We start from the raw sequence: 113,363 nt of genomic DNA, 5'->3' as shown, positions 1-113,363 counted from the left end.
GTCCCACCCCGTAAACGCCCGCGTTGGCACGAGCAGCTGCGCAGTGCGTTGCGTAGATCTCGCAATGCTCAAGGAGCCTGATTAGTGGACACGATTGCCAGTCTGTTCAGCTTTATCACTTACCCCGTCTCGTGGATCATCGTCCAGTTCCACTCGCTGTACGGGGCGATCTTCGGTGAGTCGAGTGGGTTGGCCTGGGGCCTGTCCATCGTGTCCCTAGTGATCTTGATCCGTATCTGCCTGATCCCGCTCTTCGTGAAGCAGATCAAGGCGACGCGGGGTATGCAGGCGCTCCAGCCGAAGATGAAGGCGATCCAGGAGCGCTACAAGAACGACAAGCAGCGTCAGTCCGAAGAGATGATGAAGCTGTACAAGGAGACGGGTACCAACCCGCTCTCCTCGTGCCTGCCCATCCTGGCGCAGTCCCCGTTCTTCTTCGCGCTGTACCACACGCTGTCGAACATCGCCGATGGCAAGCCGGTCGGTGCGATGGACCAGCAGCTGGTCGACAGCGCCCGTGCGGCCAAGATCTTCGGTGCGCCGATCGCCGCGAAGTTCATGGACAGCCCGGAGAAGGTCGCCGCCCTGGGCGCGACCCTGACGGACGTCCGGATCGTGACCGCCGTCATGATCATCATGATGTCGCTGTCGCAGTTCTACACCCAGCGTCAGCTGATGCAGAAGAACGTCGACCTCTCGGTCAAGACGCCGTTCATGCAGCAGCAGAAGATGCTGATGTACATCTTCCCGGTGATCTTCGCGGTCATGGGCATCAACTTCCCCGTCGGTGTTCTCGTCTACTGGCTGACCACGAACGTGTGGACCATGGGTCAGCAGATGTACGTGATCAACCAGAACCCGACGCCGGGCAGCAAGGCACAGGACCAGTACCTGACCCGCCTGCTGAAGCAGATCAGCACGCACGGTGAGCTCAAGGGCCGGGGCCGGAAGCGGGTCGTCGCGGCGATCGTCGCCAAGGGGCCGGACCGCAACGACAACGAGCGCAAGTTCATCGCCGCCCTCACCAAGCAGGGCATGGCCGCGCAGCCCGACGGCTCCGTGATCAAGAGTGTCGAGGCCACGGCAGACTCGGATGCGGCGAGCGGCGGTGCCGCGAAGCGGCAGCAGCCGAAGCGCCAGTCGAAGTCGCAGCGTCAGACCCCCAGCAAGCCCGCTCCCAAGAAGTAAGAAGGAGTCCCTCCCGTGACGGAAGGCACCACCACCGCCGCCGCTGAGAGTGGCGACACCCTGACCCGCCTCGAGCAGGAGGGTGAGATCGCGGCCGACTACCTCGAGGGTCTGCTGGACATCGCCGACCTGGACGGCGACATCGACATGGACGTCGAGGCCGACCGGGCCGCGGTGTCGATCGTCAGTGACTCGGCCAGCCGCGATCTGCAGAAGCTCGTGGGCCGCGACGGTGAGGTTCTGGAGGCTCTGCAGGAGCTGACCCGCCTCGCCGTGCACCGGGAGACCGGGGACCGCAGCCGGCTGATGCTGGACATCGCCGGGTTCCGCGCGAAGAAGCGCGAGGAGCTGGCGGCGCTGGGCGCCCAGGCCGCGGCGGACGTGAAGGCGTCCGGCGAGCCGCTGAAGCTGGCTCCGATGACCCCGTTCGAGCGGAAGGTCGTCCACGACGCCGTGGCGGCCGCCGGTCTGCGCAGCGAGTCCGAGGGCGAGGAGCCGCAGCGCTTCGTCGTTGTGCTCCCGGCCTGATCGTCGGCGCGAGTTGTTCGGCCCCGTCTGTGTCGCAGGCGGGGCCGATGTTTGTCAGCCTGGCCTGACAGGTGAACGACGCCTCATCTTGAAGACGTGGTTTTTTCAGAACCATGCGGTACGGAAGGACGGTCCCCGTGACGGAGGCAGCTGAGCTTCCCCCGGCGCCTGAAGAGGCGCGCGCGGTGTTCGGTGAGTTTTTCCCGGAAGCTGTGCGGTACGCGGAGCTGCTGGCGGACGCAGGAGTCAAGCGGGGCCTGATTGGGCCGCGTGAGGTGCCGCGCCTGTGGGAGCGGCACCTGCTGAACTGCGCTGTGCTGTCGGAGGTGGTGCCCCAGGGCGTCACCGTGTGCGACGTGGGCTCGGGCGCGGGTCTGCCCGGTATCCCGCTCGCTCTGGTGCGGCGGGATCTCAAGATCACGCTGCTCGAACCGCTGCTGCGGCGTACGACCTTCCTCCAGGAGGCCGTGGAGCTGCTGGGCCTGGACCACGTCACGGTGGTGCGGGGGCGGGCCGAGGAGGTCCTGGGCAAGCTGCAGCCGGTGCACGTGGTGACGGCGCGGGCGGTGGCTCCGCTGGACCGGCTGGCCGGCTGGGGCGTGCCCCTGCTGCGGCCGTACGGCGAGATGCTGGCGCTGAAGGGCGACACCGCGGACGAGGAACTGGTGTCGGCGAAGACGGCGCTGGCGAAGCTGGGTGTGGTGAAGACCTCAGTGCTGCACGTGGGCGAGGGTCTGGTGGACCCTCTGTCGACGGTGGTGCGGGTCGAGGTCGGAGAGAGCCCTGGAGGGGTGAGGTTCGCGGCCAAGCGGGCTAAGGCGGCTCGTGTGGGACGCACCCGCCGACGCCGGTGATTCTCCGCTGATTCGCTGACGGCCAGGGCCCGCACGGGAGATTTCATCCGTGTTGGGCCCTATAGGTATGGATTTCGGAGTGTCGTAGCGGCCGGGAGACTCCCTCCGGGCATCGTGTTTCACGTGAAACGTCGCTCTCTGCTGCACGGAATCATCAGCCGCGGTCGTGCGGCTGCGTCCCCCCGCCAGTCCAAGGACGCAAGGGGGACAGAGTTGTCCACATCGGTGGATTCATCCACAGGAGTACGGGCCCCGCTGGTTCGCGACCCGGGTGACATGGGAGGCTCTGTTCATCGCGAGCCTGATGTCGAGGAGAGTGACACCGTGCGGTCCGACGCCAACCTCGCGGGGCCCATGGCCGATCCGGTCCCCGGGCCCCGCTCTGAACCGGCGGGTGAGGATGTTTCACGTGAAACATTTCCTCCGCCTCTTGTAGACAACGACACCCCCATCGGCCGAGCTGCCCAGCAGGCGGTCGAGGCGCTGGGGCGCGCCGGCGAGAGGCTGCCCCGGCCGAATCAGACCCGGGTCATCGTGGTCGCCAACCAGAAGGGCGGCGTGGGCAAGACCACGACGACCGTGAACCTGGCGGCCTCACTCGCGCTGCACGGTGCACGGGTCCTGGTGGTCGACCTCGACCCGCAGGGCAACGCGTCCACGGCGCTGGGTATCGACCACCACGCCGATGTGCCGTCCATCTACGACGTGCTGGTGGACAGTCGGCCGCTGCTGGAGGTCGTCCAGCCGGTGGTGGACGTGGAGGGGCTCTTCTGCGCCCCCGCCACGATCGACCTGGCGGGTGCGGAGATCGAGCTGGTGTCGCTCGTGGCACGGGAGAGCCGCCTCCAGCGGGCGATCCAGGCGTACGACCAGCCCCTCGACTACATCCTGATCGACTGCCCTCCCTCGCTCGGTCTGCTGACGGTGAACGCACTGGTGGCCGGCGCGGAGGTGCTGATCCCGATCCAGTGCGAGTACTACGCACTGGAGGGCCTGGGTCAGCTGCTGCGCAATGTTGATCTGGTGCGGGCCCACCTCAACCCGACGCTCCATGTGTCCACCATCCTGCTGACGATGTACGACGGCAGGACACGGCTGGCCTCGCAGGTGGCGGAGGAGGTGCGCAGCCACTTCGGCAAGGAGGTGCTGCGGACGAGCATCCCCCGGTCGGTGCGCATTTCCGAGGCGCCGAGCTATGGGCAGACGGTGCTCACGTACGACCCGGGTTCCAGCGGTTCCCTCTCCTACCTGGAGGCAGCGCGAGAGATCGCGTATCGGGGGGTCGGCATTCAGTACGACGCTCGGCACGCCCATCTGGGCCCGGGCACGAACAGCACGCAGAGTGTGGCGGAGGGGATCCAGTGAGTGAGCGACGTAGGGGTCTGGGGCGGGGGCTCGGTGCGCTGATTCCCGCGGCTCCGCAGGAGAAGACGCCGCCGGTGATCGGCGCCGGGTCGACGTCCCCGTCGGCGGTGCCGACGCTGGCTTCGGAGCGGGGGGTCGCGGCGGCGAAGCTCGCCGCGCTCGTGCAGGCCGATGTTTCACGTGAAACATCACTCGCGGTCGTCCCGGTGGCCGATCCGGAGCCCCAGCTCCAGCCCGAGACCGAGAGCAATGTGGTGGCGGGGGCGACGTTCGCCGAGCTCCCGATGGACGCGATCACGCCGAACCCGCGCCAGCCGCGCGAGGTGTTCGACGAGGACGCGCTTGCCGAGCTGGTGACCTCCATCCAGGAGGTGGGCCTGCTCCAGCCGGTGGTGGTGCGGCAGTCGGCCCCCGGCCGCTATGAGCTGATCATGGGTGAGCGGCGCTGGCGTGCCTGCCGCGAGGCCGGGCTGGAGGCCATTCCGGCGATCATCCGGGCGACGGACGACGAGAAGCTGCTGCTGGACGCGCTGCTGGAGAACCTGCACCGGGCTCAGCTGAACCCGCTGGAAGAGGCTGCGGCCTACGACCAGCTGCTCAAGGACTTCAACTGCACCCATGACCAGCTGGCCGACCGGATCGGGCGCTCGCGTCCCCAGGTGTCGAACACGCTGCGGCTGCTCAAGCTCTCCCCTCCGGTGCAGCGGCGGGTGGCCGCGGGTGTGCTGTCCGCCGGGCACGCGCGTGCGCTGCTCTCGGTGGAGGACTCCGAGGAGCAGGACAAGCTGGCGCACCGGATCGTGGCCGAGGGTCTGTCGGTGCGTGCCGTCGAGGAGATCGTGACGCTGATGGCCTCGGAGCCTTCGAGTGCGGTGAAGCCGAAGGGTCCGCGTGCGGGTGCCCGGGTGGCTCCCGCGCTCAGCGAGCTGGCGACGCGGCTGTCGGACCGGTTCGAGACGCGGGTGAAGGTGGATCTGGGCCAGAAGAAGGGCAAGATCACCGTCGAGTTCGCTTCGATGGAGGATCTGGAGCGGATTCTGGGGACGCTGGCGCCGGGCGAGGGCCGGGTGCTGGATCAGGGTCTTGCCGGGGAGTGATCCCCGGGCCGCCGAGGGGCGGATCGCGACGGTGCACACCGACGCGATCCGCCCCTTCGCTTTGCTGTCGAAGAACGATCGACCAGTGGATACGATGCGGTCATGGGTCGTCGGCTGGTACCGCTCACGCTGGACAACCTCCAGGACCTGCCCCGTCGTTGCCGGTCCTGTGTGTTCTGGGAGCTGGACCCGGTCAGTGGTGAGGCCGCGGTGAAGGCGGGTACTCCGGCGCAGGAGAAGGAGGCCTGGATCTCCGCCGTCCTGCTGGAGTGGGGATCCTGCGGACGAGTGGTCTATGTGGACGAGATTCCGGTGGGCTTCGTCCTCTACGCGCCGCCGGCGTACGTGCCGCGGGCCACTGCCTTTCCGACCAGCCCGGTCTCGCCTGATGCCGTGCAGCTGATCACTGCGTGGATCATGCCGGGGTACCAGGGGCAGGGGCTGGGGCGGGTCATGGTTCAGACGGTGGCCAAGGACCTCCTGCGGCGGGGGTTCCGGGCGATCGAGGCGTTCGGGGACGCGCACTGGGAGGGCCCGGCGTGTCTGCTGCCCGCGGACCATCTCCTGGCGGTGGGCTTCAAGACGGTACGGCCGCATCCGGTGCATCCGCGGTTGCGGCTGGAGCTGCGGTCCACGCTGTCCTGGAAGGAAGACGTGGAGCTGGCACTGGACCGGCTGCTGGGCGCGGCGCGCAAGGAGCCGGCGCTGCGGCCGCTGTGAGCGCGAGACGCGGAACGGGGCCGCCCCAGGGAGGGGCGGCCCCGTTTCACGTGAAACATCGACCGCGTCAGGCGGTCTTGACCTCGACGAACTCGGAGAGGTCGCGCAGGATGGCAGCCTTCGGCTTCGCGCCGACGATGGTCTTGGCGACCTCGCCGCCCTGGTAGACGTTCAGCGTCGGGATGGACATGACGCCGTACTTGGCGGCCGTGGCCGGGTTCTCGTCGATGTTGAGCTTGACGATCTCGATCTCGGGGTGCTCGGCGGCGATCGCCTCGAGGGACGGCGCGATCTGGCGGCACGGTCCGCACCAGGCGGCCCAGAAGTCCACCAGTACGGGCTTGTCGCTCCTGAGGACCTGCTCGTCGAAGTCAGCGTCGGTCACGTTCTTGAGGGTGCCGGCCACAGCGGCCTCCTTCTTCTTTCCTGCGGGGTGTGGGATGGGGAGGTGCGGGGGGTCAGGACGGTCAGACCGCTGCGTGGACCTTCTCGGCGTCCGCGAGCGCGGCGAGGAAGCGCTCGGCGTCGAGGGCGGCGGAGCAGCCGGTGCCCGCGGCGGTGATGGCCTGACGGTAGGTGTGGTCCACGACGTCGCCGGCGCCGAACACGCCGGTGGAGCTGGTCCGGGTGGAGGGGGCCTCGACCTTGAGGTAGCCCTCCTCGTCGAGGTCGAGCTGGCCCTTGAAGAGCTCGGTGCGCGGGTCGTGGCCGACGGCGATGAAGAGGCCGGTCACGGGCAGCTCGGAGGTCTCACCGGTCTTGGTGTTGCGCAGCGTGAGGCCGGAGAGCTTCTGGTCGCCGTGGATCTCGGCGACCTCGCTGTCCCAGGCGAACTTGATCTTCGGGTCGGCGAAGGCGCGGTCCTGCATGGCCTTCGAGGCGCGCAGGCTGTCACGGCGGTGGACGATCGTGACGGACTTGGCGAAGCGCGAGAGGAAGGTGGCCTCCTCGATCGCGGTGTCGCCGCCGCCGACGACGGCGATGTCGTGGTCCTTGAAGAAGAACCCGTCGCAGGTGGCGCACCAGGAGACACCGCGGCCGGAGAGGGCGTCCTCGTTGGGCAGACCGAGCTTGCGGTGCTGGGAGCCGGTGGTGACGATGACGGCCTTGGCGCGGTGCACGGTGCCGGCGGTGTCGGTGACGGTCTTGATCTCACCGCTGAGGTCCACGGCCACCACGTCGTCCGAGATCAGCTCGGCGCCGAACCGCTCGGCCTGAGCACGCATGTTGTCCATGAGGTCGGGGCCCATGATGCCGTCCTGGAAGCCCGGGAAGTTCTCCACCTCGGTGGTGTTCATCAGGGCGCCACCCGCGGTGACGGCACCTTCGAAGACCAGCGGCTTGAGCGAAGCGCGTGCGGTGTACAGGGCGGCGGTGTAACCGGCCGGCCCGGAGCCGATGATGATCACGTTTCGGACGTCGCTCACGGGTTTCTTCCTCGTTTCTGCGGACTGCGTACTGCCTACCGGGGGCCGGTGCGGACTCTCACCCCACCCAACGGATCCTACGGCGCATGCATTCCCCACCCGCTCCACAACGGCCCCGAACGCCTCGGCTACCGCGGATAGGTGCTCTTCAGAAGGACCTTTCCGGGGTCTGCCGAACCGGTCCGCTCGCACGCCGTGTCGACGATGTAGGCGTCCACGCGGGCCGGGTCGGCCGGGTGCGGCAGGACGAGGAGGTAGACGGGGGTGCCCTGGTAGCTGCCGCGTTCGGTGGCGAGCGGGGTGTCGGGCCGGCCGGTGGCCTGCTGGACACAGGCGGGGACGGAAGGCGCTGCCCGCTTGTCGCCGGGGGCGGTGTTCTCCAGTCCGAGGGTGTTGTTCTGCTCCTCGGGAACGTTCTTGGCGCCCTGACCGCCCGCGATGAGCTGCTTGACGCTGTCCTGGAGTCCCTGAGCGGTGTAGTTGCCCTCGCCCTCGCCCTCGCCCGCTGCAGCGGCGGCGGACGGCCGTGCCGCGGAGTCGGACGCGGCGGTTCCGTGGGTGGGCGCGCCTGAGAAGTCGCCGAACAGGAAGATGCCCAGGGCGCAGGCGGCGGCTCCGGCCAGACCGGCGAGGACGGCGATCCGGCGGCGCGCGCGGCGTCGCCCGGGACCGGTTGGGCCGGTCGGGTGACCGGCGGGCGATGTTCCACGTGAAACATCGCGGTCCGGCGTGCGGGGCCGGTCGGCCGGTACGGCCTGGACCCGCGGCTGGGTGGCGTCGAGAAGGGCTTCCGCGGCGAGGGCCGCGTCGATGCGGCCGGCGATGTCGGCGGGCATCCGGGCCGGGCCCGGAAGGGTGCCGAGGAGGGAGCGGATCTCCTCCAGGGAGGCGCGGACATCGGCGCACAGGGCGCAGTCGCCGAGATGGCGGCGGATTTCGGCGGTACGGGACGGGGAGAGAAGACCTTCGGTCAGGTCGGAGATCTCCGAGACGTCGGGGTGCCGGATCGTGCCGGTCGTGCCGGACCTGCCAGTGGGCGGGGTCACGGTCGTCCACCTCCGCCCTTCACAGTGTCTGGGTCTGGATGCCTGGGTTCTGCCGCTGGTGGGACGGGCGGGCCCGGCGTCCGGTTCCTTCCCCGCTCGGTGGCGGTGTTATCCCCGGCATTCGTGCGCAGATGAGTGAGGAGCGGCACGAGTTTCGCCCGGCCGCGTGCGCACCGGCTCTTCACGGTGCCGGTGGGGACGTCGAGGATCCGGGCTGCCTCGGCGACGGGGTACCCCTGCATGTCGACGAGGACCAGCGCGGCGCGCTGATCGGCCGGGAGGGTGCTCAGAGCGGCCAGGAGCTGGCGATGGAGGTCCTGGCGCTCCGCAGGGGCCTCCGCGGACTCGTGGGGCTCCAGGAGGCGCTCCAGGCGGTCCGTGTCGTCGAGGGGCGCGGTCCGGCGCGAGGCGGCCTTGCGGGCGCGGTCCAGGCAGGCGTTGACGGTGATGCGGTGCAGCCAGGTGGTGACGGCGGATTCCCCGCGGAAGGTGTGGGCGGCCCGGTAGGCGGAGACCAGGGCGTCCTGTACGGCGTCCGCGGCCTCCTCCCGATCGCCGAGGGTCCGCAACGCCACGGCCCACAGCCGGTCGCGGTGGCGGCGCACGAGCTCACCGAAGGCGTCGGGATCCCCCGCGGTGTGCAGCGCCAGGAGTTCCTGGTCGCTGCTGCCCTCCGTGGTTCCTTCTCGCATCACACCCTGCTTCCTCCCCGGATGGAGCCTAGGGGCGTCTGCCGGGCGCGTAAAGAATCACGCGGCCCGGCCACCGAGAGGCCGCGCACGGCCGGGTGAGTGCGCTCAGGACGACGGGCCGAGCACCTTGATCTCGCTGATTCCGCCCCGGTAGCCGCCCTCCCCGTCGGCGGGCAGTTCGGTGATGTGGACCAGCACGTAGCGGGTGAGCACCGGGTCCTGGAGCGTGACCTGGAGCTTCTTGCCGGCGTGGTCCAGCTTGCTGATCGGCTGGCTGAAGTCCGACAGCGAAGTGGGGTGGGAGGCCGCCTGCGGCGCAGCGCGGACCTCGAGCTCCTGTCCGGCCACGTGCAGAGCGATGTCGAGCCCGGACACGTTCTGGAGACTGCCGAGGTCGACGATGATGCCGCTGCCGTCCTTGCGTTCGTCCAGATTGCCGAACTTGGGGTAGCCCAGGTACTGGAGGGTGACCCAGGCGGTGTCCGGGTTGCCGTCCACGGTCTTGCCGGCGTCCTTCGGCTTGGTCGCCTCGTCGTGCGGGGAGAACTCGGACGCGTTCGTGATCTGCAGCTGCTTACCGGGTTCGGGCTGCTTCGGGTTGTCGTCGGTGCCGGTCTTGGGGTTGTTGCTGGTGCCGCTGTTGCCCTTCTGGGTGTTGTGGTCCAGAAGGGTGTCGGCCAGCTGCCAGCTGCCCAGGCCGAGAGCGGCGATGAGCAGGGCGGCGACGCCCCACTTCAGCGCCCGGCCCGTGCGGCTCTGCAGTGGGGGAGGCGGCGGCGGGACGGGCCGGGCCTGGGTGGTGTGGGCACCGGGAGGCGTGGGACGGCCGTAGCTGCCCTGTTGGTAGGTGGTGTGCTGGTACTCGGGCGGGGCGGTGAATGCGGGCTCCGGCGGCCGGATGCGGGGCATCGCGGCCACGGCCTTGGCCAGCTCGTCCGGGGTGGTGCAGGCGGGTTCCTGACGGGAGGCGGTGGCCCCGTCGTTGGCGAGCGCGCGCATGGCGAGTTCGCCCAGGCCCCGGTGGACACCGGCACGTACCTGGTCGGGGGCGATCAGGCCGACGCCCTTGGGCAGGCCGGTGAGGCCGTACGCGTCGCTCTCGTACGGCCAGCGCTGGGTGAGGGCGGCGTACAGGAGCGCGCCGATGGCCTCGGTGTCGGCCCGCTGCGGGGTCTCGCTGGTGATGCCGCGCAGGGCGGCGTTCACGGCGAGGCCGCGGATGCGGTACTGGCCCGTGGAGGTGCGCAGTATCGCGCTGGGCGTCAGCCGCAGATGGGCCAGACCCTCACGGTGCGCGGCGGCCATCGCCTGGGAGACCTGGCTGACGAGCTGGTAGGCCTCGTGGGCTTCCAGGGGGCCGGCGGCGAGGAGGGCGGTGAGCTCGGTGGCGTCGGGCAGCCACTCGTGGACGACGTAGACGAGGTCGTTCTCCTCCACGGCGTCCAGGACCTGCACGAACCGCGGGTCGCCGAGCAGGGCGGAGGACCGGGCGGCGGCCAGGACGGAGCGAGCGCGCGCGTGGTCGGCGGGCATTAGATGCACGCCCACGGCCCGGCGCAGTTTCTCGTCCATCGCGCGCCAACTGCTGAATCCGTCCACACGGGTGACGCACTCTTCCAGCCGATAGCGTCTGGCGAGCTTGTGTCCGCTGTGCAGTTCGGGTGCGGCCGCAGGGGCCGCGTTGGTGCGTTCGCCGTCCTTGTCGGGCATGGGTCCGTCCGCGGCTCGTCCGTTCTGGGTGTCCACCCCGTCGGACGTGGCCTGTGCCGCCTGAGCGGTCAGCGGCTCATTGCCGCTGTTGTCGGCCACGTCGACGGCAGCCGTGCTACGTTCCGCCACCGTCGTTCCCGCCTCCCCATCCGTTGCGCGCTGTAGGTCAGTCTGCGAAGCCATGCCAATTGTGCCCACAGTCCGACGCTAAGCACGACACACGAAAGGGGGCGACGGTTGTGCGCATCAGCGCCCCAAACGTCCGCGGACCATTCCGACCATCGCGTTGAGCTCTTCGATTCGCATCCGCTTGGCGGCGATGAGGAACACCGCGGCCAGGGCGATACCGCCGGCGAGGAGGGCGGTGGCGGAGCCGGTGACTCCGCTGCCCAGCCACTGGGTGACCCCGAAGGCGGCCGCGCCGGCCACGGCGGCGGCCGGGACGCAGGCGCCGGTGAGACGGGCGTAGGTGCGCATGACGTGCGCCCCGTCGAGGTCGCCACCGAGCCGGGTGCGCAGGCGGCGCCAGGCGACGCCGACGCCGACGGCGTAGCCGAGGCCGTAGGCGGCGGCCATGCCGACCACCGCCCACCGGGCGGGGAGCACGAAGAACGAGAGCGCGGAGACCGCCGCGTTGACGGCGGCGACGATGACGGTGTTGTAGAAGGGCGTGCGGGTGTCCTCGTAGGCGTAGAAGCCGCGCAGGACCACGTACTGGATGGAGTACGGGATCAGGCCGAGGCCGAACGCCATCAGGATGTAGCCGATGTTCTGGGCGCCCGCGCCCGAGCCGGCGTAGAGCAGGGTGGCCATCGGGACACCGAGGGCGAGGAACGCGAAGGCGCAGGGCACGATCGCGACGGCCGAGGTGCGCAGCCCGTAGGAGATGTCGTCGCGGACCGCGGCGGCGTCGCCGTCGTGCGCGGAGCGGGAGATGCGGGGCAGGACAGCCGTCATGACGGAGACGGTGATGATCGCCTGCGGCATCTGCCACAGCAGCAGCGCGTAGTTGTAGGCGGTGATGCCGGTACCGGGGTGGCCCTGCTTCTCGGCGACGGACCCGGCCCAGGTGGCGAGCTGGGTGACGACCACGAGGCCGACCTGGTTGGCGAGGACGAAGAAGAACGTCCACTTGGCCAGGCGGGCGGCCTTGCCGAGGCCGTGGCCCCGCCAGTCGAAGCGCAGGCGCGGCTTGAAGCCCGCGTCGCGCAGGTACGGCAGCATCGCGAGGGCCTGGACCGTGAGGCCGAGCAGGGTGCCCAGGCCCAGCAGGCGCACGCCCTCGGGGGTGACGGTGGTGGCGTTGACGCCGGAGGTGGTGAAGCCGCCGAAGGCCCAGATGAAGGCGCCGAAGGTGGCGATGACCACGATGTTGTTGAGGACCGGGGTCCACATCATCGCGCCGAAGCGGCCGCGGGCGTTGAGGATCTGACCCAGGACCACGTGGACGCCCATGAAGAACATGGTGGGCAGGCAGTAGCGGGCGAAGGCGACCGCGACGTCCATCTGCTGGGGGTCGGAGGCGATCTTCGGCGACATCATCGTGATGAACACCGGTGCGGCCAGGACGCAGATCGTGGTGACGGCGGCCAGCAGCACCACGACGAGGGTGAGCAGCCGGTTGGCGTACGCCTGCCCGCCGTCGCTGTCGTTCTTCATGGCCCGGACCAGCTGCGGGATGAAGACGGCGTTCAGGGCGCCGCCGCCGACCAGCACGTAGATCATCGTGGGCAGGGTGTTGGCGATCTGGTACGTGTCGTTGAAGGTGCCGACGCCGATGGCACCCGCGATCGCCAGGGTCTTCAGGAAGCCGGTGATGCGGGAGACGATGGTGCCCGCGGCCATCAGCGCGCTGGACTTCAGCAGGGTCGCTGCCCGTCCGGCGGGCTTGCTCGGCGCCGGTGCGGCGACGGGCACCTCCTCGGCGGCCGTGCGGGGCGCAGCCTCCTGGTCCCGGTACAGGTGCGCGAAGGCGTCGGGTTCGGGCTGCTCGTCCGAGGCACCGGTGACGAGGGAGTCCACGCCGACGAACTGGGTGGTGGTGGCGTGGTCGCCGTACGGCAGGTGGCGCGAGGGGCCGTCCGGCTCGGGCGGCGGGGTCTGGGCCCAGACGCGCGGGTCGGGGGAGTACGAGGGAGCGGTCGGCGCGGCGTAGAGCGGGCCGGGCTCCTGGTAGGTGCCGGGCGGCGGCGGCGGGTGCGAGGCCCGGTCGTAGAGCACCTCGGCGACGGGATCCTGGGCCGACAGGTCCTGGGACCGGTACGGGTCGTGGGCGTAGGCATCCTGGACATACGGGTCACGCTCCGGCGCGGGCGCAGGCGCGGGAACCTGCCCGGGCACCGGGGTGCCCGGGGCAGTGCCCTGGGAGGGCGCAGGCCCACCAGTGCCCTGCGCGCGGTCACCGTCGTACGGCGCGTTCATCGAAACCCCACCTCATCGTCCCCAGGCCGACCGGCCACGGCGTCAATCAACGGTCCACTGTCTCACTCGTGCCGGACCCCTCGGTGCTTTGCGCTCCGGTGTCCGGGGACTCGTCACTCGGCTGCGTGCTCTCCTCGGCGGCCGCGCGTGCTGCGACGCGCTTGCGACTGGCGTACATCTTGATGCCTGCCAGGACCAGGAGGAGCACACCGCCGGCGATGACGAGCATCACGGTGGGCGTGATCTCGGTGGCCTCGACGGTGAACTTGCGTTCCTTGCCGTAGGGGACGCCGTCCTTGGTGAACAGCTGCGCCGTGACCTCGACGGGTCCGCTCGCCGTGGCGTTGGCGGTGAACTTGACCGTCTGGGTGTGGTCGCCCTGGACGGTGACCTGCTGCTCGTCCTGGCTGAACATCAAGCGGGTCGGGTTGGCGGACTTCACCCGCAGAACGAGGTCGTGGACATCCTGGACCAGGCTGTTCTGGACGCTGACCGGGATGGTGGCGCTGTGTCCGGACAGGGTGGCGTCGGACTTGGGGACGACCTTGACCTTCTCGGTCAGACCGATCAGGTAGTCCTGCACCTGGTCCCGGTAGAGGCGGGCCTCCTCGGGATGCCCGCGCCAGGAGGTGGACATCTCCCGGTTGGTGGTGTTGCCGAAGGGGATCTCCACGCGGTCGGGCGCGGCAAGGATCACCTTGAAGCGGTCGAGGGTGTTCTGCGTGGTGCGGATCTTCTCGAAGGCCGACACCGGCAGCTCCTGCTTGCGCAGGGCCTCGGGGTACTGGCCGGCCCCCGGCACCTGGGTGGTGGCTCCGGGATCGGGCTTGGCGGCGGCCGCGGCTTCGAGGTCCGCGGGCTGGGTCCAGCGGCCCGCCTGGAGGCCGCGTACGGCCTCGGCCATCGACTGGACCTGGCTGACGCTGGGCATCCGCTGCGGGGCGACGACGAAGCTGCGCGGCTCGTCGGCCTTCTGCAGGTTCAGGGCGAGGCTGTGGGCGAGGAACCGCTGCACGGCGAGCGTGGAAGTCCCGGCGTTCAGCATGTCGCCCTCGAAGGCGGTGGACAGGTCGGCGTCGGCCACGACCGCGGTCGTGCCGGCGCCGATGGGCCGGGCGGCCGAGGGCGTGTAGCCGAGGGCGCCGCTCTCCACGAGGCTGTCGCTGCGGGTGAGGACGTTATGGGCGCCGGCCGAGGTGGCGACGTTGACGATCGAGGGATCGATGGCGCCGTCCACGGGCCAGGAGAAGTCCGTGGACGCGGGGACGTGCAGGACCGTCTCGACGGCCTGCTTCGCCTTGTCGGTGGCGGGGCGCAGCTGGCCCAGGGTGCCCGAGACGTCCTTGCCGTGGTGGGCGAGGGAGGCGAGGTCGGGGTCGGCGAACGGCAGGGCGACGACCTTCTTGCCCTGGACGGCCGCCTCCAGGGAGCTCAGCCACTGCTCGGCGACGGCCTTGCTCTTGCCCTGGACGGGCTTGCCGCCCGGGCTGCGGACCCGGTAGCCCTTGGTCATCGCGTCGACCGAGTAGAGCAGGTCGGGGTCGATGACCCAGGTGATCGGCAGGTCCTTGCCGAGGGTGACCATCTGCTCCAGGCGCCCGCCCGGCCTGAGCTCGTCGGCGAGGGAGTCGTCGAGGAAGACGGGGGTCTGGAGCTCGTCGGAGCCGGTTTCCGCCGTCACGCGGGTGGTGGAGATCAGCGGCCAGGCGTAGGTGAGCTGGGAGCGCTTGGCGGCGGCCTCCGGCTGCCAGGGCAGGAAGGTCCGCTTGATGCCCATGACCTGCTCGGAAGGCCTGCTCTCGGTCACCCCGGACAGGGAGACGCCGAGCTGGTAGACGCCGTCCTTGTCCAGCTCCAGCTTGTTCACCGGGATGGTGAGCGTGAACTCCTGGCTGATCTTGGACGGCAGGGAGGTGATTTTCACCGCATAGGCCGGGTCGATCTCGCCCGGGTCGGCGCCGGCCCGGAAGCCGGTGCGCTCCGCCGCCTCGTCGACGGAGGTGCGGTCCGCGAGCGCGGGCCCGACCCGCAGACCGACATGTGCGTCGGTGATCGTCTCGCCACCGGTGTTGAGCACGGTGCCCCTGATGGTGAGCGTGTCGCCCTTGACCGGTGCCGTGGGGGCCATGGAGGTCAGCTGGACGTCCACGGAGGCGGCCTGGGCGGCCTCGGCCCGGGGGGCGGGAGAGTAGACCAGCGCGGCCAGTACGGGTGTCCCGGCGAGCAGGACGATCGCCCGCCGCAGCCACCGGCGCCGGGCAGGAGCGGGGGACGCCCCCTGGTTGTCTGCCGCCTCGGCCACGCGCTAGCCCGTCCCTCGAAGTGTCAGTGGTCGTCTTTTGTGCGTCCACGCATGGTAACGAGGCCCGCTGTGTGCGAGTGCCGCGCCTTGCTCCACATGATCGGCTCAGGGCCCCGGCGACCGTGTACCGGGGTGGCGGCAAAACGGGGCGGTCCCCGGGGGGCCGGGCACGTACCCTTTTCTGTTGTGCCGAACGCCAACGAAGACAACCCCAGTGCCCTGAGTCAGGTGCAGCGCCGCGCGGTCAGTGAACTGCTGCGGGTCGCTCCTGTCGCCGACGAGCTCGGCCGCCGTTTCCAGGAGGCGGGCTTCCGCCTCGCCCTGGTCGGTGGGTCCGTCCGCGACGCGCTGCTGGGGCGTCTCGGCAACGATCTCGACTTCACCACCGATGCTCGCCCCGAGGACGTTCTGAAGATCGTCCGGCCGTGGGCGGACTCGGTGTGGGACGTCGGTATCGCCTTCGGCACCGTCGGGGCGCAGAAGAGCGCCCGGGTCGGGGACGCCGTCCGGAATTTCCAGATCGAGGTGACGACGTACCGTTCGGAGGCCTACGACCGTACGTCGCGCAAGCCCGAGGTCTCCTACGGCGACTCGATCGACGACGACCTGGTCCGGCGTGACTTCACGGTCAACGCCATGGCCCTGGCCCTGCCCGAGCAGGAGTTCATCGACCCGCACGGCGGCCTGGAGGACCTGGCCGCCGGTGTGCTGCGCACGCCCGGAACCCCGGAGGAGTCCTTCTCCGACGACCCGCTGCGCATGCTGCGGGCGGCGCGTTTCGCCGCGCAGCTGGACTTCGAGGTCGCCCCGGAGGTCGTCGCGGCCATGAAGGCGATGTCCGAGCGGATCGAGATCGTTTCCGCGGAGCGGGTCCAGGGCGAGCTGAACAAGCTCATCCTGTCCGCCCACCCGCGCAAGGGTCTGGGACTGCTGGTGGACACGGGGCTGGCCGACCGGGTGCTGCCCGAGCTGCCCGCGCTGCGGCTGGAGCGTGATGAGCACCACCGGCACAAGGACGTCTACGACCACTCGCTGATCGTGCTGGAGCAGGCGATCGCGCTGGAGGAGGACGGCCCGGACCTGGTCCTGCGGCTCGCGGCCTTGCTGCACGACATCGGCAAGCCCCGCACCCGCCGGTTCGAGAGCGACGGCCGGGTCTCCTTCCACCACCACGAGGTGGTGGGAGCGAAGATGACCAAGAAGCGGCTCACCGCTCTGAAGTACTCCAACGACATGATCAAGGACGTGTCCCGGCTGGTGGAGCTGCACCTGCGCTTCCACGGCTACGGCGACGGGGAGTGGACCGACTCCGCGGTCCGGCGCTACGTCCGCGACGCCGGCCCGCTGCTGGAGCGTCTGCACAAGCTGACCCGGTCCGACTGCACCACGCGCAACAAGCGCAAGGCCAATGCGCTCTCCCGGACCTACGACGGGCTGGAGGAACGCATCGGGCAGCTGCAGGAGCAGGAGGAGCTGGACGCGATCCGGCCCGACCTGGACGGCAACGAGATCATGCAGGTGCTCGACGTGGGCCCCGGTCCGCTCATCGGCAAGGCCTACGCCTTCCTGCTGGAGCTCCGGCTGGAGAACGGTCCGATGGGCCGTGACGCCGCTGTCGTCGCGTTGAAGGAGTGGTGGGCCGCGCAGGCCTGACGTGCGAACGCCGGGGGCCGATGTTTCACGTGAAACATCGGCCCCCGGCGTTCGTCAGAGCTGATGTTTCACGTGAAACGTCGCTCGCCGCGGGCCAGGAACACGGCGGTCGCGGCGTAGATCGCGGACACGATGAGGATCAGGATCACGGACCGCCCGTCGGCGGGGAGCATCAGGGAGGCCACCGCCGCCGCGCCGACGAACGCGACGTTGAACAGCACGTCGTATACGGAGAAGACGCGGCCGCGGTAGTCGTCGTCCACCCGGGACTGCACTTCGGTGTCGGTGGCGATCTTGGCGCCCTGGGTGGCGAGGCCGAGTACGAACGCGGCGGCCAGCATCGGTTCCGGGGCGAAGAACAGGCCGAGTGCCGGTACCAGGACGGCGGCACCCGCGGAGCACGCGGTGATCCAGCCGAGCGGGCCCAGCCGGCCCACCAGCCAGGGGGTCACCACGGCGGCGGCGAAGAATCCGGCGCCGGAGACCCCGACGGCGATTCCCAGCAGCGCCAGCCCGTCGGACTCGTTGTCCGACCAGGAATAGCGGCAGAGCATCAGCAGCATCACGAACAGCGCCCCGTAGCAGAACCGCATCAGGGTCATCGCGGTGAGTGCCCGGGCCGCCTCGCGCCGGGAGGCGAGGTGGCGCAGGCCCTCGGCCATCCCCCGCACCGTCAGGGCGACCCCCTCGGCGACCGAGGGATGGGCCCGGCCGGCGGGGTGGTCCGGCCCGAGGAGGCCGATGGCCAGTTGCAGGGAGACGAGGGCCGCGCACAGGTAGAGCCCGGCGCCCAGGAGCACGACGAGGGCGTTGGAGTCGGAGGCCAGCAGCCGGACGAGGAAGGCCAGCCCTCCGCCGGCCACCGCCGCGAGGGTTCCGGCGGTGGGGGAAAGAGCGTTCGCGGTGACCAGCTGATCGGGTCCGACGACGTGGGGCAGCGAGGCGGCGAGCCCGGACAGCACGAAGCGGTTGACGGCGGTCACGGACAGGGCCGAGGCGTAGAACAGCCAGTCGGGCACCTGCGCGACGATCAGCATCCCGGTGACGCAGGCGAGGAAGGCCCGCAGGAGATTGCCGTAGAGGAAGACCTGGCGGCGGCGCCAGCGGTCGAGCAGCACCCCGGCGAAGGGGCCGATCGCCGAATAGGGCAGCAGCAGTACCGCCATGGCGGAGGCGATGGCCGCCGGGGAGGTCTGCTTCTCCGGGGAGAAGATGACGTAGGTGGCGAGTGCGACCTGGTAGACGCCGTCCGCGGCCTGGGAAAGCAGCCGGACGGCGAGCAGGTTGCGGAAATCCCTCAGGCGCAGGAGTACGCGCAGATCACGTACGACAGGCATGAGGGCAAGGGTCACATACGCGGAGGGTCCCCGGGCACATTGCCCGGGGACCCTCCGCGGAAGAACTGCCGAAGTCCAGGTGTCGTGAAGACCCTTGGGTTCGGTTAGCGCTCGACCTCGCCCTTGATGAACTTCTCGACGTTGGCCAGGGCCTCGTCGTCGAAGTACTGCACCGGCGGGGACTTCATGAAGTAGCTGGACGCCGACAGGATCGGGCCGCCGATACCGCGGTCCTTGGCGATCTTCGCGGCGCGCAGGGCGTCGATGATGACACCGGCCGAGTTCGGGGAGTCCCACACCTCGAGCTTGTACTCGAGGTTCAGCGGGACGTCACCGAAGGCGCGACCCTCCAGGCGGACGTAGGCCCACTTGCGGTCGTCGAGCCACGCGACGTAGTCGGACGGACCGATGTGGACGTTCTTCTCGCCGAGATCACGGTCGGGGATCTGCGAGGTGACGGCCTGCGTCTTCGAGATCTTCTTCGACTCGAGGCGGTCGCGCTCCAGCATGTTCTTGAAGTCCATGTTGCCGCCGACGTTGAGCTGCATGGTGCGCTCAAGACGGACACCGCGGTCCTCGAACAGCTTCGCCATCACGCGGTGCGTGATGGTGGCGCCGACCTGCGACTTGATGTCGTCGCCGACGATCGGGACACCGGCCTCGGTGAACTTGTCCGCCCACTCCTTGGTGCCGGCGATGAAGACCGGGAGGGCGTTGACGAAGGCGACCTTGGCGTCGATGGCGCACTGGGCGTAGAACTTCGCCGCGTCCTCGGAACCGACCGGCAGGTAGCAGATCAGGACGTCGACCTCGCGGTCCTTGAGGACCTGGACCACGTCGACCGGAGCCTCGGCGGACTCCTCGATCGTCAGGCGGTAGTACTTGCCCAGGCCGTCGTAGGTGTGGCCGCGCTGAACGGTCACACCGGCGTTCGGGACGTCGCAGATCTTGATGGTGTTGTTCTCGCTGGCGCCGATGGCGTCCGAAAGGTCGAGGCCGACCTTCTTCGCGTCGACGTCGAACGCGGCGACGAACTCGATGTCACGCACGTGGTAGTCGCCGAACTGGACGTGCATCAGACCGGGGACCTTGGCCGCCGGGTCGGCGTCCTTGTAGTACTCGACGCCCTGCACCAGCGAGGCGGCGCAGTTGCCTACGCCGACGATGGCTACGCGAACCGAACCCATTCCGGTTGCTCCCTGTTTGTTCTCGGACGAGGTCTGCGAGATGCAGGCCTCATTTTTCAGTTTCGTCGGACGGACCGGATCGTCTCCGATCCCGTCCCGCCCGCTCACTCTCGATGAGCTCGTTCAGCCAGCGCACTTCGCGCTCCACGGACTCCATGCCGTGCCGCTGCAGCTCAAGCGTGTAGTCGTCGAGGCGCTCCCGCGTCCGGGCGATCGAGGCGCGCATCTTCTCCAGACGCTCCTCCAGCCGGCTGCGGCGGCCCTCCAGCACCCGCATGCGGACGTCTCGTTCGGTCTGGCCGAAGAAGGCGAAGCGGGCGGCGAAGGACTCGTCCTCCCAGGTGTCGGGGCCCGTGTGGGAGAGCAACTCCTCGAAGTGCTCCTTACCCGCGGCCGTCAACCGGTAGACGATCTTGGCGCGGCGCCCTGCGAGTGAAGCGGCGAGGGCGTCCTCCGGGGCGTTCCCCGGCTCTTCGATCAACCAGCCGTTGGCGACCAGCGTCTTGAGGCAGGGGTAGAGCGTCCCGTAGCTGAAGGCTCTGAACACCCCCAGCGAGGTATTGAGCCGCTTGCGCAGCTCGTAGCCGTGCATGGGGGATTCGCGAAGCAGGCCGAGGACGGCGAACTCGAGGATGCCTGAGCGTCTGCTCATCCGCCTGCCTCTCCTCCGCCCCTGAGTCTTTATACCGAGCTGATGTATCGACTCGATACATCCAGACGATAGAACGGGCCGCTCTGATCGACAAGGGGAGACGTGGTGACCGGTGTCACATCACCAATTCGCACCAGGCACGTTGCCTGATTTGGGGTGAACTTCGGCACTGGGCGCGTTTTGAGCGTGCGTAGTCTGTGCGCCATGACACCGGGGGGGACCGGAAACAATCTGCCGCTTCCAGGCCACTCGCCTGCCCGAGGAGTAGTCGTTCGATGAGCGAGCACCGTCGCAAGCCGCCGCAGCCCGAGGGCGGTGGGCGCGCCTCAGCCCGCCGCGCCGCCCAGCCGCGCCCCGGAAGGGGCGCGGCCGGACGTGACGTCCCCACGGCGTCACACAGCGGCCCGTACGCACCGCAGCCCGCCCGGGGCAGCCGTGCCGAGACCCGCCGGGCCGGCCAGAGAGCCGACGGCCGCGGGAGAGGAGCCGGCACCGCCATGCGCGGCACCGGGCGACCGGACAAGCGGCTCATCAACTACCCGCGGTCCGACAGAGACGGCTGGAAGCGCTTCGTGCCGTCCTGGAAGTTCGTCGCCGGCACGGCCCTGGGCTTCTTCGCGGTCATCACGGCCGGTGCCGGTATCGGTATCGCCATGGTGAGCACGCCGGACCCGAACAAGGCGGCGCAGGCGCAGAACAACGTCTTCTACTGGGCCGACGGCAGCCAGATGGTGGCGACGGGCGGTTCGATGAACCGGCAGATCGTGCCCATCTCCAGCATCCCCCGGTCGATGAGGGACGCCGTGATCTCGGCGGAGAACGAGTCCTTCGAGACGGACAAGGGCGTCGACCCGATGGGCGTCGGCCGTGCCGTGTGGAACATGGCCACGGGCGGCTCCACCCAGGGCGGCTCGACCATCACCCAGCAGTACGTGAAGAACACCTACCTGGACTCCGAGCAGACGCTCAAGCGGAAGGCCACCGAGCTCTTCATCGCGATAAGACTGGGTGTCTCCGAGGAGAAGGACACGGTCCTCGCGGGCTACCTGAACACCGCCTACTACGGCCGGGACGCCTACGGGATCCAGGCCGCGGCCCGCGCCTACTTCGGCAAGGACAGCCAGGACCTGAACCCCTCCGAGTGCGCCTTCCTGGCCGCCGTGCTGAAGGGTCCCAACCTCTACAACCCGGACGGCGGCATCGGCGCCGCGGCCACCCCCGCCCTCAACGAGAAGCGGGCCCGGGAGCGCTGGAGCTGGGTGCTGGACCGCGAGGTCGAGGTCGGCCGGATGGACAAGGCCGCGCGGGCGAAGTTCACGGACGCGGACTTCCCCCCGCGGGTCGAGTCGGAGCAGGCCCGCGGCATGACCGGCCAGATCGGCTACCTGGTCGACACGGCCAAGGCCTACGTGATGAAGGCCAAGGGGATCACCCCTGAGCAGATGGCCATGGGCGGCTACCGGATCAAGACCACCTTCCAGAAGCCGAGGGTGGATGCCCTGGTCAAGGCGGTCGAGGACACCCGCAACGGGTTCATCGACGAGAAGGGCCGCCCCGAGACGGACACCTTCGTGCAGTTCGGCGCGGCCTCGGTGGACGTGAAGACCGGGGCCCTCGTCGCCATGTACGGCGGCCCGGGCTGGGACCACAAGTACTTCAGCAACAACGCCAACTCCAGCGGTGTCCCGGTCGGCTCGACCTGGAAGCCGTACGTGCTGGCGGCGGCGATGGAGTACGGCACCCAGAACTCCAAGGGCAAGGGCATCTCGGCCGACAGCAAGTACATGGCCAACGACCTCACCGTGATCAACAACCGTGAGGGCAGGCCCCTGCGCGACGCGTCGGGCGCGCCGTTCAAGCAGAAGAACGAGAGCCCCACCGACTTCGGCTACGTGACCCTCAACGAGGCGATGGAGAAGTCCATCAACGTCCCGTTCGCCCAGCTCGTCTTCGACGTCGGCCACGACAAGGTCAGGGCCGTGGCCAAGTCCACGGGCATCCTGGAGGAGTCGGTCAACCCGAACAACGACGCCTCCTTCGCCCTCGGTACCTCCACCCCGAGCGCCATCCGCATGGCCGACTCGTACGCGACCTTCGCCGCCTCCGGTACGCACCGCGAGCCGTTCTCCGTGACCGAGGTCGAGAAGGACGGCGAGAAGCTGGCGGGCTTCGAGGCCCCCAAGGCCCAGCGGGCCATGGACAGCGCCGTGGCCGACAACATCACCAAGGTGCTGGAGAACGTCGTCGAGAACGGCACCGGCAAGAAGGTCAAGAAGCTGGGCCGGCCCGCTGCGGGCAAGACCGGTACCACGGACGAGAACAAGTCGGCGTGGTTCGTCGGCTACACCCCGGAGCTGTCCACCTCGGTGGTCCTCTTCCGCACCGACCCCAACTCGCCGGACAAGAAGCTGATCTCCATGAAGGGTGTGGGCAACATCCCCTCCCTCCACGGTGGTGACATCCCGGCCGAGATCTGGACCGAGTACATGGGCGAAGCGCTCAAGGGGCTCCCGGTCAAGCAGTTCCCGGAAGCCGAGGACATCGGCGTGACCGCCGACTCCGCCGGCGCCCCCTCCCCCACGCCCTCGGCCGTCGTCCCGGCGTCCCCCTCCCCGTCGACGCTCCCGCCGAGCTCCCCGCCGCCGTCTCCCTCCCCGTCCAAGGGCGGCCGGCCGTCCTGCCCGCCGTGGAAGCTGTACTGCGACCCGGACACCACGCGCGGGACCACCGACGGAGGCGCGAACACCGGCACCAGCTCCGGCGCCAACTCAGGTACCACCTCCGGTACCAGCTCCGGGGTGATCGGCGGCTCCAGCGGATCACCGTCCCCGACGCAGACCGGCAAACCGGGCCGCCCGGGCGGCATCACCGGCGGGGTCGACAACTCCGTCTCCGAGTGACCCGTACCGCCGCTCCGTGAGCCGAGGAAGGCCGTCGCACCCCGTGTGCGACGGCCTTCCCGCATGTCCGGTCCGGTACGGCAGGATGAGCCCATGACCAAGGTGCACGAGGACAGCCCCGTACTGCCGACGCAGCAGGACGAGGTCGCCGCAGCCGGCAGTGAGCTCATCGGCGGCCCGCTCGGCCGCCATGCCCGGCTCGGCGGCCACTGGCTGGGGCCGGTCCGGGTCGTGGCGCTGATCGCCATCGGCATGTTCGCGCTCGGCATGGTCCAGAAGCTGCCCTGCTACGACTGGGCGTGGTTCCGGGGCGCGGGCTCGCAGTACACCCACGCCTGCTACTCCGACATCCCGCACCTGTACGCGGTACGCGGCTTCGCCGACAACCTGACGCCCTACTTCGACCGGCTCCCCGGCGACATGGAGTACCTGGAGTACCCGGTGCTCACCGGGCTCTTCATGGAGATCGCCTCCTGGCTGACCCCCGGCAGCGGCTCCATGCAGCACCGCGAACAGATGTACTGGATGGTCAACGCGGGCATGCTGATGGCCTGCGCGGCCGTCATCGCCGTGTGCGTCGCCCGCACCCACCGCCGCCGCCCCTGGGACGCCCTGCTCTTCGCCCTGGCGCCCGCCTTCGCCCTGACGGCGACGATCAACTGGGACCTGCTGGCCATCGCCCTGACCGCCGCCGCGATGCTCATGTGGTCCCGCGGCCGGACGGTCCTCTTCGGCATCCTCATCGGCCTGGCCACCGCGGCCAAGCTCTACCCCGTACTGCTGCTCGGGGCGCTGTTCGTGCTCTGCTGGCGGGCCGGGAAGTGGCGCGCCTTCGGCGCCGCCGTGCTCGGCGCGGCCGGAGCCTGGCTCGTGGTCAACCTGCCGGTCATGCTCTTCGCGTGGGACGGCTGGAAGAAGTTCTACACCTTCAGCCAGGAACGGCCCATCGACTTCGGCTCGGTGTGGCTGCTGATCTCCCAGCGCTCGGGCAACCCGCTGGAGGGCGCCAACACGTACGCGACCGGGTTGACGCTCCTGCTGTGCGGGGGCGTCGGACTGCTCACCCTGACCGCCCCGCGCCGGCCCCGCTTCGCACAGCTGGCCTTCCTCGTCGTCGCCGCCTTCATCCTGTGCAACAAGGTCTACTCGCCGCAGTACGTGCTGTGGCTCATCCCGCTCGCCGCACTGGCCCGGCCGCGCTGGCGGGACTTCCTGATCTGGCAGGCCGGCGAGGTCGTCTACTTCCTCGGCATCTGGTTCTACCTCGCCTACACGGCCAGCGCCGACAAGCACCAGGGCCTGCCCGTGGAGGGCTACCAGCTGGCGATCACCGCCCACCTGCTGACCACCCTGTACCTGTGCGCGGTCATCGTCCGGGACATCCTGATGCCCGAGCGGGACGTCGTACGGCGGGACGGCTCGGACGACCCCTCCGGTGGCGTCCTGGACGGCGCGGAGGACGTGTTCGTGCTGTCGGACGCGGCGAGGGCGCCGCAGTACGCGGCGCCCTCGGATGGACAGCGGGTCGCCTGGGGCGCGAGCGCCCAGGACTGACCGTTCGGACTCAGGCGTCGAGCACCCGGTCGAACTGCGTGGTGGTGTGGCGCAGGTGCGCCACCAGCTCGTCGCCGACCTTCGGCTCGGTCGCGTCCGAGGGCACGAACAGGATCGACACCTGCATGTGCGGCGGCTCCGCGAACCAGCGCTGCTTGCCCGCCCACACGAAGGGCGAAAGGTTTCGGTTGACCGTGGCCAGGCCCGCCCGGGCGACGCCCTTGGCGCGCGGCATCACACCGTGGAGCGCCTTGGGGGCCTCCAGGCCCACCCCGTGGGAGGTACCGCCGGCGACCACGACCAGCCAGCCGTCGGAGGCGGCCTTCTGCTGCCGGTAGCCGAACCGGTCGCCCTTGGCCACGCGCGTGACGTCGAGGACAGCGCCGCGGTACTCCGTGGCCTCGTGGTCGCCCAGCCACAGCCGGGTGCCGATACGGGCCCGGAAGCGGGTCTGCGGGAACTGCTGCTGCAGCCGCGCGAGCTCCGTGGCCCGCAGGTGGCTGACGAACATGGTGTGCAGCGGCAGCCGGGCCGCGCGCAGCCGGTCCATCCAGCCGATGACCTCCTCGACGGCGTCCGAGCCGTCCGGGCGGTCCAGGGGCAGGTGCAGGGCGAAGCCCTCCAGCCGGACGTCCTCGATGGCGGCGTGGAGCTGGCCGAGGTCCTGCTCGGAGATGCCGTGGCGGCGCATCGAGCTCATGCACTCGATCACCACCCGGGCCCCCACCAGACCGCGTACCCCGTCCAGCGACGCGACCGAACGGATGACCCGGTCGGGCAGCGGCACCGGGTCCTCGCCCCGCCGGAACGGGGTGAGGACGAGCAGGTCGCCGCCGAACCAGTCCTTGATGCTGGCGGCCTCGTACGTCGTTCCCACGGCCAGGATGTCGGCGCCCATGCGGGTCGCCTCCTCGCAGAGCCGCTCGTGGCCGAAGCCGTAGCCGTTGCCCTTGCAGACCGGGACCAGACCGGGGAACTGGTCCTGGATCTGCTTCTGGTGCGCACGCCAGCGCGCGGTGTCGACGTAGAGCGTGAGCGCCATGCCCGTCCGGAACCTCTCCTGAGAAGCTGCGTGTGCAGCGGTGCTGTGTGTGCGTGTGGGGCGGGGTGGGCCGGTCAGCGGCGCGACATGTACATGTCGAGGGCCTTGTGCAGCACCTTGTTGAGCGGGAAGTCCCACTCGCCGACGTACTCCACGGCCTCGCCGCCCGTACCGACCTTGAACTGGATCAGACCGAACAAGTGGTCGTTCTCGTCCAGCGTGTCAGAGATGCCGCGCAGGTCGTAGACGCTTGCGCCGAGCGCGTACGAGTCGCGCAGCATGCGCCACTGCATCGCGTTCGAGGGGCGGACCTCGCGCTTGTGGTTGGCGGAGGCGCCGTACGAGTACCAGACGTGCTGGCCGACGGTGAGCATCGTGGCGGCGGCCAGCGGCTCTCCCTCGTGCGTGGCGATGTAGAGGCGCATCCGGTTGGGGTCCTCGGAGTTGAGGGCCGTCCACTGGCGCTGGAAGTAGCTGAGCGGACGCGGGCGGAACTTGTCGCGCTCGGCCGTGATCTCGTACAGGTGCTGCCAGGTCGGCAGGTCGTCGTAGCCGCCCTGGACGACCTCGACGCCGGCCTTCTCGGCCTTCTTGATGTTGCGGCGCCACAGCTGGTTGAAGCCCTTGAGGACGTCGTCCAGCGAGCGGTTGGCCAGCGGTACCTGGAACACGTAGCGCGGCTGGACGTCGCCGAAGCCGGCGCCGCCGTCCTCGGCCTGCTGCCAGCCCATGCGGCGCAGCTTGTCCGACACCTCGAAGGCGCGGGGCTCGATGACCGAGGCCTCCACGTCGCGCAGGCGCTTCACGTTCGGGTCCTGGATGCCGGCCTTGATGGCGGTCGAGTTCCAGCGGCGGATGACGACGGGCGGGCCCATCTTCACGGTGAAGGCGCCCTGCTGCTTGAGGTGGGCCAGCATCGGCTGGAGCCATTCCTCCAGATTCGGGGCATACCAGTTGATGACCGGGCCCTCGGGCAGGTACGCGAGGTACCGCTTGACCTTGGGCAGCTGCCGGTACAACACGAGGGCCGCTCCGACGAGTTCGTCGGACTCGTTGAACCATCCGAGGTTCTCGGAACGCCACTCGTTCTTCACGTCGGCCCACGCCGGGACCTGGCAGTGGCTAGCCGAGGGCAGGCTCTGGAGGTAACCCAGATGCTGCTCTCGGCTGATGGTCCTCAGGGACAGGCTCATGCGGGGCGTCTCCTCCGGCGGCTTCGCTGGCTATGGCGCGAAGCCTACTGCGACAGGGGCGCCACCCTTCTGGGGGACGGGCCGGGGGCCCGGGCCGATGCACGGCCGGCGCCCTGCCGCGGAGGTGTCCCGGTCGGCCCTGTCAGCCCCCGAAGAGACCGCCGTGGAACATGCCGATGTAGAAGCCGATGGCAGACGCGCCAAGGCCGATGATCAGCGCGAAGCGCTCGCGTGTCGTGACCGAGACGAACTGTCCGTACGCGCCGGTCAGGATGCCGATCAGCCCGGCCCACGAGCTGATCAGGTGCAGGTTGTGGAAGAAGGCCGTGACGAACGCCACGGCGCCGAGGGTCAGAGTGACCGCCATCAGGGTGTCCTGCAGCGGGTGGGGCTTGCCGTCGGTGGAGAGCAGGGAGATCTGAGGGGGCCGCATTGCCTGTGCCATCGGAAGGGCACCTCCTGGCTGAAGCTGGCGGTGCTGCGGGCTGCCTCCGGCAAGGGGCCGAGGGCATAGCACCGAGCACACCCGATGGATACAGATTGTGGCCCTCTCCCGGCGGATTTCAACCGGAAGGACGTGAGCAGGTAGTCTGTACAGCTGCGCGGTGTCTGCTCTGCGGACGCCGTGCTCACGCATCACGACCCTCCTGCCACGGAACGACCGTGGCCGCTGAGTCCAAAGGAGGTGGGTTCCACATGCGTCACTACGAAGTGATGGTCATCCTCGACCCCGATCTCGAGGAGCGCGCTGTCTCCCCGCTGATCGAGAACTTCCTCTCCGTCGTCCGTGAGGGCAACGGAAAGGTCGAGAAGGTCGACACCTGGGGCCGTCGTCGTCTCGCTTACGAGATCAAGAAGAAGCCCGAGGGCATCTACTCGGTCATCGACCTTCAGGCCGAGCCTGCGGTCGTCAAGGAGCTTGACCGACAGATGAACCTGAACGAGTCGGTTCTCCGGACCAAGGTCCTTCGCCCCGAGACCCACTGAACTTCGGTTCAGCGGTAATCGGGATCGAGTAGCACAGCAGCCCAGCAGCAATCCCCGCCGAGAGGTTCATCCATGGCAGGCGAGACCGTCATCACGGTCGTCGGCAATCTCGTCGACGACCCCGAGCTGCGCTTCACCCCCTCGGGTGCGGCGGTCGCGAAGTTCCGTGTCGCGTCCACCCCCCGCACCTTCGACCGTCAGACCAATGAGTGGAAGGACGGCGAGAGCCTGTTCCTGACCTGCTCGGTGTGGCGGCAGGCGGCGGAGAACGTCGCCGAGTCCCTCCAGCGAGGCATGCGCGTCATCGTGCAGGGCCGGCTGAGGCAGCGGTCGTACGAGGACCGTGAGGGTGTCAAGCGCACGGTCTACGAGCTGGACGTCGAGGAAGTCGGCCCCAGCCTGAAGAACGCCACGGCCAAGGTCGCCAAGACCACCGGTCGCGGTGGCCAGGGTGGATACGGCGGCGGCGGTCAGCAGCAGCAGGGCGGCGGCGGTGGCAACTGGGGCGGAGCCCCCGGTGGCCAGCCGCAGCAGGGCGGCGGAGCTCCCTCCGACGACCCGTGGGCGTCCAGCGCGCCGGCCGGTGGCCAGCAGCAGGGCGGCGGCGGGGGCGGTTGGGGCGGAAGCTCCGGCGGCTCCGGCGGTGGCTACTCGGACGAGCCGCCCTTCTAGGGCAGCTCGCATCCCCACTTCTTGATCACACAGGAGAGACACAATGGCGAAGCCGCCTGTGCGCAAGCCTAAGAAGAAGGTCTGCGCATTCTGCAAGGACAAGACCGCGTACGTGGACTACAAGGACACGAACATGCTGCGGAAGTTCATTTCCGACCGCGGCAAGATCCGTGCCCGCCGCGTTACCGGCAACTGCACGCAGCACCAGCGTGACGTCGCCACGGCCGTCAAGAACAGCCGTGAGATGGCGCTGCTGCCCTACACGTCCACCGCGCGATAAGGAAAGGGTGACCGACTAATGAAGATCATCCTGACCCACGAGGTTTCTGGCCTCGGTGCCGCCGGCGATGTCGTCGACGTCAAGGACGGTTACGCTCGCAACTACCTGGTCCCGCGTGGTTTCGCGATCCGCTGGACCAAGGGTGGCGAGAAGGACGTGGCGCAGATCCGCCGCGCCCGCAAGATCCACGAGATCGCGACCATCGAGCAGGCCAACGAGGTCAAGGCCAAGCTCGAGGGTGTGAAGGTCCGTCTGGCCACCCGCGCGGGTGACGCCGGTCGTCTCTTCGGTTCCGTGACCCCGGCCGACATCGCCACGGCGATCGAGTCCTCGGGCGGCCCGAAGGTCGACAAGCGCCGCGTGGAGCTCGGCTCCCCGATCAAGACCCTCGGTTCGTACCAGGTCTCCGTGCGTCTGCACGCCGACGTGGCCGCGAACGTGGGCATCGAGGTCGTCGCCGCCTAAGGGCTGCGCTCGAAGGGCCGCACCCCACCGGGTGCGGCCCTTCGTCGTTGTCGGGCGGTGTTTCACGTGAAACATGCGGCGCCCGGCCCGCCGTGTTTCACGTGAAACACGGCTGAGGTCCGGCCGCCCGCTACGGGCGGGTGGCCCCGGCGATCAGCCACCGGCCTGAGCCGGCGCGCAGCCGGAGAGTGATCATCCGGACCACCATCATCAGCGTCATGGCCCACCAGAGCGCCGTGAGGCCGCCGCCGAGGATCGGCACGAGCAGTGCCGCCGGAGCGAAGGCGGCCAGCGTCAGGAGCATGGCCCGGGCCAGGTAGCGGCCGTCGCCGGCGCCCATCAGCACCCCGTCGAGCACGAAGACGATGCCGGAGACGGGCTGGGAGAGGGCCACGACCAGCAGGGCCGGCAGCAGGGCTGCCTCGACGGCCGGATCGCTGGTGAACAGCGGGATGAACGCCGGGCGGGCCAGGACGACCAGCAGGCCGAGTACGACGCCCGAGGCGATCCCCCACTGCACCATGCGGCGGCAGACGGCCCTGGCGCCGTCGGTGTCGCCCGCGCCCAGGTAGCGGCCGATGATCGCCTGCCCGGCGATCGCTAGGGCGTCCAGGGCGAAGGCGAGCAGGCTCCACAGGGAGAGCAGGATCTGGTGGGCGGCGATGTCGGCGTCGCCCAGCCGGGCGGCCACGGCGGTGGCGATCATCAGGATCGCGCGCAGCGACAGCGTGCGGACCAGCAGCGGAGCGCCCGCCTGGGCGCAGGCCCGGATGCCCGCGAGGTCGGGGCGCAGCGAGGCACCGTGGCGCCGGGCTCCGCGGACGACCACGACGAGGTAGGCGGCGGCCATGGCGCACTGGGCGATGACCGTGCCCCAGGCGGAGCCCGCGATGCCGAGCCCCGCACCGTAGACCAGGGCGACGTTCAGGCCCGCGTTGAGGGCGAAGCCGCCGATGGCGACGTAGAGCGGCGTACGGGTGTCCTGGAGGCCGCGGATGACCCCGGTGGCGGCCAGGACCATGAGCATGGCCGGGATGCCGAGGGTGGAGATCCTCAGATAGGTGATCGCGTACGGGGCGACGGTGTCGGAGGCCCCGAAGAGCGAGATCAGTGAAGGTGTCGCGGGAAGCACCACGGCGACGACGGCCGCGCCCAGCACGAGGGCGAGCCAGATGCCGTCGATCCCCTGCCGGATGGCTGCCTGGAGGTCTCCTGCGCCGACGCGGCGGGAGACGGCCGCGGTGGTGGCGTAGGCGAGGAAGACGAAGACGCTCACAGCGGTGGTGAGCACCGCGGCGGCGATGCCGAGGCCGGCCAGCTGGGGGGTTCCGAGGTGCCCCACGATGGCGCTGTCGGCCATCACGAAGAGGGGCTCCGCGACGAGTGCGCCGAAGGCAGGGAGAGCGAGTGCGAAGATCTCCCGGTCGTGCCGTCCCGGCCCTGCCTTGGGTGCTGCGAGAGCCTGTGTCATGCGCTCAATCTAATCTTCCACAGGTAATGGATGCAAGGGCCTTTGGATCCTTACTGACGCGTTGACCTGAGCGTTCCTCGCGCCTCGTTGGAGGCGATCTTGAGGCAGTGTCCAAGAATTTTCTCCACCGCTGCCCCTGGAAGAGGAAAGTGCAGGTCAGATGGGGTAAGTGGGTGCCGCGGGTGATTTTGTCCACAGCGTCGTCCCCCGGTCCGTACACAGCTTCCGGCGAGTTACCCACAGCATTGGTGCCGTCATCCACATGTCATCCACACAGCCTGTGGATAACAAGATTGGCTGACGCCGCTCTCGGGCCTACCGTGGTTCGTTGCCCGACTCGCCGACGGCGGATTCGGGTGCCCCAAATGTCAGAGCCGTGTCGTAGAAAGAGTGACACGGCGAGGTCCGCGTTGCGGACGGGAGGAGGCGGCCCGGTGAGCATGCCCGAGCCCATGGACGACCCCTGGGCCGACAGCGGTCCGGGTGACCGTCTGCCCGCCCGTCCGCGCCGTAACAGCGAAGGCCGCGGCCGCGGGGACGAACAGCACGACCGGGGCCGCGAGGGCGGCTCCTGGGACTCCGGCGGTGGCGGCGGCTTCGAGCGCGTCCCTCCCCAGGACCTCGACGCCGAGCAGTCGGTGCTCGGCGGCATGCTGCTCTCCAAGGACGCCATCGCGGACGTCGTCGAGGTCCTCAAGGGCCACGACTTCTACCGGCCCTCGCACGAGACGATCTACCAGGCCATCCTCGACCTGTACGCCAAGGGCGAGCCGGCCGACCCGATCACCGTCGGCGCCGAGCTGACCCGGCGCGGCGAGATCAGCAAGGTGGGCGGGGCTTCGTACCTGCACACCCTGGTCCAGTCCGTGCCGACCGCGGCGAACGCCGAGTACTACGCGGAGATCGTCCACGAGCGGGCCGTCCTGCGCCGCCTGGTCGCCGCCGGTACGAAGATCACGCAGATGGGCTACGCGGCCGACGGCGACGTCGACGAGATCGTCAACAGTGCCCAGGCCGAGATCTACGCCGTCACCGAGCAGCGGACCTCCGAGGACTACCTGCCGCTCGGCGACATCATGGAGGGCGCCCTCGACGAGATCGAGGCGATCGGCTCCCGCAGCGGCCAGATGTCAGGCGTTCCCACCGGCTTCACGGACCTGGACTCGCTGACGAACGGCCTGCACCCGGGCCAGATGATCGTCATCGCGGCCCGTCCCGCCATGGGTAAGTCCACGCTCGCCCTGGACTTCGCCCGGGCCTGCTCCATCAAGAGCAACCTGCCGAGCGTGATCTTCTCCCTCGAAATGGGGCGCAACGAGATCGCCATGCGCCTGCTCTCGGCGGAGGCCAGGGTCGCGCTCCACCACATGCGCTCGGGCACGATGACGGACGACGACTGGACCCGGCTCGCCCGCCGGATGCCGGACGTCTCCGCCGCCCCGCTCTACATCGACGACTCCCCCAACCTGTCGATGATGGAGATCCGGGCCAAGTGCCGCCGGCTCAAGCAGCGCAACGACCTCTCGCTCGTGGTCATCGACTACCTCCAGCTGATGCAGTCGGGCGGCTCGCGCCGTCCCGAGAGCCGCCAGCAGGAGGTATCGGACATGTCCCGAAATCTCAAGCTGCTGGCGAAGGAGCTGGAGGTCCCCGTGATCGCGCTCTCCCAGCTGAACCGTGGTCCGGAACAGCGCACCGACAAGAAGCCGATGGTCTCCGACCTGCGTGAGTCGGGTTCCATCGAGCAGGACGCGGACATGGTGATCCTGCTGCACCGCGAGGACGCGTACGAGAAGGAGTCCCCGCGTGCGGGTGAGGCGGACCTGATCGTGGCGAAGCACCGTAACGGCCCCACGGCCACGATCACGGTGGCCTTCCAGGGTCACTACTCCCGTTTCGTGGACATGGCCAACACGTAGCATCCGATCATGGATGAGCTTGCTGAGGACCTGGAACTTCTCCCTGCCACCCGGCGCGCGCTGAGGCACCGGATCGCCGTCGCGCAGAGCGAAGGGCGGGCGCCGTCCGTGGTGGCGGCCGTCCTGCGGGGCGGGGAGGTGGTCTGGGAAGGCTCCCGGACCTCGGTCGAGGGGCACGGGCCGGACGGCGACGTGCAGTACCGGATCGGTTCGATCACCAAGACGTTCACGGCGGTTCTCGTGATGCGGCTGCGGGACGAGGGCCTGATCTCGCTCGCCGATCCGCTGGAGAAGCACCTGCCGGGGACCGGTGCCGGTCAGGTGACCATCGCCCAACTGCTGTCCCACACCGGCGGGTTGGCGGCGGAGACGCCCGGTGAGTGGTGGGAGCGCACCCCCGGCGAGCAGCGGCCCGAGCTCGGCGACGTGCTGGGGGAGGAGCCCTTCAAGCTGGCACCGGGAACCAGGCACCACTACTCCAACCCCGGTTACACCCTGCTGGGTTCGCTGGTGGAGGCGGTGCGCGGAATGCCCTGGGAAGAGGCACTGCGGGCCGAGGTACTGGAGCCGCTGGGGCTGGAGCGCACGAGCGGACAGCCACAGTCCCCGCACGCCGGCGGCTGGGCGGTGCATCCCTGGGCGGACGTGATGATGCCCGAACCGCTGGAGGACCTGGGGCTGATGGCTGCGGCCGGCCGGCTGTGGTCCACGACCCGGGACCTGGCGCGGTTCGCCGACTTCCTGCTGCGCGGTGACGAGCGCGTCCTGTGCGCCGGGTCCGTACGGGAGATGCGCACCGCGGCCTCGCCCCCGGAGCCCGGCCTCGCCGAGCTGGGCTACGGGCTCGGCATGCAGCTGGCGGGCGTCGGCGGGCGCAAGCTCGCGGGGCACAGCGGTTCGCTGCCCGGCTTCGTCGCGGGGCTGTGGCTGAGCGAGGCGGACGACGTGGCGGCGGTGGTGCTGGCGAACTGCACCTCGGGACTTCCGGCCTCGATGGTGGCCGCGGATCTCGTGGGGATCGTGGCGGACGCCGAACCGCGCTTCCCGCAGCCGTGGCGGCCGTTCCTGGAGTCGGACCACGTGCCGCTCGAACTGTGCGGCCCCTGGTACTGGGGGACTTCGGCCCAGGTGGTGCGCCTGACCGCGGACGGGCTGCTGGAACTGGGGCCGGTGGGCGCGAGCGGGCGCACGTCCCGCTTCCGGGCGGAGCCGGACGGCAGCTGGACCGGACTCTTCGGCTACTACGCCGGTGAGACGCTGCGGGCGGTGCGCCGTGCGGACGGCTCGGTGAGCCATCTCGACCTGGCGTCCTTCGTGTTCACCCGGGAGCCCTACGACGCCGACGCCCCGGTGCCCGGCGGGGTGGACCCGCAGGGCTGGCGGGGCATCGGCTGACAGCCCCGGCCCCGGCCCGGCCCCGGCCCGGCCCCGGGCCGGCCCCGGGCCTCGGGGCTGACAGCCCCGGCCCGGGCCGGATCAGGCGACGAGTTCGCGCTCCAGCGGAGTACGGAAACGCGGGGTGATCCGGGCCTCTCCCACCCATGCGGCGAGCCCCGCGGCCTCGGCGGTGATCGCCTGCTCGGCGGCCCGGCCGGGGCTGCCCAGCAGCCGCCAGACGATCTCGCCGTCGGAGCGCTGCGCCCAGCCGCCGACGATCTCGCCGTTCCACCACACGGTGGGGCCGATGTTGCCGGCGTAGTCGAACAGGGCGCTCCTGTGGGCGGGGTCGAGGTGGAAACCGCGGTCGGCCCAGCCCATGCCGGTGGGGTCGAGGCCGGGCAGCAGCGCCGCCCAGGGCTCCGGCGCCGGTTCGGGCCCGGTGTCCCCGGGGCCGACCAGGGCGGTGGTGCCGTCTTCGAGGCGGACCTGGTCGGGGCCCACGGCGGCGAGGGCCTTGCGGACGTCCGTGAGGGTCCAGCCGGTCCACCACTTGAGGTCGGCCTCGGTGGCGGGACCGTACGCGCGCAGCCATCGGCGGGCGATCTCGGTGCGGGCCTCGGCGGCGGGCAGGGCGGGCCAGGGCTCGGTGTGGACCCAGCGGTACTGGCTGGAGGTCCATGAGCCGCGCGGTCGGTCACGGCGGATCCGGCCGTCGGCGGCGAGCAGCCGGATGACCCGGGTGGCGACCCCCTGCTCGGTCTCGTACTTCTTGCCGCGGCTGATGGTGATCTGCTGGCGCAGCGCGGGTACGGCCGCGGACAGCTGGCTGCCGGTGCAGGGGCCGTGGGCGTCGAGGGCGTCGAGCGCGGCGGCCTCCGCGCCGGCGAGCCAGGCGGCGTCGAGTCCCTGTCCGTCCTCGTCGAGGCGCTTGAGGAGGGTGCGGCGCTCCTTCGCGGCGATCGCGCGGGCGGTGGAGGCGGCGACGTGCGGGGCGAGTTCGGCGGAGACCGCGAAGAGCGTGTTGCGCATGCTGAGCAGGCGCACGAGGTTTACGTCCTCGTAGAGCGCCCGCTCGATCGCGTCCGGGCCGCCTTCGGCGAGCCGGGCCCGGGCCGAGAGGAAGACGGTCGCGGCGTCGGTGGCGTGCAGGGCGACGACGGAATCAGCCGTCTCCGCGACGGTCGCGGCGCGGGCCGACGGAGCCAGACGGTGGCGCCGGCCGAGCCGGTGGCGCCGCTCGGCGGTGGTGACGAGAGGGAGGCTCATCCTCCCGATCGTAGGCCGGGCCGCCGACACGGCGGCCCGGCTTGCCGGAACGGCCGGTCAGAGCTGGAGCTTGAACCCGACGTGCGAGGCGGTGAACCCGAGCCGTTCGTAGAAACGGTGGGCATCGGTCCGGGTCACGTCCGAAGTCAGCTGCACCAGCGCGCAGTTCTCGGAACGGGACTTCTCGACGGCCCATTCGATGAACCGGGTGCCCAGGCCGCCGCCGCGTTCGTCGGCGTGTACGCGGACGCCCTCGATGATGGAACGGGTGGCTCCCTTGCGGGAGAGTCCCGGGACGATCGTCAGCTGGAGGGTGCCCACCACACGGTCGGCGCGGACGGCGACGACCAGATGCTGGTTCGGGTCGTCGGTGAGCCGCTTCAGGGCTGCGAGGTACGGGGCGAGGTCGTCCGGGGACTCGCGGGTGGCACCGAGCGGGTCGTCGGCCAGCATGGCGACGATGGCGGGCACATCGGCCTCGGTGGCCGGCCGGATCGTCAGCTCGGCGGTGTCGGTCATGATGCGTTCTCCTCTCAGCCCGCGGCCACGGTGAGCGGCGCCCACCGGCGGGCCCAGTCGCCGGGCAGGCCGGGGATGTCCCGGGTCATGACGGCATTGAAGGCCACGGAGGCCAGGCCCCGGTCCTTGAGCCAGGCGAGGAATTCCTCGTGTCGTACGTCGACATCGGTGCGCAGCGCCCGGTCGGTGCCGAGTGCGAGCGCGGTGACCAGTGACTGGGCGGTCGCGGTGTCATGGGCGATCAGCGGGCCGACGACCTGGGTGTTCATATTGGGCCAGGCCGCGGCGTAGCCGGTGAGTGCGGCGCCTTGGGAGTGGTCCTCGGCGACGACCAGCCGGTCGGCGAAGGCGGGCAGCCGGGTGATCATGTGCGTGCGGTCGGTGCCGAAGACCTCGGCGTCCAGGCGCAGGATGCGGGGGAGGTCCTCGGCGGTCGCCGGCCGGACCCGGGAGGTGCCGTATGTACCGGGGGTGCCCTCGTGCCGGAAGGTGCCCGTCAGCATCTCGGTGCGGCCGGTGGTCTCGAAGCCCAGTTCCTCGTAGAGGGGCCGCCCGTAGGGAGTGGCGTGCAGGGTGAGGGGGACGCCCTTGAGCACGTCGTCGCAGACGTGGGTCATCAGACGGCGGCCCAGGCCCTGGCGGGCGAAGCGGTCGGCCACGAGAACCATCCCGATGGCGGCGAGCTCCGGTCCGGCATGGGTGTCGCCGTAGCGCGTGACGACGCAGGCGGCCGCGAGTCCCCGGCCGTCCGGGGCGTCGACGCCGTAGCCGTTTCCGGCGGCGAGGAGCAGACGCCACTTGTGGTCCTCGCGGAGCCATCCGCGATCTTCGGACAGGTCGGCGCAGCGGCGGAGATCGTCCACGGTCAGCGCCCGGATCGGTAGATCGGTGATGTGTGGTGGTGTCACCTGGCCCAGACTGGATCATGGACTGGGAGCCGTCCAGAGGGTTTGGGGTCGGATGTTTCACGTGAAACACCAGGTGCCGGCACGGGGCCGCCGGGCGATGTTTCACGTGAAACACGGTGTTTCACGTGAAACGGACCGACTAATCTCGTCGGCTATGACCCTCCTGCACCTCTTCGACCTCGACGGGACGCTGATGTACGGCTCGGCGGCGCCGGTCGAGATTTCCCGCCAGCTCGGGCTGAGCGCCGAGATCGCCGAGCTGGAACGGGCCTTCGGTGCGCAGAAGATGGGGCCGCACCAGTTCTCCGTGGCCGCCCACGCCCTCTGGGCCGATCTGACACCCGCGCACGTCCGGGCGGCATTCGACGGGGCTCCCTGGCTCGCGGGGATCCGGGACGTGTGGCAGGAGATCAGGGACCGAGGGGACTACTGCGCGGTGATCTCCCTGTCACCGTCGTTCTTCGTGGAGCTGCTGCTGGAGTGGGGCGCGCACGCCGCGCACGGTTCGGTCTTCCCCGAGGTGCCGTTCACCCGTCCGGTGGAGGAGTCCGGGATCCTGACACCCGAGGGCAAGGTCAAGGTGGCGGACCGGCTCTGCGCGGAGTTCGGCGTGAGCCGGGCCGACTGCGTCGCCTACGGGGATTCGGTGACCGACGCGATGCTCTTCGAGGCGGTGCCGGTCTCGGTGGCGGTGAATGCGAGGCCCTATCTCGCCGAGCGTGCGACCCATGTCTACGAGGGCCGGGATCTGCGGGACGCATACCAGCTCGTTGGCCTGACGCGCCCGGGAGTTGACGCATCTTAGGAGGAAAGTGGGTTCGAAACGCGGAGTTTCCGCGTTTTCCCGCAGGCCTCTGAGTCGGCTGGCACGCTGTGAAACCCGGAACCACGGATTCACAGGCCGTGGCGTGTGGAGACCGACCGAGATGCTCGAAGCGAGGCACCGCATGGACGCTCCGCCCACCAGATCGGCCAGACGCGAATCGGCCCGGATATTCGGCGAGGGCGGTGCGATCGAGCCCTCACCGGATGCCGTACTCATCCGCCGGACCCTCGCGGAGATCGCCCCCGTCGCCGACAAGGTGACCTCGTACTTCTACGCTCTGGTGTTCACCCGGCACCCGGAAGTACGCGGCATGTTCCCCGCCGCCATGGACGCGCAGCGGGACCGGCTGCTGAAGGCACTGCTGACCGCCGCCGAGCACATCGACAATCCCGCCGTCCTCGTCCCCTACCTGCGCCGGCTGGGCGCCGGGCATCGCAAGTACGGCACGATGGCCGGCCATTACCCGGCGGTCGGTGAGGCCCTCGTCGGAGCACTGGCCCGGTACGCGCATCACAGCTGGGGGCCCGAGACACAGGCCGCCTGGGTGCGGGCGTACACCGCGATCTCCCAGATCATGATCGACGCGGCGGCGGAGGAAGAGGGGAGGGCCCCCGCGTGGTGGCACGCCGAGGTGGTCTCCCACGATCTGCGCACCCCGGACATCGCGGTACTGACGGTCCGCCCCGACCAGCCCTACGCCTTCCTCGCCGGCCAGTACGCGAGCCTGGAGACCCCGTGGTGGCCACGGGTGTGGCGGCACTACTCCTTCGCCTCGGCGCCGCGCGCCGACGGACTGCTGTCCTTCCACGTCAAGGCCGTCCCCGCGGGCTGGGTATCCAACGCGCTGGTGCGCCACGCCCGCCCGGGAGACGTACTGCGCCTGGGACCGCCGGCCGGGTCGATGGTGGTGGACCACACCACGGACAACGGCATGCTGTGCCTGGGCGGAGGCACCGGGATCGCTCCGATCAAGGCGCTGATCGAGGACGTGGCCGAACACGGCGAGAGGCGGCCGGTGGAGGTGTTCTTCGGGGCCCGCAGTGACAGCGACCTCTACGACAAGGACACGCTGCTGGGGCTCCAGCGCTCCCACCCGTGGCTGTCGGTGCGCCCGGTGGTCGGCGACGGGCTGGCCGGACAGCTGCCGCACGCGGTGGGCGAACACGGGCCGTGGAGCTCGTACGACGCGTTCGTCTCCGGCCCGCCCGCGATGATCCGCAACGGCGTGGACGAGCTCCTGCGGATCGGCATCCCCTGCGAGCGGATCCGGCACGACGCGGTGGAGGAGCTGGCCGGCATCGCCGGCTGAGACCGGAGGCAGCCCGCCGGTCTCAGCCCGGCTTCAGCCCAGGTCGGGAGCGTGCATGGCGCGGACACCCTCGATGTTGCCGTCGAGATAGTGCCGCAGGGACAGCGGGACGAGATGGACGGCGGCGATGCCCACCCGGCTGAACGGCACGCGGACGATCTCGTACTCGCCCTCGGGCTCGTCGACCTCGGGGCCGTGCCGCAGGTTCGGGTCCATCGATTCGAGGCGGCAGACGAAGAAGTGCTGCACCTTCACGCCGGTCACCCCCCTGTCGGCGATGTGCTCGACGGTGTCGACGAAGCAGGGCACCACATCGGTGATCTTCGCGCCGAGTTCTTCGTGGACCTCCCGGTGGAGGGCGTCGACGACGGTGGAGTCCGAGGGCTCCACTCCCCCGCCGGGGGTGAGCCAGTACGGATCGACGCCGGGCCTGGTGCGTTTGATGAGGATCAGGTCGTCACCGTCGAGCAGGATCGCGCGGGCGGTGCGTTTGACCACGGGACGTTCGGTCATGGGAGAAGAGTGGCCCGCCACTCCGCTTCTGAAACGCGCCACAGGCCGGAAAAGGGCGGACTCACCAGTGCACTGCGGCATCCAGCAGCCGGCCGTGCGCCCGGGCGAGGTGGGCGAGGGCCAGGCTCCCGGTCCGCACGACCAGGAACCAGGTGCGCAGCGGCGGCACCGCAGGCTCCGCCAGCGCCACGATCCGACCGCTGTCGAGGGCGTCCTGGCACAGGTAGCGGGGCAGTACGGCGAGCCCGGCGCCGGCCCGGACGCACTCCAGTACGGCCCGCAGGTCGGGCACGACCACGGTGGCGGCCAGGGACCTGGCATCGGGCAGGGTGTCGAAGACGGCGGCCCAGTAGCGGGTGACGAGCGGCAGGCTCTCGTGGACCTCGACCAGCGGGATGCCGTCCAGCGCGGCGGAACCCTCCTCGCGCAGCCGGTCCATGTCGACGAGGGCGGCCCAGTAGGGCGCGGCGACCAGGACGTGCTCCTCGTCGCACAGCGCGGTGGCTGTGAAGAGTCCGCCCCGGGGGTGGGCGGTGGTGACGACGAGGTCGTGGTGGCCGGCGGCGAGCCCGTCGAGGGTCGCCTCGGCGTCGGTCTGCGGGGCGGCGCGCAGGGTATGGCCCTGGCCGACCAGGAGGGCGAGGGCGGGAAGCACGCGCAGGCACAGGAACTCGGGAGGCCCGGCGACGTGGAGGGTGCGTAACGCGCCGGCGGCCTCCCGCTCGGCCTCGGTGATCCGCAGCAGGGCGTCGAGGTGCGGGGCGGCCTTGTGAGCCAGCTCGTCGCCGACGGCGGTGGGGGTGACGCCACGGGCCCGGCGGTGGAAGAGCGGACGCCCCAACTGGCGCTCCAGGGTGCGGATCTGCGAGGTCACCGCGGGCTGGGACAGGCCGAGGAGGGCGGCCGCGCGCGTGAACGAGCCGGCCCGGTGGACGGCGACGAAGGTGCGCAGCAGGGTCAGGTCCATCGCTGCACCTCTCGGTGGGGGCCTTCAACTATAAATATGCAGATAGCTCCCTGTCGTTACCGTGATTGGACTCTGACGCAGAGTCAACTAGCCTTGTCGCGTGGTTCTTCGCGCGCGGAACCCGGGGCGGTCCGAGCCACTAGGGGGGAGGCTCGGACCGCTTCACACGGCGACGGCCGTCCCCGGTTCAGCGCGTGGCGCCCGCGTGGTCGAGGGCCCGCAGCACGTCCGCGACCAGGTCTTCGGTGTCCTCGGCGCCGGCGGAGAAGCGGATGAAGCCCTCCGGCACGGCGTCGCCGCCCCAGCGTCCGCGCCGCTCGGCGGTGGACCGGACCCCGCCGAAACTCGTGGCGTCCTCGACCAGGCGCAGGGCGGCCATGAACCGCTCCGCGTGCGCGCGGTCGGGCAGGGTGAAGGAGACCACCGACCCGAAGCCCCGCATCTGCCGGGCGGCCGTCTTGTGGGAGCGGTCCGTGGGGAGCCCCGGGTAGCGCAGTCCGCTCACGTCCGTCCGGTGCGTCAGCGCCTCGGCGACGGCCAGTGCGTTGGCCCACTGGCGCTGCGCGCGCAGCTGGATCGTGGCGAGGGAGCGGTGGGCGAGCCAGGCCTCCATGGGACCCGGGATCGCACCGACGATCTTGCGCCACCGCCGGACGCGGGCGGCGAGCTCCGGATCGCGGCAGACGACGTATCCGAGCAGCACGTCGCCGTGGCCGGTCAGGCCCTTGGTGCCGCTCGCCACCGAGAAGTCCGCCCCCAGCTCCAGGGGCCGCTGCCCGAGCGGGGTGGCCAGGGTGTTGTCGACGGCGACCAGGGTCCCGCCCGCGTGCGCCGCGTCCACGAGGCGGCGTACGTCGCACACGTCGAGCCCGGGGTTGGAAGGAGTCTCGATCCACAGCAGCCGGGCCCCGTCGAGGACCGCGAGCTGGGCGTCGTCGCCGGTCGGAGCGGTGCGCACGTGGATCCCGTACGCCTCCAGCTGCTCGCGCAGCAGGGGGAGGGCCTGGTAGCCGTCGTCGGGCAGGACCACGGTGTCGCCGGTGTGCGCCTGGGAGAGGAGGACGGCGGAGACCGCCGCCATGCCGGAGGCGAAGACGATCGTGTGCACGTCCTCGCCGGGGGCCTCCAGTTCCCCGATCGCCCGTTCCAGCAGCGTCCAGGTGGGGTTGGTGTCGCGGCCGTAGGCGTACGGGCCTTCGACGTCGCCGGGGAGGTGGAAGTGGGCGGCGAAGACCGGTCCGGGCAGGGGCGGTTCGTTCTTGACGGCCTCGGGCAGTCCGGCCCGCACGGCCCGGGTGCCGTCGCCGAGCGAGGCAGCTCCGGTCTCCTGCGTCTTCTGCGTCTCCTGCGGGGCGTATTCGGTCACGCGGTGTGCTCCTTCACGGCGGCGCGTACGGCGTCCAGCAGGCCGGGGCTCGCGGCCTCGACCAGCTCCAGGCACTCCTCGAACCCGTCGAGCGGCCCGTAGTAGGGATCCGGTACGTCGGTCTCCGCGGCCGAGGCCGCAGGATCGTAGGACCGCAGCAGCCGCACCTTGGCGGCGTCCTGCGGAGTGGGCGCGAGTGCCCGGAGGTCCCGCAGATGCCCGGCGTCGAGCGCGATGACGAGGTCCAGGCGGGCGAACCAGGAGGCACGGAACCGGCGGGCCCGGTGGTCCTGCTCGTAGCCGGCCGCCTCCAGGACGGCGATGGTGCGCGGATCGGCGCCGTCCCCCTCGTGCCAGCCGCCGGTCCCTGCGCTGTCCACCTCGACCAGGGTGCCGAGGTCGTCGGCCGCCACATGGGCACGGAAGACCGACTCGGCCATGGGGGAGCGGCATATGTTGCCCGTGCAGACGAAGCAGACGCGGTACATGGCAGGCCCGTTCAGTTCTTGTCGGGCAGGACCATGTTCATGGCCCAGGAGACGATGGAGATGATCAGGCCGCCGAGGAGCGCGGTCCAGAAGCCGTCGACATGGAAGCTGAGATCGAGCTGCGTGGCCAGCCACGAGGTCAGCAGCAGCATCAGGGCATTCACGACAAGGGTGAACAGGCCGAGGGTGAGGATGAACAGCGGCAGCGAGAGCAGCTTCACCAACGGCTTGACGAGCAAGTTGACCAGGCCGAAGACCAGCGCGACCAGGATCAGGGTGAGCGCCCGTCGGCCCGTGCTGCTGCCGTCGTCGAGGGTTATGCCGGAAAGCAGCCAGATGGCGACGGCCAGGGCCGCCGCGTTGGCGAGCGTCTTGACTACGAAATTCGTCATGTGTCTGATCGTGGCAGAGAAGATCCCGGTGGGACATCCGCAGATCAGCGGATGCAAGGGAACGATCGAGTACAAGGGGCACAACGACGATGAAAGCCTTCCGGCTTGACGAGCTCGAAGCGGAGCGGGCCGCGAACGACGGCGCATATCTGCAGTTCCTGCGCGAGCGGAACATGTCGGTCGGGCTGTACGCGCTCGACGCCGGACAGATCGATCCGCAGCTGCCGCACCGGCAGGACGAGGTGTACTTCGTCGTCAGCGGCCGGGCCTCGATCACGGTCGGGGAGGAGACGACGACCGTGGCGCGCGGCAGCGTCGTCTACGTCCCGGCGGGTGTGGCGCACAAGTTCCACCACATCACCGAGGACCTGAGGGTGATGGTGGTGTTCTCCCCGCCGGAGGGCTGAGCGGCCCGAGCGGATGAGGGTCGCGGCCCTGATCCCCCTAAGGGACGGATCAGGGGACTCCGAGGGCTCGCGGGCCCCGATACGGGGTCCTGGACTCCTAGCATCGAGAGCAGGAAGCAGCGGACGAAGTCACGGACGAAGAAGAGGTCGAGGACATGGACGGCATCCGAGAGATATTCGCAGGCATGCCCTGGTGGGTTAAGTGGGTCGCGGTTCCACTGCTGGCCCTCTTCGTCTTCGGCGGTGTGATCACCAGCATCCTGGGCGCGCTGATCGGGTTCGTCTTCAAGCTGCTCCTCTTCGTCGGCCTCGTCGGCGGCCTGATCTTCGTCGTGAAGAAGTTCAGCGGCGGCGGCTCGAAGTCCTCCTCCGGCGAGTGGTAGCCAGGAGCGGTCCGGGCGGATCCGGGATTGAGCCAGGTGAGGGAACCTGACCCGCTGAACGGCTCACATCCCCGGAATCGGTGGATAGAGTGGCAATCTATGCCGTTCCCTGGGCATCGAAAGCCAGTACCGCCGCTCCGACCTGCCGCCCTGACCTGCGGCAACGCAAAACGAGCCGCCGAGTACGACCCCCAGGAGCGACGGCACGCGCGGGGGCGGCCCCCGCAGGGCGGGCCTCCCCAAAGGCCCGCCGCCACGCCTGGGGGTGAGCTTTGTCTCCGGTTCACAATGCCGGTGTGCCGACTCTGATCGGTTCGGTGCAGCGCGCGCTGAGGCTGCTCGAAGCGGCGGGGTCCCATAGCGAGGGAGCCCCGGCAAAACAGCTGGCGCGCGAGGCCGGGCTCCCGCTTCCCACCGCGTACCACCTGCTGCGCACACTGACGCACGAGGGCTACCTGCGCAGAGTGCGCGGAGTGTTCGTACTGGGCGAGGCTGCGGAGCGGCTCGCCCGTGGGGGACTCCAGCAGAAACGTCGCAGCATGATCCTCGACTCGCTCGCGCACTTCCGCGACACGGTCGGGGCCCCCGTCTACTTCGCGGTCTACCGCGAGGGTGAGATCGAGGTCGTGGGTGTCTCGGACACTCCGGCCAGCCCGGCCTGCGAGGAATGGGCCGACTTCCGTGAGACCGGCCATGCGCACGCCATCGGGCAGTGCCTGCTCGGGCAACTCGACGAGAAGACGCGCAGGGAGTACTACGACCGTCATCCGGTCGAGGCGATCACCCCCTATACCGTCCGCGATCTACGGTCCCTGGAAAACCGGATCGGGGCGCTCGGGCGAATGCAGCCGGTGATCGAACGCCAGGAATATGCCCTTGGCACGATCTGCGCAGCCATCCCCATTACGGCCGGCGATACGGTCGCGACGATGGCCATTTCTCTACCTCTTCACCAAGAAGAGCGATTGCTCTATGTAGTCAATCGGCTACGGAGTGAAGTAGGCGCGCTGTTGAGCACCCTCTCGTTCTCTATCAGTATCTGAAAACTCACTCCTTGTGATCTGCTACCGCTTCCACCACTCTTGTCAAGTGGGTCCTGGGGGATCATTCCTGGCCACTTCAACTACAGCGGGGTAGTCCATGCGCGAGTCGGTACAGGCAGAGGTCATGATGAGCTTCCTCGTTTCCGAGGAGCTCTCGTTCCGGATTCCGGTGGAACTCCGGTACGACGCACGCGACCCCTACGCAGTCCGCCTGACCTTCCACCTTCCCGGAGACGCGCCCGTGACCTGGGCGTTCGGCCGGGAGCTCCTCCTCGATGGCATCAACAAGCCGTGCGGTGACGGCGATGTGCACATCGCCCCCACCCACCCGGAGGACCTGTCCGACGTCCACATCCGCCTTCAGGTCGGCGGTGACCGGGCCCTGTTCCGGGCCAGCGCGGCGCCGCTCGTCGCGTTCCTCGACCGCACCGACCGGATCGTTCCGCTCGGACAGGAGCGCAATCTGGGCGACTTCGAGGAGAACCTCGACGAGGCCCTCGGCAAGATCCTCGCCGAATCGCAGCAGAACGAACAGAACGCCGGCTGACCGGCTGACCGGCCCACAGGCCGACCGGCCGACCCGCTGATGGCCCGGCCGATCGACCGGCCGGACCATCAGATGTTCAGCGCTTGCGCCGCCGGCCCCGGCCGCGGACCGGCCCCGTGGCCGGGGCACCGGCCGGGGATCCCGATCGGTCGGCAGAAACCACCAGCGCGGCCAGCGCCGTCGTCACGGGGACCGAGGCCACCAGACCGATCGAGCCCACGAGGGTCCGTACGATCTCCTCCGCCACCAGCTCGCTGTTGGCCACCGAACCCATGCTGCTGTTCGCGATCGAGAACAGCAGGAGCAGCGGCAGTGCGGCACCCGCGTAAGCCAGCACCAGCGTGTTGACCACCGACGCGATGTGGTCGCGGCCGATCCTGATGGCCGCCCGGTAGAGGGCGCGCGGTCCCATCGAGGGGTCCGCGTGGTGCAGTTCCCACACCGCCGACGTCTGGGTGACCGTCACGTCGTCGAGCACGCCCAGCGATCCGATGATCACGCCTGCGAGCAGCAAACCGCTCATGTCGATGTCCGGGTACAGCCCGTGGATCAGCCCCGTGTTGTCGTCGGTGTTGCCGCTGAGGAACGCCCAGTCGATGAACCCCGAGCCGAGCAGCCCGATCAGCAACAGCGAGACGAGCGTGCCGAGGACGGCCACCGAGGTACGGGCGGTCAGCCCGTGGCACATGTAGAGCGCGATCAGCATGATGGCGCTCGCCCCGACCACCGCGACGACCAGCGGGTTCGAACCCTGCAGGATGGCCGGGAGGATGAACAGGGTCAGCACGCCGAAGCTGACCACCAGCGCGACCAGCGCGAACAGCCCGCGCATCCGCCCGACGACGACGACCGCGACCGCGAAGATGCCGGCCAGCAGCGCCATCGGGAGTTTGCGGTTCACGTCGATCACCGAGTACTGGAGGTCACGGGGGGCGTCCGGCGCGTACGCCACCACCACCTCCTGGCCGTCCTCCAACTGCCGTGGCGCGCCCGGCTGGACGACCTCCACGAAGGTGCGGCCCTTGTCCGGGCCGCTGGTGACCTCGACGGTGGCCTTCTTGCAGTCGCCGGTCTGCTCGGCCTGCGCCTGGCGGCCCTCGGGAGTGGAGGGAGCCGCGGTCGTCGGCACCTGGGCGGCGTTCACGGATTTGCAGTCGACCTGTTCGAGCGAGGTGACCACGCCCTGCTGGGTCTGCCGGTCGAATCCCACCCCCGTGCGCTCGTGGCCCGGGGCGCCGCCCGGCCAGAGCACCACCATGCCCACGAAGACGGCCACGGCGAAGGGGATCAGTACGGCGGCGATGACCTTGCGCAGGTGCTTCGAGACGGGGGCCGCCGGGCCGTGGCCATGACTGTGGCCGTGGCCGTGGCCGTGGGACTGACCCGGGAGGTGGCCGTCCGAGCCACCGCCGGAGTGGCCGTCGGATGGCCTGTCGGAGTGGCCGTCGGAGTGCCCGTCGGACGGTCCGGGGCTCCCATGTGCGTGGCCGTTGTGGCCATGGGGCTCTGTGTGCTCGATGGGGGGCTGCGGCGAGGGCGTCACCAGCAGATCATCGCAAGAGATGAGGGGGCCCACTGTTCAGCACGCCATGGATGACGCTAGCGTGGGGGCACCTTTGCACAACGCGGGAGCTCGGAGCACCGGGCTGAGAGGACGCTGATCACCGTACGGGCATCACAGATGCGTACGGGAAGAGGCTGCGTCGACCGCCGAACCTGTTACCGGGTAATGCCGGCGTAGGGAGATCAGGTCTCATGACCATTCAGGACGCACGCACGCCTGCCGTCAGCCAGGACGCCGACGGCCAGACCGAGCGCCAGCCCGGCTGGCACAAGGGATACCTGGCGGGCTCCCGCCCCGACCTCCGGGTGCCGGTCCGCCAGGTCCACCTCACTAACGGCAAGGACGTGACGCTCTACGACACGTCCGGTCCGTACACCGACCCGCAGATCGAGACCGACGTCCGCCGCGGCCTCGCGCCGCTCCGCGAGAACTGGATCATCAGCCGCGGGGACACCGAGGAGTACGCGGGCCGCCCCGTGCGCCCCGAGGACGACGGCATCAAGCACACCTCGCCGCGCGGCGGCCTCAAGAACCTCGACGCGGTCTTCCCGGGCCGGCCCCGCCAGCCCCGCCGCGGCCGGGGCGGCGCCGCCGTCACGCAGCTCGCGTACGCCCGACGCGGCGAGATCACCCCGGAGATGGAATACGTCGCGATCCGCGAGAACGTCTCCCCCGAGGTCGTCCGCGAGGAGATCGCCGCAGGCCGCGCCGTGCTTCCGGCGAACGTGAACCACCCCGAGATCGAGCCGATGATCATCGGTAAGCGGTTCCTGGTGAAGGTCAACGCCAACATCGGCAACTCCGCGGTCACCTCCTCCATCGAGGAGGAGGTCGACAAGATGACCTGGGCGACCAAGTGGGGCGCCGACACGGTCATGGACCTCTCGACCGGCCGTAACATCCACACCACCCGCGAGTGGGTGCTGCGCAACTCCCCCGTTCCGATCGGCACCGTCCCGCTCTACCAGGCGCTGGAGAAGGTCGACGGCCGCGCCGAGGACCTGACCTGGGAGACCTACAAGGACACGGTCATCGAGCAGGCCGAGCAGGGCGTCGACTACATGACGGTCCACGCCGGCGTGCTGCTGCCCTACGTGCCGCTGACCGCCCGCCGCAAGACCGGCATCGTCTCGCGCGGTGGCTCGATCATGGCCGCGTGGTGCCTGGCGCACCACAAGGAGAACTTCCTCTACACGAACTTCGAGGAGCTCTGCGAGATCCTCGCGGCGTACGACGTCACGTACTCCCTCGGTGACGGCCTGCGCCCCGGCTCGATCGCCGACGCCAACGACGCGGCCCAGTTCGCCGAGCTGAAGACGCTGGGTGAGCTGAACACGATCGCCAAGCGGCACAACGTCCAGACGATGATCGAGGGCCCGGGCCACGTCCCGATGCACAAGATCAAGGAGAACATCGACCTCCAGCAGGAGATCTGCGAGGAGGCGCCGTTCTACACGCTCGGCCCGCTGACCACGGACGTCGCGCCCGCGTACGACCACATCACCTCGGGCATCGGCGCCGCGATGATCGCCTGGTGGGGCACCGCCATGCTCTGCTACGTCACGCCCAAGGAGCACCTGGGCCTGCCCAACCGCGACGACGTCAAGACCGGCGTCATCACGTACAAGATCGCGGCGCACGCCGCGGACCTGGCCAAGGGGCACCCGGGCGCGCAGGAGTGGGACGACGCCCTGTCCGACGCGCGGTTCGAGTTCCGCTGGGAGGACCAGTTCAACCTGGCCCTCGACCCGGACACGGCCCGCGAGTTCCACGACGAGACCCTCCCGGCGGAGCCGGCCAAGACCGCGCACTTCTGCTCCATGTGCGGTCCGAAGTTCTGCTCGATGAAGATCTCGCAGGACATCCGCCGTGAGCACGGCGGCGACCTGAAGGCGGAGGAGATCCAGGCGGGCATGGCGGAGAAGTCCGCCGAGTTCGCGGCCTCGGGCAGCCGCGTCTACCTGCCGCTGGCCGACTGAGCGCAGGAAGCGCCGGAAGCACAAGAACGGCACGGGACGGACCCGCGACCCATGGGGGGAGCCGCGGGCCCGTCCCGTCGTGCATCCCCGGGCCCGGGCTCAGTCCTGGCTCGGGCCCAGGCAGAGCGCCGCCAACCGCGGCAGCCGCCGGTGCATCTCGCCGGCGTCGTCGAAGTCGAAATCCTCGCCCATGTCGACCACTGCGGTGTCCTGCTCACGCTCGGGCCGGTGCTCGGCCCAGGCCGCGTAGAAGGCGTCCGCATCACCGGTGACGCGTTCGAAGGCGCCGCCGGCGGCGTAGTTCACCTCCTCGTAGAACAGGGTCTCGTCGCGGTCGGCCCGCGCCGCCCCGCCGACGGCCGGGTGCCCCGCGAGGCTGTCCGGACCGGCGGCCGCGCGCTCGTACCACGCGCGGCCGAGTGCGATCACGCCTGCTCGGAAGTCCATGAAACTGTCGTCGGAGCAACCGCCGCCGACGAGGTACGCCGCAGCCCACACGTCCCAGCGGTACAAGGCGTCGTGCACCTCGTCGAAGCGTTCCGCGTACTCGAGGATCTCCTGAGCCGGGCGGTCGGCGAGATGGCCCACCAAAGCCTCGTCGAAGGGCACCCCGGCAGTGGCGGCCGAGGAACGTGCGGATTCGATGATGTGCCAGAAACGGTCGATGTCCATGGCGGTGGACTGTGCCATCCCGGTACGACAACCTGGCGCGCCGGACGCCCCGCGCCGGACGCCCGCGGGTCACTCCGGTTCGTGTTCCGGGCCGCCGAAGTCCGGGCTCGTGAAGTCCGGAGGCGTGTAGCCGGGCCGGGGGCTTTCCGACGGTGATCCGGGGCTGGTGAAGTCGGGCCGGCTGTACCCCAGGTTGGGGATGCGGCCGGCCGCCGGTGTGCGGGGGGTGGGAAAGCCGGGGCCCGCGCTCGGGTCGGCCAGTGCGTCCCGAAGGAAGGGCATGATGCCTCGCTCCAGCAGGGCGTGCCGCCAGGCCTCCCGGGCCCGTGCGACCTCGTCGGGTATCGCCTCCGTCTCGTCCGCCGCCACCTCGGTCGCGCTGTTGCGGACGGCCGTCACCAGCAGCCCGATCACCGCGAAGAGCAGGGCGGCCGCGGTGAGTCCGCCGAAGAGCCAACCCGCCGTCAGCATGGTTTCGGCGAAGGCCGGTTCGGGCTCGATCATCTTCAGGATGTAGCCCACGAGCAGGAAGATCAGCATGGCGGTGCCCGCGAGGACGGGCGCGAGGACCGCCACCACGGCGCTGACGCCCGCGCCGCCGCTGCCCTGCCCGCCGTCCTCGTCCGCCGACGTACCGGGCGCGGTCAGTACCTCGTCACGCCGTTCCTCACGGACCTTCACGTAGTGGCCGTACTCGGCGGCGGCCGCGGCCGCCAGCAGGGCGCTGGCCCCCTGGGCCATGGTGCGCAGCTGTTCGGCATTCAGCCGTTCGCCGAGCGTGGCGAGTTCGGGCCGCTCGTGCGCGGCGCGCAGCGCCTCGTCGACGAGCCGATCGAACTCCGGCCGGTCTTCGGTCAGCAGGTGCGGAGCGCTGGTCATGTGCATCCCCCGATGCTCCGTAGAAGCCGGTATGCCCGCGTAGACCCGGGCGCCGGCACAAACGGAGGAGAGCCTGCTACGGATAGAGCGATGGTAGAGCGCCCACGCCACGCCGTGACAGGGGCTTTCCGGAAATACCCCTCTCCGTAAGCTCTCAGTCGCTCAGGGGGAGTTGTACGACAAGCAGTTTGCCCGCCATTGTCACGCCGCCGTCCATGGCGATGGCGAGCCCTTCCGCGTACACGTGCGGGCCGTCCACGGCTTCTGGGCCGCGCGACTCGTCGCCGTCCTCGGTGCCCACTTCGCCGAGCAGGTACGGGATGGGGCTGTGCCCGTGGACGACGCGGCTGCCGCCGTAGGTGTCGAGGAGTTCGCGTACGGCCGCCGGGCCGGTTCCCTCGTCGCGGAAGGCGAACCGCTTGGTGAACTTGCGGAAGAGGTCCCAGGTGATGTCGGCGTCGCCCCGGTTGAGGAGCTCGTGGATGGTGTCGTTGACGTCCTCGATGGAGTCGCCGTAGTCGAGGTAGGCCGTGGTGTCGGAGTGCAGCAGCAGGTGGCCCTCCTCCAGGACGGCCGCGTCCAGGCGGGACATCCACTGCAGGTGGACGTCCTGCAGGCGCTCCATGTCGGTGCGCTGGCCGCCGTTGAGGAGCCAGGCGGCCTGGAAGGTGGCGGTGCCGGCGCCGGAGACGACCGGGGTGTCGCCGAACCGCTTGGCGCCGATGAGCAGGAGTTCGTGATTGCCCATCAGGGCCTTGCAGTAGCCGCCGGCGGCGGCGGCCTCGGCGGACAGCCGCATGACGAGGTCGATGACGCCGATGCCGTCGGGGCCGCGGTCGGTGAAGTCGCCGAGGAACCAGAGCCGGGCGTTGCCGGCGGACCAGCGGCGCTCCGCGTCGATCAGACCCTGGGCGTGGAGTTCGGTGACGAGCTCGTCGAGGTAGCCGTGGACGTCGCCGACGACGTAGAGCGGGCCGGGGCCCGCGGCGTGGTCCTGGGGCACGTACTGGACCTGGACGGTGTCGCCGGGGCCGCCGAGTGCACCGCGGCCGATGACGGGCAGGTCCCGGTAGGTCGGGGTGTAGCCCTCCAGGTCGTCCTCGTCGGGGCCCTGGGTCGCTGCGTGGGCCGGTTCGGCGTCGGGGTGTACGGGGAGGCGCGTGTCGGGGTACGGAGGCTGCTGCGCGGGTGGCTGCGGCGCGGCCGGCTGGTGCGCCGGCGCCTGCGGCGGGTAGCCCGGCTGCGGGGGCACGTTCGGCGCGCCGTCCTCGTAGTACGCCGGGTACTCGCCGTACACCGGAGGCTCGCCGGGCAGCCCGGTGGACGTGGATACGGCGTACAGGGCGGGTTCGGTGACGGGAACCCGGAAGTCCCGCAGCGTGTCCGTCCGCATCGCGGGTCCCTGACCGGCCCCCTGAGTCATCGACCCCTCCACCACCGTCGCGCTGCCGTACACCTGCGGACCCTCCTGACCTCCAGGGAGGAGGGTCCGTGATGTCGTGCGCCCATCATAGGAATGCGGCTCGCGCTCTGTGACGCACCAGGGGTGGTGAATCCTTTGCGGAGCCGATCGTTCCTACCGCTTTCTCCCGATATCGGCGTTGCTGAAATCCTCGGCCGGTCCTTGGTCGGTGCTCGGTCGGTCGTCGGATGGTCCTCGGACGGTCCTCGGTCGGTCCTTCGGCAGGCCGACCGGACGGTCTGTCGGTCAGTCCTGGGCCGGCGAACGGGGCGGGCTGACGGTGGTGCGGGGCTGCCTGCGCTGTGACGAGGTACGGATGATGAGCTCGGTCGGGACGACCTGCTCGACGGGGTGTCCGGTGTTCACTCCCTCGATCGCGTCGATGAGGAGCTGCACGACGGCGGTGCCGATGCGGCGGGGTTTGAGGGACAGGGTGGTGATGGGCGGCTCGGTGTTGGCGTAGACGGTGGACTCGCTGCAGCACACGAGCAGCAGGTCCTCGGGGACGCGCAGGCCGTAGCGGCGGGCGGCGGCGAGCAGATCGGTGCCGTTGGGGTCGAAGAGCCCGTAGACCGCGTCGGGCCGGTCGGGGCGGGCGAGGAGCCGGTCGGCGGCGACGGCGCCCGCGCACGGGTCGTGGGCGGGGTAGGACTCGTAGACGGGGTCCTGGCCGACGCGCTCGCACCAGCTGAGGTAGGCGGTGGTGGAGAGCCGGGTGTAGGTGTCGGTGGTGGTCCCGGTCAGCAGTCCGATCCGGCGGGCGCCGGCTGCGGCGAGGTGGTCGAGCAGGCCGAGTACGGCGGCCTCGTGGTCGTTGTCGACCCAGGCGGTGACGGGGAGGGAGCCTGCGGGGCGGCCGTCGGAGACCACGGGCAGACCCTGTCGGACGAGTTCGGTGACGACGGGATCGTGGTCGGAGGGGTCGATGACGACGGTGCCGTCGAGGGCGACGTTGGACCACACGTCGTGGCGGGAGGTGGCGGGGAGGATGACCAGGGCGTAGCCGCGGGCGAGCGCGGCGGAGGTGGCGGCCCTGGCCATCTCGGCGAAGTAGGCGAATTCGGTGAAGGTGAAAGGTTCATCCCCGTACGTCGTCACGGTCAGGCCGATGAGGCCGGACTTGCCGGTACGGAGGGTGCGGGCGGCGGCCGACGGGCGGTAGCCCAGCCGGTCGGCCACTTCGCGAACGTGGCGGCGGGTGGCATCGGGCAGCCGTCCCTTGCCATTGAGCGCGTCGGAGACGGTTGTGATGGAGACGCCCGCCGCTGCGGCTACGTCCCTGATGCCGGCCCGGCCCTGTCGGCCGGCGGCCCGCCGGGTGGTCTCGGTCCGGCTCACCTGATGCTTCCCTGCTGCTGTCATGGCGAGCCGATAGTAGGGCTCGGCGGGGAGGGTGGTCTGGGTGCATATGCAGCCGTTGACAGGCACGTTTCTGCATGGTTCGCCACCCCCAATGACCTTGGAAATGAAGGTATTTGATCGCTGAGGGTGAGTGTGGAGCTTGTCGTCGGGTCCGAGCATGCCAAAACGATGCGATCTCGGGCCGTTCTCAACTCACCTGCACGAGGGATGCGCGCCACGGCGCAGGCCACCGGCGCACGCATATATGCGTGCGCTCCCCCGCATTCCTGGCGCCCCCATTCTCGGAACGGCGGAATCCTCATAAGGTGAGCAGTATTGAGTCGACGGCGACGTCGTACGGGACGGTCGAGGAGGACCTGCGGTGAGCGAGAAGAGCCCGAAGCTGCGCGCCGAGCTGGACGGCATTCCGACATACAAGCCCGGCAAGCCGGCTGCCGCGGGAGGGCCTGTCGCGTACAAGCTGTCCTCGAACGAGAACCCGTACCCGCCGCTGTCGGGCGTGCTGGAGACCGCGGTCGCCGCGGCCGGGAACTTCAACCGGTACCCCGACATGGCCTGCACCGGCCTCGTGAACGAGCTCGCCGAGCGCTTCGGCGTGCCGGTCGAGCACATCGCCACGGGCACCGGTTCGGTCGGTGTGGCCCAGTCGCTGATCCAGTCGACCGCCGGCCCGGGCGACGAGGTGATCTACGCCTGGCGTTCCTTCGAGGCCTACCCGATCATCACGCAGATCTCGGGCGCGACCTCGGTGCGGGTCCCGCTGACCGACGGCGACGTGCACGACCTGGACGCGATGGCAGCGGCGATCACCGACCGGACTCGGCTGATCTTCGTCTGCAACCCGAACAACCCCACCGGTACGGCCGTGCGCCGCGCCGAGCTGGAGCGCTTCCTGGACCAGGTGCCCTCGGACATCCTGGTGGTCTTGGACGAGGCGTACCGCGAGTTCGTGCGCGACGCGGACGTACCGGACGGCATCGAGCTCTACCGCGACCGCCCGAACGTCGCCGTGCTGCGTACGTTCTCCAAGGCGTACGGGCTGGCCGGTCTGCGGGTCGGCTTCGCGGTGGCGCACGAGCCGGTGGCGGCGGCGCTGCGCAAGACGGCCGTGCCCTTCGGCGTGAGCCAGCTCGCGCAGGACGCGGCGGTGGCCTCGCTGCGCGCCGAGGACGAGCTGATGGGCCGCGTCGGGGCGCTGGTGAGCGAGCGCACGCGGGTGCACGAGACGCTGGTCGCCCAGGGCTGGACCGTTCCGGACACGCAGGCGAACTTCGTGTGGATGCGGCTGGGGGAGCGGACCGCCGAGTTCGCGGAGGCCTGCGAGAAGGCCGGTGTGGTGGTCCGGCCCTTCGCGGGCGAGGGCCTGCGGGTCACGATCGGTGAGACCGAGGCGAACGACCTCTTCCTGCACACGGCCGAGGCGTTCTTCAAGGAGCTCTAGGCGGTACGGAGCCCCGGGCGGCAAGGGGCCGCAGGCGGTGACGGGCCTCAGGCGGTAAGGCGCCCGGGCGGTTCCGAGCCGCCCGTCCGGCGGAGAGGTCCTGTCGGCCGGACCGTCCCGGGGTGGTTCAGGCGAGTTCCACGCGGACGGGATCGCCGTCGCGGACGGTGGACAGCAGGCGGGGGTCGCCGTCGAAGGAGCCGAGCACGTTGCACGGGCTCGCGAGGCGGCTCTCGCCTCCGCGCGAGATGGGCGTGGGGCCGTAGGGCAGCGCGAGAGCGTCGCCCTCGGTCCAGAACGCGACCGTGCCGGGGGCGACGACCTGCCGGGCGTCGTCCTCCAGGGCGACGGAGACCCCGGTGTCGAAGTAGACCTCCTCGCCCCAGGTGTTGGCGGAGGCGGAAATCGGAAGGGCCTCGGCCAGCGCCTTGCTGGTCGGGGTCTCGTCGAGGGTTGCGGTGAGCTGGCCCGCGGGCCAGGAGATTCGTATCTGCATGAGCCGCATTCAACAATCTGTTGAATCGATTGGCTAGAGGGGTACCCCGCTCGAAGGTGGCCGAGAGTGGTGCGACATAATGCTTGTGAATGTGAACGCGTTCACAAGCGTGTCCTGCTTCCTCCCGGTATGGAGGGAACCCGCCAGGCAGACTGCGGCTGTGACCACGGCGACGACAAGGAGAAGACGACGTGGACCTAGCTTTGGCGCCGGAGACATTGGCGCGATGGCAGTTCGGCATTACGACCGTCTACCACTTCCTCTTCGTACCCCTGACGATCTCGCTCGCCGCCCTTACGGCGGGCTTGCAGACGGCATGGGTGCGCACCGAGAAGGAGAAGTACCTCAGAGCCACGAAGTTCTGGGGAAAGCTCTTCTTGATCAATATCGCGATGGGTGTCGTCACCGGCATCGTCCAGGAGTTCCAGTTCGGCATGAACTGGTCCGACTACTCGCGATTCGTCGGCGACATCTTCGGAGCCCCCCTGGCCTTCGAGGCGCTGATCGCCTTCTTCTTCGAGTCGACCTTCATCGGTCTGTGGATCTTCGGCTGGGACAAGCTGCCGAAGAAGATCCACTTGGCGTGCATCTGGATGGTGTCCATGGGCACCGTCCTGTCCGCCTATTTCATCCTGGCGGCGAATTCCTGGATGCAGCACCCGGTCGGGTACCGCATCAACGAGGAGCGGGGCCGGGCCGAGCTCACCGACTTCTGGCTCGTGCTGACCCAGAACACCGCGCTCACCCAGTTCTTCCACACCATCACGGCCGCCTTCCTGGTCGGCGGCGCGTTCATGGCAGGAATATCCGCCTTCCACCTGGCGCGCAAGAAGCACGTCCCCGTGATGCGGAGCTCGCTGCGCCTCGGCCTGATCGTCATGATCATCGCCGGTATGGGCACGGCGATCAGCGGTGACCTGCTCGGCAAGGTGATGTACAAGCAGCAGCCCATGAAGATGGCCGCCGCGGAAGCACTCTGGGACGGCGAGGCGCCCGCGCCCTTCTCCGTCTTCGCCTACGGAGACGTCGACAAGGGCCACAACAAGGTGGCGATAGAGATCCCCGGCCTGCTGTCCTTCCTGGCCAACGACGACTTCACCTCCTTCGTCCCGGGCATCAACGACGTCAACAAGGCCGAGCAGGAGAAGTACGGTCCCGGCGACTACCGGCCCAACATCCCGGTCGCCTACTGGGGCTTCCGCTGGATGATCGGCTTCGGCATGGCCTCCCTCGGCATCGGCGTGCTGGGCCTGTGGCTGACCCGCAAGCGGTTCATGCTGCCGGCGGAGCTGCGGACCGGGGAGGACGAGGTCCCCCACCTGGTGCTCTTCAAGAAGCCACTGAGCCCGAAGTTCGCCAACCTGTACTGGATCGTCGCGCTCTGGACGATGGGCTTCCCGCTCATTGCCAACTCCTGGGGCTGGATCTTCACCGAGATGGGCCGCCAGCCCTGGGTCGTCTACGGAGTTCTGCGCACCAGGGACGCGGTCTCGCCGAACGTGTCCCAGGGCGAGGTGCTCACCTCGATGATCGGGTTCACGCTCCTGTACGCGGTGCTGGCCGTGATCGAGGTCAAGCTCCTCGTCAAGTACGTCAAGGCCGGCCCCCCGGAACTCACCGAGGCAGACCTCAACCCACCCACCAAGATCGGTGGGGACGACAAGAACCCCGACCGGCCGATGGCCTTCTCGTACTGAGGCCGAGGAGCGCACACCATGCAACTCCACGATGTCTGGTTCGTACTCATCGCCGTCCTGTGGACCGGCTACTTCTTCCTGGAGGGCTTCGACTTCGGAGTCGGCGTACTGACCAAGCTGCTCGCCCGTGACCGCACGGAGAAGAGAGTCCTGATCAACACGATCGGGCCCGTGTGGGACGGGAACGAGGTCTGGCTGCTCACCGCGGGCGGTGCCACCTTCGCCGCTTTCCCCGACTGGTACGCCACCCTCTTCTCGGGCTTCTACCTGCCGCTGCTGCTCATCCTGATCTGCCTCATCATCCGTGGCGTCGCCTTCGAGTACCGGCACAAGCGCCCCGAGGACCGGTGGCAGACCAACTGGGAACACGCGATCTTCTGGACCTCGCTGATCCCCGCGTTCCTGTGGGGCGTCGCCTTCGCCAACATCGTGCGCGGCGTCAAGATCGACGAGAACAAGGAGTACGTCGGCGGCTTCCTGGACCTGCTGAACGCCTACTCGATCCTCGGCGGACTGGTCACCCTCACCCTGTTCACCTTCCACGGCACGGTCTTCACCTCGCTCAAGACCGTCGGTGAGATCCGGGACCGCTCGCGGAAGCTGGCGACCCGGCTGGGCGTGGTCACCGCCGTGCTGGCCCTGGTCTTCCTGATCTGGACCCAGGTCTCGCGCGGCGACGGCACGAGCCTGATCGCGATGATCGTCGCGGTGCTGGCGCTGTTCGGGGCCCTCGGCTTCAACCTGGCCGGCCGCGAGGGCTGGTCGTTCGCACTGTCCGGGGTCACCATCGCGGCGGCCGTCGCGATGCTCTTCCTCACGCTCTTCCCGAACGTCATGCCGTCCTCGCTGAACGAGGCCTGGAACCTCACGGTCACCAACTCCTCGTCCAGCGCGTACACCCTGAAGATCATGACCTGGTGTGCGGCCGTGGCCACCCCGCTCGTCCTGCTCTACCAGGGCTGGACGTACTGGGTGTTCCGCAAGCGGATCGGGACGCAGCACATCGTCGATGTGCACTGAGGCCTGTACGGGGCTCTGACCGAGCCCTGCAGTCCTGTACCGAGTCCCCGCGACGTATGACCCGCCCGTCCGGCTGACGACCTCCCCGAGGGGATGTTTCACGTGAAACCGATCGACCCGCGCCTGCTCCGGTACGCCCGTTCCACCCGCCTCTTCCTGGGGGCGGTGGTGGCTCTGGGTCTTGCCGGGGCGGGGCTGGTCGTCGGTCAGGCGATGCTGATCGCCGAGATCGTGGTCGGTGCGTTCGAGCGGGGGCTCGACGGCCAGGCGCTCCGGACGCCACTGCTGCTGCTCGCGGCGGTGGCGCTCGGACGCGGGCTGATCGCCTGGCTCACGGAGCTGGCCGCGCACCGTGCGGGTGCGGCGGTCAAGTCGGAGCTGCGGGGCAGGCTGCTGGACCGGGCCGCGGAACTCGGGCCCGCCTGGCTGGCCGGGCAGCGGACCGGATCGCTGGTGTCACTGGCCACCCGGGGCGTGGACGCGCTCGACGACTACTTCTCCCGCTACCTGCCCCAGCTCGGGCTCGCGGTGGTCGTGCCGGTGGCCGTGCTGGCCCGCATCGTCACCGAGGACTGGGTGTCGGCGGCCATCATCGTGGTGACGCTGCCCCTCATCCCCGTGTTCATGATCCTCATCGGCATGGCCACCCAGTCCCGGATGGACCGCCAGTGGCGGCTGCTGTCCCGGCTCTCCGGACACTTCCTCGACGTGGTGGCCGGGCTTCCCACCCTGAAGGTCTTCGGCCGGGCCAAGGCGCAGGCCGAGTCGATCCGCAAGATCACCGACGACTACCGGCGCGCGACGATGCGGACCCTGCGCATCGCCTTCCTCTCCTCCTTCGCACTGGAACTGCTGGCGACGCTGTCGGTGGCCCTGGTGGCCGTGACCATCGGCATGCGGCTGGTCCACGGCGAACTGGACCTCTACACCGGGCTGGTCATCCTGATCCTGGCGCCCGAGGCGTACCTGCCGCTGCGGCAGGTGGGGGCCCAGTACCACGCGGCCGCCGAAGGGCTGGCGGCCGCCGAGGAGATCTTCGAGGTTCTGGAGACCCCCACCACCGGTACGGCCGGGAAGGCCGAGCTGCCGGGTGGTGCCCCCCTGCGGATCGAGATCGAGGGGATCGCCGTCCGCTACGAAGGCCGCGCCGAGGACTCGCCCCGGCCGGTCTCGCTCACGGTGGGGCCGGGGGAGTGCGTGGCCCTCACCGGTCCGAGCGGAGCGGGGAAGTCCACGCTGCTCCAGGTGCTGCTGGGATTCGTGACACCGACCGCCGGGCGGGTCCGGGTCGCAGGCGTGGACCTGGCCGATCTGTCGCCGGCGCAGTGGCGGCAGCAGATCGCCTGGGTGCCGCAGCGGCCGCATCTGTTCGCAGGAACGATCGCCGAGAACGTGCGGCTGGCCCGCGCGGGGGCCTCCGACGCCGATGTGGCCCAGGCGTTGAAGGACGGCGGGGCCTGGGAGTTCGTGACCGCGCTGCCGCGCGGGGTGGAGACCCTGCTGGGCGAGGGCGGTGTGGGACTGTCCGCCGGTCAGCGGCAGCGTCTGGCCCTGGCGCGCGCGTTCCTGGCGGACCGGCCCGTGCTGCTGCTGGACGAGCCGACGGCGGCGCTGGACGGCGAGACCGAGGCGGGGATCGTGGACGCGGTCCGGCGGCTCTCCGCGGGGCGGACCGTGCTGCTGGTCGTGCACCGGCCGGCGCTGCTCGCCGTCGCCGACCGGGTGGTGGCCATGGCAGCGGGCGACGGCCCCGAGGGGGCTCTCGCCGGTGGGACACTCCCCCGCCGCGCTGCTTCCCCGGCCGGCGCCGGGCTGCTGTCCTCCGGTGCGGCCGGTGACCGCGGCGAACACGTCCCGGATTCCGGGGAGTGGATCCTCGGTGCGGCGCGCGAGCGGGCGGTGACCGGCGGCGGTTCGGGCCCGGCCGGTTCGGGCTCGGCCGGTTCGGGCGTGGCCGGTTCGGGCTCGGCCGGGGATCCGCTGCGCCGGGTGCGGGCGGTCGCCAGGGCGTGGCAAGGACGGTTCAGGCTCGGGCTGTTGCTCGGGGCGCTGGCCGTCGGATGCAGTGTCGGCCTGATGGCGGTGTCGGGCTGGCTGATCTCGCGGGCCTCGGAACAGCCTCCCGTGCTCTACCTGATGGTGGCCGTCACGGCCACCCGGGCCTTCGGAATGGGCCGCGCCGTCTTCCGGTACGCCGAGCGGCTCGTCTCGCACGACGCCGTGCTGCGGATGCTCGCCGACCTGCGGGTCTCCGTCTACCGCCGACTGGAGCGCATCGCGCCCGCCGGGCTGCGCGAACACCGGCGTGGGGACCTGCTGGCCCGGCTGGTGGCCGACGCCGACGCACTGCAGGACTACTGGCTGCGCTGGCTGTTGCCTGTCGGTACGGCGGTGCTCGTCGGAACGGGCTCGGTCGCCTTCACCGCATGGCTGCTGCCCGAGGCCGGAGCCGTACTCGCCGTCGGGCTGCTCGCCGCCGGTGTCGCGGTACCGCTGGTCAGCGGCGCCTGCGCCCGCCGTGCGGAGCGCAGGCTCGCCCCCGCCCGGGGCGAACTCGCCACCAGGGTGGCCGATCTGCTCACCGGGACCGCGGAGCTGACCGTGGCCGGTGCGCTGGAGGACCGCAAGGGCCGGACGCGCGAGAGCGACGGCCTGCTGACGAGCATCGCCGCGCGGGGCTCGGCCGCGGCCGGGCTGGGCGGCGGCCTGTCGGCCCTGGTGTGCGGGCTCACCGTCGTGGCCGCCGCCGCCGCTGCCGCGAACGCCGTTCACGACGGACGGCTGTCCGGGGTGGCCATGGCCGTCGCGGTCCTGACGCCGCTGGCCGCCTTCGAGGCGGTGAACGGACTTCCGCTCGCCGTCCAGTACCGCCAGCGGGTGCGCCGTAGCGCCGAGCGGGTCTACGAGGTCATCGACGCGCCGGTCCCGGTCGCCGAGCCGGAGCAGCCCGCCGCGGCCCCGGCTTCGCCGTTCCCGCTGCGGCTGACGGGGCTCACCGCCCGCCACCCCGGCCAGGAGCGTGCCGCGCTGCGGGACGTGGACCTGACCCTGGAGGCCGGCCGCCGCATCGCCGTCGTCGGTCCCTCGGGGTCCGGCAAGACCACCCTGGCGCAGGTCCTCCTCCGGTTCCTGGACCCGGCCGAAGGCTCGTACAGCCTGGGCGGGAGCGACGCGCGCACGCTCGACGGCGACGACGTACGGGCCCTCGTGGGCCTGTGTGCCCAGGACGCGCACATCTTCGACAGCTCGGTACGGGAGAACCTGCGTCTGGCCCGGACCGGGGCGAGCGAGGAGCAGCTGCGGCAGGCGCTGGCCGAGGCCCGGCTGCTGGAGTGGGCCGACGGCCTTCCGGACGGACTGGACACGCTGGTCGGAGAGCACGGCGAGCGGATCTCGGGTGGTCAGCGCCAGCGGCTGGCCCTGGCCCGGGCCCTGCTCGCGGACTTCCCCGTGCTGGTCCTGGACGAGCCGGCCGAGCATCTGGACCTGGCCACGGCGGACGGCCTGACGGCGGATCTGCTGGCCGTGACCGAGGGCCGGACCACCGTGCTGATCACGCACCGGCTGGCCGGTCTGGAGGCGGTCGACGAGGTGCTCGTGCTGGACCGCGGCGAGGTCGTGCAGCACGGCCCGTACGCGGAGCTGGCCGCCGTCGAGGGACCGCTGAGGCGGCTGCTGGAGCGCGAGCGGGCAACGGACGGGACTTTGGCCAACTTTCCCCGTCAATAGGGACTAACTACGCTCAGGACCATGTCAGCGCAGCAGTCGCAGGAATCGCCGGATCCCTCACCGGGCCCCTTGCCGAATCCGTTGCCGGGAGCGCCGGGTGCGCCGGGAGCGTCGGCGACTGCGGGAACTGCGGGAGCTTCGGACCCGCTGGTGGCCGCCACGCAGGCCACCAGGAGTCTGCACGGCCTGTCCACCGAGCTCACGGCCCGCGTACCGCAACTGCTGGAGGCCATGAGGTCGGTCGGGACCGGGCTCGAGCTGCACTCCACGCTGGACCGCATCTGCGAGACCGCGGCCGAGCTCGCGGGCGCCCGCTACGCGGCGATCGGCGTCGTCGACATGGAGGGCCGCGGGCTCTCGGACTTCGTCACCCACGGGATCGGCTCTGCACAGGCCCGGAAGATCGGACACCGCCCCGACGGGAAACGGGGCCTGCTCGGAGCGCTGATCTCGCATTCCGACACGGTCCGGCTCGCCGATCTGACGAAGGACCCGCGCTCGGCGGGGTTCCCGCCGCACCACCCGCCCATGAAGACCTTCCTCGGAGTACCGATCCGGGTGCAGGGCGAGATCTTCGGCAATCTCTACCTCGCCGAGAAGAACGGCGGCGGCGAGTTCAGCGACTACGACCTCCACATGGTCCGGGTCCTGGCCACCGAGGCGGGCATCGCCATCGGCAACGCCCGGCTGTACGAGGCCGCCACCCAGCGCGAGCGCTGGATCGACGGCTCGGTGGCCGTCACCACCGCTCTCCTGTCCGGCGGGGACGCGGACGACGCGCTCGCGGTGGTCGCCGAACAGGCCCGCCGGCTGGCCGACTCCGCCGCCGGGATCGTCATGCTGCCGGCCGAGGAGGGCGGTATGGAGATCGTCGCGGTCTCCTCCGAGAACCCGGCCACCTCGCTCGGCGTGGTGATCCCGGCCGAGAGCCCGGTGGTGGACAGGCTGCTGGCGGGTGAGCCGGTCTTCGTGGACGACGCTGCGGCCGACCCCCGCATGACCAGCAAGCTCACCAGCCGGTACGGCCCGTGCATGCTGCTGCCGCTGCAGAGCGGCGGGCGGGTGCTGGGCGCGCTGGTCACCCCCCGGGCCCGCGGCGGGCGTCCCTTCACCGAGGCCGAGCGGACCCTGGCCACCCAGTTCGCCTCACAGGCGGCGCTCGCTCTGATGATGGCCGAGGCACAGCGCGACCGCGAGCGGCTGGCGGTGTTCGAGGACCGTGACCGGATCGCCCGCGACCTGCATGACCTGGTCATCCAGCGGCTCTTCGCCACCGGGCTGATGCTGGAGGGAGCCCAGCGCCGGACCGTCGTCCCCGAGGTGCGCGACGGCGTGGGCAAGGCCGTGGACGAACTGGACGTGACGATCCAGGAGATCCGCACCGCGATCTTCGCCCTCCAACAGGGTCCGGCGGAGGCTCCGTCCGGGTTGCGTACCCGGGTGCTGCGGGAGATCAACATGGCTGCGGTGCCCCTGGGCTTCAAGCCCGCGCACCGCTTCCTCGGCCCGGTCGACACGGTCGTCGGTGAGCTGGTGGGCAAGAACCTGATCGCCGCGCTGCGTGAGGCCCTGTCGAACGCCTTCCGTCATGCCGAGGCGACCCGGATCGACGTGGTCATCGACTCGACCATCACGCTCGCCGACGGCCGGCCCGGGGTCCGGCTGGAGGTCGCCGACGACGGCGTGGGCATCCCGGAGGGCGGCCGCCGCAGCGGGCTGCGGAACCTGCGCCGACGGGCCGAGTCGCTGGGCGGCGCGAGCTCGTACGGTCCGGGCATCGGCGAGGCCGGCGGCGGGACCACCGTGGTGTGGGAGGCCCCGCTCCAGCCCGCTGTCTAGGCCTCACTTCCGGATCTTGCCGGGGCCGGCCCGCCCGGCACGGCACCTCATCCCCCAGACTCCGTCCGGGGGGACCCCAGGTTGTCGGGGCACTCGAGTACGTCCTGTACACGAGCGCCCCTCCACCTTGCGAGGCTTCCCCTAGGCCCTGCGGGCCTGGGGAGACCCCATGCACCGGACGACCCGGGCTCATCCGGCAAGATCCGAAAGCCTAGGCCTGCTGCTCTGCGGTCCGTTCGGCCAGGATGCGCTCGATGACGAGGGCGACCCCGTCCTCGTTGTTGGCGACCGTACGGCCGGATGCGGCCTCGATCACATCGGGGTGGGCGTTGCCCATGGCGTACGAGGTGCCCGCCCAGCTGAGCATCTCCACGTCGTTCGGCATGTCCCCGAAGGCGACGACCTCGGCGGGAGAAATGCCCCGCTCGGCGCAGCACAGTGCCAGGGTGCTCGCCTTGGACACGCCCGGCCCGCTGACCTCCAGCAGCGAGGTGGGACTGGACCGGGTGATCGACGCGTGCTCGCCGGCGGCGGACCGCGCCAGCGTCAGGAACTCGTCCGGGGCCAGCTCGCCGTGGTGCGCCAGCAGCTTGAGCACGGGGGCGGAGCTCTCGTCCGTGTCCTCGTGCAGCAGCTTCTCGGCGGTGGCGACCCGGGCACCCGGGTCCTTGAAGAAGGGCGGGTACGTCGGCTCGTAATTGATGCCGGTGGTCAGCTCGACCGCGAAGGACGTGCCGGGCGCCGCGGCCCGCAGGGCATCGACGACAGCGAGCGCGGCCACCCGTGGAAGGGCTCGGACCTGCACGAACTCTCGTCCGGCATGCAGGTCGACCACTGCCGCGCCATTGGCGCAGATCGCCAGGCCGTGGCCGTGGACATGGTCGCTGACCACATCCATCCAGCGGGCCGGGCGGCCGGTGACGAAGAAGACCTCGATCCCGGCCTCCTCGGCGGCGGCGAGCGCGGCGACCGTGCGCGGCGAGACGGACTTGTCGTCGCGCAGCAGGGTGCCGTCGAGGTCGGTGGCGATCAGCCGGGGCGTGGGGGTTGGCCCGTCCGGGCACTGGGGAGCCGAGGTCACGGCTCCATCTTCGCCCATGGCCGTGGAGGTCCTGACCACGGGCGGGAGGCTGTCACCTCGGGCGATGTTTCACGTGAAACGACGCCGTTTCACGTGAAACATCGGGCTCGCCGTAGGCTCCAAGCATGAGTCTGCGTCTGAGCACGGTGATCCTTCCGGTACGTCGATGGCACGAGGGAGGACGCGATCAGTGGCTCCGGGCCGAGCAGCTCGGGTTCCATACCGCCTACACCTACGACCACCTGTCCTGGCGGACGTTCCGCGACGGCCCGTGGTTCGGTGCGGTGCCCACCCTGACCGCGGCGGCCACCGCCACCGAGCAGCTGCGCCTGGGCACGCTCGTCACCTCGCCGAACTTCCGCCACCCGGTGACCCTCGCCAAGGACCTCATGAGCCTGGACGACATCTCCGGCGGGCGCATCACCCTCGGCATCGGTGCGGGCGGCAACGGCTTCGACGCGACCGCGCTGGGTCAGGAGGCCTGGTCCCCGCGTGAGCGCGCCGACCGCCTCGCCGAGTTCGTACCGCTGCTGGACCGGTTGCTGACCGAGGGCTCGGTGAGCCACGAGGGGACCTTCTACTCCGCCGAGGAGGCCCGCAACATCCCCGGCTGTGTGCAGCGGCCCCGGCTGCCGTTCGCGGTCGCCGCGAACGGACCGCGCGGCATGCGGCTCGCCGCCCGGCACGGCCAGGCCTGGGTGACCACGGGCGACCCGAAGCTCTTCGAGGAGGGCACGCCCGAGCAGTCGCGGGAGGCCCTGCGCGGGCAGCTCGAACGGCTCGGCACGGCCTTCCTGGAGATCGGGCGGGACCTGGAGCCCGTGGAGAAGATCCTCCTGACCGGCTTCACGCCGGAGGCCAACACCGTGCTGCAGTCCGTGGACGCGTTCGTCGACTTCGCCGGCCGGCACCGCGATCTGGGGTTCACCGAGCTGGTGATCCACGCCCCGATTCCGGACTCCGAGTTCGCCGCCGACGAGGCCGTGTTCGAGAAGATCGCCACCGAGGCCCTGGCTCAGCTCGGCAGCTGACCCAGCGGTCGTGGTCGCCGCTCGCACGAGCGGCGACGCGACCGGGACGGCGACGGCTACTCCGTCTCGTTCAGCTGGGCGAGCAGGCGCTCCGCGGACGGCAGGAGCCAGTCCGGCACGTCGTCCTCGGGCAGCGCCCGGGCCTCGTCGATCAGCGCGGTGACGCGCGCGGCGCCCGCGTCCGCGTCGCCCCGCTCCTGCTCGGTCCAGGCGGCGTTGTTCAGGCACTGGAACCGGTCACGCAGATGGTCGGGGCCGAGCTCGGCGTAGACCCGGGCGGCACGGTCCCACAGCTCGATCTCCTCCAGGCGCAGCCCGTCGACCTCCGTGGGGCTCAGCCGGGCCGCCGGTTCCGCCCCAAGACCGGCGAGGTCTTGCTCCTCGTCGTCCACGTGGTCCTTGCCGTTTTCCTCGTCCTCGTCGGCGGCCTCGTAGGACTGCTCGTTCATGTTGACGTGCCGGTCGAGCACCTGCGCCAGCTGGTGCCAGGTCTGGGCGAGTTCGGACCGCAGCTCAGGGGCTGCGGGATCCGCCGTCAGGGCCGCTTCCAGCACCTCGGCCGCCTCCTCCATCCGCTTCCGGGCCCCCGACACCGCCGTGCCGGTGACCTCCTCACGCAGCCCCAGCCAGGCCAGGGAGCGCAGGATCCGCACCTCGGCGACCGGGACCTCGCCGGTCAGCCGGTGCAGCTCCAGGGCCCGCTCGTACGCGGCGGCCGCCTCCACGGCCAGTCCCGCGTCGCTCAGGGTGTCCGCGGCCGAATGCGCGAGGCCCGCCTGCGGACGCGGATCCTCCCAGCCCTTGGTGACCTCCGCCGCCAGCAGGTACTGCTCCGCCGCCGGCCGGGGCTCGTTCAGCCGGCGCAGCAGATCACCCAGGAACTCCCGTACCGACACCGCCTGCTGGTCGCCGTGCTCCAGCAGGTCCGCCAGCGCCGACTGCAGGACCTCCGCCGCCTCGGCGCTCCGGCCGTCCCGCGCGTAGGCCCGGGCCAGCAGCAGCCTTGCCTGCGCACCGCTGTCGGCCGTGAGCCCCGCCTGGTCGAACCAGTGGGCTGCGGCCAGCGCGTGCTCCGCGCTCTCCGCGGCCGCGTCGCCCCGCTGCAGCAGGATGTCCGCGAGGGTCAGCCGTACGACGCCCTGTGTCTCGGCGTCGGTCACCTCGGCGGCGTGTTCCAGCGCGGAGCGCGCCGCGGCCTCCGCCTCCTCGGGCCGCTCCAGCGTCATCAGCACCCCGGCCCGCAGCACCAGCGGGTCCACGGCCTGCCACGGCCGGCCCGCCAGAGCAGCCCGCGCGGCGGCCGCCGCGAGCAGCGGCACGGCCCGTTCCGGGTCGCCCCGGGTCAGGGCCACCCGGCCCAGCATCTCCTCGGCCTCCGACACCAGGTCCGCCAGGGTGCCCTCATGGGCGGCGACGAAGTCGGTCAGCTCGGCGGCCAGCTCCCCGTGGTGGTCGTGGTGGTCGTCACCGTCGGGCGTCTCCACCGAGCGCAGGTACGACTTCATCCGGATCGCCGACAGTTCCACGAGCGCGATACGCCGGGCCCGCAGCGGCTCGGCGGCGTCCAGTGCCTCGGCGGACCGCAGGGCGACGCGCAGCAGTGTCCGGACCTCCGTCGGCGCGGCTCCGGACTGCGCTGCCACACCGGCCAGCCGCAGCTCCGCGAGCGCCGCGCGCTCGGCGACGCCGAGCGCCCGGTAGTCGTCCCGGACCGCGCTCAGCAGCTCCGGCGCCTCCTTGGCCCCACTCCGTCCGGCGGCGAGGGCCTGCTGGTCCGCGAGGTCGGCGCGGACCAGCGGATCGGCCTCCGGCAGCGCGTCCAGCCGTACCGCCACCTCGGCCCACAGTGCGTCCGTGCCCGGATGGCCCAGGTCCCGGGCACGGCGGGCCCGCTCCACGAGCTCGGTGAAGGCGGCGGCCGTCGGGGCCGGCCCGGGCCCGTGGGGAGCGGGAGCGGGAACGGGGGCCGAGGCGGTCTGCGGCAGCGCCGCACTGCGCACCCCCAGCGGCAGCTCGGCCAGCAGCGGCTCCCGGCCCACCTGTGCGAGGAACCGGTCCGAGACCCGGGTCGTGCCGTTGCGCGCGTCGAACTGCCGGGCGATGTCCAGACAGCCCGCGTACAGCACCTCGTACAGCTCGTCGACGGTCCGAGGCTTTCCTTCGTAGGGCACGGCCGGGGTCCGCCCGTGCCCCAGCTCCCGCAGGCGGCGCAGCAGCACGAGGATGCCGCCGTGGAAGGCCAGCCGGTCGTCGAGGTTGGCGAGCGGAGCCACATGGGCGGCGTGTTCGGCCAGGATCTCCAGGCCGCGCGGTTCGTTGCCGGTGAGCGCGCAGAACTCGATGTGCCTGCCGACCGAGGGCAGCAGGCTCTCGTTGCCGCGGGCCATGCGGTAGCCGCGCAGGTGGTGGGAGCGCGCCTCGTCGGCCCGGCCGAGGCGCAGCAGCGGCAGCAGCGAGGTGGCGAGCAGCCGGTGGGGCTCCTCGGCGCAGGTCAGATCACCGTCGAGGACCGGCTTCCACAGTTCCAGGGCCTCGGCGTCGTCGCCGTGCAGGACGGCGTACTGGCCCTGGCCGTTGAGTTCGCAGGCCCGGCAGTCGCTCATGTCGTCGCGCTCGGCGGCCAGCCAGCGCCGGAAGGCCCGCTCGGCGCGCTCGTCCTCGCCGATCGCGTCGGCGAGCCACAGCTCGGCCTCGCGAACGGGCCGCTCGCTGTAGCCGGCGATCCGGTAGCGGCGTTCCATCTCGTCCAGCCAGCCGGTGGCCGACTCCAGCGGGATCCCGGGAGAGTCGGAGATGGCCGTGGCCACCCACTTGAACTGCCAGAACAGCGAATGCGCGTCCCAGTGCGAGAAGGCGCCCGGGTCCTTGTCGTACTCCTGGAGCAGCCGGGCGAAGGGGACCAGCATCCTGGACGACTCGGAGCTGTAGAGGTAGGCGTTGATCAGGTTGTCCAGGGCCTCGCGGAACAGGGCCCGGTCACCGCTCGTCTCCGCCGCGCCGGCCAGGGCCTCGGCGTGCGCGTTGCGCACGGCGCCGTTCGGCGATTCGCGGTTCTCCGCCAGACCCCGCACGATCTCCTCGCGCGTCAGCGTCGTCACTTCTGGTCCTCCTGGGCGTCGCGGGAATCGGTGGAGTGGGTCGCCCATTCCAGGAGTCCGAGGAAGGCCCGGTTGAGCAGGGTGGAGTCGGCGGGGCGCAGTGGCCGCTGGGACATCAGCAGGGCCTGCCCGTAGAGCGATTCGACGGCGGTTCCGGTCAGTGCCTCGTCGGGCAGCGCGGCGATCCGGCGGATGAGCGGGTTGTTGTGGTTGAGGACCAGCCGGGCGCGCGGCGCGGAGCCGCGCAGCGCGCCGAGGATGCCGCTCCACAGGGAGTCGGCGCTCTCCAGCGCAGCGGTGCGGTCGCGTTCCTGGCGGGCCTGCCGGTCGTCGAGGTACAGCGCGGGCACGGCGACGGGTTGGAAGGCGCGCAGCACCACGTCGCAGCCCTGGGCTTCCAACCGGGTGCGCGCGGTGGCCAGGAACGGGGCGAGCGCCAGTTCGGCCGCGGTCGGCACCGGGTCCAGCCGCTCGGTGACGGCCCCGGCGTCGAGTTCGGTGACCTTGAGCTCCGGCCGTACGGCGGGCAGCAGGGCCAGCAGGTCCGCGTCGTAGGTGTATCCGGCGTTGATGACGCCGAGCCCGTGCGCCGCGGCGATCGGTGCGATCTGCCGGAACTCCTCGACGGTGCGGGTGAAGTGGATGTCCGTGTGGGCGGCCGCGAAATCCTGGAGGCTCATCGAGCCGTCGCTGGTCTCGAACGGCAGCCACGGCAGCATCAGCCCGAGCAGCTCTGAGTCGTGCCGGGCCATGGACTTCACGCCGAGGTGGTGGACCTGCAGGAAGGCGGCCAGGCGGTCCGGATCGCTCGCCGCGAGCTCGGCGAGCCAGCCGCGGACCCGGGCGCCGAGGGCGTCCCGTACGGCGGCGAGGGTCTCGTCGTCGTACAGGTTCTCACGGGAGGCGGTGGGGCGCAGGGTGTCCGTGTCGAGGACGGCGCGGACGAAGAACGCCCAGTCGGGCAGCAGGTTGTCGGCCCGGTCGGTCAGCAGCATGCCCTTGAGGTGGACGCGGTGTCCGGCCCGGTGGGCGGGGCTGGTCGGTTCGGGAAGGACGTATGCCACTCCGCGTACGCCGGCGACGGGCAGGTCGAGGTCGATGCTGTCGAGCGGGGTGAAACCGAAGAGCTGCGCACAGTGCCCGGCGAGCGCGACGCGACGGGCGGCCGGGGTGGGGAAGGGGCGGTCCCACACGGCGGGCCGGTCGGTGACGGGGCGCGGCTCGCCGCCCTCGCCGTCGTCGAAGGTGATGTCGTACGGCAGCAGGGAGCCGTAGTCGCGGGCCAGTTCCTCGACCTTGGCCGGGACGGCCCATTCCGCGGCGCCCGGGCGAGCCTCCAGCACGACGGTGGTACCGGGCTCCGGCCGTGCCTCGTGGGGCAGTTCGCGCACAGTGTACGAACCGTCGTCCGTGGCCAGCCATTCGACGGGAGCGGCCTGGGGGTCGCGGGCGGAGCGGGTGACGACGCGGATCTGACGGGCCACGACGAAGCACGCGAGCAGGCCGATGCCGAACTGGCCGAGGAACTCCTGGCGGGTCGCCTCCAGGCCCTGCTCGTTGAGATCGGTGCCTTCGCCACCGCGCTTGGAGCTGCGGCCGATGGTGGCCAGCAGGGAGTGGGCCTCGGCGGCGGTCAGGCCGATGCCGCTGTCCTCGATGCTCACACGGCCGCCGGACGCCGAGAGCCGGATGCGGACCTCCGCCGCCGGGTCGAGGGCGTGGCGCGCGGTGATCGCGTCCACCGCGTTCTGCAGGAGCTCGCGGACGTAGACGCGCGGGCTGGAGTAGAGGTGGTGGGACAGGAGGTCCACCAGGCCGCGCAGATCGACCTGGAAGCTGTGGGGCGTCGACGGGGGCGTCGACGGGGGCGTGGACGGGGATGTGGACGTGGACGTCATAGGGCGTCACCTCGCGTGCATACAGGGATGGTTCGGTGATCGCGAGGTCCCCCCCTCACAGATCCCGGAGTGGTTCACAGATTAGGGGGATGGTCGGACAATCTCTGCGTGAATTCCGCGCCCTGGATGCCTGGCCCCGACGGCCGGCCCGGAACTACTGGAAGCGCAGGAACTGCGGCGGTACGGCGTCCACCAGCCACACCCCGTTGGCGCTGATCCGGAAGACGTGTCCGGCCGCTCGCATCGCCGCGGCGTCCACGCTGAGCACGACGGGCCGGCCGCGGCGCGCGCCGACGCGGGTGGCGGTCTCCCGGTCGGGGGACAGGTGCACATGGTGGCGGGCCATCGGGCGCAGGCCCTCGGCGCGGATCGGCTCCAGGGCGGCGGCGACGGTGCCGTGGTAGAGGTACGCGGGCGGTTCGGCCTCCGGCAGGTCCAGATCCACGGCGACGGTGTGCCCCTGGCTCGCCCGGATCCGGGTGCCGTCGACGGCGAACCGCTGCTTGTCGTTGGCGGCGACGACGTGGTCGAGCTCGGCCCGGCTGAAGTGGAAGCCGTGCGCTGCGGCCGCGCGCAGCAGGTCGTCGATCTCCACCCAGCCGTGGCGATCGAGCACCAGTCCGATCCGTTCCGGCTGGTGCCGCAGGTGTTTCGAGACGTACTTCGACACCTTCACGGTGCGTCTTTCATCCATGGCCCCAGCGTGCCCGGTCGGGCGGCCTCGAGGCACGGATTTTCCGGGGGCGGCCGGTGGCGACAGGTGGTGGACACCCCCTATCGCCATTCCAAGATGCGGAATATATTTTCCGCTGCCACTTCTGTTCAGAGGGAGAAACCATGACAGCCCAACCCTCACTGTCACGCCGCGCCGCTGCTGAGCTGGTCGGTACCGCCGGCCTGCTCGTGGTCGTGATCGGCTCCGGTCTCAAGGCCGCCGAGCTCAGCCGCGACACCGGTGTCGCCCTCATCGCCAACTCGTTCGCCTCGGCCATCGGCCTCGGGCTGATCATCACGATCTTCGGGCCGCTGTCCGGCGCCCACCTCAACCCGGTGGTCACCCTCACCTCCTGGTGGTCCCGGCGGACCGGCGGCGAGGGCCTGGGCGGCCGCGAGGCGCTCGTCTACACCGTGGCCCAGAGCGCCGGAGCCATCGGCGGCGCCCTCATCGCGGAAGTCATGTTCGGCCGGACCCCGGGCACCTTCGCCACCCAGGTGCGCGACGGCGGTCACCTGCTCATCGGCGAGGTGGTCGCCACCGCCGGCCTCGTCCTCCTGATCCAGGGTCTCGGCCGGATCGGACGCTCCAGGCTCGTCCCGGCGGCGGTCGCCGCATACATCGCGGCCGCGATCTGGTTCACCTCGTCCGGTTCCTTCGCCAATCCGGCGGGCACCATCGGACGCAGCTTCAGTGACTCCTTCACCGGCATAGCCCCCGAGTCGCTGCCCGGATTCGTCGGCGCCCAGCTGGTCGGGGGGATCCTCGGCCTGGCCCTGGCCGGCCTTCTCTACGGGACCGGAACGGGGACCGGGACCACGGCCAGGACCAGGTCCAGGTCCCGGTTCGGCCGGGGCGCGAAGCCGGCGCCGGTGGATGGAGCGAGCCCCGCCAAGGCCGCGTACGAGACCGTCGGGTGAGACGGCGGCTCGGTTGCCCACAGGAAAGGGGGACTTGTCCACAGCCGTTTGGGCGGGTTTTGACGGCAAACACGTGATCCGCCCTGTGGAACCTGTGGACCGGACCGAGACCGGACCGGATCGGACCGGACCGACCGGGCGTGACCGGGCGGGACCAGGTCCTCCGCCGTGACAACCCGCCCCGCGTCACCGCTCGCCGCGGCGCGCCAGATCGTTCATCGTCCGGGCCTGGAGCTCCCGCTCCGTCGCGGCCCGGACGAACTCCGCCACGTGGTCGGCACCCACCAGATCCTGCACCGCCCGTACCGTTCCGGCCGGCAGCGCCACCGGCGAGGGCCCCGTCGGCCCCGGTGCGCCGGCCGACCCCAGGTGCCGCTGGAGGTGCCGGGTCGCGAAGAGCCGCATCGCCCGCGCAAGCTCCGCGTCCACGGTCTGCTGGGCCAGCGGCCGCAGCCGCCGCACCATCGTCGCCGCCTCCGCCGCGTCCGCGTCCGTGGGCGGCACCTGCCCGAGGTAGCGCGCGAAGACGTGCTCGGTGGTGAACTCCAGGAACCGCGAGGCGATGTGCTCCACCTGACCACGCAGTTCCCGCAGGTGGCCGGTGATCGCCGGCAGCGGCACCCCGGCCGCGTACAGCTCGGCGGCCACCGCCAGCTCCTGCGGGGAGGGCACCAGGAACTGGTCCGGGCGCCCTGGGATCCGCTCCAGCACCCCGAGCTCGCACGCCTCGTCCACGGCGTCGTCGTCCGGGCGGCCGCCGAACCGCTCGTTCAGCTCGTCCCGGCTGATCCGGGCCGCCTCCTCGTCGGTCCACGGCCCGTGCACCTCGGCGACCAGCCCGAGTACGCCGCCCAGACCGCGCCCCGCGTCCCAGGCCTCCAGCAGTTCCTTGATGGAGGCCAGGGTGTAGCCGCGGTCCAGCAGGTCGGCGATCTGGCGCAGCCGCGCCAGATGCGTGTCCCGGTAGACGTTGGAACGGCCCCGCCGCTCCGGTTTCGGCAGCAGGCCACGGTCCTGGTACGCCCGGATCGTGCGCACCGTCGCCCCGCTGTGGTGTGCCAGATCCTCGATCCGGTACTCGGCTACCGCCTGATCGGACAATCCCGGCTCCCTACGACATCGCGGCTCGGCCGACCGCGCCCGCCGCGGCCCGGGCGGCAGGCGAAGCCGCAAGGTACTCGACCGCCCTGCGCAGCGAGCCCTCCTGCGAGGGATGGTACGACCGCCGGAAGTAGCGGGGTATGGCCATGCCGAGCTCTCTCCACGGAGGCAGCAGGCCCTTGGCCACCGCGCGGTTGTGCGCGCCGAGCGAGTAGCGCAGCCGGCCGCCCAGCTCCGGGTCGTTGCGTATGAGGTACGAGGCCCCCCACACCCACAGCCACGCCAGCACGGGCGCGACCACGACCATCCCCTCGACGCGGCGCGCGTAGCGGGGCAGACCGGCTCCCCCGCAGTGCTGGTACATGTCGAAGGCGACGGAGCGGTGCTCCACCTCCTCCGCCCCGTGCCAGCGCAGCAGGTCCAGCATGATCTCGTCCGCCCCGGCCCGGTCGAGCCCGTCGGCCCGCAGCACCCAGTCCCCGAGGACCGCCGTGAACTGCTCGATCGCGGCGACCACGGCCAGCCGGAAGCGCAGCCACTCCCGCGCCGTGACCGGCACCCCGAACGGCGGGGCCTCCCCGAGCAGTTTCTCGAAGAGGAAGTCCACGTGCCGCGTGTACGCCTCCGTCGGCAGCCGCTGCTCGGCGAGGTGGTCCAGAACGTAGGAGTGCTGCACGCTGTGCGTGGCCTCCTGGCCCATGAACCCCTTGACGTCACTGCGCAGCTCGGGGTCGGTGACCAGGGGCAGGCCCTCCTTGAGGACCCTGACGAACCACCGCTCCCCGGCGGGCAGCAGCAGGTGCAGCACGTTGATGACGTGGGTGGCGGTGGGCTCGTCCGGTATCCAGTGCAGGGGGGTGGTCTTCCATTCGAAGGCCACCCGGCGCGGACCGATCGGGTGCCGGCCGATCCGGTCCGCGGCCCCGCTCACAGCTTTGGCTCCAGCCTCGCGATGCGCCGCAGGGTGCGCGGGGCGAAACGGGACATCCACAGGGCGCCCTTGGACTCCGGAGTCACGGGCACGACGGCCTCGTTGCGCACCACCGCCCGCAGGATCGCGTCGGCGACCTTCTCCGGCGGGAAGTTGCGCAGCCCGTACAGCCGCGAGGAGCGCTCCTGGCGGCGCTTCTCCTCGGCGTCGTCCACCCCGGCGAAGCGCGAGGTGGCGGTGATGTTGGTGTTGACGATGCCCGGGCAGATCGCGGAGACGCCGATCGACTTCGAGGCCAGTTCCGCGCGCAGGCACTCCGACAGCATCAGCACCGCGGCCTTCGAGGTGCTGTAGGCGGGCAGGGTCCTGGACGGCAGGTATGCGGCGGCGGAGGCGGTGTTGACGATGTGCCCGCCCTGGCCGCGCTCGGCCATCTGCTTCCCGAAGATCCGGCAGCCGTGGATGACGCCCCACAGATTGACGTCCAGGACCTTTTTCCAGTCCTCGGCGGTGGTGTCGAGGAAAGCGCCGGACAGACCGATCCCGGCGTTGTTGACCAGGACGTCGACGATTCCGTACTCGGCGGCGACCTTCGCCGCGAGCTTCTCCATCGCCTGCTCGTCGCTGACGTCCACGCATTCGGCCCAGGCCTCGGCGGCGCCGACGAGCCGTGCCATGTCGGCCGTGCGCGCCGCGCCCTCCGCATCGCGGTCGACGGCGACCACCCGGGCCCCGGCCTCGGCGAAGGCGAAGGCGGTCGCCCGGCCGATGCCGCTGGCCGCGCCGGTCACCAGGACCAGCTGGCCCGCGAAGCGGTCGGCGTACCTGCCCGGGGCCTTCTGATCCGGTGCCCGCGTCGCGGGCTCTTCCCGGTCGGTGACGAACTCGGTGATCCAGGCGGCCAGCTGGTCGGGCCGGGTCCGGGGCACCCAGTGCTTGGCGGGCAGGGTCCGCCGCAGGAGGTCCGGGGCCCACCGCTCCAGACCGTCGTAGAGCCGCTCGGACAGGAAGGCGTCCCCGGTAGGGGTGATCAGCTGCACCGGTGCGTGGGCGTACGCGTCGGCGCGTGGCCGGCGCAGTCGCGGCCGCACGTTGTCGCGGTAGAGCCAGGCTCCGTGCGCGGCGTCCGAAGGCAGCGAGGCCGTCGGATAGGAGCCGGCCGGCACCTTCTCGATGCGCTGGAGCATCGCGGGCCACCGCTTGCCGAGCGGCCCGCGCCAGGCGAGCTCCGGCAGCACGGGGGTGTGCAGCATGTAGACGTACCAGGACTTGGCGCCCTGGCCGAGGAGCTGCGCCGCCGCCCGCGGGGTGGGCCGCGTCATCCGCTTCTTGATCCAGTGCCCGAAGTGGTCGAGGGAGGGCCCCGACATCGAGGTGAAGGAGGCGATCCTGCCCTCGGTGCGGGCGACCGTGGCGAACTCCCAGCCCTGTACGGAGCCCCAGTCGTGGCCGACCAGGTGCACGGGCCGGTCCGGGCTGACCGCGTCCGCCACCGCCAGGAAGTCGTCGGTCAGCTTCTCCAGGGTGAAGCCGCCGCGCAGCGGCTGCGGCGCGGTGGAGCGCCCGTGGCCGCGCACGTCGTAGAGCACCACATGGAAGCGGGTCGCGAGCCGCTCGGCGACCTCCGACCAGACCTCCTTGCTGTCCGGGTAGCCGTGCACCAGCAGCACCGTAGGCCGGCCCGTCTCACCGAGCTCGACGACGCACAGCTCGACCCCACCGGTGCTCACCCGGCGCTCGCGCGCACCCGCCAGACCCACCACTCCCGCCCCCACCATGTCGCTCATGCTGCCTTCTCCTCGGCCCAGCGCCGCACGTGCGGCAGATCGTCGTCCAGCCAGAACGCGCTCTCCTCGGGGTCCCGGGAGTCGGTGACGACCAGGATCTCCTCGAACTTCGCTCCGGTACCCCGGAATCCGAGGTGTGGTTCCACCGCCCACAGGCCGGGCTGCGGCGGATGGTCGGAGAAGTGGTACGGGCTCCACAGCGGGGACCAGCCCTCACGGTGGCCGTGCAGGGCATCACTGGCCAGTCCCTTGAGGGACTGGGTGCCGAAGCCGAAGGCGGTCGGCGACCAGCGCCGCTCCTTGACCCGGTCGATCTTGTGCGCGATCACGCCGAAGGGATAGGCCCGGTGCCGGTTGGCGTACCCCTGCCGGGTCATCAGCCGTTCGACGTTCTCGTAGATCTCGCGCAGGGAGCGGCGCTCGCGCACCTGCTCCAGGATCAGCACGCGGTGCGCCTGGAGATCGGACATGAGCCGGTCCTGCACCGGGTTGAGCCCGAGGCTGCCCGAATAGCCGATGTCCGCCGAATACCCCTTGTAGACCGGTGCCATGTCGAGGATGAACGGCATCCCCGGCTCCAGCTTCCGGTTGGTCGGGAAGAACTGCAGCGGGATCCTGAAGTTCGCGAAGGCGGTGCGGTCCCCGAACCAGGCGAAGGGCAGGTGGAACCAGTCCCGTACCCCGCGCTCCCGCAGCCACTCGCGCTGCATCCGCGCGGCCTCGCGCTCGGTCACCCCGGGCCGCAGCTGGGCCGCGACGGCCTCGGCGCACTCGTAGGAGAGGCGCTGCACCTCTCTGAAGCCGCCCAGGTCGGCGGAGCGTCGTCCGGAGAGTCGCGCGGTGCGTTGCTTGGTGTCCCCAGCCATGTCAGCCCGTCCATCCGTGTAGCCGTACGCGCACGTAAGTTGACACTGATGAATGTGACAATGACCGGAGATCACGTCAAGGGTCGTGCACGGACCTGTGGACAAAGTTGTCGGGTCCACATCAGCCTCCAGTACGGGCATGTACGCCTGAAGGCTGAGACGGGATCCAGCTCCAGGTCTGACGTTTCACGGGAGCCGCGCCACTAACGTCGAACCCGTGACTGTCATCGCGACCGAAAGCCTGAGCAAGCGGTACCCCCGAGTGACCGCCCTCGACCGGCTCTCCCTGGACATCGGGCCTGGTGTGACCGGCCTCGTTGGTGCCAATGGAGCCGGCAAGTCCACGCTGATCAAGATCCTGCTGGGACTGTCCCCCGCCACCGAGGGCAGCGCCGCCGTGCTCGGCCTCGACGTCCACACGCATGGCAGCGCCATCCGTGAACGCGTCGGCTACATGCCCGAGCACGACTGCCTGCCACCCGACGTCTCGGCCACCGAGTTCGTCGTCCACATGGCGCGCATGTCCGGGCTGCCGCCGACCGCGGCCCGCGAGCGTACCGCCGACACCCTGCGCCACGTCGGACTGTACGAGGAGCGCTACCGCCCCATCGGCGGCTACTCCACCGGCATGAAGCAGCGCGTCAAGCTCGCCCAGGCCCTCGTCCACGACCCCCAGTTGGTCCTCCTCGACGAGCCGACCAACGGCTTGGACCCGGTCGGCCGCGACGAGATGCTCGGCCTGATCCGCCGGATCTACACCGACTTCGGCATCTCCGTCCTGGTCACCTCCCACCTCCTCGGCGAGCTGGAGCGGACCTGCGACCACGTGGTCGTCGTCGACGGCGGCAAGCTGCTGCGCTCCAGCTCCACCAGCGACTTCACCCAGATCACCACGACCCTCGCGGTCGAGGTCACCGACTCCGACAGCCACCCGGACGGCACCGCCGCCCTGCGCAAGGCGCTCACCGAGGCCGGCGTCACCCTGCACGTCGGAGAGGAGCAGGGCCTGCCCGGAGCCGGCCACATCCTCCTCGTCGAGGCCACCGGCGAGCAGACGTACGACACCGTCCGCGACACCGTCGCCGACCTGGGCATCGGCCTGGTCCGCATGGAGCAGCGCCGTCACCACATCGCGGAGGTCTTCCGCGACAACGACCAGCCCTCGCCCACCGTCCAGCAGAAGGGAGCCGGTTCCGATGGCGCCTGACACCTCGACCCAGATCCACAACATCGGCTACCGGTCCTACGACGGACCCCGGCTCGGCCGCGCCTACGCCCGCAAGTCGCTGTTCTCGCAGTCCCTGCGCGGCGCCTACGGACTCGGCCGCTCCGCCAAGTCCAAGGTCCTCCCGATGATCCTCTTCGCGGTGATGTGCGTACCCGCGCTGATCATCGTCGCGGTCGCCATCGCGGTGCCCGGCTCCACCGACCTGCCGATCAAGTACACGACGTACGCCCTGACCACGCAGGTGATCATCGGCCTCTTCCTCGCGTCCCAGGCGCCGCAGTCGGTCTCGCGGGACCTGCGCTTCAAGACGGTGCCGCTCTACTTCTCGCGGCCCATCGAACGGGTCGACTACGTCGTGGCCAAGTACGCCGCCATGGCCTCGGCCCTGTTCATCCTCACCGCGACCCCGCTTCTGATCATGTGGATCGGCTCGCTCCTTGCGAAGTTCGACTTCGCCGACCAGACCAAGGGATTCGGGCAGGGACTCGTGTCGGTTCTGCTGCTGTCGCTGCTCTTCGCGGGCCTCGGCCTGGTCATGGCCGCGCTCACCCCGCGCCGCGGGTTCGGCGTCGCCGCGATCATCGCGGTGCTCCTCATCCCGTTCGGCGCGGTGACCGCGGTCCAGGGCATCTCCTACAGCACCGGGAACACCGGAGCCATCGAGTGGATGGGCCTGTTCTCCCCGATCACCCTCATCGACGGCGTACAGACCGCGTTCCTCGGCGCGACCTCCGCCTTCCCCGGCGGTGAGGGCCCCTCGGCCGGCACCGGCGTCGTCTACCTGATCGTCGCCCTCGGCCTCATCGCCGGCTCTTACGCCGCCCTGATGGCCCGCTACCGGAAGGCCGGGCTGTGACCACCATCGACATCGACCACACCTCCCGCTGGTTCGGGAACGTCGTCGCCGTCAACGACGTGACCATGAGCATCGGCCCCGGCGTGACCGGGCTGCTGGGTCCCAACGGCGCCGGAAAGTCCACCCTCATCAACATGATGGGCGGCTTCCTCGCCCCCTCCACGGGCACCGTCACCCTCGACGGCGCACCGATCTGGCAGAACGAGCAGGTCTACAAGCAGATCGGCGTCGTGCCCGAGCGCGAGGCCATGTACGACTTCCTCACGGGCCGGGAGTTCGTCGTCGCCAACGCCGAACTCCACGGCCTCGACGACGCGGCCGCCCGGCGGGCGCTCGCCACCGTCGAGATGGAGTACGCCCAGGACCGCAAGATCTCCACGTACTCCAAGGGCATGCGCCAGCGCGTGAAGATGGCCTCGGCCCTCGTCCACGATCCGTCCGTACTGCTCCTCGACGAGCCGTTCAACGGCATGGACCCGCGCCAGCGCATGCAGCTCATGGACCTGCTGCGGCGCATGGGCGACGAAGGACGCACCGTCCTGTTCTCCTCCCACATCCTGGAGGAGGTCGAGCAGCTCGCCTCGCACATCGAGGTGGTCGTGGCCGGCCGGCACGCCGCATCCGGCGACTTCCGCAAGATCCGCCGCCTGATGACGGACCGCCCGCACCGCTACCTCATCCGCTCCTCCGACGACCGGGCCCTCGCCGCGGCCCTGATCGCCGACCCCTCCACCGCCGGCATCGAGGTCGACCTCAAGGAAGGCGCGCTGCGCATCCAGGCCGTCGACTTCGGCCGCTTCACCGAGCTGCTGCCCCGCGTGGCCCGGCAACACGGCATCCGGCTGCTGACGGTCTCGCCCTCCGACGAGTCCCTCGAGTCGGTCTTCTCCTACCTCGTCGCGGCCTGAAAGGAGCTGGCACCCATGTACGAACCCACCGTTGCCCGGCTCACCTACCGGGCCTTGCTCGGCCGGCGCCGCGCGCTGATCCTCTTCGCGCTGCCCGCCCTGCTGATCGTCATCGCCCTCGTCGTCCGTGCCTTCGTCGGCGTGGACGACAAGGTGGCGGCCGACCTCCTCGGGGGCTTCGCGCTCGCCACCATGGTTCCGCTGATCGGTGTCATCGCCGGCACCGGAGCCATCGGGCCCGAGATCGACGACGGCTCCATCGTCTACCTGCTCGCCAAGCCGGTGAAGCGTCCGACGATCATCATGACCAAGCTGACCGTGGCGATCGCCGTCACGATGGTCTTCTCGGCGATCCCCACCCTGATCGCCGGATTCATCCTCAACGGCAACGGCCAGCAGATCGCCGTCGCGTACACGATCGCCGCCCTCGTGGCCTCGATCGCCTACAGCGCGCTGTTCCTGCTGCTCGGCACCGTCAGCCGGCACGCGGTCGTCTTCGGCCTCGTCTACGCCCTGATCTGGGAGTCGCTCTTCGGCAGCCTGGTCTCCGGAGCCAAGACCCTCAGCGTCCAGCAGTGGGCCCTGTCCGTCGCCGAGAAGGTCGCCGGGAACGGGTACGTCGACGCCACCGTCGGCCTTCCCACCGCCGTGATCCTGCTCTGCGCGGTCACCGTCGGCGCCACCGTCTACGCGGGCCAGAAGCTCCGCCGCCTCACCCTGGCGGGTGAGGAGTAAGTCTCGCCGCAGCACACGCGAACCTGTGCCCCGCCCGGCCCACCGGCCAGGCGGGGCACAGGTTCGCGCGGCATCATCGGTGCATGGTCGCGCACACCGAGCCGGAGCCGTCCAGGCCACTGCGGTCCTGGATACGCTCCTCGCCCGGAACGCACATCTGGCTGCTGATCATCGCGGTCACCAGCATCATCGTCGCGATCGCACCCGACCAGGTCGACAGGGTCCTGCTCCACCGCAACAGCAGCAACATCAACCAGCTCGTCAAATACCCCGTCCGGGCACTCGTCAGCAGTGCCTTCTGGATCGTGAACCCGGCCTCTCTCGCCCTCTACGCCGTGCTCTTCGAGCTGTTCCACGCCCCTGTCGAACGCTGGCTCGGCACCCTGCGCTGGCTCCTGATCGTCGCGACCGCCCACGTTGTCGCCACCGTGATCAGCCAGAAGATCCTCCTGACGGCCATCCAGGACCACCGGGCCCCGCACAGCATGACCCACGTCGTCGACATCGGCGTCAGCTACGGGCTCGCGGCCTCCGTCGGCGTCCTCACCTACCGGCTCCCCGGTCCCTGGAGATGGTTCTACCTGGCCGGAGCGGTCGCCTTCTTCGGGATCCCCCTGGTTGCCGGCGGCACCTTCACGGACCTCGGCCATGCCATAGCACTCTCCGTCGGCCTGCTCGCCTGGCCGCTCACCCGCAACGTCGTTTCACGTGAAACGTAAATAGCGTTGTTTCACGTGAAACATGACGAGGATCCAGGGGGTGCCTAGTCGGCCTCAGCCTCCGGCTCCGCTGTGGCGACGCCGTGCTCCCATGCCCAGGCGGCGATTCCCACCCGGTTGCGAGCCCCCAGCTTGGCCTGGACGTTCGCGATGTGGGTCTTGGCCGTCCCCGCACTGATGAACAGCTCTGCGCCGATCTCGGCGTTGGTGAGCCCCCGCGCCACCAGGCGCACGATCTCCACCTCCCGCTCCGTCAGCGGATGCGTCACCGGACGGGCGACCGGACCCGCCTGCGTCAGCCGGCTCAGCAGCCGCACCGTGATCTGCGGACTGATCAGCGTGTCCCCCGCCATCGCCGCCCGCACCCCCTCGATGAGCAGCGCAGGCCCGGACCGCTTCAGCAGAAAGCCGCAGGCGCCGTTGCGCAGCGCGGTGTGCACGTACTCGTCCAGGTCGAAGGTGGTCACCACCACCACCCGCGTCTGCGGCGCCAGCAGCCGGGTCACCTCCAGCCCGTCGAGCCGTGGCATCCGGATGTCCGCCAGCACCACATCGGGCCGCAGTTCCCGGGCCAGCGCCACCGCGCTCTCCCCGTCCGCGGCCTCCCCCACCACGGTCATGTCCGGCTGCGAATCGAGGATCAGCCGGAAACCGCTGCGAATGTCCTCTTGGTCGTCGGCTATCAGGATGCGTGTGGTCACGCCGCCATGATCACCCGAGGGTGTGCTCCTGCGCCGGGAAGACGGCGCAAACCCGCCACCCGCCGTCGGTGCTCGCGCCGGCCCGCAGCGTCCCGCCCGCCGCCTCCACCCTGCCGCGCAGACCGGCCAGCCCGGTTCCGCTCCGCCGCCGCAGCCCCAGCCCCCTCAGTCCGCCCGCGCCACGGGCCGGCGCGGAGTTGGCCACGCTCAGTTCGATCCCCTCCGGGGCCCGGTGCAGGCGCACGCGTACGACCGCCGCCCCGGGCGCGTGCCGGCGTACGTTCGTCAAGGCCTCCACAGCCACCCGGTAGGCGGTGGTGTCCGCCTCCCGTGACAACTCCCTCACCACCGCCGGATCGGCCTCCAGAACCCCGCCCTCGAACCGCTCCACCAGCTCCGGCAGCTCCGAGGTCCCGGGGACCGAGGCGGACCGCGCACCGGCCGCCTCCCGCAGCGCGTGCACCGTGCGGTCCATCGAGGCGAGCGCCCCGAGCCCCGCCGCCTCGATCCGCTCCAGCGCGCGGACCGCCTGCTCGGGGTCCTTGTCCGCCACGAACCTGGCCGCCTGGGCCTGCACCACGATGGCGCTCACGTCGTGCGCCACGAAGTCGTGCAGATCCCGGGCCAGTTCCAGCTGCTGGTCGCGCCGGCCGTCCCGGACAGCCTGGCGCATCCGGCTCGCCTGTCGGCGCAGATACGCCCCGGCCACCAGGGCCCCGAGCGCGGGCACCGCCCAGAACGCCGCCGCCCCGCAGGCCTCCAGCCACGACGCCGTCCCCCACATCAGCGGTACCGGCCAGACCGCGACGGCCGTCACGCCCAGCGAGGCCGCGACGGACCCCGAACGCACCGGGGACCAGCGGGCCACCAGGGCCAGCAGCGGCAGCAGCAGACCCACCCAGATCAGCAACCATGCCGGGGGCGCGCCCAGGAACACCGCGAGGAGGCCGGCGGCGCCGGAAAGGGCCAGTAACGGGGCATACGCGGCACGGAGGTTGACGGTCATGACCCGACCTTACGAGCGCACTCCGCAGACCGGCCATCTGCCGATCGGCAGAGCGGCGCGACGTCACGGGACTCACCGACCTGCTGATCGGCGGATGGTTCCCAAGACCTCGTCCGACCAGGATCGAGTCATCAACCAGCAGCCCCTGTAAAGGACTTGGCAGATGACCTCCATCACCGTCGTTCGCGCCTCGCAGACCGTGCCCGGAGTCTCCCCACGGCTTCGCCGGCTCGCCCGGCTCACCTCGCTGACCGTGCTTCCCAGCTGTGTGTGGCGGCTCGCGATCGCGGTCGGCATTCCCATGGGCTGGGGCCCGGGCAGCGATCTGCACCACTCGTACTACCCGGGCTCCGCGTCCCTGGTCCTCGTCTTCGTCTGCGTCCTGCAGGAGTGCCTGGGCCTGTTGAGCCTCGGTCTGGTCCAGCGCTGGGGCGAGGAGGTGCCCGGCTGGATCCCCGCGCTGGGCGGACGCCGGATCCACCCCCTGGTGGCGGTGGTTCCCGCGACGCTGGGCGCGATCGTGCTCACCGGCATCACAATCCTGGGCGCCTGGACCTGGAGCGAGACCAACGCCGCGAATCCCGATGCCCCCACCGGGCTCGCCCTGCGGATCTTCGACCTGTCCTACGCGCCGCTGTTGCTCTGGGGTCCGCTGCTGGGCATCCTCACCGTCGCCTACTGGCGCCGCCGCCGGGTCCACGGCTGATGCGCGGAAATTCGCTGGTAAGGGACCTGCGCCGGGTGCAGAGTGAGTCGTGCGGGGAGCAACAAAAGGTCCGGGGCAGCCACTTCGAGCGCGCCTTGCGGCGCGGGCTGTCCCGGACCTCTCCTACGTCGTGCGCGCTACGCGGCGCCCAGCAGACGCTCCAGCACCACCGCGATGCCGTCCTCCTCGTTGGAGGTCGTCACCTCGTCGGCCACGGCCTTGAGCTCGGCATGGGCATTGGCCATCGCCACCCCGTGCGCGGCCCAGCCGAACATCGGGATGTCGTTGGGCATGTCACCGAAGGCGATCGTCTGCGCCGCCTTCACTCCCAGCCGGCGCGCGGCCAGCGACAGGCCCGTGGCCTTGGTCAGCCCCAGCGGCAGGATCTCGACTATGCCGGGACCCGCCATGACGATGTCGACCAGGCTGCCCACGGTCTCCCGGGCCACCTTGACGAGCGCGTCGTCGTCCAGCTCGGGGTGCTGGATGTAGAGCTTGTTCAGCGGAGCCGTCCAGAGCGCCCTGGTGTCGTCCAGGTAGATGGCCGGAAGGCCTTCCTGTACCTGGTACCCGGGCCCGAACAGGACCTCGCCGTCCACCCCGTCCCGGCTGGCAGCCAGGGCCAGCGGACCGATCTCGGCCTCCAGCTTCGACAGCGCCAGACCGGCCAGCTGCCGGTCCAGCGTCACCGAGGTCAGCAGCCGGTGCGCACCCGCGTCGTAGACCTGTGCGCCCTGCCCGCAGACGGCGATCCCCTTGTAGCCGAGATCGTCCAGTACGTGCCGGGTCCAGGGCACGGCACGACCGGTGACGATGATGTGCGCCGCGCCCGCCGCGGTGGCCGCGACGAGCGCTTCACGGGTGCGTTCCGAGACGGTGTCGTCGCCACGCAGCAGCGTGCCGTCGAGATCGGTCGCGACGAGCTTGTACGGGAACGGGGCCGGGCTCACTTGGTGATCGGCTCCAGGACCTCGCGGCCGCCGAGGTAGGGACGGAGCACCGCGGGCACCCGTACCGAACCATCGGCCTGCTGGTGGTTCTCGAGGATCGCGACGATCGTGCGCGGTACGGCGCACAGGGTGCCGTTCAGCGTGGACAGCGGCTGGGTCTTCTTGCCGTCGCGGTAGCGGATCGACAGGCGGCGGGCCTGGAAGCTGTTGCAGTTCGAGGCGGAGGTCAGCTCGCGGTACTTGCCCTGGGTGGGGATCCACGCCTCGCAGTCGAACTTGCGCGAGGCGGAGGAGCCCAGGTCACCGGTGGCGACGTCGATCACCTGGAACGGCAGCTCCAGGCTGGTCAGCCACTGCTTCTCCCATTCCAGGAGCCGCTGGTGCTCGGCCTCGGCGTCCTCCGGCGCGACGTACGAGAACATCTCGACCTTGTCGAACTGGTGCACGCGGAAGATGCCACGGGTGTCCTTGCCGTACGTACCGGCCTCGCGGCGGAAGCACGGGGAGAAGCCGGCGTACCGCAGCGGCAGCTTCTCGGCGTCGATGATCTCGTCCATGTGGTACGCGGCGAGGGGGACCTCGGAGGTGCCGACCAGGTAGAAGTCGTCCTTCTCCAGGTGGTACACGTTCTCGGCGGCCTGGCCGAGGAAGCCGGTGCCCTCCATGGCGCGCGGGCGGACCAGCGCCGGGGTCAGCATCGGGATGAAGCCGGCCTCGGTGGCCTGGGCGATGGCCGCGTTCACCAGCGCCAGCTCCAGCAGGGCGCCCACACCGGTCAGGTAGTAGAAGCGCGAGCCGGATACCTTGGCTCCGCGCTCGACGTCGATGGCGCCCAGCAGCTCGCCGAGCTCCAGGTGGTCCTTGGGCTCGAAGCCCTCGGTGGCGAAGTCCCGGATGGTGCCGTGCGTCTCCAGGACGGTGAAGTCCTCTTCGCCGCCGACCGGGACGTCCTCGTGGACGATGTTGCCGAGCTGGAGGAGAAGCTGCTTGGCGGCTTCGTCGGCCTCGTTCTGCTCGGCCTCGGCGGCCTTGACGTCCTGCTTGAGCTGTTCGGCCTTCTTCAGCAGCTCGGCCCGCTCCTCGGGAGAGGCCTTGGGGATGAGCTTGCCGAGGGACTTCTGCTCATTACGCAGTTCGTCGAAGCGCATGCCGGAGGACCTGCGGCGCTCGTCGGCGGAGAGCAGCGCGTCGACGAGTTCGACGTCCTCTCCACGGGCGCGCTGCGAGGCGCGGACACGGTCAGGGTCTTCACGGAGCAGCCGGAGGTCAATCACCCCTCCAGGCTACCGGGCTGGGCTTCCTGGGATCACACCGATATCACGCTGCGTGTCGCTATGTCCTAATTGCAACGAATGGATAAGTCTTGACGGCTGACCGGAAGTGACTCTTCCCGGAGCGTCAATAAAAGCGGCCCCATTCCCCGAAAAGGGGCGGAATGCCGGCGGTCGGGCCAGCCCTGAGCGGGCCCGGAGGGGCTTCTTGTCCACAGGAATTGCCGCAGCCGGGATCTTATCCACAGGCTGTGTGCCGTCTCTGTGGACACAGGAATAGATCATTCCTGATCGGCGGATGGCCGGGACGAATCAGGGTTCAAACCACCCTCACACACTCATTCGGGTGGGAATGACTCGCCCCAAAGAGTTGATCGGCGATACGCAGGTGACACCGTTCACCTCCCGCTCCCCAGAGCGAAACCTGAGTCACTCGGGCGATTTGTCGACCTTGTCGTGCCGCTCTGTCGACTTGTCCCCAGGCACCCCTCTCCGCCTGTGGATAACTCTGTGGACAGTGGACGGCGTCCTACGCCCGTCCGTCGAGGCAACGCCCCAGCCAGTCGGAGGCGGCCGTGAAGTCACCGTCGGAGGTCCCGGGCCGAGGAGCCCGGACATCACTCTGAGCGACCCCGGCCCGCGGGTAGGACCCGAGGAAGCGGACCTGGGGGCAGGTCCGCTTGAGGCCCATGAGCGCCTCGCTGACCCGCCGGTCGGAGATGTGGCCCTCGGCGTCGACGGCGAAGCAGTAGTTGCCGATGCCCTGTCCGGTCGGACGGGACTGGATCAGCATCAGGTTCACCCCGCGGACCGCGAACTCCTGAAGGAGCTCCAGCAGGGCACCGGGGTGGTCGTCGCCGAGCCACAGCACGACGGAAGTCTTGTCCGCTCCGGTCGGCGCGGCCGGCCGGGCCGGGCGTCCCACCAGCACGAACCGGGTCTCGGCGTTCTCCGCGTCGTGGATCTCGGTCACCAGCGGGACGAGCCCGTAGGTGGCGGCGGCGAACTCGCCCGCGAAGGCGGCGTCGAAGCGGCCCTCCTGGACCAGCCGGGCGCCGTCGGCGTTCGAGGCGGCCGACTCCCACACCGCGTCGGGCAGGTTCGCCCGCAGCCAGTTGCGCACCTGCGGCTGGGCGACCGGGTGCCCGGTGACGGTCTTGACGTCCGACAGGGCGGTACCGGGCCGCACGAGCAGCGCGAAGGTGATGGGCAGCAGCACCTCGCGGTAGATCATCAGCGGTTCGCCCGAGGCCAGCTCGTCGAGGGTGGCGGTGACCCCGCCCTCCACCGAGTTCTCGATCGGGACGAGGGCGGCGGCTGCCTCGCCGTTGCGCACGGCGTCCAGGGCGGCCGGGACCGACACCATCGGGACGAGTTCCCGGGTCGCGGCTTCCGGCAGGGTGCGCAGGGCGGCCTCGGTGAAGGTGCCCTCGGGACCGAGATACGTGAAGCGGGTGGCTGACATGCGATCAGCCTAATGCCGGGGTGCCGCCCGCCGGTTTGCTGTTCATCCTTCGAGCAGCCGCTGCCCCACGTACTCGCCGCTGCGGGGGCCGGGCGGAACCGCGTACAGCCCGCTGGACTCGTGCCGGATGAACGCCGACAGCGCGTCGCCGCGGTCGAGCTTGCGCTGTACGGGTACGAATCCGCGCAGCGGATCGGCCTGCCAGCAGACGAAGAGGAGCCCCGCGTCGGGAGCGCCGTCCGGGCCGATCCCGTCGTGGAAGGAGAACGGCCGCCGCAGCATGGCGGCCCCGCCGTTCTGCTCGGGGGCGGAGATCCGGGCGTGGGCGTTGGACGGGATGACGGGCTTCCCGTCGGCGCCGAGCTTGTCGAGCGCCATCTCGGTGGTCTCGCCGCCGCCGGTCAGGGGGGCGCCGGTGGCCTTCGTGCGGCCGATGACCTGCTCCTGCTGGGCGAGGGACTGCTTGTCCCAGTCGTCGAGGAGCATGCGGATGCGCCGGACGACGGCGTACGAGCCCCCGGCCATCCAGGCGTGCTCGGCGGGCCCGGGGCCCGCGCCGGGAACGAAGATCCGCTTGTCGAAGTCGGGCTCCGAGGGCTTCGGGTTGCCGGTGCCGTCTACCTGGCCCATCAGGTTGCGGGCGGTCATCGGGGTGCCGGTGGCGCCGGGAGACCGGTTGAAGCCGTTCATCTGCCAGCGGACGCGGGCGGCCTCCCCGGCGTCCTTCTGCAGGGCACGCAGGGCATGGAAAGCGACGAGGCCGTCGTCGGCGCCGATCTGGACCCACAGGTCGCCGTTGCTGCGCTGGGTGTCCAGCCGGTCCGAGGAGAAGTCCGGCAGCGGGTCGAGGGCGGCGGGACGGCGGGCGGTGAGACTGGTGCGCTCGAAGAAGGAGTGGCCGAAGCCGAAGGTGACGGTGAGGGAGGACGGACCGGCGTCCAGGGCGATCCCGCTGTCGGAGGTCGAGGCCGGCTCGCCCGCCATCAGCCGCCGGGCGGTGTCGGACCAGCGCCGCAGCAGCGCGGCGGCCTCCGTACGGCCCGCCCCGGCGGTGAGGTCGAAGGCGACCAGGTGTCCCTTGGCCTGCAGCGGGGTGGTGATGCCGGCCTGGTGGTCTCCGTGGAAGGCCACCTGGGTGGCGCCCAGGGAGGCCGGACTGCCGGTCGCGCCGGGGGCGGAGCCGCTCCCGGAGTCCTCCAGTGCGGAGTGCGCCAGGGCGCCGCCTGTCGCTCCGAGGGCGATTCCGACGGCGCCTGCGGCGCCGACGGTACCCAGCAGCCTGCGCCGGGAGATCTCGATGTCGGGGTTGCTCTCGGGCACGCTGGTCAGCCGATCTTCACGGTCTTCTGGACGGTGGTCTGGTCGATGTCGGAGGTACGGACGGTCACGTCGATACGCCATTCACCCGCGAGCGGCAGCTGGACACCGGATGCGGTCCAGTGTCCGGGGGCCGCCTGCTCGGGGACGAGCGGCAGGGGGCCGATGTCCTTGGCGGGAAGGGTGAAGGCGACCTTGATCTCGGGGAGGTCGAAGGGGGTGCCGTCGGCGGAGTCGGACCAGAGGTGCAGGGTGTTCGCGCCGACCCGTCCCGGGTCGAGTTCGAGCCGGACGGAGCCCGTGCCGTTCGCACCGCCGGTGTCGAAGGGCAGGGTGATTTTGACGGCCCGGTCGGGGACGGCTGTGGCGGTGGAGCCGCGGCCCGTCTCCTGTTCCACGGTCCGCCCGGGCTCGGTGCTGGTGAGCACGGTGGTGACGGCGAGCAGGATCACGGCGATGGCCGCCTCGGCGAGGACGGAGCGGCGCAAGCCGGCGCGGTCCGGGTCGGCGTCCCGCACCCGCTTCTCCAGCGCGCTCTCGCGTGCGGCTCGCTGCCGGGCGAGCTGGGCGGCGCGCTCCGGGTCCGCGGGCACGGGCACTGTTTCACGTGAAACACCGGAGCCTTCCGTGTCGGCGCCGGGGGCCGTTTCACGTGAAACATCGTCCGGGGTCCGCCCGGCGGCGACAGCGGCGGTCGTGGCGTCCGCCGCGTCCGCCGGGGCATCGGCGAGCCGCGACGTCCACTTGCGGGACACGAAGGCGATGCCGAGGAGGACGGCGACCAGGCCGATCTTCAGGAGCAGCAGCTGCCCGTAGTCGGTGCCGGTGAGGGCGGACCAGCTGCCGAGCTGGCGCCAGGACTGGTAGACGCCGGTGACGGCGAGCACCAGGACACTGACGAAGGCGACCTGCGAGAAGCGCCGGACGGCTGCGCGCTCGATCCCGGGGACCTTGTGGAGGGCGACGAGCAGCGCGGCGAGACCACCGAGCCACGTGGCGACGGCCATCAGGTGCAGGATGTCGGCCGGCATGGCGATACCGGGCTGGATCCCGGTGGAGGCGTGCTCCGAAAGGGCCCAGGTGGCGGCGATACCGCCGGACACAACGGCGCCGCCGATGGCCAGCCCGAAGGTGAGATCGCTGGTGTCGTCCGGCCTCGCGACCCCCTCGGTCTCGTCGGACCCGGCGGCCTGGTCAGACCCGTCGCCCTCCCCCTCGGCCAGGTCGACCTCATCGGGTCCGAGACCCGCCACGCGGCGCGCGTAGACGCCGAAGAGGACCGCGACGAAGAGGGCCGCCGCGCCCAGCAGGAGCAGCCTGGAGACGAGCGAGGCCCCGGTCTTGGTCTGCAGGACGGCCCGGAGCCCGTCGAGATCGAAGACATCGGAGAAGTTGCCGGACCCCGTGTACGGGGTCCGCAGCACCAGCATGGCGAGGGTGGCGGCGGTCAGGGTGACCCAGGCACGCACGACGAGCTTCTGGAGCGGCCGTTCGGCGGCGCCCCTGCGCCAGCACAACAGGATGAAGGCGGCGCCGCCCACGAGGACGGTGAACCCGGCGTAGGCGGCGTAGCGGGCGATCCCGTACGCGATCCCGACGGGCCCGCCGCCCGCCTGCGCGGTGGGCAGGGTGACATCGGTGGCCGAGGGCGCGCCGATGGAGAAGGTGAAGGCGCCGGAGATCGGGTGGCTGTCGGCCGAGACGGCCTGCCAGGCGACGGTGTAGGTGCCGTCCGGCAGCCCGGTGTGCAGCGCGGTGCCGTAGCGGACGGTGTTCCCGCTGCACATGTCGCGCAGTTCACCGGTGTCCACGCGTTTGCCCTGGGGGTCGAGCACGCGGATGGAGTCGTCGCCCATGGCGACCTGCTCCGAGAAGGAGAGCGTGACCTGGGCGGGCGCCGTGGCGACCACCGCCCCGTCCTTGGGGTCGCTCGCGGTGAGTGCGGCGTGCGCCGTGGCCGGTGAGGCCGCGGTGAACAGGGTCGCCAGCACAGCTGCGAGGACCAGCGCGAGCCGCGGCAGGACTGCCGTGGCACGGGCGCGGGCCGTGGATGGGGCGGGGGCGGTGGCCGTCATGGCGTGTCAGCTCCTCGGTGCGTTAGTGGGCGTTGCCGGACGGGTTGTACGTCCGGTCCTTCACGTCCAGCTCGACCTTGACCGGAGCGGCCTTCTCGAAGCGGAGCTCGACGGTGACCTTGTCGCCGACCTTGGGAGTGCTCTTGAGCCCCATGAACATGATGTGGTTGCCGCCGCGCTCCAGCCGGAGTTCGCCGTTCGCCGGCACGTCCATCGACTGGACCTGCTGCATCTTCTGGTCCTTGGTCTCGTGGATCTGGAGATCGTCGGAGAGCGAGGAGGTCACGCCGGTGAGCTTGTCGGCGGTCTCGGAGCCGTTCTTGATGACCATGAACGCGCCGGCCATCTTGTCGTTCACGGGCTGGGGCATGAAGGCGCCGCTGACGGCCATCTTCGGCTCGGACTCGCCGGAGCACCCGGATATGGCGAGCACTGCCGTCAGGGAGAGGGCGGCGGCGAGAGTGCGGGTGGTGCGGGCGTTCACGGGTTCTCCCCCTTGATGAGCTTCGGCAGGTCCTTGGTGTAGTCGTCGACGGTGGTGCTCTCGCCGTAGAGGACGTACCCCTCGTCGGTCTTGGGTGAGAACGCGATGACCTGGGCGCCGTGCATGGAGACGGGCTTGCCGTCGGGCCCCGTCGTGGCGGCCTCGATGCCGATGCCGAGCGTGCGTGCGGCGGCCTGGATGGTCGCGAAGTTCCCGGTGAGTCCGATGAAGGACGGGTCCTGCGACTTGAGCCACGCGCCGAGGGACTCGGGCGTGTCCCTCTCGGGGTCTGTGGTGACGAAGACGACCCGGAGGTTGTCCTGGTCGGCCTTGGGGAGTGCCTTCTTGGCGACGGCGATGTTGCTCATCGTCAGCGGGCACACGTCGGGGCAGCTGGTGTAGCCGAAGTAGATGAGGGTCGGCTTTCCCTTGGTCTGCTCACGCAGGTTCCACGGGTTGCCGGTGGTGTCCGTGAGGACGAGCTCCGGCTTGGTGAACGGGCGGTCCAGGAGGGTCGCGGCCTTGGTGGTGCTCTGACCGCCGGAGATCTGGGTGACTCCGCCGGTCTTGGCGGGCTCACCGCCGCAGGCGGTGAGGGTGAGTGCGGCCGCCGCGAGCAGCGCGGCGACCGTCACACGTGTGGTGCGCATGAAGAAATGTCCCTGGGATCGGGGATGTTACGGACGTTTCGGAACGGCAGCGCCCATGGGCGCGGCAGGTCAGGCGGAGCGGCGGCGCGAGGCGATGCCGAAGGCGACACCGCCGAGTCCGACGACGATGCCGGCGATGCCGAGGACGCGCGCGGTGGTGTCGGAGCCGTGATCGGCGGCGGCCTTGTCGTGGCCGTGCTCGGCGTCCTTGTCGGCGTTCTTCGGCTCGTCGGCCTTCGCACCGCTGTCGTGGTGGTCGTCGCCCTTGGGGGCGGTCAGCTTCAGGACGGGCGCGGGGTTCTGCGGCTCCGCGGCGCCTTCCTTGGCCTCCTCGATCCAGCGGACGACCTCGCCGTTGTCGTACGTCTGGATGGACTTGAAGACCATCTGGTCGGCGCTCTCGGGCAGCTTGCCCACGGAGAGCGGGAACTGCTGGAACTTCCCGGGCTCGATCTTGCCGCCGGACCAGGTCACCTTGGTGACGGCCTCGTTGATCTGCTTGCCGTGCACGGTGAGCGGCTTGTCGAGCTTGCTCTTCTCGACCGTCACGGTCCAGCCGGGAACGTCCTGCGGCATCACGGAGCTGAGCGGCTGGTCGATCGGGAAGTTGACCTCCAGCTGGGTGGTCGACGCGTTGTCCCGCTCGTTGGGGACCTTGAAGTTGATCGTCGCGTAGCCGCCCTTGGCCGCCTCGCCTGCGGGCTGCACGCCGACGTGCGCGAAGGCAGGGCCGGAGAGGACGAGGACGGAACCGGCGGCGATGGCGGCGGCGATGGAGACGCGAGAGGTCTTCATGGCAGGAACACTCCACGGAAGCAGTGGTGGCGATGGCTCCGCGCACGGGCGCGCGCGGAGTTCGCGGCACCGGTATCCCGCTCTGTGTCCGGGAAGGAAGGTGCCGCGTCAGGCTGCGAGAGCGAGTGCCACGGGTGGGCCGCGCCGGATCACCGTGTGCTGGAGTGCTTCCCGCCCCGTGCAGAGGGCGGGGTCAGACCCGGTCCGCAGGTCCCGCGGGGTACGGGTGGCCGAGCCCGGGAGCCCGGCGCCGAGGGCGCGTACGAAGGCCAGTGCGGCGCGCAGCGGGCGCATCGGGGCGGCTTCGGCGGAGCGGCGGGACAGCTCGACCAGCCGGAAGAGCGCGGCGTCGCCGCGGCCGAGCAGCCAGCCCGCGGCGAGTGCCGCCAGCAGGTGGCCGGCCAGCATGGCCGGGCTGAACAGGCCGGTCGCGGGCGCCTCGGTGACGGCCCGGGCCATGTGCGCGTGCGCGCCGTGCCCCTGCGCCACGACCTGCCCGGCCTGTGCCGTCTGCCCGGCCAGGGCGGCCGGGTCCAGGCCTGCGGCCTCCAGGATCTGCCGGGCGTCGGCCGGGCTGAGCGGTACGGAGTTGCCCCCGCACACCAGCCGCGCGGCGAGCTCGGCGAGCGAGGTGTCGGCGGAGCCGGCCGGTGCCTGCGCGGCGGCGGCGCTGTGCTGGCCGAGGCCGAACATCGTGTGCAGGCCGAGTTGTCCGGCGGCGAGCCCGGCGGCGATGCCGGGCAGTGACCGCCGGCGGCCCGCGAGCGGGGCGGCGACCGCGAAGACGGCGAGGAAGCCGAGACAGAGCGACCACCAGGGCACGGTGGCGCAGGACGCCAGGGCGTGACCGGTCGCGGACAGCACGACACAGACCGCGGTGAACACCGCGGCCCGGATCAGCCGGAGGCCGGCTCCGGCGTGCGTCGCGTGGGGGTCAGACATGGCCGGGCCATCATCGCACTGCGCTCAGGCCCTTCATACGGCAGGTCCGGAAGGTCCGTATGAGTCCTCTGTGCGAGGACCGTCCGTGCCTGCCGCGCACAGCCGCATACACCGCTCCCCGGGAGAGCCGCATCGGCCGGACGGGCGTATTGAGGTCTCGGACGGCCGCAGGGCGCTTACGCCCCCTCGCGGGCGGCAATACGTAACCGTATGAGCATCTGGTGGTCTCTCCACTTGAGGCGCGAAGCCGCGAGCGTGGCGCTCGCCAGGCGACTGCTGCTGGGGACGATGGAGACCGCGGGGGTGGACCCGGACATCTCCTTCGATCTCTCGGTGGCGCTGAGCGAGGCGTGTGCGAACGCGGTGGAGCACGGCGGGGGTGGCGAAATCCCGGACGATACCGAGGCGTACCACGTCACGGCCTATCTGGACGGGGATTGCTGCCGCATCGAGGTGACCGATTCCGGTCCGGGGTTCCCGCCCGCGACGGTGGCTCGCCGCAGACCCTCCCTGGCCGAACACGGCCGGGGCCTGCACTTGATCGCCGAACTGGCCGACCACGTCCGCTTCCGCAACCGGCCGGGCCGTGGCGCGGTGGTGAGCTTCGACAAGATGCTCAAGTGGCGCGACGATGCGCTGCTGAAGGTGTCGTAGGCCTCGTCGGCCTCGTAGGCGGCGTAGGTGTGGGCGTCGCGGGTGTCCTGGGAACGCCGGTGGGCGGGACCCCGTACAGGAATCCCGCCCACCGATACGCAAGGCGCAGGCGTCAGCCCTTCAGGCGCGCCATCCAGGCCTCGACCTCGGTCGAGGTGCGGGGCAGCCCGGCGGACAGGTTCAGGTTGCCGTCCTCCGTGACGAGGATGTCGTCCTCGATCCGGACGCCGATGCCGCGGTACTCCTCGGGCACGGTCAGGTCGTCGGCCTGGAAGTAGAGACCCGGCTCCACGGTCAGGCACACGCCCGGCTCCAGCGTGCCGTCGACGTACGCCTCGGTGCGCGCGGCCGCGCAGTCGTGGACGTCCATCCCGAGCATGTGGCCGGTGCCGTGCAGGGTCCAGCGGCGCTGCAGGCCCAGCTCCAGGACCCGCTCGACCGGGCCCTCCAGCAGGCCCCACTCGACGAGCTTCTCGGCCAGCACGTGCTGGGAGGCGTCGTGGAAGTCGCGGAACTTCGCGCCCGGCTTCACCGCGGCGATGCCGGCTTCCTGGGACTCGTAGACCGCGTCGTAGATCTTGCGCTGGATGTCGGTGTACGTGCCGTTGATTGGCAGCGTGCGCGTGACGTCGGCGGTGTAGAGGGAGTGGGTCTCCACACCGGCGTCGAGCAGCAGCAGGTCACCGGGGCGGACGTCGCCGTCGTTGCGGACCCAGTGCAGGGTGCAGGCGTGCGGACCGGCGGCGCAGATGGAGCCGTAGCCGACGTCGTTGCCCTCGACCCGGGCGCGCAGGAAGAAGGTGCCCTCGATGTAGCGCTCGGACGTGGCCTCGGCCTTGTCCAGGACCTTCACGACGTCCTCGAAGCCGCGGACGGTGGAGTCGACGGCCTTCTGCAGCTCGCCGATCTCGAACGCGTCCTTCACGGCGCGGGCCTCGGAGAGGTAGACGCGCAGTTCCTCGTCGCGCTCCTTGGTCACCTTGTCGGTGAGGGCGGACTCGATCACCGAGTCGTGGCCGCGAACGGCGCGCACCGGGCCCTCGGCCTCGGTGAGGGCCTCGGCGAGCTTGCGGACGTCCTTCGCGGGAATGCCCAGGAGCTGCTCGGCCTCGGTGAGGGAGTGCCTGCGGCCGACCCACAGCTCGCCCTGGCCGGACAGCCAGAACTCGCCGTTCTCCCGGTCGGAGCGCGGCAGCAGGTACACGGTCGCGGTGTGACCGGTCGGCCCGGTGGGCTCCAGGACCAGGACGCCGTTCTCGGTCTGGTCGCCGGTGAGGTACGCGTACTCGGTCGAGGCGCGGAAGGGGTACTCGGTGTCGTTCGAGCGGGTCTTCAGGCGGCCGGCGGGGATGACGAGGCGCTCGCCCGGGAAGCGCCGGGACAGCGCGTCGCGGCGGGCGAGGGTGTGGGCGGCCTGGGCGATGGGCTCCAGTCCGTGCAGCTCGGTGTCGGCCCAGCCGCTGCGCATGTTCTCCGCGAGTTCGTCGCTGACGCCCGGGTACAGACCGTTCTTGCGCTGCTTGTGCGTCTTCTTGGGCTGCTCTTCTTCCGGGGTCTCCGGGGTGAGCTCGTCAGCCACGTCTTCTCCTCAGCTACGACGGTAGGGACCTGGGTGTGGACCGCATCCATCGTATGCGTGTGCGGAGAGAGCGTGTTCCGAATCGTGCCGTCCGTCACGATTCGGAACACGCTCCGGGCCTCATTCGAACCGGGCCGCGAGCAGCACGATGTCCTCTGGGGCGTCGGTCGGCTCCCCGCCGGGCAGTACGGTCCGCAGGATGTGCTCGCACAGGGCCGCCGGGTCCTCGCGGACGCTGCGGGGGACCCCCGCGGCAGCGGCGTGCAGCCGGGCGTAGGCCCGGTCCATCGGGTCGCCCGTGTGGTGCAGCAGCCCGTCGGTGTAGAGAAGCACCGTTTCTCCGGGTGCGGGTTCGATCTCCACGCTCGGCGCCTCCCAGCAGGACAGCATGCCCAGGGGCGCGGAGAGCGAGGTCTCCACGTACTCGGTGCGGTGCTCGCCGATCAGCAGCGGCGGGGTGTGCCCGGCACCGGCCAGAATGATCTTGCTGCCCTGGCCCTCGGAATTCGGCCCCCCGGCGGGTTCGCAGTAGGCGAAGAGCGCGGTGGCGGCGCGGGCGGGCTCGGTGAGGCGCAGCAGCAGCTCCAGGTCGGACAGGACCGCTACGGGGTCCTCGCCCTCCATGACGGCGTAGGCGCGCAGCGATGCGCGCAGCCGCCCCATCGCGGCGACGGCGCTCGGCCCGGATCCGGTGACCGAGCCGACGGCCAGCCCCAGGGCGCCCTCGGGCAGTGGCAGGGCGTCGTACCAGTCGCCCCCGCCGAGCGGCCCCGTGTGGTGACGGGCCGCGAGCTGTACTCCGGGGATCCGGGGGAGCCGGCTCGGCAGCAGTTCCTCGGAGACGGTGGCCAGCTGCGTGCGGGAGCGTTCCACCTCCAGCATCCGGGCCAGGTGCTCGGCGGCGTGCCGCACGTACAGCCCGGCGAGGTCGCGCTGGCGGTCACTCGGCTCGGCCTGCTCGTCGTAGAGCCAGACGGCCGCGCCGAGCCGGCCGGTGGCCTCGGCGGTCAGGGGGAGCGAGTAGCTCGCGGCGTAGCCGAGACGGGCGGCGACCTCACGGTGGCGAGGATCGACGGGGGTGGCGAAACCCCCGGCTCCGGGGGGCGCACCTGGTTCGGGGAGGAACTCGGAGCCGCCCTGGGCGTCGGGCAGGCCGTCGAGGATCCGCCCGTAGGAGGTGGCGCTGCGCGGCACGGTCTCGATGTGGCCGAGCTCCGCGTGGCCGAGCCCGAGGCCGATCGTGCTGGTCGGGCCGAGTCCGTCGGAGGGCTCCAGGACGATCAGGCCGCGGCGGGCGCCGACGAGCGCGGCTCCGGCGCGCAGGAATTCGCGCAGCGAGGTGTCGAGGTCACTGGCGCGGGCGAGGCGCTCGGTGAGCTCGTGCAGGGTGGTGAGGTCCGAGACCATGCCCGCCAGCCGGTCCTGGATGACACTGCCCGGGCCGCCGGGCGGCGGGGCCGGTGCGGGGGTGGTCCGGACGGGCGCGGGCGCCGCAGTGTGCGGCGACGCGGTTGTTGCTGGATCGATTCCAGCCACTTTCGGCAGATGCGGGGCGCTCATGGCGTCCGCCTTTCCACCTGGTGCGATTCGCCAAATAGCATCGCAAACCCCCAGATCGTGCTGCGCCGCCATCAAGGAATCCACATCTACACGCACACGTGGATGCATGTCCAGCATTGCCCAGGTGGGAATCCTGGTGTCCGTGGGACGGCAACTCACTGTCGAGCCAAGGCTAGAACTTGGCCGGAAAAAGCTGGAAGCAGTCGGTTTTTGCGATCGACTGAGCGGGCTCCGCAGGGGCCTCGGGTACGTACTCGGTGATGTGCGTGGCCAGTTGGCGCCGCCGGGAACCACCCGGCGCGGGCCGTCGTCCTTAGCGGCGGCCGCCGGTCTCGGTGGCCGGCGCGGGTCGCGCTCCACCCCCGCGGGACGTTTGATGGACCTGTAAGAAAACTGCACGAACCGTGTGAACCTGCTTCTGGCGGACAGTGACGCGAAACCTGTACGTGTGGTGAGACACCGGTTACATGGTGTGATGTGGCCCTCGGCGTTCAACGGAAAGGAACGAGCGCACATGCGCGAGATCCTCGGAAGGCGTCTCCAGCGGCTCCGCGATCGCTTTCAATCCCTGCGCCCCGACCCGGGACAGAGCGGCAGCACGTCCGCTCTCCTCGACGCGGCGCTCGTCTGCGCCACCACCTGGCAGTGGCCCGTCCTGCCCGGCGTCGGCCGGTCCGGCACCGACGGCAAGCGGTGCGCCTGCCCCGACCCCGACTGCGCCGTCCCCGGCGCGCATCCCTTCGACCCCGGACTGCTCGCCGCCACCACCGACCCCCGGATGGTGGCCTGGTGGTGGACCAACCGGCCCGCCGCCCCGGTTCTGATGGCCACCGGCGGGCCCGCCCCGTGCGCGGTGAGCCTGCCGGCCGGCGCGGCCGCGCGCGCCCTCGTACGACTGGACGCGCAGGGCATGCGACTCGGTCCGGTCGTGGCAACGCCCACCCGCTGGGCATTGCTGGTGGCGCCCTACTCGCTGGAGCGGCTCGGCGAACTCCTGTACGCGAAGGACCACGTGCCCTCCTCCCTGCGCTTCCACGGGGAAGGCGGCTACCTGTTGCTGCCGCCCTCCGCCGCGTCCAGCGGTGGCCAGGTGCGCTGGGAACGGGAGCCGCGGGCGCAGTCGGCGGCGCAGCAGCCGCGGGCACGGTCTGCGCAGGCACGGTCCGCGCAGGCGCAGGCGCAGGAGGGAAACCTCTGGCTGCCCGAGATCGAGGCGGTCGTGGACGCGCTGGTCGAGGCCAGCAGCGGTGCGCCCGGCGGCGGCAGCAGGCTCGCGTACTGACCTGCCGGGCCTGCCGGGATCACTCGTACGGGTGTCGGCGGGACGAGTTTCCAAGGGAATTGGGCGCGGGGGTCTCCGTGCCCCATTCCCGCCTCGCTATCTTCGGCTAATGAATCTCCGCCTGATCGGTATCGGCGCCGGTGTGCTGATCATCTTGTCGCTCCCGCTCGCCGGGGCGATCGCCGGGCCGGATTTTGCCGGTCAGGATGACGGAAAGGGCGGCGGCCTGTTCTCGGCGCTCGGGCTTTCGGACTCCTCCCGCACATCCCCCGCGGCGCCCGCGCGCTCGGCGCCGACGGCCGGCCCGCAGCAGCCCGGCCCGGCCGAGCAGCCCCGTACGGATTCCCGCTGCGGGCCCGAACTGTCCTCGCCGCACGGGGTGGAGGCACAGACCTGCGTGCTGGTCGGTGAGGGCCAGACGTGGGGCCGGAGTTACTACCGGAACACAAGCGGTCGCGCACTGGACGCCGTGCTGACGGTGATGGGTCCGGCCGGGCGCACGGTCCAGATCCGGTGCGCGGTGGGCGCGGGCGACGAACCGGGCCTGTGTGAGACGCCGAAGGAGGCCTCGGCGGGCGATCCGGAGAGTTACTCGGCCGTAGCGGAATTTGCAGTTCCGGATGATGAAGGGGAACTGCTCTTGAGGTCCGGGAGCAACTCACCGGCACCGGGTGACGGTTGATCGCACCCTGAAAATCAAGGGCCCGGTCGCTGGCGACGGGGGATGCACCAGCGACCGGGCTACAAGAACGGTAACAAGAGATCGCCTGTTCGCAAATTCGATCTCCGATATTCAGACATCGATTTGCAGACGATTAGCGGGAGTTGTGACTCCGGTCACCGTCTCCACGCGGGCGCTCCGTCAGCTGAGCGTCACCTGGCGGTTGGTGAGTCCGCCGCGTGCCCGGCGCTCCTCCGTGGTCAGCGGGGCGTCCGTGGCCAGCGCCCCGGCCAGCCGCTCCGCGAACTCCGCCGCGGGCTTCTCGACGTCGTCGGCCGTGACCCCGGTGGGCAGGTCCCAGACGGGGACCATCAGGCCGTGGGCGCGGAAGGAGCCGACGAGCTTCGTGCCCTCGCCGAGCGAGGACGTGCCGGCCGCGTGCAGCCGCGCGAGGGCGTCGAGCAGCTTCTCCTCGGGGTGCGGCATGACCCAGCGCAGGTGGTTCTTGTCCGGCGTCTCGCACCAGTAGGCGGCGTCCACGCCGGTCAGCTTGACGGTGGGAATGGCGGCCGCGTTGGCGCGCTCCAGCGAGGCGGCGATCTCCGGCGAGGCGTTCTGGGCGCTCTCGGATTCCGGAATCCAGAATTCGAACCCAGTGTGGACAACCGGCTCGAAACCGCCGTCGGCGTCCAGGAGATCCTGAAGTCGGGGACCCTCGGCGGGAACCCGGCGGGCGGCGACCGGGGTACCGGGCTCCGCCACGAGGGCGCGTTCCAGGGTGTCGGCCATGTCGCGGCCGAGGTCCCCGGAGGACGAGTCGTTCTGCAGGCCGAGGAGGACGGACCCGTCCTCACGGCGCAGCGCCGGCCACGCCATGGGCAGTACGGTCACCAGCGTGACGGAGGGAACGCCCTCGGGCAGGCCGCCCTTGAGGGACAGCGGGACGGTGGCGGCGGGCACCAGTTCGCGCAGCGCGACCCAGTCGCACTCGCCCGGCAGCCCCTCGAAAGGGCGCCGCACGTGCTCGGTGACGGCGTGCGCGGCGGCTGCGCCGTGGCAGGCCTTGTAGCGGCGGCCGGATCCGCAGGGACAGGGCTCGCGGGCGCCCACGACGGGGATCTCACCGTTGTTGAGCTGCGGCTTTGCAGTCTTGGCTGCGGGGCGCTTCTTGGCCATCGTGCGTGTCTCCCGGTTGCGGCGGTACGGCGTCGTGTCTGGGCGCGAGCCTAGCCGTTCGTACCGCCGGAACCGGTTGGGTGCGGCCGGGAGCACGGTCGGCGTGCGCTCCCGGACGGCCGCCTGTGCGGATGACCGGTACTGCTGTGCTGCTGTCGTGCTGTCTTGCGGTCGGGGATCCCGGGTTCAGGGATCGAGGTCGTCGAATGCCGTACTGAAGTCGATCGCCGGGGGCGCAACGCGCGTAGCGAAATCCTCGTGCCGGGGCCCACAGGCAACGATCACCCACACGGTGACCTCACCCGCCGCTCCGTCCCGGACACCCCAGTCCTGGGCCAGGGCGCTGATGATGTTCAGCCCCCGGCCGCCCCGTGCGGTGACCGAGGGCGTGGCAGGAACCGGGCGGGTGGGCCCGCCTCCGTCCGTCACCTCGACCGTCAGCCGTCCCGCTCTGTCGACGCGCCATGCGGCGCGTATCTCCCCGTCCCCGACTTCCCGAGCGCCGAGCGGCCTGCCATGTCGGCAGGCATTGCTGAGCAGTTCGGAAAGGATCAGTACGGCATCGTCCACGACCGATTCGGGCACCCCGCTGATACGCAGTTGCTCGCGCATCCGGTGTCGCGCCTCGCCCACGCCCGCAGGACCATGGCGTACGTCCATGCACGACGACGTGGGCACTTCTTGTGCCACCACCAACGCCACCCCCGGAACCTCCTTAGCCCCACGCATGGTCTGGATGCCCCAATGGCCTGGACCGGAAACCGCCGAAGGAGCCCGAAGGGGGCCCCTCTGACGCATTCATGCCGACCAAATGCGGAGCGGATGCGCCGGAGCACACCCTGTAACGAACGGGTGGGGGGTGGCGGGTGCGCAAAAAGGGACTTCAGCGCCCGAGTTGGGACAGAACTTGGCGGGGTCTGTTCGTAATGATTGCTTCCACGCCCAGATCAGCGCAGAGCTGAACGTCTTCTGGTTCGTTCACTGTCCATACGTGCACGGAGTGGCCCGCGCCCTGGAGCTTGTGGATGAAGCCGGGGTGGTTGCGCACGATCCGCATCCCGGGGCCGGCGATCGTCACGCCGGCCGGCAGTCGCCCGTCCCGCATCCGGGGTGAGATGAACTGCATCAGGTACACGGTCGGGATCGTCGGCGCGGCCGCCCGGATCCGGTGCAGGGAGCGCGCGGAGAAGCTCATGACCCGCACCGGGTGCGGACCCTCGGCGGGCGGGGCGTCCAGGCCGAAGCGCTTGAGCAGGACGAGGAGGCGCTCCTCCACCTGTCCGGCCCAGCGGGTCGGATGCTTCGTCTCGATCGCGAGCTGCACCGGCCGTCCGGCGTCGGAGACCAGCTCCAGCAGGCGCTCCAGGGTGAGGACGGAGGTGCGCTCGGGGTCCGCGTCCCAGTCCGGGGATTCCTCGCGGTCCTTCCAGGAGCCGAAGTCGAGGGCGGCGAGATCGGCCAGCTCCAGGGCGGAGACGGCGCCGCGGCCGTTCGACGTACGGTTCACCCGGCGATCGTGGACCAGGACCAGATGGCCGTCCGCGGTCAGCCGGACATCGCATTCGAGGCCGTCGGCGCCGTCCTCGATGGCCTTGCGGTAGGCGGCCAGGGTGTGCTCGGGGGCATCCTCCGAGGCGCCGCGGTGGGCGACGACCTGGATGGTGCGCGGCATTGCGTGGGTCACCGGGTCATGGTGCCACCGAGAGGTGTCCGGGCGTCGGGGCCGGCCCCGAGAGTGCATCCGAAATGTCGGATATAAAGAATGGGGAGAGATGCACAGGTCCGGCTTACAGTGCTCTGACGGGTCATGGGAAAGGCTTTGCCCAGGAACTTGTGCGGCACGTCGAACGTTCAGTCGGACCGATATCGCCAGAGAATTTTCCGAAGCCGTGTGTGACGAGGAGAGAGCGCTGTGAGCACCGAGAACGAGGGCACCGCGGCCCCGACACCCCCCGCGGCCCCGTCCGTACCCCCTGCTCCGGCCTCCGAGACGCAGGATGCGGCTCCCGCGCCCGCCGTCGGCGAGCCGGCGACCCAGCAGCTCCCGCCGACCCCGGCGCCCGGCACCGAGCCCACCCAGCAGATCCCGCCCGCGCAGGCGCCCCCGGCGTACGGCCAGGCTCCCGCACAGACGCCCCCCGCCTACGGCCAGGCTCCCACCCCGGCCGCGCAGGGGGCCGAGGGCTGGCCGCCCCCGCCGCCCTCGGTGCTGGCGTACGGAGCGGGCGGCCACGGCGGCGGCGCCTGGGGCGCTCCCCTGACCACCGACGGCCACCCCGCGCCCAAGCCGAAGGGCAGGGGCGGCCTGATCGCGGCCGTGCTCGTGGCGGCCCTCCTCGCGGGCGGCATCGGCGGTGGCGTCGGCTACTGGGCCGCCCAGCGCAGCGACAACGGCACCGGCTCCACCACGATCAGCGCCGCGAACACCCCCAAGGACCTCAAGCGCGAGGCCGGCTCCATCGCCGGTCTGGCCGCCGGAGCCCTGCCCAGCGTGGTCACCATCGAGGCCTCGGCCGGCGACGGCGAGGGCGGCACCGGCACCGGGTTCGTCTACGACCAGCAGGGCCACATCCTCACCAACAACCACGTCGTGGCCTCCGCCGCGAACGGCGGCAAGCTCTTCGCGACGTTCTCCGACGGCAAGCGGTACGACGCCGAGGTCGTGGGCCGTGCCCAGGGCTACGACGTCGCCGTCCTCAAGCTGAAGAGTCCGCCGACCGGCCTCAAGCCGCTGCCCCTCGGTGACTCCGACAAGGTCGCGGTCGGCGATTCGACCATCGCGATCGGCGCCCCCTTCGGCCTGTCCAACACGGTCACCACCGGCATCGTGAGCGCCAAGAACCGTCCGGTCGCCTCCGGAGACGGCAGCGGCAGCAAGAACTCGTACATGAGCGCCCTCCAGACGGACGCCTCGATCAACCCGGGCAACTCGGGCGGTCCGCTGCTCGACGGACGCGGCGCGGTCATCGGCATCAACTCCGCGATCCAGTCGGCGGGCAACGGCGGCTTCGGCGGCGGCCAGGCCGGCTCCATCGGCCTCGGCTTCGCCATCCCGATCAACCAGGCGAAGAACGTCGCCGAATCCCTGATCAAGACGGGCAAGCCGGTGTACCCGGTGATCTCGGTCTCGGTCGACCTCCAGGCCAAGTCCGAGGGCGCCAAGATCTCCGAGCAGGGCGGGGCCGCCAACGAACTGGTCGACCCGAACGGTCCGGCTGGCAAGGCGGGCCTCAAGCCCGGTGACGTCATCACCGAGTTCGGCGGCAAGCCGGTCGACAGCGGCCCGACTCTGATCAGCATGATCTGGACGTACAAGCCCGGCGACACCGTGAAGCTGACCTACCTGCGCGGCGGCAAGCCGACCACGGTCGACATCACGCTCGGCTCGCGGGTCGGCGACAAGTAGCAGCACCCGAGCACCACCGGTCGCGGCGGCGGCCCGATGAGGAGGGGCCGTAGGCGGGATTCCGCCTACGGCCCCTCCAACGTCCGCTTATGCTTCGCTGGTGTTCGATTCTCGGCACATACGGACCTTTCACGCGGTGGTCGCCTCCGGGTCGTACTCGGCCGCCGCCCGCGTGCTGGGGTACACCCAGCCCGCCATCACCCAGCAGATGAAGGCGCTCGAACGCGCCGTCGGGACCCCGCTGTTCACCCGCGTGGGCCGCAAGATGCAGCTCACCGAGGCCGGGGAGTCCCTGTCCCGGCACGCCGAGACCATCCTCGGCAACCTCTCCGCCGCCGAGGCCCAGCTGAGGGCGTACGCCCGGCTGCGCACCGGCCGGGTCAGGCTGTGCGGCTTCCCCAGCGCCAATGTCACCCTTGTTCCCGAGGCCCTGAGCGGCCTGGCCAAGGACCATCCCGGCATACAGGTGGAACTGCTGGAAGGCGAGCCCCCCGAGTCGCTGCGCCGGCTGGAGCGCGGGGAGTGCGACATCACCCTGGCCTTCACCTATCCCGGCCTGCACGAGGAGATCCCGGAGGAGGTCGCCGAGGTCAGGCTGCTGGAGGACCAGCTGACGGTATTGCTCCCGACCGGGCATCCGCTGGCCCGCCGCCGTGCCGTGCACCTGGCCGACCTCGCCGAGGAACGGTGGATCGCGGGCTGCCCGCGCTGCCGGGCGAACCTGCTCCACGAGTGCGCGGAGCTGGGCTTCGTGCCCGACATCCGCTTCGCCACCGACGACAACCTGGTCGTGCAGAGCCTGGTCGCACAGGGACTGGGTGTGGCGATGATGCCCGCGCTGGTGCTGCCCTCCCTTTCGCTGAGCCGGGTCTGCGGGCGGGCCCTCCAGCCCGCCGCGCGCCGGCACATCGCCGCGTACGTCTACCGCGATCATCTGCGCATCCCGGCGACGGCCGTGGTGCTCGACGCGCTGAAACAGGTGGCGGCGAACCGGGTCGGCTGCTGACCAACCCATAAGCACTGCTTGGGATTTCAGGTCATAACTGTCGTTGGACGTGATGGAAAGTCGGCAGCACGCTGCCGATATGACCACCACCACGCCGGCCCGTACCACCACGAGGATGGCCGCCCTCGTCAGTGAGATCCGTACGGTCGTGGAGCGGGGACTGGCTCCCGACCTCACCGCGTACCTGGTGGGCGAACGGCTCGCCCCGCACCTGGGCGCGCCCGACCTGCTGACCCCGGCGCAGCGCGAAGGTGACCCGGAGCGGTACCGGCAGCACATCCTGCACGCCGAGTCCGACGGCAGCTTCTCCGTGGTGGCGCTGGTGTGGCTGCCTGGGCAGGAGACCTGCATCCACGACCACGTGTCCTGGTGCGTGGCCGGAGTGCACCAGGGTGAGGAGAGCGAACGCCGCTTCCGGCTCGCGCCGGGCGCCGGTCCCGCCCGGCTGGTGGCCACCGAGGACGTGGTCAACGCCCAGGGCGACGTCTGCGGGTTCGCCCCGCCCGGCGACATCCACAAGGTGCGCAACTCCTGTACGACCAAGGCGATATCGGTGCACGTGTACGGCGCCGACGTCTCTCGGCTGGGTACCAGCATCCGTCGCGTCTACACGCTCCCCGTCGACTGATGGCCCTCCTCCACCGCCCTCAGAGCACGGCGGTCCGGCGTGTTTCACGTGAAACACCCGCTCCGTGGCCCGGGTTGGCGATGGCCGCGGGCGGCGCGCTGACGGCCTGGTGCATCCACCGCCTCGTGCCCGCCGTGCCGATGCTGACCGCATCGGTGATGCTGGGCATCGCGGTGGCGCACCTGCCGGGCCTGCGGACGTTCGTACGCGCGGCCGCGCGCCCGGGGCTCTCCCTGGCAGGCCGTCGGCTCATGCGGACGGGCATCGTCCTGCTGGGCCTCGGCCTGGGGCTGGACCAGGTGCTCCGGCTGGGCTGGGCCACCGTGGCCATGGTGGTCGGCGTGGTCGTGGCCACCTTCCTCGGCACCCTCTGGCTGGGCTGCCGGCTGGGACTCCCGGGCGATCAGCCGCTGTTGATCGCCACCGGGTACTCGATCTGCGGCGCCTCCGCGATCGGAGCGGTGAGCGAAGTGTCCGGCAGCGACGAGGAGGACGTGGCCGCCTCGGTGGCACTGGTCACCCTCTGCGGGACGCTCGCCATAGGGATACTCCCGCTCCTCCAGGGGCCGTTGGGGCTCTCCGACCCCGCCTTCGGGCGGTGGGTCGGCGCGGGGGTCCACGACGTCGGCCAGGTCGTGGCCACCGCCCAGACCGCGGGCCCCGCCGCCTTGGGCGAGGCGGTCCTGGTCAAGCTGATGCGCGTGGCGCTGCTCGCCCCGCTGGTGGCGGCCGTGGCCTTCTCGGTACGGGCCCGGCGCCGCGGGGTGCGCACCGCCTCGGGCCGCAGGCCGGCGCCGGTGCCGCTGTTCGTCATCGGGTTCCTGGCCGCGGCCGCGCTGCGTGCCACCGGGGTGCTGCCCGACGTAGCGCTGGAGTGGGCGCACACCGCCCAGGAGGCCCTGCTGGCGGCGGCCCTGTTCGGCCTGGGGAGCGCGGTGCACCTGCCGACGCTGGCCCGGACCGGCGGGCGGGCCGCGGCACTGGGACTGGGGGCGTGGGTGGTCGTGGCGGGGGTTTCGTACGCGGGCGTGATGCTCACCGTATGACGCCGTTCGGCGCCGTATGGCGGTGCAACGGCGGGGAGTTGGCCATTTCCTGGCCGGAACCGACCGAACGTTCTGACTGCCCGCTGACATTGCGACGCGCCCGTGCCACTCTGCCCGGTAATCCGCACGACGCACGACGCACGAATGCACCGCGCATCACGCACCTCGAACCGCGCACAGCCGATCCGCACCGACCGCTCTTCACCCCCACCCTGCCCGGCTTCGCCACCCGGCCCGGGCACGGCAGAAGGAGTCATGCGTGAATCGTCATCGCACGGCCTTGTCCGTCCTGCTCGCAGCCGGCGCCCTGGTCGCGGGCGCCCTGACGGCGGCCACCCCCTCGATCGCCGCGGATGCCCCCGCGTCCTTCCGGCAACAGCAGACCCACGGCTTCTGGACCGCCGAGCGGATGCGCGGCGCCACCCCGCTCGATGTGACCGCGGTGCCCGGCGTGGCCCGCACCCCGGTCGCCACGTCGGCGGCCCCCACGACCATCGCCCCGACGGCGGCGGCGTCCCCCACGGTGTTCCCGCAGGCGGGCGGCGCCTGGACGGGCGGCGGCGCCGTGGTGAAGACCTCGGGGCGAGTCTTCTTCACGATGGGCGACCGGACCGCATCCTGCTCCGGCGACTCGGTCACCAGCGCCAACGGCAGCACCGTCATCACGGCCGGCCACTGCGTGAAGTACCAGGGGGCCTGGCACACGAACTGGGTCTTCGTCCCCGCCTACAACAACGGCTCCGCCCCCTACGGCCAGTGGTCGGCCACCAAGACGTTCGCCACCGACCAGTGGGCCGCGAGCGAGGACATGAACATGGACGTCGGCCTCGCCGTCGTCGCCCCGCTGAACGGGCAGACCCTCAGCCAGACCGTCGGGGCCCAGGGCATCGCCTTCAACGGCGGCTACAACAAGAAGATGTACTCCTTCGGCTTCCCCGCGGCGGCTCCGTACGACGGCACCAAGCTGGTCTACTGCAGCGGCAACAGCGGCAAGGACTTCCTGCTGACCAAGGACCACAGCCTTGGCTGCAACATGACCGGTGGGTCCAGCGGCGGCCCCTGGTTCCAGGACTTCAACGAGGCCACGGGCCTGGGCACCCAGGTCTCGGTGAACAGCTTCGGCTACACCTTCCTGCCGAACCGGATGTACGGCCCGTACTTCGGCAACGAGGCGAAGGCGGCCTACGACAAGGCCCAGACCTCCTGACCTCCATTGCCGCTCCCGCCACCCCCACCTGGCCGGTACTCTGTACCGGCCAGGTGGGTTGCCCGAGCGGCCTAAGGGAACGGTCTTGAAAACCGTCGTGGCAGCGATGTCACCGTGGGTTCAAATCCCACACCCACCGCCAAGCGGGCCGAGGCCCAGCTCAGAAGGGGTGCCAACCATCCGGTGGCACCCTTTCTGCATGCGAAGCCCGCCATCGAGCCCAGCTCTGGCGGAGTCAGCCGTCGAACCAGACGACCAGGCGGACGCCCTCGTCGCCGTGCAGGCCCGCCAGGGTCCTCATGACCGACCACACAGCACCCCAGTCGCTGTCGGGCACGGCGTGCTTCCGTCGGAGGCGCCGATGCGGAAGAGGCGATCGCCGTCGGGCTACTCGGTGCCCTCGGGGTAGGCGCGGCCCGCGTGGTGGAGAGCGTGGGGGTCGGTGACGCCGGCGAGCACGGCAAAGCGGTCGAGGCCGGTGTTCCGGCCGTGCAGCACCCAGGTTCCGTCCGGGCTGCGGCGGTACTCGTGGACACACTCGTCGGCTTCGTTCGCGACCTCGTCCCAGTCCGTGGCAGCCAGCTCCGCCCAGGTGATCCAGGACGCACCGGTCGCGTCCGGGCTCCAGGCCTCGAAGCCGGCCAGGGTCTCCTGCGACACGTCAGCGGGTAGGCCGCGGTCATCGGCGAGCGGGCGGAAGGACGTGGTGTCGCGGACGCCGAACAGGGACCCGATGACCGCGGCCTACGCGCTGATCGAGAACGCGAGCGTCGGCAACCTGGAGGTCGCCATGAAGCCGCGAAGAGCGAGGAAGGACGCTCCGACCGTCGCCGAGGCCCTGGAGCGGGTCGGGCTGGCCGGACGTGAGAAGGAACAGGTCCACCGGCTCAGCGGTGGAGAGCAGCAGCGCGTCGCGTTGGCCCGCCTCATCGTCAAGCAGCCCGCCCTCGTCCTCGCCGACGAACCGACGGGCGCCCTCGACCACGACAACACCTCCATGGTCGTCGAGATCCTCCGCACGATGTGCGAGGAGGGCTGCGCCGTCGTCATCGCCACCCACGACGACGGGGTCCGTGACTGCTGCGACGTGGTCCTGACCGTCGGCGACGCCACACACCCCGTACCCGTGAAAGAAAGGCAGCTCTCATGAGCGCCCGCCTCGTCCGTCGTGCCGTGATCGGCGCTGTGCTCCTCGCTGGCATCGCCGTGCTGGCCGCCTGCGGCACGCACGCCGGCACCATCCTCGGCCGGATCGGGCTCCGGATCTTCTGACGCTCCGCCTTCCTCCCCTTTTCCGAAGCAGGTCCGGGTCGCCGACCCGGGCCTGCTTCCGCGTTCCCGCCTGCGATGCGTACGCCGCCGGGGCAAGGCGGGCGAGGGGATTCCCGGCTTGCCGGTCGGTCGGCGCCGTGCTGAAGCAAATATGCAGGTCAGGGTGGGTTTGTCTGCAGGTTTTCCGGTGGCTCCGGGGAGGGCGGCCGGGGGTTTGACGCACCTTCTTGGGCCGTCCGAGTGGTGTTTGTCGGAAGATCGGCGCGGGTCGTGGGGACGGTGCGGTTGCGGCCACATCATGACGAATGTATTCAGATCCGCCCGTCCGAACATCGTGAATCGAGGCACCCCGTCATGACTCACCGCAGCATCATCACGTCGATCTGGACCTCCGTCCTCGCCGCCCTGGTGGCCCTCCTCTCCGGCTTCGGTCTCGCGGCGAAGTCGGCTTCGGCCGTCGCCTCCGTCCCCGCCCCCGCCCCCGCCGCTGCGGGCACCGCGGCCACCGCCGTACGCCGGTCGGCCGTCGCGGCCCGGCGGACCTGGCGGGCGATGATGCGGGGAGGTTCGCTGCCGCCGACCATCAAGCAGCGGATCCACGCCGAGGCGCACGGCAAGACCCCTTCCGTACGACGTTCCACCACCGCCGCGGCCATGGGTGCCGGTGCCGGAACCGCCCCCCGGACGATGACCTCGGCCGCAGCGCCCACCGCAGCACACGGCGCGGTACCTGCCGCCGCCATCGCGGCACCCGCCGCGGAATCCGCAGTTCCCGCGGTCGCCACCGGTGCCGCCCGGGACGCCCTCGCGCTCGCCGCGTAGCCCCCGTAGTCCCGTAAGCCGAAAGCCGTACGTCCCGTACATGCAGTCCACGAGAGCGCAGGGCAGCCGCAGGGTCCGGCTCGCAGGCGCACACGCCGCCGCCGGGCAGGAGCAAGGACGAGAGCAGCGGCGAAAGCAGCAGTCAGGGCAGCAGTCAGGGCAGTCGTAAGAGCGGCAGCACCAGGACCAGCAGGAGCGAGAGCAGCAGCAGGCCCGGTAACAGGCGCTGGAGCCCGGTCGGTCGTGACCGTGGATCGCGCTACGTGGGTGCCCCAAGGGCGGGGCACGGATGGATCACCCCGGCTTGCGCCGGGGCGCGCAGGAGGTGCGCAGGGGGCGTGAAGCCTGGCATTGCAGGGTCGCAGGCCCGGGAGACGGTGGGGTTCCCGGACGGCGCGGCCCTTTTCGGCATGTCCGGGACAGGCGGTCTGGCGGAACGCTTCATCCCTTGTGCGGCGTGAGGTTCAGCTGTTCCCAGGGTGCTGACCTGGGGCTTCGGGGGCGCGAATGAGGTTTATCCGATGTTGGTCATACTTGCGGGGGAATCGGGGACTCCGGGGTGGTTCGCCGGGGATTCGGTGGGCAACTCTGGTCTCGCGACGTCGTCACCACACGGAACGATCGACCGAGGCGGCCGGCCAACTGCCTTGGAGCAAGTCCCACTTCGGTTTTCTGGAGGATAAAGACATGGCAAGCATCCGTACCGCCCGCGTCATCGCCGCCGTCGCCGCGCTCCCCCTCGCCGTCGCTCTCTTCGGCGGGGTGGCGTCGGCCGACAACGGCTCCTTCGCAAACGACGGATCGAATGCGAGCGTCGCCGGCATCATCGGCAGCGGCGTGGGCGGCGACAACAGCGGCAACTCGTCCACGTCGCAGCAGGTTGCCACCGGTTCCGGCGCATCCAACCAGAACAACACCGCTCAGGTGAACGGCTCGGCCCTCACCGCGATCGACCAGTCCAATTCGACCGTCGCGGTCAACTTCTTGCCCTGGTGGTAGCTGCGGCCTGAACCGCTCCGATTCTTGAGGGCGTCCGTGCGACCGGACCGGCTGGGGTCCGGTAGTGCGGGCGCCCTCGCGCATGCCCCCCGACCTTGACACCGCGGGTGAATCTGACGGACAGTCAGGTTCCCTCGATGATGTGATGCCGGGAGGCCAGCGCCGTGCACCTCGCTCCGACCGAAGGCCAGTTGCGGCTCCGCGCCGAATTGCGCGCCTACTTCAAGGATCTGCTGCCGGACGGCCTCCCCGATGACCCGGCCCGCCAGCGCGAACTCCTGCGCTGCATAGGTGCCGACGGGCTCCTCGGCCTCGGCTGGCCCGTCGAGTACGGCGGCCAGGGCCGCGGCGCCGACGAGCAGTTCGTCTTCTTCGACGAGGCCTACCGGGCCGGTGCCCCCGTTTCCATGGTCACGCTGAACACCGTCGGCCCGACCCTGATGAAGTACGGGACCGAGGAGCAGAAGGACTATTTCCTCCCCCGGATCCTCGCGGGCGACATCGTCTTCGCCATCGGCTACTCCGAACCCGAGGCCGGCACCGACCTCGCCGCCCTGCGCACGCGCGCGGTCCGCGACGGATCCGACTGGCTGATCGACGGGCAGAAGATCTTCACCTCCAACGCCCAGAACGCGGACTGGATCTGGCTCGCCTGCCGCACGGACCCCGCGGCCCCCAAGCACAAGGGCATCTCGATCATCCTGGTGCCCACCAGCACCCCGGGCTTCTCCTGGACCCCGATCGACACCGTCGGCGGGCTCACCACCACGGCCACGTACTACGACTGCGTCCGCGTGCCCGCAGGCCATCTCGTCGGCCCCGAGCACGGCGGCTGGGGTCTGATAACCAACCAGCTCAACCACGAGCGCGTCGCCCTCGCCGCCATCGGCATGCAGGCCGAGGACTTCTACGCGTACGCGCTCGACCACGCCCGCGCCCCCGACCCGGTCACCGGCGACCGGCCCGCCGACCTCCCCTGGGTGCAGTCCCGGCTCGCCGAGGCGCACGCACGCCTGGCCGCCGTACGCCTCCTCAACTGGCGTCTCGTCCAGGACGTGGGCAGCGGCGCCCTGGCCCCCGGTGACGCCAGCGGGGTGAAGTTCCTCGGCACCGAGTCCACCGTCGAGGTGTACCGGATGTGCCAGGAGGTGGTGGGCGAGGAGGCCCTGGTCCGCGGGCCCGCGGCCTTCGCGGGCGGCGAGCTCGAACGGATGAACCGGGCCGCGCAGATCAACACGTTCGGCGGCGGGGTCAGCGAGGTCCAGCGGGAGATCGTCGCCATGATGCGGCTCGGCATGAAGGGGAGGAAGCGATGACGGCGGACGCGGACGTGGACGACGTGGACGCGGCCGGGGGCGCGGCCGCGGCCGAGGCCGAGGAGGCAGCCCGGTTCCACACGCTGCTGGCGGCCTTCGAGGGGCAGCCGGCCGCCACTGCGGGCCGGGGCAAGGACGTGGTCAACGAGCCGATGATCCGCCACTGGTGCGAGGCGATGGGCGATGCCAACCCCGCCTACACCGGCTCGGACGCCATCGCGCCGCCCACCATGCTCCAGGCCTGGACCATGGGCGGTCTCTCCGGCCACGCGGACCGCTCCTCCGCCTACGACGAGCTCCTCACGCTCCTCGACGGCGCCGGCTTCACCTCCGTGGTCGCCACCGACTGCGAGCAGGAGTACCACCGCCCCCTGCGCCCCGGCGCCGCGATCACCTTCGACGCCGTCATCGAGACCGTGTCGCCCCGCAAGACGACCAAGCTGGGCACCGGCCACTTCGTGACCACCCGCATGGACGTCCAGGCGGACGGGGAGCTCGCCGGCACCCACCGCTTCCGCATCCTCAAGTACGCTCCCGCCGCCGGTCCGGCGAAGCGGCCCCCGGCACAGCGGCCCCGCCCGGTGATCAACCGCGACAACCAGGGGTTCTGGGACGGCGTGCGCGACCACAAGCTGCTGATCCAGCGCTGCACTTCCTGCGCCGCCCTCCGCTTCCCGTGGCTCCCCGGCTGCAACGCCTGCGCGAGCCCCGACTGGGACACGGTCGAGGCCTCCGGCGCCGGCACGGTGTTCAGCTACGTCGTCATGCACCACCCACCCTTCCCGGCCTTCGACCCGCCCTACGCGGTCGCACTCGTCGAGCTCGCCGAAGGAGTCCGGATGATCAGCAACATCACCGGCGTGCCCTACGACAAGGTGCGCATCGGCCTCCCCGTCCAGCTGGAGTTCCTGCGCGTCGACGCCGGCCTCGAACTCCCCGTCTTCCGCGGGAGCGAGGGCTGATGGACTTCCACCCCACCGAGGAGCAGGCCGCCGCGGCCGGTCTCGCCGCCCGGATCCTCACCGATCTCGCCACCCACGAGCGCCTCGCCGAAGCCGGCACCGGCAGCGACGCCGAGCTGTGGAAGGCCCTCACCACGGCCGGACTGACCGCCGCGGTCGAGGAGGTCGGACTGCTCGGGCTGGTCCTGCTGCTGGAGGAACAGGGCCGCACCACCGCGCAGGTCCCGTACGCCGCCACCTGCGTGTACGGGATCCTCCCCGTGGCCGCGCACGGCAGCCCCGAGCAGCGCGCCCGCCTGCTGCCCGCCCTCGGCACGGGCGAGGCGGTGGCCACCGGGGCGTTCCCGGCGCGCGGCCGGATCACCGCCGAGGACGGCCGGCTCACCGGGACCGCCCCCGCCGTACCGTGGCTGCGCGACGCCACGCACGTACTGG

At 70.6% G+C, this 113,363-nt stretch carries 103 protein-coding genes, 1 tRNA gene and 1 pseudogene (2 of these 105 only partly in view); 52 read left to right on the top strand and 53 right to left on the bottom strand.

Going from position 1 to position 113,363, the window contains the following annotated elements; translation table 11 throughout:
- The 7 genes from yidD to ACZ4YL_RS25615 form a co-directional block, all read left to right on the top strand.
- On the top strand, positions 1–81 hold the final stretch of the coding sequence (gene yidD / locus ACZ4YL_RS25645; protein WP_392589958.1) for a membrane protein insertion efficiency factor YidD. Its footprint begins 201 nt before the window's first position; only the last 81 of its 282 coding nucleotides appear in the window; its start codon lies beyond the left edge, outside the window; its stop codon occupies positions 79–81.
- A 3-nt stretch (positions 82–84) separates the two neighbouring features.
- A complete protein-coding gene (gene yidC, locus ACZ4YL_RS25640; protein ID WP_468119610.1) occupies positions 85–1,188 on the top strand; it encodes a membrane protein insertase YidC in 1,104 nt (367 codons plus the stop codon).
- 15 nt (positions 1,189–1,203) lie between these two features.
- Positions 1,204–1,716 (top strand): Jag family protein, encoded by a 513-nt coding sequence (locus tag ACZ4YL_RS25635; RefSeq protein WP_030008408.1) that lies wholly within the window; start codon positions 1,204–1,206, stop codon positions 1,714–1,716.
- 137 nt (positions 1,717–1,853) lie between these two features.
- Positions 1,854–2,570 carry a 16S rRNA (guanine(527)-N(7))-methyltransferase RsmG gene (gene rsmG, locus ACZ4YL_RS25630; protein ID WP_030008407.1) on the top strand — a complete coding sequence of 239 codons (717 nt, stop codon included), beginning with the start codon at positions 1,854–1,856 and terminating at the stop codon, positions 2,568–2,570.
- A gap of 276 nt (positions 2,571–2,846) precedes the next feature.
- Positions 2,847–3,935, top strand: coding sequence for a ParA family protein (locus ACZ4YL_RS25625; RefSeq protein WP_468119631.1), 1,089 nt, complete (start codon positions 2,847–2,849; stop codon positions 3,933–3,935).
- Positions 3,932–5,032, top strand: coding sequence for a ParB/RepB/Spo0J family partition protein (locus tag ACZ4YL_RS25620; protein WP_468119608.1), 1,101 nt, complete (start codon positions 3,932–3,934; stop codon positions 5,030–5,032). The genes ACZ4YL_RS25625 and ACZ4YL_RS25620 overlap by 4 nt, the downstream gene beginning before the upstream one ends.
- Before the next feature lie 102 nt (positions 5,033–5,134).
- On the top strand, positions 5,135–5,752 hold the full coding sequence (locus ACZ4YL_RS25615) for a GNAT family N-acetyltransferase (RefSeq protein WP_150258246.1): 618 nt from the start codon (positions 5,135–5,137) through the stop codon (positions 5,750–5,752).
- A 67-nt stretch (positions 5,753–5,819) separates the two neighbouring features.
- Here ACZ4YL_RS25615 and trxA read toward each other — a convergent pair whose 3' ends face one another.
- The 7 genes from trxA to ACZ4YL_RS25580 form a co-directional block, all read right to left on the bottom strand.
- Complete coding sequence (gene trxA / locus ACZ4YL_RS25610; protein WP_301368988.1) at positions 5,820–6,158, bottom strand: thioredoxin; 339 nt, start codon at positions 6,156–6,158, stop codon at positions 5,820–5,822.
- A 61-nt stretch (positions 6,159–6,219) separates the two neighbouring features.
- Entirely contained in the window at positions 6,220–7,179 is a 960-nt protein-coding gene (gene trxB / locus ACZ4YL_RS25605) for a thioredoxin-disulfide reductase (protein WP_468119605.1), read from the bottom strand.
- Between the two features lie 128 nt (positions 7,180–7,307).
- Positions 7,308–8,225 (bottom strand): anti-sigma factor family protein, encoded by a 918-nt coding sequence (locus tag ACZ4YL_RS25600; protein WP_468119603.1) that lies wholly within the window; start codon positions 8,223–8,225, stop codon positions 7,308–7,310.
- The gene (gene sigM / locus ACZ4YL_RS25595) at positions 8,222–8,917 is read right to left on the bottom strand and encodes an RNA polymerase sigma factor SigM (protein ID WP_468119602.1); all 696 of its coding nucleotides are present in this window, start codon (positions 8,915–8,917) and stop codon (positions 8,222–8,224) included. Before sigM ends, ACZ4YL_RS25600 begins: the two co-directional genes overlap by 4 nt.
- A 105-nt stretch (positions 8,918–9,022) precedes the next feature.
- Positions 9,023–10,756 carry a protein kinase family protein gene (locus tag ACZ4YL_RS25590; RefSeq protein WP_468119600.1) on the bottom strand — a complete coding sequence of 578 codons (1,734 nt, stop codon included), beginning with the start codon at positions 10,754–10,756 and terminating at the stop codon, positions 9,023–9,025.
- Positions 10,757–10,873: 117 nt separating this feature from the next.
- Complete coding sequence (gene murJ / locus ACZ4YL_RS25585) at positions 10,874–13,048, bottom strand: murein biosynthesis integral membrane protein MurJ (RefSeq protein WP_468119598.1); 2,175 nt, start codon at positions 13,046–13,048, stop codon at positions 10,874–10,876.
- A 46-nt stretch (positions 13,049–13,094) separates the two neighbouring features.
- Positions 13,095–15,350, bottom strand: coding sequence for a DUF6049 family protein (locus ACZ4YL_RS25580; protein ID WP_468119597.1), 2,256 nt, complete (start codon positions 15,348–15,350; stop codon positions 13,095–13,097).
- A gap of 186 nt (positions 15,351–15,536) precedes the next feature.
- On the opposite strand from ACZ4YL_RS25580, the gene ACZ4YL_RS25575 reads away from it, so the two are divergent.
- The gene (locus ACZ4YL_RS25575) at positions 15,537–17,003 is read left to right on the top strand and encodes a CCA tRNA nucleotidyltransferase (RefSeq protein WP_468119595.1); all 1,467 of its coding nucleotides are present in this window, start codon (positions 15,537–15,539) and stop codon (positions 17,001–17,003) included.
- A 68-nt stretch (positions 17,004–17,071) separates the two neighbouring features.
- On the opposite strand, the gene ACZ4YL_RS25570 is transcribed toward ACZ4YL_RS25575, so the two are convergent.
- The 3 genes from ACZ4YL_RS25570 to ACZ4YL_RS25560 all read right to left on the bottom strand — a co-directional run bounded on the left by ACZ4YL_RS25570 (position 17,072) and on the right by ACZ4YL_RS25560 (position 20,179).
- Entirely contained in the window at positions 17,072–18,340 is a 1,269-nt protein-coding gene (locus ACZ4YL_RS25570) for an MFS transporter (RefSeq protein WP_468119594.1), read from the bottom strand.
- Positions 18,341–18,444: 104 nt separating this feature from the next.
- Positions 18,445–19,527 (bottom strand): inositol-3-phosphate synthase, encoded by a 1,083-nt coding sequence (locus tag ACZ4YL_RS25565; protein WP_468119592.1) that lies wholly within the window; start codon positions 19,525–19,527, stop codon positions 18,445–18,447.
- 49 nt (positions 19,528–19,576) lie between these two features.
- Positions 19,577–20,179, bottom strand: coding sequence for a PadR family transcriptional regulator (locus tag ACZ4YL_RS25560; protein ID WP_030008393.1), 603 nt, complete (start codon positions 20,177–20,179; stop codon positions 19,577–19,579).
- Positions 20,180–20,454: 275 nt separating this feature from the next.
- Between ACZ4YL_RS25560 and ACZ4YL_RS25555 the strand changes: the two genes are divergently transcribed.
- Both ACZ4YL_RS25555 and ACZ4YL_RS25550 read left to right on the top strand, forming a co-directional pair.
- Positions 20,455–23,079 (top strand): transglycosylase domain-containing protein, encoded by a 2,625-nt coding sequence (locus tag ACZ4YL_RS25555; RefSeq protein WP_468119590.1) that lies wholly within the window; start codon positions 20,455–20,457, stop codon positions 23,077–23,079.
- A gap of 93 nt (positions 23,080–23,172) precedes the next feature.
- Complete coding sequence (locus ACZ4YL_RS25550; RefSeq protein ID WP_468119588.1) at positions 23,173–24,633, top strand: glycosyltransferase family 87 protein; 1,461 nt, start codon at positions 23,173–23,175, stop codon at positions 24,631–24,633.
- A 10-nt stretch (positions 24,634–24,643) separates the two neighbouring features.
- On the opposite strand, the gene ACZ4YL_RS25545 is transcribed toward ACZ4YL_RS25550, so the two are convergent.
- From ACZ4YL_RS25545 to ACZ4YL_RS25535, 3 genes are all read right to left on the bottom strand, one after another.
- Positions 24,644–25,675, bottom strand: a complete 1,032-nt coding sequence (locus ACZ4YL_RS25545; protein ID WP_468119587.1) for an alanine racemase — start codon at positions 25,673–25,675, stop codon at positions 24,644–24,646.
- 74 nt (positions 25,676–25,749) lie between these two features.
- On the bottom strand, positions 25,750–26,868 hold the full coding sequence (locus ACZ4YL_RS25540; protein ID WP_468119585.1) for a lipid II:glycine glycyltransferase FemX: 1,119 nt from the start codon (positions 26,866–26,868) through the stop codon (positions 25,750–25,752).
- 142 nt (positions 26,869–27,010) lie between these two features.
- Complete coding sequence (locus ACZ4YL_RS25535) at positions 27,011–27,313, bottom strand: hypothetical protein (RefSeq protein ID WP_389121188.1); 303 nt, start codon at positions 27,311–27,313, stop codon at positions 27,011–27,013.
- Between the two features lie 251 nt (positions 27,314–27,564).
- Between ACZ4YL_RS25535 and rpsF the strand changes: the two genes are divergently transcribed.
- The 4 genes from rpsF (at position 27,565) to rplI (ending at position 29,272) form a co-directional block, all read left to right on the top strand.
- Positions 27,565–27,855: a 30S ribosomal protein S6 gene (rpsF, locus tag ACZ4YL_RS25530; RefSeq protein ID WP_004950685.1), complete on the top strand. Its 291-nt coding sequence runs from the start codon at positions 27,565–27,567 to the stop codon at positions 27,853–27,855.
- Positions 27,856–27,927: 72 nt separating this feature from the next.
- Entirely contained in the window at positions 27,928–28,527 is a 600-nt protein-coding gene (locus ACZ4YL_RS25525; RefSeq protein ID WP_468119583.1) for a single-stranded DNA-binding protein, read from the top strand.
- A 43-nt stretch (positions 28,528–28,570) separates the two neighbouring features.
- A complete protein-coding gene (gene rpsR / locus ACZ4YL_RS25520) occupies positions 28,571–28,807 on the top strand; it encodes a 30S ribosomal protein S18 (RefSeq protein ID WP_005315025.1) in 237 nt (78 codons plus the stop codon).
- A gap of 18 nt (positions 28,808–28,825) precedes the next feature.
- Positions 28,826–29,272 (top strand): 50S ribosomal protein L9, encoded by a 447-nt coding sequence (gene rplI, locus ACZ4YL_RS25515; RefSeq protein ID WP_030008386.1) that lies wholly within the window; start codon positions 28,826–28,828, stop codon positions 29,270–29,272.
- A gap of 130 nt (positions 29,273–29,402) precedes the next feature.
- Here rplI and ACZ4YL_RS25510 read toward each other — a convergent pair whose 3' ends face one another.
- Positions 29,403–30,743, bottom strand: a complete 1,341-nt coding sequence (locus ACZ4YL_RS25510) for an MATE family efflux transporter (RefSeq protein ID WP_468119582.1) — start codon at positions 30,741–30,743, stop codon at positions 29,403–29,405.
- 452 nt (positions 30,744–31,195) lie between these two features.
- On the opposite strand from ACZ4YL_RS25510, the gene dnaB reads away from it, so the two are divergent.
- Positions 31,196–32,662 (top strand): replicative DNA helicase, encoded by a 1,467-nt coding sequence (gene dnaB, locus ACZ4YL_RS25505; protein ID WP_030713894.1) that lies wholly within the window; start codon positions 31,196–31,198, stop codon positions 32,660–32,662.
- 9 nt (positions 32,663–32,671) lie between these two features.
- Complete coding sequence (locus ACZ4YL_RS25500; RefSeq protein WP_468119580.1) at positions 32,672–34,057, top strand: serine hydrolase domain-containing protein; 1,386 nt, start codon at positions 32,672–32,674, stop codon at positions 34,055–34,057.
- Between the two features lie 81 nt (positions 34,058–34,138).
- On the opposite strand, the gene ACZ4YL_RS25495 is transcribed toward ACZ4YL_RS25500, so the two are convergent.
- From ACZ4YL_RS25495 to ACZ4YL_RS25485, 3 genes are read right to left on the bottom strand one after another with little or no spacing between them, the layout of a single operon-like run.
- Positions 34,139–35,308: a winged helix DNA-binding domain-containing protein gene (locus ACZ4YL_RS25495; protein WP_468119578.1), complete on the bottom strand. Its 1,170-nt coding sequence runs from the start codon at positions 35,306–35,308 to the stop codon at positions 34,139–34,141.
- Between the two features lie 57 nt (positions 35,309–35,365).
- Positions 35,366–35,827 carry a GNAT family N-acetyltransferase gene (locus ACZ4YL_RS25490; RefSeq protein ID WP_468119576.1) on the bottom strand — a complete coding sequence of 154 codons (462 nt, stop codon included), beginning with the start codon at positions 35,825–35,827 and terminating at the stop codon, positions 35,366–35,368.
- Positions 35,828–35,841: 14 nt separating this feature from the next.
- Positions 35,842–36,735, bottom strand: a complete 894-nt coding sequence (locus ACZ4YL_RS25485) for a GNAT family N-acetyltransferase (protein ID WP_468119574.1) — start codon at positions 36,733–36,735, stop codon at positions 35,842–35,844.
- A gap of 154 nt (positions 36,736–36,889) precedes the next feature.
- On the opposite strand from ACZ4YL_RS25485, the gene ACZ4YL_RS25480 reads away from it, so the two are divergent.
- Entirely contained in the window at positions 36,890–37,540 is a 651-nt protein-coding gene (locus ACZ4YL_RS25480; protein ID WP_468119572.1) for an HAD family hydrolase, read from the top strand.
- 121 nt (positions 37,541–37,661) lie between these two features.
- On the top strand, positions 37,662–38,870 hold the full coding sequence (locus ACZ4YL_RS25475; RefSeq protein ID WP_468119570.1) for a globin domain-containing protein: 1,209 nt from the start codon (positions 37,662–37,664) through the stop codon (positions 38,868–38,870).
- A gap of 33 nt (positions 38,871–38,903) precedes the next feature.
- On the opposite strand, the gene ACZ4YL_RS25470 is transcribed toward ACZ4YL_RS25475, so the two are convergent.
- From ACZ4YL_RS25470 to ACZ4YL_RS25450, 5 genes are all read right to left on the bottom strand, one after another.
- A complete protein-coding gene (locus ACZ4YL_RS25470; RefSeq protein WP_030008377.1) occupies positions 38,904–39,383 on the bottom strand; it encodes an NUDIX domain-containing protein in 480 nt (159 codons plus the stop codon).
- 61 nt (positions 39,384–39,444) lie between these two features.
- Positions 39,445–40,350, bottom strand: coding sequence for a LysR family transcriptional regulator (locus tag ACZ4YL_RS25465; RefSeq protein WP_468119567.1), 906 nt, complete (start codon positions 40,348–40,350; stop codon positions 39,445–39,447).
- 187 nt (positions 40,351–40,537) lie between these two features.
- Complete coding sequence (locus ACZ4YL_RS25460; protein WP_468119565.1) at positions 40,538–41,716, bottom strand: cystathionine gamma-lyase; 1,179 nt, start codon at positions 41,714–41,716, stop codon at positions 40,538–40,540.
- Complete coding sequence (locus ACZ4YL_RS25455; RefSeq protein ID WP_468119563.1) at positions 41,713–42,204, bottom strand: low molecular weight protein-tyrosine-phosphatase; 492 nt, start codon at positions 42,202–42,204, stop codon at positions 41,713–41,715. The genes ACZ4YL_RS25460 and ACZ4YL_RS25455 overlap by 4 nt, the downstream gene beginning before the upstream one ends.
- 11 nt (positions 42,205–42,215) lie before the next feature.
- On the bottom strand, positions 42,216–42,596 hold the full coding sequence (locus ACZ4YL_RS25450) for a phage holin family protein (protein ID WP_301369091.1): 381 nt from the start codon (positions 42,594–42,596) through the stop codon (positions 42,216–42,218).
- Between the two features lie 89 nt (positions 42,597–42,685).
- On the opposite strand from ACZ4YL_RS25450, the gene ACZ4YL_RS25445 reads away from it, so the two are divergent.
- The 4 genes from ACZ4YL_RS25445 (at position 42,686) to ACZ4YL_RS25430 (ending at position 44,976) form a co-directional block, all read left to right on the top strand.
- Entirely contained in the window at positions 42,686–43,003 is a 318-nt protein-coding gene (locus ACZ4YL_RS25445) for a cupin domain-containing protein (protein WP_301369093.1), read from the top strand.
- A 155-nt stretch (positions 43,004–43,158) separates the two neighbouring features.
- Positions 43,159–43,386: a DUF5326 family protein gene (locus ACZ4YL_RS25440; RefSeq protein ID WP_301369094.1), complete on the top strand. Its 228-nt coding sequence runs from the start codon at positions 43,159–43,161 to the stop codon at positions 43,384–43,386.
- A 296-nt stretch (positions 43,387–43,682) separates the two neighbouring features.
- Positions 43,683–44,429, top strand: a complete 747-nt coding sequence (locus ACZ4YL_RS25435) for an IclR family transcriptional regulator (RefSeq protein WP_468119560.1) — start codon at positions 43,683–43,685, stop codon at positions 44,427–44,429.
- A gap of 97 nt (positions 44,430–44,526) precedes the next feature.
- Positions 44,527–44,976 (top strand): SsgA family sporulation/cell division regulator, encoded by a 450-nt coding sequence (locus ACZ4YL_RS25430; RefSeq protein WP_030008369.1) that lies wholly within the window; start codon positions 44,527–44,529, stop codon positions 44,974–44,976.
- A 76-nt stretch (positions 44,977–45,052) separates the two neighbouring features.
- Here the strand turns inward: ACZ4YL_RS25430 and ACZ4YL_RS25425 are convergent, their stop codons facing one another.
- On the bottom strand, positions 45,053–46,552 hold the full coding sequence (locus ACZ4YL_RS25425; protein ID WP_468119558.1) for a YibE/F family protein: 1,500 nt from the start codon (positions 46,550–46,552) through the stop codon (positions 45,053–45,055).
- 179 nt (positions 46,553–46,731) lie between these two features.
- Between ACZ4YL_RS25425 and thiC the strand changes: the two genes are divergently transcribed.
- Positions 46,732–48,519, top strand: coding sequence for a phosphomethylpyrimidine synthase ThiC (gene thiC, locus ACZ4YL_RS25420; RefSeq protein WP_468119557.1), 1,788 nt, complete (start codon positions 46,732–46,734; stop codon positions 48,517–48,519).
- A 99-nt stretch (positions 48,520–48,618) separates the two neighbouring features.
- Here the strand turns inward: thiC and ACZ4YL_RS25415 are convergent, their stop codons facing one another.
- The 4 genes from ACZ4YL_RS25415 to ACZ4YL_RS25400 form a co-directional block, all read right to left on the bottom strand.
- Complete coding sequence (locus ACZ4YL_RS25415) at positions 48,619–49,209, bottom strand: DUF4240 domain-containing protein (RefSeq protein WP_468119555.1); 591 nt, start codon at positions 49,207–49,209, stop codon at positions 48,619–48,621.
- A 51-nt stretch (positions 49,210–49,260) separates the two neighbouring features.
- A complete protein-coding gene (locus tag ACZ4YL_RS25410; protein ID WP_468119554.1) occupies positions 49,261–50,076 on the bottom strand; it encodes a hypothetical protein in 816 nt (271 codons plus the stop codon).
- A 148-nt stretch (positions 50,077–50,224) separates the two neighbouring features.
- A complete protein-coding gene (locus tag ACZ4YL_RS25405) occupies positions 50,225–51,493 on the bottom strand; it encodes a metallophosphoesterase (protein ID WP_468119552.1) in 1,269 nt (422 codons plus the stop codon).
- Positions 51,494–51,778: 285 nt separating this feature from the next.
- On the bottom strand, positions 51,779–52,894 hold the full coding sequence (locus tag ACZ4YL_RS25400; protein WP_468119550.1) for a LacI family DNA-binding transcriptional regulator: 1,116 nt from the start codon (positions 52,892–52,894) through the stop codon (positions 51,779–51,781).
- A gap of 361 nt (positions 52,895–53,255) precedes the next feature.
- On the opposite strand from ACZ4YL_RS25400, the gene hisC reads away from it, so the two are divergent.
- Entirely contained in the window at positions 53,256–54,335 is a 1,080-nt protein-coding gene (gene hisC / locus ACZ4YL_RS25395) for a histidinol-phosphate transaminase (RefSeq protein ID WP_389121221.1), read from the top strand.
- Positions 54,336–54,462: 127 nt separating this feature from the next.
- Here the strand turns inward: hisC and ACZ4YL_RS25390 are convergent, their stop codons facing one another.
- Complete coding sequence (locus tag ACZ4YL_RS25390) at positions 54,463–54,831, bottom strand: cyclophilin-like fold protein (RefSeq protein WP_468119548.1); 369 nt, start codon at positions 54,829–54,831, stop codon at positions 54,463–54,465.
- A 191-nt stretch (positions 54,832–55,022) separates the two neighbouring features.
- Between ACZ4YL_RS25390 and ACZ4YL_RS25385 the strand changes: the two genes are divergently transcribed.
- The 4 genes from ACZ4YL_RS25385 to ACZ4YL_RS25370 all read left to right on the top strand — a co-directional run bounded on the left by ACZ4YL_RS25385 (position 55,023) and on the right by ACZ4YL_RS25370 (position 63,116).
- Positions 55,023–56,528, top strand: coding sequence for a cytochrome ubiquinol oxidase subunit I (locus ACZ4YL_RS25385; RefSeq protein WP_373044213.1), 1,506 nt, complete (start codon positions 55,023–55,025; stop codon positions 56,526–56,528).
- Between the two features lie 18 nt (positions 56,529–56,546).
- On the top strand, positions 56,547–57,548 hold the full coding sequence (gene cydB, locus ACZ4YL_RS25380) for a cytochrome d ubiquinol oxidase subunit II (RefSeq protein WP_468119546.1): 1,002 nt from the start codon (positions 56,547–56,549) through the stop codon (positions 57,546–57,548).
- A 102-nt stretch (positions 57,549–57,650) separates the two neighbouring features.
- Positions 57,651–61,277 carry a thiol reductant ABC exporter subunit CydD gene (gene cydD, locus ACZ4YL_RS25375; RefSeq protein ID WP_468119544.1) on the top strand — a complete coding sequence of 1,209 codons (3,627 nt, stop codon included), beginning with the start codon at positions 57,651–57,653 and terminating at the stop codon, positions 61,275–61,277.
- Positions 61,278–61,298: 21 nt separating this feature from the next.
- Entirely contained in the window at positions 61,299–63,116 is a 1,818-nt protein-coding gene (locus tag ACZ4YL_RS25370) for a GAF domain-containing sensor histidine kinase (RefSeq protein ID WP_468119542.1), read from the top strand.
- Between the two features lie 211 nt (positions 63,117–63,327).
- Here ACZ4YL_RS25370 and ACZ4YL_RS25365 read toward each other — a convergent pair whose 3' ends face one another.
- Complete coding sequence (locus ACZ4YL_RS25365) at positions 63,328–64,215, bottom strand: Cof-type HAD-IIB family hydrolase (protein WP_468119540.1); 888 nt, start codon at positions 64,213–64,215, stop codon at positions 63,328–63,330.
- A gap of 107 nt (positions 64,216–64,322) precedes the next feature.
- On the opposite strand from ACZ4YL_RS25365, the gene ACZ4YL_RS25360 reads away from it, so the two are divergent.
- Complete coding sequence (locus tag ACZ4YL_RS25360) at positions 64,323–65,228, top strand: LLM class flavin-dependent oxidoreductase (protein WP_468119538.1); 906 nt, start codon at positions 64,323–64,325, stop codon at positions 65,226–65,228.
- Between the two features lie 56 nt (positions 65,229–65,284).
- Here ACZ4YL_RS25360 and ACZ4YL_RS25355 read toward each other — a convergent pair whose 3' ends face one another.
- From ACZ4YL_RS25355 to ACZ4YL_RS25345, 3 genes are all read right to left on the bottom strand, one after another.
- Entirely contained in the window at positions 65,285–68,326 is a 3,042-nt protein-coding gene (locus tag ACZ4YL_RS25355; RefSeq protein ID WP_468119536.1) for a tetratricopeptide repeat protein, read from the bottom strand.
- Complete coding sequence (locus tag ACZ4YL_RS25350) at positions 68,323–70,224, bottom strand: HSP90 family protein (protein WP_468119534.1); 1,902 nt, start codon at positions 70,222–70,224, stop codon at positions 68,323–68,325. The genes ACZ4YL_RS25355 and ACZ4YL_RS25350 overlap by 4 nt, the downstream gene beginning before the upstream one ends.
- Before the next feature lie 154 nt (positions 70,225–70,378).
- Entirely contained in the window at positions 70,379–70,918 is a 540-nt protein-coding gene (locus tag ACZ4YL_RS25345) for an RNA 2'-phosphotransferase (RefSeq protein WP_468119533.1), read from the bottom strand.
- A gap of 143 nt (positions 70,919–71,061) precedes the next feature.
- On the opposite strand from ACZ4YL_RS25345, the gene ACZ4YL_RS25340 reads away from it, so the two are divergent.
- A complete protein-coding gene (locus ACZ4YL_RS25340; RefSeq protein ID WP_468119531.1) occupies positions 71,062–71,859 on the top strand; it encodes an aquaporin in 798 nt (265 codons plus the stop codon).
- Between the two features lie 186 nt (positions 71,860–72,045).
- Here ACZ4YL_RS25340 and ACZ4YL_RS25335 read toward each other — a convergent pair whose 3' ends face one another.
- The 4 genes from ACZ4YL_RS25335 to ACZ4YL_RS25320 are packed head-to-tail and all read right to left on the bottom strand — an operon-like array spanning position 72,046 to position 76,544.
- A complete protein-coding gene (locus tag ACZ4YL_RS25335) occupies positions 72,046–72,960 on the bottom strand; it encodes a MerR family transcriptional regulator (protein ID WP_468119529.1) in 915 nt (304 codons plus the stop codon).
- A gap of 10 nt (positions 72,961–72,970) precedes the next feature.
- Complete coding sequence (locus ACZ4YL_RS25330) at positions 72,971–73,891, bottom strand: metal-dependent hydrolase (protein WP_468119528.1); 921 nt, start codon at positions 73,889–73,891, stop codon at positions 72,971–72,973.
- Complete coding sequence (locus ACZ4YL_RS25325) at positions 73,888–75,669, bottom strand: SDR family oxidoreductase (protein ID WP_468119629.1); 1,782 nt, start codon at positions 75,667–75,669, stop codon at positions 73,888–73,890. The genes ACZ4YL_RS25330 and ACZ4YL_RS25325 overlap by 4 nt, the downstream gene beginning before the upstream one ends.
- A 5-nt stretch (positions 75,670–75,674) precedes the next feature.
- Positions 75,675–76,544 carry a M24 family metallopeptidase gene (locus tag ACZ4YL_RS25320; RefSeq protein WP_468119526.1) on the bottom strand — a complete coding sequence of 290 codons (870 nt, stop codon included), beginning with the start codon at positions 76,542–76,544 and terminating at the stop codon, positions 75,675–75,677.
- Positions 76,545–76,761: 217 nt separating this feature from the next.
- Here ACZ4YL_RS25320 and ACZ4YL_RS25315 point away from each other — a divergent pair, with 217 nt between their 5' ends.
- From ACZ4YL_RS25315 to ACZ4YL_RS25295, 5 genes are all read left to right on the top strand, one after another.
- On the top strand, positions 76,762–77,751 hold the full coding sequence (locus tag ACZ4YL_RS25315) for an ABC transporter ATP-binding protein (protein ID WP_468119525.1): 990 nt from the start codon (positions 76,762–76,764) through the stop codon (positions 77,749–77,751).
- Complete coding sequence (locus ACZ4YL_RS25310) at positions 77,741–78,628, top strand: ABC transporter permease (protein WP_468119523.1); 888 nt, start codon at positions 77,741–77,743, stop codon at positions 78,626–78,628. The genes ACZ4YL_RS25315 and ACZ4YL_RS25310 overlap by 11 nt, the downstream gene beginning before the upstream one ends.
- Positions 78,625–79,536, top strand: coding sequence for an ABC transporter ATP-binding protein (locus ACZ4YL_RS25305; RefSeq protein ID WP_468119521.1), 912 nt, complete (start codon positions 78,625–78,627; stop codon positions 79,534–79,536). Before ACZ4YL_RS25310 ends, ACZ4YL_RS25305 begins: the two co-directional genes overlap by 4 nt.
- 15 nt (positions 79,537–79,551) lie before the next feature.
- Positions 79,552–80,271, top strand: coding sequence for an ABC transporter permease (locus ACZ4YL_RS25300; RefSeq protein ID WP_301369137.1), 720 nt, complete (start codon positions 79,552–79,554; stop codon positions 80,269–80,271).
- 83 nt (positions 80,272–80,354) lie between these two features.
- Positions 80,355–80,990: a rhomboid-like protein gene (locus ACZ4YL_RS25295; RefSeq protein ID WP_468119519.1), complete on the top strand. Its 636-nt coding sequence runs from the start codon at positions 80,355–80,357 to the stop codon at positions 80,988–80,990.
- A 44-nt stretch (positions 80,991–81,034) separates the two neighbouring features.
- Here the strand turns inward: ACZ4YL_RS25295 and ACZ4YL_RS25290 are convergent, their stop codons facing one another.
- Together ACZ4YL_RS25290 and ACZ4YL_RS25285 are read right to left on the bottom strand one after the other, a co-directional pair.
- Positions 81,035–81,691 (bottom strand): response regulator, encoded by a 657-nt coding sequence (locus ACZ4YL_RS25290; protein ID WP_468119517.1) that lies wholly within the window; start codon positions 81,689–81,691, stop codon positions 81,035–81,037.
- A gap of 10 nt (positions 81,692–81,701) precedes the next feature.
- Positions 81,702–82,697: a sensor histidine kinase gene (locus ACZ4YL_RS25285; RefSeq protein ID WP_468119515.1), complete on the bottom strand. Its 996-nt coding sequence runs from the start codon at positions 82,695–82,697 to the stop codon at positions 81,702–81,704.
- Between the two features lie 163 nt (positions 82,698–82,860).
- On the opposite strand from ACZ4YL_RS25285, the gene ACZ4YL_RS25280 reads away from it, so the two are divergent.
- Positions 82,861–83,403, top strand: coding sequence for a hypothetical protein (locus ACZ4YL_RS25280; RefSeq protein WP_468119514.1), 543 nt, complete (start codon positions 82,861–82,863; stop codon positions 83,401–83,403).
- 137 nt (positions 83,404–83,540) lie between these two features.
- Here ACZ4YL_RS25280 and ACZ4YL_RS25275 read toward each other — a convergent pair whose 3' ends face one another.
- The 9 genes from ACZ4YL_RS25275 to ACZ4YL_RS25235 all read right to left on the bottom strand — a co-directional run bounded on the left by ACZ4YL_RS25275 (position 83,541) and on the right by ACZ4YL_RS25235 (position 93,352).
- Complete coding sequence (locus ACZ4YL_RS25275; RefSeq protein WP_468119513.1) at positions 83,541–84,353, bottom strand: HAD family hydrolase; 813 nt, start codon at positions 84,351–84,353, stop codon at positions 83,541–83,543.
- Positions 84,350–85,627 (bottom strand): serine--tRNA ligase, encoded by a 1,278-nt coding sequence (gene serS, locus ACZ4YL_RS25270; RefSeq protein ID WP_468119511.1) that lies wholly within the window; start codon positions 85,625–85,627, stop codon positions 84,350–84,352. Before serS ends, ACZ4YL_RS25275 begins: the two co-directional genes overlap by 4 nt.
- A gap of 526 nt (positions 85,628–86,153) precedes the next feature.
- Complete coding sequence (gene pheA, locus ACZ4YL_RS25265; protein ID WP_030713748.1) at positions 86,154–87,089, bottom strand: prephenate dehydratase; 936 nt, start codon at positions 87,087–87,089, stop codon at positions 86,154–86,156.
- Positions 87,090–87,131: 42 nt separating this feature from the next.
- A complete protein-coding gene (gene efeB / locus ACZ4YL_RS25260) occupies positions 87,132–88,490 on the bottom strand; it encodes an iron uptake transporter deferrochelatase/peroxidase subunit (protein ID WP_468119509.1) in 1,359 nt (452 codons plus the stop codon).
- Positions 88,415–90,481, bottom strand: a complete 2,067-nt coding sequence (locus ACZ4YL_RS25255) for a copper resistance CopC/CopD family protein (protein ID WP_468119507.1) — start codon at positions 90,479–90,481, stop codon at positions 88,415–88,417. Before ACZ4YL_RS25255 ends, efeB begins: the two co-directional genes overlap by 76 nt.
- A gap of 22 nt (positions 90,482–90,503) precedes the next feature.
- A complete protein-coding gene (locus tag ACZ4YL_RS25250; protein WP_468119505.1) occupies positions 90,504–90,965 on the bottom strand; it encodes a copper chaperone PCu(A)C in 462 nt (153 codons plus the stop codon).
- Positions 90,962–91,615 carry an SCO family protein gene (locus tag ACZ4YL_RS25245; RefSeq protein WP_468119503.1) on the bottom strand — a complete coding sequence of 218 codons (654 nt, stop codon included), beginning with the start codon at positions 91,613–91,615 and terminating at the stop codon, positions 90,962–90,964. The genes ACZ4YL_RS25250 and ACZ4YL_RS25245 overlap by 4 nt, the downstream gene beginning before the upstream one ends.
- Positions 91,616–91,684: 69 nt before the next feature.
- A complete protein-coding gene (locus ACZ4YL_RS25240) occupies positions 91,685–92,410 on the bottom strand; it encodes a YcnI family copper-binding membrane protein (protein ID WP_468119501.1) in 726 nt (241 codons plus the stop codon).
- 108 nt (positions 92,411–92,518) lie between these two features.
- Positions 92,519–93,352, bottom strand: a complete 834-nt coding sequence (locus tag ACZ4YL_RS25235) for a hypothetical protein (protein ID WP_468119499.1) — start codon at positions 93,350–93,352, stop codon at positions 92,519–92,521.
- 210 nt (positions 93,353–93,562) lie between these two features.
- Between ACZ4YL_RS25235 and ACZ4YL_RS25230 the strand changes: the two genes are divergently transcribed.
- Positions 93,563–94,006, top strand: coding sequence for an ATP-binding protein (locus ACZ4YL_RS25230; protein WP_468119497.1), 444 nt, complete (start codon positions 93,563–93,565; stop codon positions 94,004–94,006).
- Between the two features lie 112 nt (positions 94,007–94,118).
- Here ACZ4YL_RS25230 and ACZ4YL_RS25225 read toward each other — a convergent pair whose 3' ends face one another.
- Both ACZ4YL_RS25225 and ACZ4YL_RS25220 read right to left on the bottom strand, forming a co-directional pair.
- Entirely contained in the window at positions 94,119–95,585 is a 1,467-nt protein-coding gene (locus ACZ4YL_RS25225) for an aminopeptidase P family protein (RefSeq protein ID WP_468119496.1), read from the bottom strand.
- 120 nt (positions 95,586–95,705) lie between these two features.
- Positions 95,706–97,262, bottom strand: coding sequence for a PP2C family protein-serine/threonine phosphatase (locus ACZ4YL_RS25220; RefSeq protein WP_468119494.1), 1,557 nt, complete (start codon positions 97,260–97,262; stop codon positions 95,706–95,708).
- A gap of 397 nt (positions 97,263–97,659) precedes the next feature.
- On the opposite strand from ACZ4YL_RS25220, the gene ACZ4YL_RS25215 reads away from it, so the two are divergent.
- The gene (locus ACZ4YL_RS25215) at positions 97,660–98,427 is read left to right on the top strand and encodes a bifunctional DNA primase/polymerase (protein ID WP_468119492.1); all 768 of its coding nucleotides are present in this window, start codon (positions 97,660–97,662) and stop codon (positions 98,425–98,427) included.
- A gap of 109 nt (positions 98,428–98,536) precedes the next feature.
- A complete protein-coding gene (locus ACZ4YL_RS25210) occupies positions 98,537–99,109 on the top strand; it encodes a hypothetical protein (protein ID WP_351150579.1) in 573 nt (190 codons plus the stop codon).
- 180 nt (positions 99,110–99,289) lie between these two features.
- Here the strand turns inward: ACZ4YL_RS25210 and ACZ4YL_RS25205 are convergent, their stop codons facing one another.
- The 3 genes and pseudogenes from ACZ4YL_RS25205 to ACZ4YL_RS25195 form a co-directional block, all read right to left on the bottom strand.
- Complete coding sequence (locus ACZ4YL_RS25205) at positions 99,290–100,264, bottom strand: DUF5926 family protein (protein ID WP_301369169.1); 975 nt, start codon at positions 100,262–100,264, stop codon at positions 99,290–99,292.
- A 186-nt stretch (positions 100,265–100,450) separates the two neighbouring features.
- Positions 100,451–101,088: pseudogene (locus ACZ4YL_RS25200) on the bottom strand (ATP-binding protein).
- Positions 101,089–101,147: 59 nt separating this feature from the next.
- A complete protein-coding gene (locus tag ACZ4YL_RS25195; RefSeq protein WP_266602534.1) occupies positions 101,148–101,936 on the bottom strand; it encodes a glycerophosphodiester phosphodiesterase in 789 nt (262 codons plus the stop codon).
- A 240-nt stretch (positions 101,937–102,176) separates the two neighbouring features.
- On the opposite strand from ACZ4YL_RS25195, the gene ACZ4YL_RS25190 reads away from it, so the two are divergent.
- The 6 genes from ACZ4YL_RS25190 to ACZ4YL_RS25165 all read left to right on the top strand — a co-directional run bounded on the left by ACZ4YL_RS25190 (position 102,177) and on the right by ACZ4YL_RS25165 (position 107,699).
- Positions 102,177–103,670: a S1C family serine protease gene (locus ACZ4YL_RS25190; RefSeq protein WP_468119490.1), complete on the top strand. Its 1,494-nt coding sequence runs from the start codon at positions 102,177–102,179 to the stop codon at positions 103,668–103,670.
- Positions 103,671–103,770: 100 nt separating this feature from the next.
- Positions 103,771–104,676, top strand: coding sequence for a LysR family transcriptional regulator (locus tag ACZ4YL_RS25185; protein ID WP_301369172.1), 906 nt, complete (start codon positions 103,771–103,773; stop codon positions 104,674–104,676).
- A gap of 79 nt (positions 104,677–104,755) precedes the next feature.
- On the top strand, positions 104,756–105,304 hold the full coding sequence (locus ACZ4YL_RS25180; RefSeq protein ID WP_314243313.1) for a cysteine dioxygenase family protein: 549 nt from the start codon (positions 104,756–104,758) through the stop codon (positions 105,302–105,304).
- Entirely contained in the window at positions 105,304–106,350 is a 1,047-nt protein-coding gene (locus tag ACZ4YL_RS25175; RefSeq protein WP_468119487.1) for a YeiH family protein, read from the top strand. The genes ACZ4YL_RS25180 and ACZ4YL_RS25175 overlap by 1 nt, the downstream gene beginning before the upstream one ends.
- Before the next feature lie 259 nt (positions 106,351–106,609).
- Positions 106,610–107,557: a trypsin-like serine peptidase gene (locus ACZ4YL_RS25170; protein ID WP_468119485.1), complete on the top strand. Its 948-nt coding sequence runs from the start codon at positions 106,610–106,612 to the stop codon at positions 107,555–107,557.
- A 52-nt stretch (positions 107,558–107,609) separates the two neighbouring features.
- Positions 107,610–107,699, top strand: a tRNA-Ser gene (locus ACZ4YL_RS25165).
- 245 nt (positions 107,700–107,944) lie between these two features.
- Here the strand turns inward: ACZ4YL_RS25165 and ACZ4YL_RS25160 are convergent.
- Entirely contained in the window at positions 107,945–108,217 is a 273-nt protein-coding gene (locus ACZ4YL_RS25160; RefSeq protein WP_468119483.1) for a hypothetical protein, read from the bottom strand.
- 73 nt (positions 108,218–108,290) lie between these two features.
- Here ACZ4YL_RS25160 and ACZ4YL_RS25155 point away from each other — a divergent pair, with 73 nt between their 5' ends.
- The 7 genes from ACZ4YL_RS25155 to ACZ4YL_RS25125 form a co-directional block, all read left to right on the top strand.
- On the top strand, positions 108,291–108,707 hold the full coding sequence (locus ACZ4YL_RS25155) for an ATP-binding cassette domain-containing protein (RefSeq protein ID WP_468119482.1): 417 nt from the start codon (positions 108,291–108,293) through the stop codon (positions 108,705–108,707).
- On the top strand, positions 108,704–108,829 hold the full coding sequence (locus ACZ4YL_RS25150; protein ID WP_468119481.1) for a hypothetical protein: 126 nt from the start codon (positions 108,704–108,706) through the stop codon (positions 108,827–108,829). The genes ACZ4YL_RS25155 and ACZ4YL_RS25150 overlap by 4 nt, the downstream gene beginning before the upstream one ends.
- A 354-nt stretch (positions 108,830–109,183) precedes the next feature.
- Entirely contained in the window at positions 109,184–109,651 is a 468-nt protein-coding gene (locus ACZ4YL_RS25145; RefSeq protein ID WP_468119479.1) for a DUF6344 domain-containing protein, read from the top strand.
- A 687-nt stretch (positions 109,652–110,338) separates the two neighbouring features.
- The gene (locus tag ACZ4YL_RS25140) at positions 110,339–110,650 is read left to right on the top strand and encodes a hypothetical protein (protein WP_468119478.1); all 312 of its coding nucleotides are present in this window, start codon (positions 110,339–110,341) and stop codon (positions 110,648–110,650) included.
- A 164-nt stretch (positions 110,651–110,814) separates the two neighbouring features.
- A complete protein-coding gene (locus ACZ4YL_RS25135) occupies positions 110,815–111,966 on the top strand; it encodes an acyl-CoA dehydrogenase family protein (protein ID WP_468119477.1) in 1,152 nt (383 codons plus the stop codon).
- On the top strand, positions 111,963–112,928 hold the full coding sequence (locus ACZ4YL_RS25130; protein WP_468119476.1) for a bifunctional MaoC family dehydratase N-terminal/OB-fold nucleic acid binding domain-containing protein: 966 nt from the start codon (positions 111,963–111,965) through the stop codon (positions 112,926–112,928). Before ACZ4YL_RS25135 ends, ACZ4YL_RS25130 begins: the two co-directional genes overlap by 4 nt.
- Positions 112,928–113,363, top strand: partial view of an acyl-CoA dehydrogenase family protein gene (locus tag ACZ4YL_RS25125; protein ID WP_468119474.1) — the 5' end (the start) only. It continues 623 nt past the right edge of the window; 436 of the gene's 1,059 nt are visible here — the first part of the coding sequence; the start codon lies at positions 112,928–112,930; its stop codon lies off the right edge, out of view. Before ACZ4YL_RS25130 ends, ACZ4YL_RS25125 begins: the two co-directional genes overlap by 1 nt.

The sequence above is a fragment of the Streptomyces sp. NPDC030021 genome (assembly GCF_055574035.1).
Note: the sequence above shows the minus strand (reverse complement) of the source record. Positions and strands in the feature narration are given on the sequence as shown.

Coding starts and splice junctions, on each gene's coding strand:
- ACZ4YL_RS25140 (WP_468119478.1), top strand. CDS start 110,339: ATGGCAAGCATCCGTACCGCCCGCGTCATCGCCGCCGTCGCCGCGCTC.
- dnaB (WP_030713894.1), top strand. CDS start 31,196: ATGGACGACCCCTGGGCCGACAGCGGTCCGGGTGACCGTCTGCCCGCC.
- ACZ4YL_RS25455 (WP_468119563.1), bottom strand. CDS start 42,204: ATGTACCGCGTCTGCTTCGTCTGCACGGGCAACATATGCCGCTCCCCC.
- ACZ4YL_RS25510 (WP_468119582.1), bottom strand. CDS start 30,743: ATGACACAGGCTCTCGCAGCACCCAAGGCAGGGCCGGGACGGCACGAC.
- ACZ4YL_RS25195 (WP_266602534.1), bottom strand. CDS start 101,936: ATGCCGCGCACCATCCAGGTCGTCGCCCACCGCGGCGCCTCGGAGGAT.
- ACZ4YL_RS25615 (WP_150258246.1), top strand. CDS start 5,135: ATGGGTCGTCGGCTGGTACCGCTCACGCTGGACAACCTCCAGGACCTG.
- ACZ4YL_RS25215 (WP_468119492.1), top strand. CDS start 97,660: ATGCGCGAGATCCTCGGAAGGCGTCTCCAGCGGCTCCGCGATCGCTTT.
- ACZ4YL_RS25565 (WP_468119592.1), bottom strand. CDS start 19,527: ATGGGTTCGGTTCGCGTAGCCATCGTCGGCGTAGGCAACTGCGCCGCC.
- ACZ4YL_RS25130 (WP_468119476.1), top strand. CDS start 111,963: ATGACGGCGGACGCGGACGTGGACGACGTGGACGCGGCCGGGGGCGCG.
- ACZ4YL_RS25350 (WP_468119534.1), bottom strand. CDS start 70,224: ATGACGTCCACGTCCACATCCCCGTCCACGCCCCCGTCGACGCCCCCG.
- ACZ4YL_RS25495 (WP_468119578.1), bottom strand. CDS start 35,308: ATGAGCCTCCCTCTCGTCACCACCGCCGAGCGGCGCCACCGGCTCGGC.
- ACZ4YL_RS25295 (WP_468119519.1), top strand. CDS start 80,355: ATGGTCGCGCACACCGAGCCGGAGCCGTCCAGGCCACTGCGGTCCTGG.
- ACZ4YL_RS25535 (WP_389121188.1), bottom strand. CDS start 27,313: ATGGCACAGGCAATGCGGCCCCCTCAGATCTCCCTGCTCTCCACCGAC.
- efeB (WP_468119509.1), bottom strand. CDS start 88,490: ATGGCGTATCGACGTGACCGTCCGTACCTCCGACATCGACCAGACCAC.
- ACZ4YL_RS25490 (WP_468119576.1), bottom strand. CDS start 35,827: ATGACCGACACCGCCGAGCTGACGATCCGGCCGGCCACCGAGGCCGAT.
- ACZ4YL_RS25430 (WP_030008369.1), top strand. CDS start 44,527: ATGCGCGAGTCGGTACAGGCAGAGGTCATGATGAGCTTCCTCGTTTCC.
- ACZ4YL_RS25280 (WP_468119514.1), top strand. CDS start 82,861: ATGACCTCCATCACCGTCGTTCGCGCCTCGCAGACCGTGCCCGGAGTC.
- ACZ4YL_RS25285 (WP_468119515.1), bottom strand. CDS start 82,697: ATGACCGTCAACCTCCGTGCCGCGTATGCCCCGTTACTGGCCCTTTCC.
- pheA (WP_030713748.1), bottom strand. CDS start 87,089: ATGTCAGCCACCCGCTTCACGTATCTCGGTCCCGAGGGCACCTTCACC.
- ACZ4YL_RS25570 (WP_468119594.1), bottom strand. CDS start 18,340: ATGCCTGTCGTACGTGATCTGCGCGTACTCCTGCGCCTGAGGGATTTC.
- ACZ4YL_RS25500 (WP_468119580.1), top strand. CDS start 32,672: ATGGATGAGCTTGCTGAGGACCTGGAACTTCTCCCTGCCACCCGGCGC.
- ACZ4YL_RS25560 (WP_030008393.1), bottom strand. CDS start 20,179: ATGAGCAGACGCTCAGGCATCCTCGAGTTCGCCGTCCTCGGCCTGCTT.
- ACZ4YL_RS25150 (WP_468119481.1), top strand. CDS start 108,704: ATGAGCGCCCGCCTCGTCCGTCGTGCCGTGATCGGCGCTGTGCTCCTC.
- ACZ4YL_RS25340 (WP_468119531.1), top strand. CDS start 71,062: ATGACAGCCCAACCCTCACTGTCACGCCGCGCCGCTGCTGAGCTGGTC.
- ACZ4YL_RS25405 (WP_468119552.1), bottom strand. CDS start 51,493: ATGACTCAGGGGGCCGGTCAGGGACCCGCGATGCGGACGGACACGCTG.
- ACZ4YL_RS25155 (WP_468119482.1), top strand. CDS start 108,291: ATGACCGCGGCCTACGCGCTGATCGAGAACGCGAGCGTCGGCAACCTG.
- ACZ4YL_RS25370 (WP_468119542.1), top strand. CDS start 61,299: ATGTCAGCGCAGCAGTCGCAGGAATCGCCGGATCCCTCACCGGGCCCC.
- ACZ4YL_RS25240 (WP_468119501.1), bottom strand. CDS start 92,410: ATGAAGACCTCTCGCGTCTCCATCGCCGCCGCCATCGCCGCCGGTTCC.
- ACZ4YL_RS25255 (WP_468119507.1), bottom strand. CDS start 90,481: ATGACGGCCACCGCCCCCGCCCCATCCACGGCCCGCGCCCGTGCCACG.
- ACZ4YL_RS25245 (WP_468119503.1), bottom strand. CDS start 91,615: ATGCGCACCACACGTGTGACGGTCGCCGCGCTGCTCGCGGCGGCCGCA.
- ACZ4YL_RS25220 (WP_468119494.1), bottom strand. CDS start 97,262: ATGCTGGACATGCATCCACGTGTGCGTGTAGATGTGGATTCCTTGATG.
- rpsR (WP_005315025.1), top strand. CDS start 28,571: ATGGCGAAGCCGCCTGTGCGCAAGCCTAAGAAGAAGGTCTGCGCATTC.
- ACZ4YL_RS25475 (WP_468119570.1), top strand. CDS start 37,662: ATGCTCGAAGCGAGGCACCGCATGGACGCTCCGCCCACCAGATCGGCC.
- ACZ4YL_RS25625 (WP_468119631.1), top strand. CDS start 2,847: ATGGGAGGCTCTGTTCATCGCGAGCCTGATGTCGAGGAGAGTGACACC.
- ACZ4YL_RS25180 (WP_314243313.1), top strand. CDS start 104,756: ATGACCACCACCACGCCGGCCCGTACCACCACGAGGATGGCCGCCCTC.
- ACZ4YL_RS25555 (WP_468119590.1), top strand. CDS start 20,455: ATGAGCGAGCACCGTCGCAAGCCGCCGCAGCCCGAGGGCGGTGGGCGC.
- ACZ4YL_RS25390 (WP_468119548.1), bottom strand. CDS start 54,831: ATGCAGATACGAATCTCCTGGCCCGCGGGCCAGCTCACCGCAACCCTC.
- ACZ4YL_RS25230 (WP_468119497.1), top strand. CDS start 93,563: ATGAGCATCTGGTGGTCTCTCCACTTGAGGCGCGAAGCCGCGAGCGTG.
- ACZ4YL_RS25400 (WP_468119550.1), bottom strand. CDS start 52,894: ATGACAGCAGCAGGGAAGCATCAGGTGAGCCGGACCGAGACCACCCGG.
- murJ (WP_468119598.1), bottom strand. CDS start 13,048: ATGAACGCGCCGTACGACGGTGACCGCGCGCAGGGCACTGGTGGGCCT.
- ACZ4YL_RS25545 (WP_468119587.1), bottom strand. CDS start 25,675: ATGGCGCTCACGCTCTACGTCGACACCGCGCGCTGGCGTGCGCACCAG.
- ACZ4YL_RS25205 (WP_301369169.1), bottom strand. CDS start 100,264: ATGGCCAAGAAGCGCCCCGCAGCCAAGACTGCAAAGCCGCAGCTCAAC.
- ACZ4YL_RS25540 (WP_468119585.1), bottom strand. CDS start 26,868: ATGAGCCTGTCCCTGAGGACCATCAGCCGAGAGCAGCATCTGGGTTAC.
- thiC (WP_468119557.1), top strand. CDS start 46,732: ATGACCATTCAGGACGCACGCACGCCTGCCGTCAGCCAGGACGCCGAC.
- rplI (WP_030008386.1), top strand. CDS start 28,826: ATGAAGATCATCCTGACCCACGAGGTTTCTGGCCTCGGTGCCGCCGGC.
- ACZ4YL_RS25440 (WP_301369094.1), top strand. CDS start 43,159: ATGGACGGCATCCGAGAGATATTCGCAGGCATGCCCTGGTGGGTTAAG.
- ACZ4YL_RS25360 (WP_468119538.1), top strand. CDS start 64,323: ATGAGTCTGCGTCTGAGCACGGTGATCCTTCCGGTACGTCGATGGCAC.
- ACZ4YL_RS25550 (WP_468119588.1), top strand. CDS start 23,173: ATGACCAAGGTGCACGAGGACAGCCCCGTACTGCCGACGCAGCAGGAC.
- cydB (WP_468119546.1), top strand. CDS start 56,547: ATGCAACTCCACGATGTCTGGTTCGTACTCATCGCCGTCCTGTGGACC.
- ACZ4YL_RS25410 (WP_468119554.1), bottom strand. CDS start 50,076: ATGCACATGACCAGCGCTCCGCACCTGCTGACCGAAGACCGGCCGGAG.
- ACZ4YL_RS25210 (WP_351150579.1), top strand. CDS start 98,537: ATGAATCTCCGCCTGATCGGTATCGGCGCCGGTGTGCTGATCATCTTG.
- ACZ4YL_RS25235 (WP_468119499.1), bottom strand. CDS start 93,352: ATGTCTGACCCCCACGCGACGCACGCCGGAGCCGGCCTCCGGCTGATC.
- ACZ4YL_RS25145 (WP_468119479.1), top strand. CDS start 109,184: ATGACTCACCGCAGCATCATCACGTCGATCTGGACCTCCGTCCTCGCC.
- ACZ4YL_RS25320 (WP_468119526.1), bottom strand. CDS start 76,544: ATGGCTGGGGACACCAAGCAACGCACCGCGCGACTCTCCGGACGACGC.
- ACZ4YL_RS25175 (WP_468119487.1), top strand. CDS start 105,304: ATGGCCCTCCTCCACCGCCCTCAGAGCACGGCGGTCCGGCGTGTTTCA.
- rpsF (WP_004950685.1), top strand. CDS start 27,565: ATGCGTCACTACGAAGTGATGGTCATCCTCGACCCCGATCTCGAGGAG.
- ACZ4YL_RS25445 (WP_301369093.1), top strand. CDS start 42,686: ATGAAAGCCTTCCGGCTTGACGAGCTCGAAGCGGAGCGGGCCGCGAAC.
- sigM (WP_468119602.1), bottom strand. CDS start 8,917: ATGCGAGAAGGAACCACGGAGGGCAGCAGCGACCAGGAACTCCTGGCG.
- ACZ4YL_RS25310 (WP_468119523.1), top strand. CDS start 77,741: ATGGCGCCTGACACCTCGACCCAGATCCACAACATCGGCTACCGGTCC.
- ACZ4YL_RS25465 (WP_468119567.1), bottom strand. CDS start 40,350: ATGGACCTGACCCTGCTGCGCACCTTCGTCGCCGTCCACCGGGCCGGC.
- ACZ4YL_RS25470 (WP_030008377.1), bottom strand. CDS start 39,383: ATGACCGAACGTCCCGTGGTCAAACGCACCGCCCGCGCGATCCTGCTC.
- ACZ4YL_RS25365 (WP_468119540.1), bottom strand. CDS start 64,215: ATGGGCGAAGATGGAGCCGTGACCTCGGCTCCCCAGTGCCCGGACGGG.
- ACZ4YL_RS25415 (WP_468119555.1), bottom strand. CDS start 49,209: ATGGCACAGTCCACCGCCATGGACATCGACCGTTTCTGGCACATCATC.
- ACZ4YL_RS25345 (WP_468119533.1), bottom strand. CDS start 70,918: ATGGATGAAAGACGCACCGTGAAGGTGTCGAAGTACGTCTCGAAACAC.
- ACZ4YL_RS25450 (WP_301369091.1), bottom strand. CDS start 42,596: ATGACGAATTTCGTAGTCAAGACGCTCGCCAACGCGGCGGCCCTGGCC.
- ACZ4YL_RS25325 (WP_468119629.1), bottom strand. CDS start 75,669: ATGGTGGGGGCGGGAGTGGTGGGTCTGGCGGGTGCGCGCGAGCGCCGG.
- ACZ4YL_RS25525 (WP_468119583.1), top strand. CDS start 27,928: ATGGCAGGCGAGACCGTCATCACGGTCGTCGGCAATCTCGTCGACGAC.
- ACZ4YL_RS25300 (WP_301369137.1), top strand. CDS start 79,552: ATGTACGAACCCACCGTTGCCCGGCTCACCTACCGGGCCTTGCTCGGC.
- ACZ4YL_RS25480 (WP_468119572.1), top strand. CDS start 36,890: ATGACCCTCCTGCACCTCTTCGACCTCGACGGGACGCTGATGTACGGC.